The sequence below is a fragment of the Paenibacillus sp. 23TSA30-6 genome, from assembly GCF_014858585.1.
Classification (GTDB): Bacteria; Bacillota; Bacilli; order Paenibacillales; family Paenibacillaceae; genus Paenibacillus.
Genome location: NZ_SLTL01000024.1, coordinates 1 through 92405, shown reverse-complemented (window position 1 = coordinate 92405; position 92405 = coordinate 1). Strand labels below are relative to the sequence as shown.

The 92405-nt window shown below is 47.5% G+C and carries 88 protein-coding genes, 2 pseudogenes and 1 riboswitch; of the genes and pseudogenes, 63 read left to right on the top strand and 27 right to left on the bottom strand.

Features of this window, described 5'->3' with window-relative positions; all coding sequences use genetic code 11:
* Positions 1-322: 322 nt before the first annotated feature.
* A complete protein-coding gene (locus E0698_RS19875) occupies positions 323-787 on the bottom strand; it encodes an AbrB/MazE/SpoVT family DNA-binding domain-containing protein (RefSeq protein ID WP_192512672.1) in 465 nt (154 codons plus the stop codon).
* A 255-nt stretch (positions 788-1042) separates the two neighbouring features.
* Between E0698_RS19875 and E0698_RS19870 the strand changes: the two genes are divergently transcribed.
* From E0698_RS19870 to E0698_RS19855, 4 genes are all read left to right on the top strand, one after another.
* Positions 1043-2440: a helix-turn-helix domain-containing protein gene (locus tag E0698_RS19870; protein WP_192512680.1), complete on the top strand. Its 1398-nt coding sequence runs from the start codon at positions 1043-1045 to the stop codon at positions 2438-2440.
* A gap of 477 nt (positions 2441-2917) precedes the next feature.
* Positions 2918-3430, top strand: a complete 513-nt coding sequence (locus E0698_RS19865; RefSeq protein WP_192512671.1) for a hypothetical protein — start codon at positions 2918-2920, stop codon at positions 3428-3430.
* 279 nt (positions 3431-3709) lie between these two features.
* Positions 3710-3889, top strand: a complete 180-nt coding sequence (locus E0698_RS19860; RefSeq protein ID WP_134911247.1) for an aspartyl-phosphate phosphatase Spo0E family protein — start codon at positions 3710-3712, stop codon at positions 3887-3889.
* A gap of 150 nt (positions 3890-4039) precedes the next feature.
* Entirely contained in the window at positions 4040-4411 is a 372-nt protein-coding gene (locus tag E0698_RS19855) for a MerR family transcriptional regulator (RefSeq protein WP_134911246.1), read from the top strand.
* 78 nt (positions 4412-4489) lie between these two features.
* Here E0698_RS19855 and E0698_RS19850 read toward each other — a convergent pair whose 3' ends face one another.
* Positions 4490-6490 (bottom strand): oxidoreductase, encoded by a 2001-nt coding sequence (locus tag E0698_RS19850; protein ID WP_134911245.1) that lies wholly within the window; start codon positions 6488-6490, stop codon positions 4490-4492.
* Between the two features lie 196 nt (positions 6491-6686).
* Here E0698_RS19850 and E0698_RS19845 point away from each other — a divergent pair, with 196 nt between their 5' ends.
* Together E0698_RS19845 and E0698_RS19840 are read left to right on the top strand one after the other, a co-directional pair.
* Positions 6687-7271 carry a TetR family transcriptional regulator gene (locus E0698_RS19845; protein ID WP_192512670.1) on the top strand — a complete coding sequence of 195 codons (585 nt, stop codon included), beginning with the start codon at positions 6687-6689 and terminating at the stop codon, positions 7269-7271.
* A 138-nt stretch (positions 7272-7409) separates the two neighbouring features.
* Positions 7410-8174, top strand: coding sequence for a MerR family transcriptional regulator (locus E0698_RS19840; protein ID WP_192512669.1), 765 nt, complete (start codon positions 7410-7412; stop codon positions 8172-8174).
* Between the two features lie 99 nt (positions 8175-8273).
* Here the strand turns inward: E0698_RS19840 and E0698_RS19835 are convergent, their stop codons facing one another.
* Positions 8274-8753 carry a hypothetical protein gene (locus tag E0698_RS19835; protein ID WP_192512668.1) on the bottom strand — a complete coding sequence of 160 codons (480 nt, stop codon included), beginning with the start codon at positions 8751-8753 and terminating at the stop codon, positions 8274-8276.
* Positions 8754-8842: 89 nt separating this feature from the next.
* A complete protein-coding gene (locus tag E0698_RS19830; protein ID WP_025686578.1) occupies positions 8843-9322 on the bottom strand; it encodes a GAF domain-containing protein in 480 nt (159 codons plus the stop codon).
* 223 nt (positions 9323-9545) lie between these two features.
* On the opposite strand from E0698_RS19830, the gene E0698_RS19825 reads away from it, so the two are divergent.
* The 9 genes and pseudogenes from E0698_RS19825 (at position 9546) to E0698_RS19785 (ending at position 19598) form a co-directional block, all read left to right on the top strand.
* Positions 9546-9704, top strand: a complete 159-nt coding sequence (locus tag E0698_RS19825; protein ID WP_187644921.1) for a hypothetical protein — start codon at positions 9546-9548, stop codon at positions 9702-9704.
* Positions 9705-9750: 46 nt separating this feature from the next.
* A complete protein-coding gene (locus E0698_RS19820; RefSeq protein WP_192512667.1) occupies positions 9751-10056 on the top strand; it encodes a hypothetical protein in 306 nt (101 codons plus the stop codon).
* 203 nt (positions 10057-10259) lie between these two features.
* A complete protein-coding gene (locus E0698_RS19815) occupies positions 10260-10856 on the top strand; it encodes a GNAT family N-acetyltransferase (protein WP_134911239.1) in 597 nt (198 codons plus the stop codon).
* Positions 10840-11598 (top strand): energy-coupling factor transporter transmembrane component T family protein, encoded by a 759-nt coding sequence (locus tag E0698_RS19810; protein ID WP_149095715.1) that lies wholly within the window; start codon positions 10840-10842, stop codon positions 11596-11598. Before E0698_RS19815 ends, E0698_RS19810 begins: the two co-directional genes overlap by 17 nt.
* Before the next feature lie 125 nt (positions 11599-11723).
* Positions 11724-12311, top strand: coding sequence for an ECF transporter S component (locus E0698_RS19805; RefSeq protein WP_134911237.1), 588 nt, complete (start codon positions 11724-11726; stop codon positions 12309-12311).
* Between the two features lie 56 nt (positions 12312-12367).
* Positions 12368-13907 (top strand): annotated as a pseudogene (locus E0698_RS19800) (ABC transporter ATP-binding protein).
* Positions 13908-14078: 171 nt separating this feature from the next.
* Positions 14079-15593 carry a DHA2 family efflux MFS transporter permease subunit gene (locus E0698_RS19795; RefSeq protein ID WP_192512679.1) on the top strand — a complete coding sequence of 505 codons (1515 nt, stop codon included), beginning with the start codon at positions 14079-14081 and terminating at the stop codon, positions 15591-15593.
* Positions 15594-16339: 746 nt separating this feature from the next.
* Complete coding sequence (locus tag E0698_RS19790) at positions 16340-17839, top strand: glycoside hydrolase family 68 protein (protein ID WP_238354076.1); 1500 nt, start codon at positions 16340-16342, stop codon at positions 17837-17839.
* Positions 17840-18041: 202 nt separating this feature from the next.
* Positions 18042-19598, top strand: a complete 1557-nt coding sequence (locus E0698_RS19785; RefSeq protein ID WP_134914473.1) for a glycoside hydrolase family 32 protein — start codon at positions 18042-18044, stop codon at positions 19596-19598.
* Between the two features lie 174 nt (positions 19599-19772).
* Here E0698_RS19785 and E0698_RS19780 read toward each other — a convergent pair whose 3' ends face one another.
* Positions 19773-20237: a MarR family winged helix-turn-helix transcriptional regulator gene (locus tag E0698_RS19780; RefSeq protein ID WP_014279758.1), complete on the bottom strand. Its 465-nt coding sequence runs from the start codon at positions 20235-20237 to the stop codon at positions 19773-19775.
* A gap of 290 nt (positions 20238-20527) precedes the next feature.
* Between E0698_RS19780 and E0698_RS19775 the strand changes: the two genes are divergently transcribed.
* Both E0698_RS19775 and E0698_RS19770 read left to right on the top strand, forming a co-directional pair.
* Positions 20528-20962, top strand: coding sequence for a hypothetical protein (locus E0698_RS19775; RefSeq protein WP_134911235.1), 435 nt, complete (start codon positions 20528-20530; stop codon positions 20960-20962).
* A 209-nt stretch (positions 20963-21171) separates the two neighbouring features.
* Positions 21172-22509 (top strand): amino acid permease, encoded by a 1338-nt coding sequence (locus E0698_RS19770; protein WP_192512665.1) that lies wholly within the window; start codon positions 21172-21174, stop codon positions 22507-22509.
* 19 nt (positions 22510-22528) lie between these two features.
* On the opposite strand, the gene E0698_RS19765 is transcribed toward E0698_RS19770, so the two are convergent.
* Entirely contained in the window at positions 22529-23161 is a 633-nt protein-coding gene (locus E0698_RS19765) for a LysE family transporter (protein ID WP_192512678.1), read from the bottom strand.
* A gap of 107 nt (positions 23162-23268) precedes the next feature.
* Between E0698_RS19765 and E0698_RS19760 the strand changes: the two genes are divergently transcribed.
* Together E0698_RS19760 and E0698_RS19755 are read left to right on the top strand one after the other, a co-directional pair.
* Positions 23269-23625 (top strand): hypothetical protein, encoded by a 357-nt coding sequence (locus E0698_RS19760; protein WP_238354075.1) that lies wholly within the window; start codon positions 23269-23271, stop codon positions 23623-23625.
* A 112-nt stretch (positions 23626-23737) separates the two neighbouring features.
* Positions 23738-25408 carry a ribonuclease J gene (locus E0698_RS19755; protein WP_192512677.1) on the top strand — a complete coding sequence of 557 codons (1671 nt, stop codon included), beginning with the start codon at positions 23738-23740 and terminating at the stop codon, positions 25406-25408.
* 195 nt (positions 25409-25603) lie between these two features.
* Here the strand turns inward: E0698_RS19755 and E0698_RS19750 are convergent, their stop codons facing one another.
* Positions 25604-26863: an NAD(P)/FAD-dependent oxidoreductase gene (locus tag E0698_RS19750; protein WP_192512664.1), complete on the bottom strand. Its 1260-nt coding sequence runs from the start codon at positions 26861-26863 to the stop codon at positions 25604-25606.
* 392 nt (positions 26864-27255) lie between these two features.
* On the opposite strand from E0698_RS19750, the gene E0698_RS19745 reads away from it, so the two are divergent.
* From E0698_RS19745 to nadE, 3 genes are all read left to right on the top strand, one after another.
* Complete coding sequence (locus tag E0698_RS19745) at positions 27256-28995, top strand: two-component system sensor histidine kinase NtrB (RefSeq protein ID WP_134911230.1); 1740 nt, start codon at positions 27256-27258, stop codon at positions 28993-28995.
* Between the two features lie 140 nt (positions 28996-29135).
* Entirely contained in the window at positions 29136-29570 is a 435-nt protein-coding gene (locus E0698_RS19740) for a BrxA/BrxB family bacilliredoxin (protein WP_134911229.1), read from the top strand.
* Between the two features lie 102 nt (positions 29571-29672).
* On the top strand, positions 29673-30482 hold the full coding sequence (gene nadE / locus E0698_RS19735; protein ID WP_192512663.1) for an ammonia-dependent NAD(+) synthetase: 810 nt from the start codon (positions 29673-29675) through the stop codon (positions 30480-30482).
* An 84-nt stretch (positions 30483-30566) separates the two neighbouring features.
* On the opposite strand, the gene E0698_RS19730 is transcribed toward nadE, so the two are convergent.
* The gene (locus E0698_RS19730; protein WP_192512662.1) at positions 30567-31394 is read right to left on the bottom strand and encodes an alpha/beta hydrolase family protein; all 828 of its coding nucleotides are present in this window, start codon (positions 31392-31394) and stop codon (positions 30567-30569) included.
* Between the two features lie 177 nt (positions 31395-31571).
* Here E0698_RS19730 and acpS point away from each other — a divergent pair, with 177 nt between their 5' ends.
* Positions 31572-31976, top strand: coding sequence for a holo-ACP synthase (acpS, locus tag E0698_RS19725; protein ID WP_134911226.1), 405 nt, complete (start codon positions 31572-31574; stop codon positions 31974-31976).
* 4 nt (positions 31977-31980) lie between these two features.
* On the top strand, positions 31981-33216 hold the full coding sequence (mutY, locus tag E0698_RS19720; protein WP_192512661.1) for an A/G-specific adenine glycosylase: 1236 nt from the start codon (positions 31981-31983) through the stop codon (positions 33214-33216).
* 138 nt (positions 33217-33354) lie between these two features.
* On the opposite strand, the gene yiaY is transcribed toward mutY, so the two are convergent.
* Positions 33355-34509 carry an L-threonine dehydrogenase gene (yiaY, locus tag E0698_RS19715; RefSeq protein ID WP_192512660.1) on the bottom strand — a complete coding sequence of 385 codons (1155 nt, stop codon included), beginning with the start codon at positions 34507-34509 and terminating at the stop codon, positions 33355-33357.
* Between the two features lie 163 nt (positions 34510-34672).
* On the opposite strand from yiaY, the gene E0698_RS19710 reads away from it, so the two are divergent.
* A complete protein-coding gene (locus tag E0698_RS19710; protein ID WP_134911223.1) occupies positions 34673-35551 on the top strand; it encodes an AraC family transcriptional regulator in 879 nt (292 codons plus the stop codon).
* A 100-nt stretch (positions 35552-35651) separates the two neighbouring features.
* Here the strand turns inward: E0698_RS19710 and E0698_RS19705 are convergent, their stop codons facing one another.
* Positions 35652-36143: a DinB family protein gene (locus tag E0698_RS19705; RefSeq protein ID WP_025681914.1), complete on the bottom strand. Its 492-nt coding sequence runs from the start codon at positions 36141-36143 to the stop codon at positions 35652-35654.
* A 212-nt stretch (positions 36144-36355) separates the two neighbouring features.
* Positions 36356-36970 carry a superoxide dismutase gene (locus E0698_RS19700; protein ID WP_134911222.1) on the bottom strand — a complete coding sequence of 205 codons (615 nt, stop codon included), beginning with the start codon at positions 36968-36970 and terminating at the stop codon, positions 36356-36358.
* A gap of 522 nt (positions 36971-37492) precedes the next feature.
* Between E0698_RS19700 and E0698_RS19695 the strand changes: the two genes are divergently transcribed.
* The 7 genes from E0698_RS19695 to E0698_RS19665 all read left to right on the top strand — a co-directional run bounded on the left by E0698_RS19695 (position 37493) and on the right by E0698_RS19665 (position 42949).
* Positions 37493-37918: a GNAT family N-acetyltransferase gene (locus E0698_RS19695; RefSeq protein ID WP_014279774.1), complete on the top strand. Its 426-nt coding sequence runs from the start codon at positions 37493-37495 to the stop codon at positions 37916-37918.
* A gap of 130 nt (positions 37919-38048) precedes the next feature.
* The gene (gene lepB, locus E0698_RS19690) at positions 38049-38633 is read left to right on the top strand and encodes a signal peptidase I (RefSeq protein WP_134911221.1); all 585 of its coding nucleotides are present in this window, start codon (positions 38049-38051) and stop codon (positions 38631-38633) included.
* Positions 38634-38733: 100 nt separating this feature from the next.
* Positions 38734-39171, top strand: a complete 438-nt coding sequence (gene rnhA / locus E0698_RS19685) for a ribonuclease HI (RefSeq protein WP_025681918.1) — start codon at positions 38734-38736, stop codon at positions 39169-39171.
* Between the two features lie 89 nt (positions 39172-39260).
* Complete coding sequence (gene queG, locus E0698_RS19680; protein ID WP_192512659.1) at positions 39261-40973, top strand: tRNA epoxyqueuosine(34) reductase QueG; 1713 nt, start codon at positions 39261-39263, stop codon at positions 40971-40973.
* A gap of 107 nt (positions 40974-41080) precedes the next feature.
* Entirely contained in the window at positions 41081-41335 is a 255-nt protein-coding gene (locus E0698_RS19675; RefSeq protein WP_025681920.1) for a YneF family protein, read from the top strand.
* 51 nt (positions 41336-41386) lie between these two features.
* The gene (gene folE, locus E0698_RS19670; protein ID WP_044646117.1) at positions 41387-41980 is read left to right on the top strand and encodes a GTP cyclohydrolase I FolE; all 594 of its coding nucleotides are present in this window, start codon (positions 41387-41389) and stop codon (positions 41978-41980) included.
* 123 nt (positions 41981-42103) lie between these two features.
* On the top strand, positions 42104-42949 hold the full coding sequence (locus E0698_RS19665; protein WP_192512658.1) for a lipoate--protein ligase family protein: 846 nt from the start codon (positions 42104-42106) through the stop codon (positions 42947-42949).
* A 35-nt stretch (positions 42950-42984) separates the two neighbouring features.
* Here the strand turns inward: E0698_RS19665 and E0698_RS19660 are convergent, their stop codons facing one another.
* A complete protein-coding gene (locus E0698_RS19660; RefSeq protein WP_192512657.1) occupies positions 42985-44385 on the bottom strand; it encodes a Fe-Mn family superoxide dismutase in 1401 nt (466 codons plus the stop codon).
* A gap of 255 nt (positions 44386-44640) precedes the next feature.
* Positions 44641-45678 carry an alpha/beta hydrolase gene (locus tag E0698_RS19655; RefSeq protein ID WP_192512656.1) on the bottom strand — a complete coding sequence of 346 codons (1038 nt, stop codon included), beginning with the start codon at positions 45676-45678 and terminating at the stop codon, positions 44641-44643.
* 299 nt (positions 45679-45977) lie between these two features.
* On the opposite strand from E0698_RS19655, the gene E0698_RS19650 reads away from it, so the two are divergent.
* Together E0698_RS19650 and thiC are read left to right on the top strand one after the other, a co-directional pair.
* Positions 45978-46721, top strand: a complete 744-nt coding sequence (locus E0698_RS19650; protein WP_149095732.1) for an IclR family transcriptional regulator — start codon at positions 45978-45980, stop codon at positions 46719-46721.
* Positions 46722-46874: 153 nt separating this feature from the next.
* A riboswitch (TPP riboswitch) is annotated at positions 46875-46987 on the top strand.
* A 183-nt stretch (positions 46988-47170) separates the two neighbouring features.
* Positions 47171-48958 (top strand): phosphomethylpyrimidine synthase ThiC, encoded by a 1788-nt coding sequence (gene thiC / locus E0698_RS19645; RefSeq protein WP_202894982.1) that lies wholly within the window; start codon positions 47171-47173, stop codon positions 48956-48958.
* 118 nt (positions 48959-49076) lie between these two features.
* On the opposite strand, the gene E0698_RS19640 is transcribed toward thiC, so the two are convergent.
* Positions 49077-49229, bottom strand: a complete 153-nt coding sequence (locus tag E0698_RS19640; protein WP_010348453.1) for a hypothetical protein — start codon at positions 49227-49229, stop codon at positions 49077-49079.
* A gap of 485 nt (positions 49230-49714) precedes the next feature.
* On the opposite strand from E0698_RS19640, the gene E0698_RS19635 reads away from it, so the two are divergent.
* Positions 49715-50551 (top strand): YitT family protein, encoded by an 837-nt coding sequence (locus E0698_RS19635; RefSeq protein WP_192512655.1) that lies wholly within the window; start codon positions 49715-49717, stop codon positions 50549-50551.
* Between the two features lie 131 nt (positions 50552-50682).
* The gene (locus E0698_RS27720; protein WP_192512654.1) at positions 50683-50958 is read left to right on the top strand and encodes an SdpI family protein; all 276 of its coding nucleotides are present in this window, start codon (positions 50683-50685) and stop codon (positions 50956-50958) included.
* A 185-nt stretch (positions 50959-51143) separates the two neighbouring features.
* Here the strand turns inward: E0698_RS27720 and acnA are convergent, their stop codons facing one another.
* Positions 51144-53855: an aconitate hydratase AcnA gene (gene acnA / locus E0698_RS19625; RefSeq protein WP_192512653.1), complete on the bottom strand. Its 2712-nt coding sequence runs from the start codon at positions 53853-53855 to the stop codon at positions 51144-51146.
* Between the two features lie 456 nt (positions 53856-54311).
* On the opposite strand from acnA, the gene E0698_RS19620 reads away from it, so the two are divergent.
* From E0698_RS19620 to E0698_RS19555, 14 genes are all read left to right on the top strand, one after another.
* Positions 54312-55307 (top strand): amidase domain-containing protein, encoded by a 996-nt coding sequence (locus E0698_RS19620; RefSeq protein ID WP_192512652.1) that lies wholly within the window; start codon positions 54312-54314, stop codon positions 55305-55307.
* A gap of 72 nt (positions 55308-55379) precedes the next feature.
* Positions 55380-56468: a D-alanine--D-alanine ligase gene (locus E0698_RS19615; RefSeq protein ID WP_134911215.1), complete on the top strand. Its 1089-nt coding sequence runs from the start codon at positions 55380-55382 to the stop codon at positions 56466-56468.
* A 98-nt stretch (positions 56469-56566) separates the two neighbouring features.
* Positions 56567-56881 carry a hypothetical protein gene (locus tag E0698_RS19610; RefSeq protein ID WP_025685344.1) on the top strand — a complete coding sequence of 105 codons (315 nt, stop codon included), beginning with the start codon at positions 56567-56569 and terminating at the stop codon, positions 56879-56881.
* Between the two features lie 131 nt (positions 56882-57012).
* Complete coding sequence (gene uvsE, locus E0698_RS19605) at positions 57013-58014, top strand: UV DNA damage repair endonuclease UvsE (protein ID WP_192512651.1); 1002 nt, start codon at positions 57013-57015, stop codon at positions 58012-58014.
* 172 nt (positions 58015-58186) lie between these two features.
* Positions 58187-59053: an inositol monophosphatase family protein gene (locus E0698_RS19600; RefSeq protein ID WP_025685346.1), complete on the top strand. Its 867-nt coding sequence runs from the start codon at positions 58187-58189 to the stop codon at positions 59051-59053.
* 34 nt (positions 59054-59087) lie between these two features.
* Positions 59088-59330 (top strand): hypothetical protein, encoded by a 243-nt coding sequence (locus E0698_RS19595; RefSeq protein ID WP_134911212.1) that lies wholly within the window; start codon positions 59088-59090, stop codon positions 59328-59330.
* A 174-nt stretch (positions 59331-59504) separates the two neighbouring features.
* The gene (locus E0698_RS19590) at positions 59505-61235 is read left to right on the top strand and encodes a sensor histidine kinase (RefSeq protein ID WP_202894986.1); all 1731 of its coding nucleotides are present in this window, start codon (positions 59505-59507) and stop codon (positions 61233-61235) included.
* Complete coding sequence (locus E0698_RS19585) at positions 61213-62772, top strand: response regulator transcription factor (RefSeq protein ID WP_192512650.1); 1560 nt, start codon at positions 61213-61215, stop codon at positions 62770-62772. Before E0698_RS19590 ends, E0698_RS19585 begins: the two co-directional genes overlap by 23 nt.
* A gap of 175 nt (positions 62773-62947) precedes the next feature.
* Positions 62948-64240: an extracellular solute-binding protein gene (locus E0698_RS19580; RefSeq protein WP_192512649.1), complete on the top strand. Its 1293-nt coding sequence runs from the start codon at positions 62948-62950 to the stop codon at positions 64238-64240.
* A 231-nt stretch (positions 64241-64471) separates the two neighbouring features.
* Positions 64472-65380 carry a carbohydrate ABC transporter permease gene (locus E0698_RS19575; RefSeq protein ID WP_192512648.1) on the top strand — a complete coding sequence of 303 codons (909 nt, stop codon included), beginning with the start codon at positions 64472-64474 and terminating at the stop codon, positions 65378-65380.
* A gap of 5 nt (positions 65381-65385) precedes the next feature.
* Positions 65386-66225, top strand: a complete 840-nt coding sequence (locus E0698_RS19570; protein ID WP_137061560.1) for a carbohydrate ABC transporter permease — start codon at positions 65386-65388, stop codon at positions 66223-66225.
* 36 nt (positions 66226-66261) lie between these two features.
* Positions 66262-67389 carry a rhamnogalacturonan acetylesterase gene (locus tag E0698_RS19565; protein WP_192512674.1) on the top strand — a complete coding sequence of 376 codons (1128 nt, stop codon included), beginning with the start codon at positions 66262-66264 and terminating at the stop codon, positions 67387-67389.
* 73 nt (positions 67390-67462) lie between these two features.
* On the top strand, positions 67463-68497 hold the full coding sequence (locus tag E0698_RS19560; RefSeq protein ID WP_192512673.1) for a glycoside hydrolase family 88/105 protein: 1035 nt from the start codon (positions 67463-67465) through the stop codon (positions 68495-68497).
* A gap of 14 nt (positions 68498-68511) precedes the next feature.
* Complete coding sequence (locus E0698_RS19555; protein ID WP_192512647.1) at positions 68512-68916, top strand: sensory rhodopsin transducer; 405 nt, start codon at positions 68512-68514, stop codon at positions 68914-68916.
* A 143-nt stretch (positions 68917-69059) separates the two neighbouring features.
* Here E0698_RS19555 and E0698_RS19550 read toward each other — a convergent pair whose 3' ends face one another.
* The 3 genes from E0698_RS19550 to E0698_RS19540 form a co-directional block, all read right to left on the bottom strand.
* Positions 69060-70019: a DMT family transporter gene (locus tag E0698_RS19550; protein WP_192512646.1), complete on the bottom strand. Its 960-nt coding sequence runs from the start codon at positions 70017-70019 to the stop codon at positions 69060-69062.
* Between the two features lie 242 nt (positions 70020-70261).
* Positions 70262-71578: a glutamate-1-semialdehyde 2,1-aminomutase gene (locus tag E0698_RS19545; protein WP_025684386.1), complete on the bottom strand. Its 1317-nt coding sequence runs from the start codon at positions 71576-71578 to the stop codon at positions 70262-70264.
* 84 nt (positions 71579-71662) lie between these two features.
* Positions 71663-72784 (bottom strand): LCP family protein, encoded by a 1122-nt coding sequence (locus E0698_RS19540; RefSeq protein ID WP_192512645.1) that lies wholly within the window; start codon positions 72782-72784, stop codon positions 71663-71665.
* A gap of 104 nt (positions 72785-72888) precedes the next feature.
* On the opposite strand from E0698_RS19540, the gene E0698_RS19535 reads away from it, so the two are divergent.
* Genes E0698_RS19535 through bcp form a run of 4 tightly spaced genes read left to right on the top strand, consistent with a single transcriptional unit; the run spans position 72889 to position 76039 of the window.
* A complete protein-coding gene (locus E0698_RS19535) occupies positions 72889-73938 on the top strand; it encodes an ABC transporter ATP-binding protein (protein WP_192512644.1) in 1050 nt (349 codons plus the stop codon).
* Positions 73931-74725, top strand: a complete 795-nt coding sequence (locus tag E0698_RS19530) for an ABC transporter permease (protein ID WP_134911204.1) — start codon at positions 73931-73933, stop codon at positions 74723-74725. The genes E0698_RS19535 and E0698_RS19530 overlap by 8 nt, the downstream gene beginning before the upstream one ends.
* 4 nt (positions 74726-74729) lie before the next feature.
* A complete protein-coding gene (locus E0698_RS19525) occupies positions 74730-75518 on the top strand; it encodes an ABC transporter permease (RefSeq protein ID WP_134911203.1) in 789 nt (262 codons plus the stop codon).
* 41 nt (positions 75519-75559) lie between these two features.
* Entirely contained in the window at positions 75560-76039 is a 480-nt protein-coding gene (gene bcp / locus E0698_RS19520) for a thioredoxin-dependent thiol peroxidase (protein WP_192512643.1), read from the top strand.
* A gap of 83 nt (positions 76040-76122) precedes the next feature.
* On the opposite strand, the gene E0698_RS27360 is transcribed toward bcp, so the two are convergent.
* On the bottom strand, positions 76123-76254 hold the full coding sequence (locus tag E0698_RS27360; RefSeq protein WP_273043004.1) for a hypothetical protein: 132 nt from the start codon (positions 76252-76254) through the stop codon (positions 76123-76125).
* 123 nt (positions 76255-76377) lie between these two features.
* Entirely contained in the window at positions 76378-76632 is a 255-nt protein-coding gene (locus E0698_RS27520) for a hypothetical protein (protein WP_337916355.1), read from the bottom strand.
* Between the two features lie 151 nt (positions 76633-76783).
* On the opposite strand from E0698_RS27520, the gene E0698_RS19510 reads away from it, so the two are divergent.
* Positions 76784-78016 (top strand): MFS transporter, encoded by a 1233-nt coding sequence (locus E0698_RS19510; protein WP_192512642.1) that lies wholly within the window; start codon positions 76784-76786, stop codon positions 78014-78016.
* Here E0698_RS19510 and E0698_RS19505 read toward each other — a convergent pair whose 3' ends face one another.
* Positions 78017-78673 carry a DedA family protein gene (locus E0698_RS19505; RefSeq protein ID WP_192512641.1) on the bottom strand — a complete coding sequence of 219 codons (657 nt, stop codon included), beginning with the start codon at positions 78671-78673 and terminating at the stop codon, positions 78017-78019.
* Between the two features lie 144 nt (positions 78674-78817).
* Here E0698_RS19505 and guaA point away from each other — a divergent pair, with 144 nt between their 5' ends.
* Positions 78818-80356 carry a glutamine-hydrolyzing GMP synthase gene (gene guaA / locus E0698_RS19500; protein WP_134911199.1) on the top strand — a complete coding sequence of 513 codons (1539 nt, stop codon included), beginning with the start codon at positions 78818-78820 and terminating at the stop codon, positions 80354-80356.
* Between the two features lie 408 nt (positions 80357-80764).
* Here the strand turns inward: guaA and murB are convergent.
* The 5 genes and pseudogenes from murB to E0698_RS19475 form a co-directional block, all read right to left on the bottom strand.
* Positions 80765-81655, bottom strand: a pseudogene (gene murB / locus E0698_RS19495) (UDP-N-acetylmuramate dehydrogenase).
* A 114-nt stretch (positions 81656-81769) separates the two neighbouring features.
* Complete coding sequence (locus E0698_RS19490) at positions 81770-82054, bottom strand: HesB/YadR/YfhF family protein (RefSeq protein ID WP_192512640.1); 285 nt, start codon at positions 82052-82054, stop codon at positions 81770-81772.
* A 29-nt stretch (positions 82055-82083) separates the two neighbouring features.
* A complete protein-coding gene (locus tag E0698_RS19485) occupies positions 82084-82440 on the bottom strand; it encodes a HesB/IscA family protein (protein WP_044646080.1) in 357 nt (118 codons plus the stop codon).
* A complete protein-coding gene (locus E0698_RS19480) occupies positions 82424-82777 on the bottom strand; it encodes a winged helix-turn-helix transcriptional regulator (RefSeq protein ID WP_052646755.1) in 354 nt (117 codons plus the stop codon). The genes E0698_RS19485 and E0698_RS19480 overlap by 17 nt, the downstream gene beginning before the upstream one ends.
* 284 nt (positions 82778-83061) lie before the next feature.
* The gene (locus E0698_RS19475) at positions 83062-84420 is read right to left on the bottom strand and encodes an MFS transporter (protein WP_149095749.1); all 1359 of its coding nucleotides are present in this window, start codon (positions 84418-84420) and stop codon (positions 83062-83064) included.
* Positions 84421-84587: 167 nt separating this feature from the next.
* On the opposite strand from E0698_RS19475, the gene E0698_RS19470 reads away from it, so the two are divergent.
* Positions 84588-85253 (top strand): helix-turn-helix transcriptional regulator, encoded by a 666-nt coding sequence (locus E0698_RS19470; RefSeq protein WP_149095750.1) that lies wholly within the window; start codon positions 84588-84590, stop codon positions 85251-85253.
* A 108-nt stretch (positions 85254-85361) separates the two neighbouring features.
* Here E0698_RS19470 and E0698_RS19465 read toward each other — a convergent pair whose 3' ends face one another.
* Complete coding sequence (locus E0698_RS19465; protein WP_192512639.1) at positions 85362-86492, bottom strand: Gfo/Idh/MocA family protein; 1131 nt, start codon at positions 86490-86492, stop codon at positions 85362-85364.
* A gap of 131 nt (positions 86493-86623) precedes the next feature.
* Between E0698_RS19465 and E0698_RS19460 the strand changes: the two genes are divergently transcribed.
* The 6 genes from E0698_RS19460 to E0698_RS19435 all read left to right on the top strand — a co-directional run bounded on the left by E0698_RS19460 (position 86624) and on the right by E0698_RS19435 (position 91833).
* Positions 86624-87469, top strand: coding sequence for a LysR family transcriptional regulator (locus tag E0698_RS19460; protein WP_192512638.1), 846 nt, complete (start codon positions 86624-86626; stop codon positions 87467-87469).
* 229 nt (positions 87470-87698) lie between these two features.
* Complete coding sequence (locus tag E0698_RS27060; protein ID WP_238354074.1) at positions 87699-88109, top strand: hypothetical protein; 411 nt, start codon at positions 87699-87701, stop codon at positions 88107-88109.
* A 370-nt stretch (positions 88110-88479) separates the two neighbouring features.
* A complete protein-coding gene (locus tag E0698_RS19450; RefSeq protein WP_223264251.1) occupies positions 88480-88845 on the top strand; it encodes a MarR family winged helix-turn-helix transcriptional regulator in 366 nt (121 codons plus the stop codon).
* Between the two features lie 22 nt (positions 88846-88867).
* A complete protein-coding gene (locus E0698_RS19445) occupies positions 88868-89806 on the top strand; it encodes an NADP-dependent oxidoreductase (protein ID WP_192512637.1) in 939 nt (312 codons plus the stop codon).
* Between the two features lie 45 nt (positions 89807-89851).
* Positions 89852-90241 carry a hypothetical protein gene (locus E0698_RS19440; protein ID WP_192512636.1) on the top strand — a complete coding sequence of 130 codons (390 nt, stop codon included), beginning with the start codon at positions 89852-89854 and terminating at the stop codon, positions 90239-90241.
* 221 nt (positions 90242-90462) lie between these two features.
* On the top strand, positions 90463-91833 hold the full coding sequence (locus E0698_RS19435; protein WP_149095755.1) for an NCS2 family permease: 1371 nt from the start codon (positions 90463-90465) through the stop codon (positions 91831-91833).
* Positions 91834-92405: the final 572 nt, after the last annotated feature.

The following is a 92405-nucleotide window of genomic DNA, read 5'->3' as shown; positions in this document are numbered from 1 at the left end:
TAGGGACGCACCTCGAATGAATTTGATTTTATTCTCGCATTCTCGATTCTCGATGTCCACTTTTTAGTCTAGCATCAAAAGATGAAATAGACGGCCGAGGGAGGAATACGTTCTTATTAGCTTGAAAAACACTAGATATAAAAAACCACCGGATACAGGTTATTCGCCTGGCATCGTCCGGTGGTTCTTTATGCCTAGTATGAAATTCTCGTCATGTTGGTCCATGGATTTTGTTGGTTAGCTATGATGCTGCGTATCATGGTTCAAACGTAATTGTACATGGAATTTGTGATGTATACCTATGTAGGGTAGCAAGCTGTAGTTATAGCAATTTTTTGAGCTGGGATATACGGGCTTGGGAAACCTCAAGTATCTTTGCATATTCGTGCTGTGCTGCATTGGGTTGCTTCTGCATCAATTCTTTTAGGCTTTCGATCATTTGTTGCGTCGAACGGCGCAGACGTTTGGAATGCTTCATTGGCCTTTCTCCGTTGGAGAAAGCCGATTTGGACGGCCTTGTGATAGGGGTGGAATTTGTACCATTCTTCAAATTATGAATACATTCCCCACAAATAAAGCTGTCTCTAAAATAAGTCAATTGCTCCGTAGAACCACACATTTTACACGTCACCCCGGTATATTTTCGTAAGGCGAGAATACCCGTTTCCTCATCAGCAAAAATCTCAACTGGATCACCCATATTGTAATCCATTGAAATACGCATCTCTTTGGGAATGACGATACGACCTAACGAATCTAAGGGACGTGTCATACCTGTACTTTTCAAATGATAACCTCCTTTTTTTATATCCTTATAATACTAAATAAAGAGGAGAAAAAAAAATAGGCTTAGAGGAGCAATCGCATATATTAAGTAAACTGTTGAAAAGTATACAAAAAAATTCTATAAAATGGTATACTATTTTGTAGAAAAAACAATGATTCTAGTACAGCTTGCGTCTAATACCAGATTGTAATCGGATTTGTTGCCACAGAGCAGCATCATAACTTTATCCTATGAACGTTAAAGGGGTTGTTTATTGTGAACCATACAACCACGATTCGAGCAGAGCTTGATACATACATGAAGACAAACGGACTGAACATTACCCGACTTGGACGAACAGCAGGACTAAATGCAGGTACGGTGAGTACCTTGGTAAATGGAAATCGTACGTTTTCCGTCGATCAACTGGATCGGATTACGGCAGTTATGGGGCATCCCAGAGGGCATTATTACAAGCAATATATGCAGGAATATTTAACGGATATCACGCCTAACTGGCGGAGGATCAGGCCTTTTTTGTATAATTGCGCTGAGTTGGACAAGCTGGACTGTATCCAGCAAATGGCCGATTTGTTAATGGATAATCTGGTGTATTCCGTGTTGCTGTTTAATGTGGCGGAAGACTTCTTCAAAGACGGCAAACATGCGGCGGCAGCCATTCTTTACGAGAGCGTGGCGATCAGCGAGAGAAAGCAATATTCGGAACGACTGGCCCTTTGCCAGTATCGTTTGTTTACGATTAACATCGGAGATGACCAAAATCAAAATTTCGAGGCAGCATGCCATTTTCATCCCTTCGTAGAGCGGCTTGATGAAATAGACCAGCTTGATGCGCTGAAAGACCTGGCGAATGTATATCGTTCCTTGCGTCAGTGGGCGAAGGTTGATAAGACAGTTCAAAAAATGCGGGATAAAGCCAAAATCCAATACTCCCTAGACCATCGTCAGCATAAGCGAAAGAAAAGGGACCTTCACAAAAAAGCGAGCCGACCCATGTTTGTATACATCGCTTACGCTGATTTGTTATGTGCAAGTGTTTGTGAAGCACAGGGAGATTATAGGCAGGCATTACAACATACTTACGCGTATGCTGATCTAAGCTGGGTTAAAGAGACTGATGAAGATACGCGGCATTGGATGGAATTATTTCAGCATTGGGCACAAGTTAATATCTATGTAAACAAGCTTTTATCTGGAGATGTAAGTGTGCTCTCTGATTATGTGGAGTATATTTGTGCTCCTCCGGATAAATCCAAAAAAGAATTGGTTACAGAGCTTTTGAATATTATGATGGCGGCTAACCGCTATCAAATAGATGTAGATGATGTACTTCAACGATTTGAAACAGAGATTGATTCTATTACCCAACATCAACCATCTGCGGACATGTATACTCATCAAGTGATACCAGAACAATCAACGCGTTTTAAATATGAACTGGCTAAATATTATTTAAATAGAGGTACGTACGAACATGGTTTTAAATACTTACTGGACGTTTTGTCTAGATCATTTACGATAAATCACGAAGCCTTTTTTATCAGGTGTGTAAGATTATTTGAGAGTTTTCAAGATTTTGCAGATGATCAGACCTATTTAGACTTCGAAAGTCTGGTGAGAGAAGGGCAGAAAGAAAAATTATTTTATTATTAAAATGCTTCTCGTTGCTCATGTCCTGATTTATGGTAAAAAGGTTGAAATCTGGGTGCGAAGGCGAACGCTAGCGCTTGTACAGCATCATTCCGTCTACTTCGTTCTCGTTCTACTTGTTCTATATTTTTAGTTTATCTTACTATAGCGACATACTCTTTAACTAGATTTAGGTTCTGAGATAGGCTTTTCTGAGCAGGTCTTTTTTAATAGAACTGACTAAATAAAGTTCACCCAATTATAGTCATAACACACGATGATTGATTTAGAGAAGGAAAAGTTTAGCCAATTTGGGTTAAGTGTTAATTTTTTTGTTGTAACTAGGAATAAATAAATCCTATATCCTTAATCTGTGATTATGAAGAATCTTCCGATTGATAATGTGACGTAATGAAGTTGTTTGATCTTCTGAGCGATGGCTCAAGCAATCTGGTTGTGGTGGCGAAGGTTTTATAAATAAAGAGAAGGCAGGCTATTATCATGAAAAACAATAAAAAAATTTCTGTTCTTGCCATTTTGTCTTTAGCTGTCGCATTACCATTAACTGTTTCTGCTTCAGCTACTACTGATGTTAAATCAGTTACAGCAGACCCAGGAGCAATAGTTCAACCTGCAAATGGATCGAGTGATGTGAATACGCCAAAAGCAGATGATCACGTCATCACTCCTCAATCTACACAGCCTGCGTTCGATACAACATTGTCTGGTCAACAAACAGTATCGTATTTCTCTATTCCCGCAGGATTGGGTTATGTTAAATTGTGGGTAAGAAATACAGGGAGTGAAGCAATAAAATTCGCTGTACACAAAGGATCAGCTAGTGGTTCGGTTATGAGCGGAACTGATGTGAAAATAGCTCCTGGAGATACTTTTAGTTGGATAAGCAGTTCGGCTTGGTCTACAGGTGAGTTTTATGCTACTTTTAACACTAGTAACACTAAAATGTCAGGTCAGGCATACGGTAAATTAGCTTCGTCAAGAAGTGAGCTGTAATCAACATGATACAAGCGCGGTAAACAGAATTATAATTACTAGGGAGTTTAAAGATGGTTTATCAGTATATGAATTGGGTGTAGTGGGTTATTGAGCTTTAATTTTTTCTTCACTTGATCTGATTAATTAAATTGGCTATACGTCTTCTCTAGTCTTGACGGAAAAGGCTAGCTCTCTGAGCTGGTCTTTTTCGTTATGAATAAACAAAATTTCTGAATTAAACTTTCATCAAATATAGTCATAATATTCCAAAATGAGGTTAAATAAGGAGGGGGAAGGATGGAAAAACAAGAACTTTTGAAACTAAGATTAGAGAAGGCAAGACAAAAGCTCTGCGATCTGCAAGCGAAATACGGATTAGAACATGCACTTGTGCTCAATCAATCTATGATTCTGGATGAGTTGATTAATCAATACAATCGAACATTTTATAGGCGAGTCAAAAAGCCACCGGCTTAAAGTAATTGACTCTGGGGCGAGAAACCTTCGTGGGTCACTCGCTCTTTTTTAGTATATTTCTCATTACTTTGCACTCTTTTCTATGAAAACTTATACTTATAGTTAAAGCTGACTTAAAGAAGTACAACAATAACGAGGAGGAGAATGAGAATGTACTCCATCAGAGAAGTTCAAATCAAGAGCGGACTGCCTGCATCTACACTTCGTTATTATGAAAAAGAGGGGATATTACCTGAAGTGGGGCGGGATGAGGGTGGAAGAAGAGTATATACGGAAAAACAAATTGACTGGTTAAGGTTTGTTATGGCTATGAAAGATACGGGGATGACGATTGAAGAGATTAAGGCATACCTTGAGCTTAATGCAAAAGGCGAAGCCACCGTACATGAAAGAAGAGATCTTCTCGTAGCTCATAAGAAAAAGGTAGAAGAACATATGGCCCAAACACAACACAATTTGGAGAAAATCATTCAGAAGATTGCCTATTATGATCATGTGGTTATGGGAAAAAACTTCTCTTAACCAAGTATTTGATGCAAAGGTAAAAAAGCCAAAGCCGTTTGCTTAAAAAGCAAACGGCTCTTCGGAGGGAGCAGGGCACTATATATTTCTGGTAACCTCATACGCATCCCAGACAGCGTACATAATATTTTGTACTTGCTTGGCATCACCGATTAAGTAGGCTTCGGAAACGTCATTTTGGATGTCTTCATAAAGCGATTGTTGAGGAGTATATCCTACAGCTAGAATCGCTGAATCGGCCTTTAGAATCGTTTCTTCACCATTTTTGTTTTTAAGAACAAATTCTTGATCGTTGGCATCGACAATTTTGGTGTTGGTCAGGAGATGGATATCCTTAAATGCAACAAGGTCACGCAGCATATCTTCATTTGCATGGCACAGGGGTCCGCCTACGGTTAAAATATCTTCTTGCATCTCTACCAAGGTTACTTTTTTACCTTGATCAGCAAGCCAGAGTGCAGTTTCGCATCCCACAAGCCCGCCCCCGACAATCACAGTGGAAGCACCGGGATCTTTTTTACCAAGCAGAACCTCTTCTGCGGAATACACCTTGGTAGATGTACCGATGGAGAAGGTTTTTGGAGAGGAGCCGGTAGCAAAAATAACGGCATCTGCTGCATATTCCTTTACGGTAGTCCGGTTAACCTCGGTGTTCAATCGGACGTCAACTTTTAAATCCTTTAATTCCCCTTCGTACCAGGTCGCAAGTAAATGATCGTCTTCCTTGAAGTCTGGAATTCCGCCCGGGATTAGATTACCTCCCAATCGGTTATTTTTATCAAATAAGGTAACGTGATGTCCCCGTATAGCAGCTACACGGGCAGCTTCACATCCTGCCGGCCCTCCACCGATCACCAAAACTTTTTTGGACTGGTCTGCTTTTCCAAGTGCGTAGTCTTTTTCTCTGCCGCAAGCCGGATTAACGGCACATGAAATCGTTGCAAAAGATGCCAATCGACCCATACAGCCCTCCTGGCAGGAGAGGCAAGGACGAATCTTTTCTATTTTCCCAGCCTTGATTTTATTGGGGATATCAGCATCAGCTAACAATGGTCGACCAAGTGCAATCATATCGGTTTTTCCTTCACGTATAGCCTTGCTGGCCAAATCTGGATTATCCAATCTGCCAGCAGTAATCACAGGTACCTTTAGAATGGTTTTTAAAATTTTGTTGTAAGGAAGATAAAGTCCTTTTTCCTGATACATGGGTGGATGTGCCCAATACCAAGAGTCGTAAGAACCGACATCGCCATTGAAAGCATCATACCCGGCTTCCTCTAATATTTTGGCAGCTTCAATCCCCTCTTCAATATCCCGTCCCTGCTCCTTAAACTCTTCGCCTGGCAATCCGCCCTGACGCCAATCTTTAATAAAGCTTTTGATGCTGTATCGAAGAGATACCGGGAAATCCTGACCACATTCGGCTTTGATGGCTTGAACGATCTCTATGGCAAATCTTAAGCGGTTTCTCAGACTTCCTCCGTATTCGTCTTTCCGATGGTTAAAGAAAGAAATCGCAAATTGATCCAATAAATAGCCTTCATGAACCGCATGGATTTCAATACCGTCAAAGCCTGCCTTTTTGGCAATAGCTGCGGATTCCGCAAATTTTCTGATATAGGTGTGGATTTCGTCAATGGTCAGCTCACGACAAGTGACATCGGGAAGCCAGCGATGAGGAATGGGAGAAGGGGCGACAGCCGTTTTACCAACAATTGAAGGGATACTTACCCGGCCAAATCCTGCGGATAATTGTAGAAATATTTTTGCGCCGTATGCATGAATCCGCTCCGTCATCATTTTACCCGTTTTAACAAAATTCAAGGGATTTAGAGTAGGACAGGGCATGGACGGCAGGGCACATTTCTCAATTTCATTTTCAACCATCGTTACACCTGTAATGAGTAGACCTGTCCCACCTTTTGCCCGTTCAACATAATATTCGACGCCACGTTCATTAAAAGTACCATCGGCATCACAAAGCCCACCAGGACCCATGGGAGCCATTACAAAGCGGTTTTTAATTTCCAGTTTTCCAATTTTCATAGGCTCGTATAAAATTTGATGTTCTTCTTTCATAAGAATACCTCCTAAGTATGGATCATTCGTTTAACTGAATACATTCACCGAATGGGTTCAGTATAGAATAGGAGTAGGTATTATTATGTGATTGTTTTCACAATTAAACAAAATAGCATTTCCTATTATAATTAAGTAATATGAACAAGGCACCTGAGAAAAAGAAATACTTACAATAGAGAGGGAGAGTAAGTGAGTGTCAAAAAAACAATTGAATGGACGCAAGCTGCAAAGTCTGCAGACTAAAAAAAATATATATAACAGTACATTAGAGCTAATGCATGAAAAGAGCCTGGAAAAAATTAAAATTGAGGATATCTGTCGGAAGGCCGGCGTGTCAGTAGGGTCATTTTATAATCATTTCAAGACTAAAAGTGATATTTTGGTGGAGATGTATGCCCAGGCGGATGGCTACTTTGAATTGAAATTTAAGAATGAACTACCATCAGAAAGTATTATGCAGGATCTTATTCAATATTTTGAGGTTTATGCGGAATATAATCAGAATGTTGGTTTAGAGACGGTCAAACAGTTATATACAAGTAATAACAAGCTTTTCATTACTAAGGGTCGTGGTATGCAAAATATACTTCAACAGATTATAGAGAGAGGGCAAGCCGTGGGAGAGTTGGATCAAAGCATGACATCCGAAGAGATAACAGACTACTTATTTATTGCAGCTCGTGGGGTCATGTACAACTGGTGTCTTCATGATGGCGACTCGGATTTAATTGTAAATATGCGTGAATATATGAGTCGCCTGCTCACGATCTTTAAATAAAGGAATTGATTTTATCCTAGTCACAGGGACGGTTCACCACAAGCTTAACGGGTAAAAGGTAATACTAGGACAATAATGCTGGGTTGACTCTCACGCCACGTGAGGCTGTAGACTGTGTAACAAGGGAGGTGAAGCGGAATGGCTTACACGGTGAAGGAAGTATCCGGTCTGTCGGGAATCAGCGTACGAACTTTACATTATTATGATGAAATCGGATTGCTAAAACCCCATCATGTCGGGGATAACGGGTATCGCTATTACGAACAGGAGCAACTGTTGAGACTACAGCAGATTATGTTATACAGAGAGCTGGAATTACCATTATCCGACATTGGCGACTTGCTGGAGCAGACGAAGGAAAAAACGGCCGAGGTTTTGTTGGAGCATAGAAGCAAGGTGCAGAACAAAGTCTTCCGCTTGCATACTCTCCTACAGACCATCGACGAAACGGTGGCTCATGTGAAAGGAGAACAGACGATGAAACCGGAGCAATTGTACCAAGGGTTTGACCCGGAAAAGCAGGAAATGTATGAACGTGATCTGACGGAACGTTATGGTCATGAGGCCGAAGAGAAGATTCAGGAGAGCAAAACAGCAACGAAGAATTGGTCCAAAGAGGATTATTTGGATTCTCAGGCAGAGGCGGATCAAATTCATCGGCAGTTGGCAGAAGCTATGAATAAGGGATTGAAGCATAGCAGTGAAGAAGTACAGGCTTTGATCCGCCGCCATCTCCAATGGGTAAGCCGATTCTATACACCTACTGCCGAGATTTATAGTGGGCTGGCAGACTTGTACGTGGAGCATGAGGATTTCAGTAAAATGTATGAAGGCTATCGCCCCGGATTGGCTGAGTATTTGCGAGACGGGATGAAGGTGCTGGCAAAGCGGGAATTAAAATAACACTAGCTGGTGAAAAAGGCTGTAAGAGGTATGAAAAAAGGATGAACAACAACCCAATCCGATGGCCTGCTGTTCACCCTTTTTGTGTGTAAAGCAGCTTTACATGCTGCTATGTGTCGCTCTCATGCCTTGCTGACTGTTGTTTCCGTACTGCTGCATGCTACCACTGCTTGCATAATGCTGCCCAGCCGTACCCATGTGTTGCGGAAAGCTTTGGCTCATGTGGCTTCCCGTACCATAGGAGGATGGTTGCATACTGCGGGAGGCGTAATTATCGCCAAATCCGGGCTGAGTCATTTGGCTGCTGGAGCGGATAGTGTTTTCCAACTGACTACACAATTGAATGACTTGTTGGTATTGCTGCATAGCTTGTTGGTGGTGCTGGATTGCGGTTTGGATCGTTTGAGCTGCATTACGTTCACGTTGCACCAGGTTTTCAAGACTGGATGCATTTTGTTGCTCCTGTTGCAGCAACTGTTGATACATCGTTGTCCCTTGCTGTGTTTGTTGAACCAGTTGCTGCATAATTTGTTCACATTGACGAAGCTGCTGTTGTGGAGCCATGGTGTTGTTGTACATTGTCATTAATCTCCTTCACCGGATGGTTTCGGGTTCCAGACCCTTATATATTGTGGCGAAGGAAGACGATGATTATACGCGGATTTTGATTACAAACTGGCTACCAGAATAGCCGTAAATTCCTCTAGGAATACACGATCTTCGTGATCAAAGCGGGCTTTTAGCGGGCTGTCAATGTCCAGCACTCCCAGCAGTTCCCCGTTCTTGATGAGGGGGATGACGATTTCGCTGTTGGAAGCCGCGTCACAGACGATATGGCCCGGGAACGCATGGACATCTTCTACGACAAGGGTCCGTCGCTCCACTGCAGCTGTACCGCATACACCGCGTCCCAGCGGAATTCGTATACACGCGGGCTGGCCCTGAAATGGACCGAGTACAAGCTCGGTTCCATCATAGAGATAGAAGCCGCTCCAGTTAATATCCGGTAGAAAATGACCAAGCAACGCAGAAGCGTTCGCCAGGTTTGCAATAGTATTGGGTTCATCATGAATGAGTGCCCGGAGTTGCCCGAGAACCGATTCAAATTGTTCGTGACGTGTGCCTTCGTAAGGGATAGCCTGAAACATGTAGTCCACGCTCCTATCAGTGAATTTTTTACCATTATCTGTTGTATATGTGGGCAGAAAAAGGTAATTCTGCAAGCTACTTTTACCATTGGTTAATTAATTTAAGATATAACGATTGTATATATTCAGTCAAGAGGAAAATACATCTGTAACCTTTTCAGCGACCTCCGTACTCTAATCTTTGTACAGCGTAATTTCAGGAGAAGAACAGGAGTCGTCAGGTATGAAAAAGGTACATAGTGCAATCAGCTCAGCGGTGGTGACCAGTCTGATTCTGACGGCAGTCGTACATTTTATGAAAAGTGGATCGCCTTCGCTGCTTGGTTTCTACAATTCAAAAGGGTTGCCACTCATTTGTTTCCGGCTTGTTTCCTATGGGTAAAAACAATATAACGATGTTGGCCTTAAGCCGGGAAGGAGCTACAACCATGCATGCAGATGTTCAAAATTTGTTTATCCGTATACAGATGCTTTCCTATGCACATCAAAACGATTTGACGGTGAGAGATATTCAACCTGTACTCGAACAACGCGGGTACCGCGTAGGAGAACGTGAGGTCAAGCAGGAGCTGGAGAACCTGACGCAGGAAAACTTCCTGACCCCGCATGAAGATTTGTTCAGCATTACCGGTGCAGGGATCGAGGAATTGAAGGAAATTCAGTCGATGCTGGGCGTATTGTACAAGGATGTTGTGAAGAAACAGGCCCGTGCCGCTTCCCGCGCCTCCTCCTAAAGTGGCATTGGAATGCAGAGTATAGTCAACATTCATGTCTGCCTAACTACTTGGAAATGAGCGGCTCAAAACATACCCTCCTTTTCTCATGGATGCCGGATCGGCGCATTTGTGGAGCAGGGGGGTGTTTGCGTTTGTTGAAGGGGTATGCTTAAATGTAGCGTATATTTATTGTCACTTTGATGCTGGAAGGATGATTGAACATGTGCGCATATGCATGTAAGGGGCATATACCACCGCTGGAAAGCCCGCGTCTTCGGCTCCGAAAGATGGAAACCGGGGATGCGGCTACGATGTTTGCCTGCTGGTCTGATCCGGAGGTTCACCGTTATATGAACCTGACGGGGATGTCCGGACGTGAGGATGCGGAGGATATGATCGAGTTGTTGAATGAGCTGGCGAGGACCGAGGATGCGTTGCGCTGGGGCATAGAGCTGAAGGAGGACGGGAAGCTGATCGGCAGCTGTGGCTTTAATTATTGGCAGACCGAGGGAGCCTATAAAGCCGAAATCGGCTACGAGCTGGCTACGCCCTATTGGAGAAAGGGCTATATGTCGGAGGCGCTGCGGCTGGTGTTGTCTTTCGGGTATGACACGATTCGGCTGAATCGGATGGAAGCGCTAGTGGACCCGCGAAATACGGGATCGCAAGCTCTATTGTCCTCTATGGGCTGGACGCAGGAAGGGCTGTTACGGCAAGTGCAGCATACGTCTACAGGCTTTAAGGATATGCTGATGTACTCCTTGCTACATGAAGAATGGCTCAGACTGGAGGCAAAGCGAAATGCTGTTTCAGTATAACGGAGGGGCGTCCCCGCTGCACAGGCTGGGGCCATTAAGTAAACTGATTCTGGTGGGATGCTTTAGCCTGCTGTCGATGGCATGGGATTCAACACTGCATGAAGCGGCACTGCTGGTTGTATTGATCGTTGCGGCTTGGTTTGGGGCAGGCTTAACGTTGGCACGTCAGCTTCGGGCCATGTCATTTCTGATTGGTCTGGGTATTCCGTATTTTATATTATCTATTCTGGCGATTCGGGAAGGACATATCGTGGCAGCCTGGGGGCCGATTTGGATTACAGCGGAAGGACTGGATATCGCAGGGGCGTTGACGCTTCGCATTTTTGTGCTGTTTTTGGCCTCGTATATTTATTTGTCGACAACCGATCCCAGAGATTTTGTACAGGCTTTAAATCTGCGTTTGCGTGTTCCTTATCGGTTTGCGTTCGGTATTTCTGTGGCGCTGACGTTTCTCCCCTTATTGGAAGAGGAAGGACGTACTATAATGGCGGCACGGCGTGTGCGTGGACAGGAACCGCCGCGAGGGCTGCGGAACCGGCTATTATGGTGGGGCGGGTATGTCGGTGCTATGCTGGTGAATGCCGTGAGGCGAGTTCAGCAGACGGCGCTGGCGATGGAGGGCAAAGGCTTTGGTGCTTATGCTGATCGTACCTATCTCCGTTCGCTGGAGAAGGGGCGCTCCGGTTATGTATGTGCTGTGGTTGCTGTATTAGGTACTGCTGTTTTATGGTGGAGCTTATAGGGAGCAGCCTCTTTTTTCGATCTTATTGTCAACCGTATAAATAAATTTAGGTTGACAATAAGAGCTTGTATGAATACATTTAGAATGTGCTCGTTTATATTTGGAGAGGAGATAGGGAATTACATATGAAGGAATCTCGTATTTTTGCAAAGTTTACGACGCTGGATATCGTATTGATGGCGATGCTGGCAACGCTGAATGGAGTCATGACGGTTTATTTGTCGATGATTAACAAAACATTAAACAGTCTGGGAGGGCCTATCGCGACTTCCTCCATTGTCGGGCTGTACATGATATATGGTTTGCTGGCCTATTATATTATTCGTAAGCCGGGAACGGCGGTAATTGCCTATTCATTTGGCGCAGTGGTGCAGTCCTTTATGGGTTCAGTCTACGGAATCGCATCTATCATCGCGGCTGCGGTCTGCTATATGATTGTCGCTGAACTGGTATTTGCTGTACTGCGCTATCGACGCTGGAATGCCGTTTCGCTGATGCTGGCAGGCGGGGCTATGGTGCCGTTATGGTTTATCGTGGCAGCCAATATGTTCGGATATATGCATTGGGGTTGGAAGGTGCTGACGATTGCACTGGTCGTGCGCATCCTGAGCGGTATCGTATTGTGCGGTCTGCTTACTAAGTTGTTGGGCGATGCATTGAATCGGACAGGACTGTTAAAACGTTTTGAGCTGGGGCGCGCTTCACGTACATAGCACTTGCCATGGCGAGATTGTATTCTTCAAGAACAGGGATAGAGGGTATTTCGGTTATGAATGAACATAGCGATAATGGTTCTGGATGTAAAATAGCTGTGTCCATGAAGGATTTTGGCTATCGATATGATGATCAGGAGGAACACGCGTTACATGGCTTGACGCTGGATATTGCGGTAGGTGAGCATGTTGCGATTGTCGGGGCCAGCGGAAGTGGAAAATCTACGCTGTGCCAGCTTCTCCACGGCGGATTGTCCCGTTCCGGTGAAGGAGAACGGGTTGGGGAGCTGACCGTGTACGGGATGGACCCGGACACGGCTGACCTGGCGACTGTCGCCTCCACCGTCGGCGTCGTGCTTCAGGACCCGGATGCCCAGCTGGTGCAGGGAATCGTCGAAGACGAGATTGCCTTCGGGCCGGAGAACCTGCGCGTGCCTCCGGCGGAAATAGCGCAGCGCCTGACGGCTGCGCTGGAGGCCGTCGGCCTTGCCTCCGAGCGCGGCTCCTTCGTGCGCCGCCTCTCGGGAGGCCAGCGCCAACGCACCGCTATCGCTGCGGTGCTGGCGCTGGAAGCGCCGCTCGTCGTGTTCGACGACGCAGCGGCGCAACTGGACCCGCCGGCCCAAAGCGACTTCGCCCTGCTATGCCGGCGGCTCCATGCCGCAGGCCGGACGGTGGTCACCGTGTCCGGCCGCATGGACGATGCCGCGCGTGCAGCGCAGCGCGTCATCGTGCTGGAGGGCGGGGCTGTGCAGTTGCAAGGCCCGCCCGACAAGCTGCTGCGCGAGCATGGCGCGCAGCTTGCCGCCTTGGGGCTGCTGCCCTCTCCCGCAGGGAGGGGAGGCGTGCCCCAAGGGCCGGGGGCGAAGCCCGGTCTGCCGTTGTTGGAGGTGAAGGGGCTGACCTTCACCTATCCCAGCAGTGGCTGGGCAGCACTGGCAGGCGTGAGCCTTGCCCTTGCCCCCGGCGAACGAGCCGTCCTGCTGGGCGAGAACGGCTCCGGCAAAACAACGCTCGGCAAGCTGCTGATGGGCCTCCTGCCTGCACCTAAGGGGTGCATGTGGTGGGAGGGTCAGGATATGGCGAAGCTGCCGATCCATCAACTGGCCGCCGGGATCGGCTACGTGTTCCAGCAGCCGGAGCATCAGTTTGCGGCTACAACGGTATGGGACGAATGCTTGTACAGCGTCCGCGTCAAGCTTGGATTACGGGCTGGGGAGGCGATTCCTGCTGCGTATGAGGAACGGGCGCAGCGGTTGCTGACAGCCGCCCGACTGGATCACAGGCTGAATGCCTCTCCGTACCTGCTGAGTGGCGGTGAAAAAAGGCTCTTAAGCGTAGCCGCGCAGTTCATTCTGCCCAAAAAGCTTTACATTCTGGATGAGCCTACTGGCGGAACGGATTATGAAGGAGCGAACATCCTGCTTCGCATGTGCGCTGAACAAGCGGACCAGGGAGCAGCCTTTTTGATCATCACCCACGATATGCAGTTCGCTGAAAGCTTTTCCAGCCATATGCTGTACATGGAAAAGGGGCAGATTAAGGAAGCGGAAAGTGCCGGGGATTTATCATACGATTACAGTTGACAAAATTTAAGTATATGTAGACAATAATATATATACATCGTATAAAACAGGCGGCCTATATAGGCCGCCTGTTTACGATTATGCAGTGCGGGTAATACCAATCCTGTGCAGTCGAATTGCACAGGTGCAGCCAGTTTACACAAGGAAAGGATTTGTGATTTGCTTGGGAAAAGATAAACCCATAAAGCGCGGGCTCGTGCTGACCGGTGTTCTGTTGGCCACCTTTCTGGCCGCGATTGAGGGAACCGTCATCGGTCCTGCCGGACCGACTATTGTTAGTGAACTGGGCAGCGTGAATTTGCTCAGCTGGATTTTTACGGCCTATTTGCTGACGATGGCTGTAACTACACCTATTTTCGGCAAGCTTAGCGATTTATTTGGTCGCAAACCGATTTTTCTGATCGGCTGTTCATTGTTTATACTCGGTTCTTTGCTTTGTATGCTGGCTGGTAGTATGGAGCAGCTTATTTTGTACCGGGCTATTCAAGGGATTGGAGCGGGCGGCGTGATTCCCGTTACCTTTACCATTATCGGAGATATATACAAAATGGAGGAACGCGGAAAAGTTCAGGGAATGATCAGCTCGGTATGGGGGATTTCTTCCCTGATCGGGCCTTTGCTGGGCGGTTACGTGGTCACTTATTTTGGCTGGGAATGGGTTTTCGGTTTTAACGTCCCTTTTGGACTGCTTGCAATGTTCTTCATCGCTCGTTACCTGCGGGAGCAGGTAGCCAAGCGTACTGCGCGCATCGACGTGCCGGGAGCTGTTACCTTTACCATTGGAATGACGGCCCTTTTGCTCGTATTGGCACTGGGCGGACAATATATCGGTTGGGCTTCTCCTGAACTGCTGGCCTTGGCAGCCGTTGCTATTTTATTCCTGATTCTGTTTTTGGTTATCGAAAAACGCGCTCAGGAACCGATGGTGCCCCTAAAGCTGTTTCGGATACGGGATATCGCTTTTTCCTGTGCCGCAGCCCTGCTGGTCAGTTCTCTGCTGATCGGGCTGACCAGCTACCTGCCGCTTTGGATTCAGGGCGTACACGGTGGAGATGCCGCTTCATCCGGTCTGGCGCTGGCTCCGATGTCAGTAGGATGGCTGTTCGGCTCCATGATCGGGGGACGCATTTTGCTGACTTTGGGTTCGCGTCGAACCTCATTAGTCGGACTGACCCTGATTGTACTGGGTGCTTTCGTGATGACCCTAATGGGCGAAACGGCGCCAATCTGGCTGCTGTTCCTATCCACATTATTGTATGGATTGGGCTTTGGTTTCTCTATGACCGTGTTTACCATTATTGCCCAGTCTTCGGTCGGGTTCCAGTTGCGTGGTGCATCTACAGCATTGAATACGTTCCTGCGAACATTGGGGCAAACCATTGGTGTGGCAGCCTTCGGTTCATGGCTGAATTATCGCATTGCTGCCCAGACAGCAGATGGACAGCTTACACAGCAGGGGGTTACGCAGGAGGATATTAACGGTTTGCTTGCACCTCATGCCTCACAAAGTTTGAGTGACAAGACCGCGGGCTTGCTCCGTTCCGTGCTGGAAAACAGTCTGCATTCCCTGTTCATCATCATGGTCGTTATTGCAGTCATTAGTTGGTTTGTCGTCCTCGGGTTGCGGAACCGTCCACCGGGTACGGAGGAAGAAGCAAGCAAGCCTGCAAAGGCGGCACAGGGAGGAACTGCATAGGAATAAAGGAATCGTAGATCGTTTCCTTGTTACATGTGGCGCTTGCCAACAGAATGTTTATTGCTTGTATAGCGGTATGAAAATACAGAATATATAGGAAAATAGCGGTAGCTTGGGACAGGGAAATAGCGTCCAGAGCTACCGCTATTTTTTGGATTTCTCCCCTAATCACAGGCTTTTTTCGAGAAATCCGAGGGGGGTGGCGATGGGAAGCAACATCCGACTGCGTAGTGGCACCATAGGTAACTTTTAAGTTCAGTTTATATAGTTGGGCTAATGAGCATCAAAGGTGTATTTTTTATGTCAGAAATACTGTATGTGAATAATTACATAAGTAAATTAATGGTAGAATAGTCTTATTACATATGTATCTAATATTTTTCTCGAAAATTAAAGGGGCCCTAAAGTACCATTTTTCTGAATTCGTTTGCAAATGGATTTTTTGATGAATGTTTCTGAATGATTTTGAAGGAAAATAAAGCGACCTACCTAGCAAAATTGAATATGCAAAAAAAGCAAGGAACGAACTTATTTAAATGTAAATGAAATGAAAGAAATGGTATTTTCAGAAAATAAATAGGAAAATATGAGGATAGAGTTCGACGTATCTCCTTCTTTTAGCCTTGAATAAAAGGGGATATCTAGTCTATATCAATCGTTTGACATACAATATAAAATGGCCCTACCAACCAAAAAGTTGGGTTTCTAATCTAGAAAGCATAATTAGAATAAGGGAGATGGAGTACTTGAAGTTTAACAACTTGTTCAGAAAAGCAGCTACCGTAACAGTAGCAACTACCTTGCTGTTAGGGGGCGGCTTTCAAGCTTTTGCGAAGGAAAAAGACAGTGGTGATCTCGAGGATGACAGCAGATTTACTCAAATCACGCGTCATGATATGCTGAACATTTTCAAACAGCAGGGCAAGGAAAAATTCGAAGTTCCATCCTTTGATGCATCTTCCATCAAAAATATTCCTTCGGCAAAAGGCCGCGACGGGTCGGGCAAGCTCATTGATTTTGATGTGTGGGATACTTGGCCGTTACAAAATGCCGATGGCACGATAGCTAATTACAAGGGGTACAATATTGTGTTTGGATTGGCAGGCGATCCTAAAAGAGCAGAGGATACGTTTATTTATCTGTTCTATCAAAAAGCAGGCAACACCTCGTTGGAAGGCTGGAAAAATGCCGGAAGAGTATTTAAGGATAACGATAAAATCCTAGCCAATGATGCGATTCTGAAAAATCAGGCGGAGGAATGGTCCGGTTCTGCTACTTTAACATCGGATGGAGAAGTGCGTTTATTCTATACCAGCAGACAGCCTTATGAGCCGGAAAACAAACTATACGGCAAGCAAACTTTGGCTACCGCCCAAATTAATCTCTCTCAACCTGATGATGAAAGCTTGAAAGTGGACGGTGTAGAGGATCTCAAATCCATTTACGATGGTGGAGACGGGAAGATTTACCAGAATGTCCTGCAAAGCGTGGGAGTAAACCTGGATAACCACACATTCAGAGACCCTCATTATATTGAGGATCAAGGGAAGAAATACATCATATTTGAAGCGAACACAGGTACAGAGACGGGCTACCAAGGAGAGGATTCCCTTAATAAATCTGCGTATTATGGCGGAAATAACGAATTTTTCACCAAAGAGCTACAAAATCTGCTGCAAAGTCCTAAAAAAAATGGGGCCGAAGTGGCGAACGGTGCTCTGGGAATCGTGGAATTAAATAATGACTATACGTTGAAAAAAGTTATGGACCCGCTAATTGCATCCAATCTGGTAACAGATGAGATTGAGCGTGCTAATGTTTTCAAAATGAACGGTTTGTGGTATATGTTTACAAGCACCAGAGGTTCTAAAGTTACCGTTGATGCCGTTGGAGACGACGATATTTACATGCTGGGTTACGTATCGACTTCTTTGACAGGGCCTTATAAGCCCCTGAATGGAACCGGTCTCGTTCTTCACCAAAATCTGGATCGTGATGATATTACCTGGACGTATGCCCATTTTGCTATTCCGCAAGGCAAAGGAAATAACGTTGTGGTAACCAGCTATATGACAAACCGTGGACTGTTCCCGGATCACAAATCCACTTTTGCGCCAAGTTTCCTGCTGAACATTAAAGGCACCAAAACTTCTGTTGTGAAGAACAGAATTCTGGAACAAGGGCAAATCACAATTGATCCAACGGACGATAAGGAAGTACCACCATATGACTATGGAAAGAAATAAGTAAGTATTCCGGTGGGACGATATCGGGGACTGAGACTGAGATACATACGTCTCTGAGTAACTTGGTGAATTAAGGGTTACCTTGATTTACCGAGCCGTCCCATACCGGACGATACATATCGTGCAATGAGAGGATGGGAACCGACCATTCCCGCATGCTCGTCAGACTATCCAGACAAAGAGAGTGGGGAGGATCGTCATGATGAAAAACATAGCTTCTAAGAGCATTTGGATACGATCCATCGTGGTTATCGTGGGCCTGAGTATATTAATAGCGATCGGCTGGAGTCTTTATCACCCGGCTAAAAGTGAAAGTCTAGAAACACAGAAGAGGCCAACCTACCGGGCTTCCTATCATTTTACCGTTCCGGATAAGTGGAAGAATGATCCTCAACGTCCCATTTATTTCGATGGAAAATATCATTATTACTATTTATATAATCGTGACTATCCCAAAAAGAACGGTACAGAATGGCGACATGCCACATCAACCGACCTGGTTCATTGGAAAGATGAAGGGGTGGCGATTCCCAAATATACGAACCCGAATGGAGATCCTTGGTCCGGTTCAGTCGTGATCGACGATAATAACACCGCAGGTTTTGGAAAAGGCACGCTGGTAGCCATTGTGACACAGCCCTCCGCAGATGGAGGAAAGCAGGAACAATTTTTGTGGTACAGTACGGACAAAGGCAAGACGTTTACTTCTTACCGCAACAAGCCTGTGATGTCCAACCCCGGTACAAAGGACTTCAGAGATCCCAAAATCATCCGAGATATTCAACGTAATCAATGGATGATGGTCATGGCGGAAGGAACGAAGATTGGCTTTTACGAGTCTGATAATTTAAAGGATTGGCGTTATACGAGCGGCTTTCAAACGGAAAATATCGGGCTTGTGGAATGTCCTGACCTTTACCAGATGCGGGCGGATGATGGAAGCTATCAATGGATTCTGGGCGTGAGCGCAAATAGCAAATCGACAGGTGGACCCAACACGTATGCCTACTGGACGGGAGATTTTAATGGAGAAGCATTTCTCCCTGATCGCAGTGAGCCTGAGTGGCTGGATTATGGCTTTGACTGGTATGGTGCAGTTACGTTCGAGGATGGGAAAGACAAAGATAAATACAGTCACCGTTATGCTCTGGCCTGGATGAACAATTGGGATTATGCCAATAACACGCCTACCCTGAAGGAAGGCTTTAATGGAATGGATTCGATTGTTCGTCAAATTCGGCTGAAGCATACAGCAGATGCCGGATATCGCTTGGTTTCACAGCCGGTAAAAGCTTTGGAGCAATTCCAAACCTCAACGGAATCATTTGGACAGATCAAGGTAGAGGGTGCTCACCCGCTTCCGGTAGCAGGCGATGCCTATCAGTTAGAGGCGGATGTATCTTGGTCAATGATCAAAAATGCGGGATTCAGGCTTCGAGAGTCAGCGGACGGCAAGCGTCATGTGGATGTCGGTGTTTCGGTGGATGGGCAATACTCTTACGTAAATAGAGCCAACACCGGGCAGCCGGATCAGAGTGGAAAATATATAGAGAGCAGGGCGCCTTTTGATGCCACTAAGAAAAACGTCCACCTGAAAATTCTCGTCGATAAAACCAGCATTGAAGTCTTTGTAGATGACGGAGAAGTAGCGTATTCCAGTTTAATATTCCCGCGATTAGAGGATCAGGGAATTACTCTTTTTACCGATGGCGGCCCGGCTATGTTTAACAATGTAGTGGTCAAACATTTTAGTCGTTAGCAGGTACTTATGATGCTCGTAAGCTTGGGCATATTTCGCTCCATTCAGGTATATAAAAAGTCCACCCATGAATATAAGGGTGGACTTTTCTGGTGTAAATCTAATTTTCGTTTAGCACAGCTATAAGATTGTTCGTTTATTCACAAACTATCATTTGCTAAACTACTATTCATTCTATTTATGATAAGGTGACAGGTTATCAGCGCTACGGCCCAATTTTTTGAGCAAGCCGATGAGTTGATCTCTTTCGGTTTCACTGATTCCGCTAAAGGCACGTTCAATCTGACGTGTATAATCAGGATAAATTTCGTCCATGACACGTTGTCCTTCGTCCGTCAATTCTGCATATATAATCCGACGATCTTGGTCGCACGGGTGACGGTGCAAATAACCGCGGCTCTCCAGCTTGTCAATAACATAGGTGACATTTCCGCTTTGCAGTAGCAGCTTTGCTCCAATTTGCTGGATCGGCTGCGCGCCCTTGTGATATAAAACTTCCATCACGGCGAAGGCCGTTGGGTTAAAGCCCACCGTTTTGATGCCAGCAACCGCATGTTCATTTACACTTTTGAATGACTTGCCAAACACGCTATACAAATGCATGGATTGCTGTGTCACCAATGTTCGGTAATCTATCATCTTCATTCCGCCTTTATGTATGGATTTGGGCATCCTTTGACCGCTCGGCTTGGATGACCGGGCAACCATACCCTTGTTACTAGCATAAAGGGATTTACGTAGCGAAAACATGCGATTTGTCACAGTAGCTGCTTTTTTAACTATTTAATTTCAAAGCTTTAAAGTAAATTTTTGAAAAATAAAGGTTTTGAATGTAAAAATACTGTTCCGGTTGGTTATATTAAAAATAACATACCTAACCTAATGAACCCCAATTAACAAAATAAGCTACTTCAGAGGAGATGAAACACATGGATACGGGTTCTTTCCGTTTTCAATTTCGTGATCCGCAGCAAGCCGCCCAAGCCTGTGAGACATTAAAGGAAATTGGATACTCTGCCAGCACAAATGGTGACACAGGTCTCAGTGTTCATATTGAGAACCAGGATGTGCTGTCTGCATTGGAGATTTGCCAAGCCTATGAAGGAAGTATGATTGAGGCAGGGACTCTTTTCTCTAGACCGGATGCAATTCCCGATCTGCAAGGAAATGTCGGTGTACAAAATCCAGGTTATAGCCCAGAGGACTGGATTATCCCAGCGCACACGATCAACGAGGATTGGAGTGAAGCGTATAAAAACGGTTCCTCTCGAACGTACAGCAACACAACGGAGGAGCACAACGTCAGCTCTGATCAACAACTGGAAGACGAAGTGGATGGATTTTCTGGAAGCATCCATATTTGACTCAAATGATGACGCAATGTCGATTAGGCGGTTGTTTCTTAGTTCTAAAAATGTTTTGTGAAGTAAGGAGCACCAGTAAACCTTGAGCGGGTTTGCTGGTGCTTCTTTTTTGATAAAGAAGACTCATTCACATGAAATATATTGGAGAGGGCAATCTAAAGAATGGGGAGAGATCTGTCCCAAAATTCAGGATTAGGGTGATTTTTTAAATGGACAAATCGTCAGATATGCAAAAAGATCAAAAATTAAAATGGTGGCAACTTAGCTTGTTAGGAGTTGCAGGTACCATCGGTACAGGATATTTCCTCGGGTCCGGCTTAGCGATTTCTATTGGCGGTCCAGCCGTACTGATTGCATATTTTTTGGCAGCGGTGGGAACGTATGTAGTGTTTGATGCTCTTTCGCGAATGACGGCAGATCATCCTGAACAGGGTTCTTTCCGTTCCTATGCTCAAAAAGCATTTGGTAATTGGGCAGGCTTCGGCAGTGGCTGGGTGTATTGGTTCTCAGAATTGCTTATTAATGGGAGTCAACTAACCGCGCTATCTATATTCTCACGCTTCTGGTTTCCTCAGGTACCGATGTGGATCTTTGCGGCAGGATTCGGGATTTTAGGGCTTGTGATTGTTTTTTTTGGAAATAAGGGTTTTGATCGAGTTGAAAATGTACTGGCCATCATTAAAATGGCAGCTATTGTTATGTTTCTGGTCTTGGCCGTTGCTCTTTTGGCAGGCTGGATTGGAGGAGGAAAATATAATCCAAAGTTCCCCATCAGTTACAAAGATTTTTTCCCTACCGGCGGTATGGGATTATGGTCATCTTTTATTTTTGCCTTTTATGCATACGGAGGTATTGAAGTGCTCGGAATAATGTCTAATCGCCTTCAAAAACCGGAGGATGCACCCAAAGCAGGAAAAGTAATGCTGATGACGCTGGTTGTAGTGTATGTGCTTTCGATTGGTCTGGCTGTGTCTATGGTGCCATTAAGTGCCTTTAACCCAAAAGAAAGTCCTTTTGTGCTTGCACTTAGCAGCGATCATCTGGTTTTTGTGCCTCATTTATTTAATGGAGTGCTTATTATTGCAGGGTTCTCAACAATGACAGCATCCCTATATGCAGAGACATCTATGATGATTACGCTTGCACAGGAAGGAGATGCGCCCACATTGTTTTCACGGAAGTGGAAGGGCAAATATCCTCTTTATGCACTTAGTTTGATCTCCATTGGATTAATCTCAGCCATCGTAATGTCGTTGCTGCTGCCGGGAAAAGTGTATGAATATATTACAACAGCTGCAGGGTTAATGCTGTTGTATAACTGGTGCTTTATTTTGCTGTCTTCAGGTAAGTTACTGGAATCGAGCACATCTAGCAACATTAAACGCTGGGTTGGATTATTGTTGATAGCTATGGCTGTGGTCGGAGCCTTTTTTCATAAGCTTAGCCGTCCTGGGGTTTACATCAGCTTACTGCTGGTCTTGTTAATTGTAATATGTGACCTCATTGTACAATGGGTTCGCCGAAAGCATACGAAGGCGTCTCGGTAATTTTCCAAGAAACCAAGAGTTAGCGGAAAAAGAGTAATTGAAATGCTTGTACACCAAAATAAAAGCCAAAACCGATAAGAGATAATCCGGACATCCAAGAGATGGTTTTAAGCAATCCGGTTTTTAGAAACCTCCGGAAAATACTTGAAGCGGCTGCCATAGTCACATCCCAGAGTAACACACCTAATACAATCGCTCCGCTAAAGATCAATAGCTGTTGTACTGGATATGCATTAGCGACGTTTGCCAGTATGGATCCGTAAATGCCAAGCCAGAAAAGGATGGAGAGAGGATTGAATAATGACATCAGGAAGCCTGCTAGAAATGAGTTGGTTAGGGTATTACCATTTCCCCGTAATTCGGACTCTGAAATCACGCCAGCATTTTTAATACTTTCAAGACCTGTATACACAAGCACGAAAAATCCAAACAACCATAAAAAAGATTTGACAAACGGGGCATTAAGAAGGTGAATCATTCCCAAATAGACAAGCAGCATATAGATTATATCTGCGGTTATTGCCCCAAGCCCGATAAACCAAGCATGCCAAAACCCATTCTTAATACCTCGATCCAACTGTGCAGCATTAATCGGTCCAATGGGGGCCGAAAGTGACAGACCAAGAAAAATATAACTGATAAATGTATTAATGGTGTTTTCCTCCTTGATTTTTTATTGGCTGTTATGTATTTGTCTATTTTAGTTTATTCGGACAAACCCATGGGTAAGACCAATTTTTAAGGATTAGAGCTTTTTTAATGACTTGTTATAAAAAAAGTATCTACGCTGCAGTGATCATAGGTCTCGCCCGCGGAATTCTGATCATCGCCGAGCAGGGTATGATCATCGATACCGTATTGAATGCACTCGCAATGCCTGTACTTGCACCGCTTGGCGATCTTGTAGACATTAATCGTGAAGCCGTAGTCACAGCGTATCAATTCGGTAACGGGTTAACCAATCTCATTTCACCGACGGGTGGCGTACTGCTGGCAGGATTGGCCATTGCCCGGATCAGCTTTGGACAGTGGCTAAAGGTAATCTTCAAGCTATTCCCGATTCTGTGGCTAGTTGCTGTTATTTTTGCTGCTATTTCGGCAGCGGTTGGTATTTAATAAATCAAGTGAGAACCCCTGTCTTTTAGAGACAAGGGTTTCTTTTTGTGCATAAGTTTACGTGAAAAATGAATAATATGGATAGCATTTTCCTAAGGAGGAAATAAAATTGATGCATGCTGATAATAGATTACTCATTGCTGCTCTAGGCGGTGTGAATGAAATCGGGAAAAACATGTATTTCATCCAATACGATCAGGATATTGTCGTTATCGATTGTGGCTCCAAGTTTCCTGATGAAAATTTGCCTGGTATTGACCTCATTGTGCCCGATGTCACCTATCTGCTGGAAAATCAGGATAAAGTCAGAGCGCTCATTGTAACTCATGGTCATGAGGATCACATCGGGGGTATTCCTTATTTACTGAAGCAGATCAACATTCCCGTTTATGGGACAAAGCTCACCATCGAATTGATTAAGATTAAGTTAAGGGAACACAACCTTTTACGTGATGCTGAGCTTCATCTTATAGATGCGGATTCAACCGTTCAAGCGGGAACGATTCAGGCATCCTTTTTCACCACGGTCCACAGTATCCCGGATTGCCTGGGTGTCTTTTTTCAGACACCGGAAGGAAATGTGGTCCATACCGGGGATTTCAAATTCGATATGTCTCCCGTCAGTGGACCTTTCCCTGATCTTCATCGAATGGCTGAAATAGGAAAGAAGGGGGTAAAAGTGTTGCTCTCCGAAAGTACAAATGCGGAAAGGCCAGGATTTACCCCTTCAGAACGTTTGGTTGGCGGGCATATTCTAGATGCATTTGCCAGAGCCAAGCAGCAGGTATTTATCTCCACGTTCGCTTCTAATGTGAACCGTGTCCAACAAGTCATTGACGCGGCTGTGGAAACAGGTCGCAAACTGGTTTTACTCGGACGCAGTATGATAAATGTGGTATCGGTGGCTAAGGAGCTGGGCTTCTTGCATATGCCTGAGGATTTGCTGATTGAGCCGGGGGAAACAGAGCGGTTTCCCGCAGAAGAAATTGCTATTTTATGTACAGGAAGTCAGGGTGAGCCGATGGCTGCACTGTCCCGACTAGCCAATTCCTTGCATCCCAGAATCGAAATTTTGCCTGGTGATACTGTAATCATTGCTGCAGGAGCCATACCCGGGAATGAACGGAATCTTTCCCAAGTCATTGATAACCTGTACGTACTGGGCGCCAACGTTATTTATGGATCAGGCAGCTCCACAGGGATGCACGTATCCGGTCATGGTAGCCAGGAAGAGTTAAAATTAATGATGACCCTGATGAAACCCGAGTTTTTGATTCCCATACACGGTGAATTCAGGATGTTGTATCAGCATCGTCAGCTAGCGGAGTCTGTGGGGATACCGATGGAGAATGTATTTATCGTCCATAACGGTGACACTATTCAAATTGAAGAGGGAAGGGCATCCCTGGGGCCCAAAGTACCAGCCGGCAATAGCTTGGTAGACGGGTTGGTAACAGGTGATGTGGGTAATATTGTACTGCGAGACCGTAAAAAGCTTTCTTCAGACGGAATGCTGATTATTGTGATGACGTTGAGCAAAAACGAGAAGCAAATGCTCGCAACACCAGAGGTCATTTCAAGAGGCTTTGTATATGTTAAGGATTCCGAAGAGCTCATGCGTCAGATCCACGACACGATTATGTCCACAGTGAACGAGTTAACAGAAATCGAAATGAGTCAGTGGGGACCGATTAAGCAGATGTTAAAAGATGATGTTGGCCGGTTTATTTACGGTCAGACGAAGAGAAGACCCATGATTTTACCTATCATTATTGAGGTTTAAGAAAATGGCATAGATTTTGGTCGTTACGCTTATCAAAAAAGACTTAAATCAGCAATACAACTGATTTAAGTCTTTTTCATTTCCCTTTCCTACCTCCCCAAAAAACGAGGATGCAGTGGCGGTATGCAGCGAAGCGGAGGATTTGAATCTGGAGAAGCGACAGCGATCGTAAGATCAAAGCCTACGCGCAGCGTCTTAATCGCATACAGCCGCCTGTGTTCCCGCCGTATGCCCCGTGGTAAACGCCGCCGTAATATTATAGCCGCCCGTGTACCCGTGAATATCCAAAATCTCACCGCAGAAAAACAATCCCGGCATCAGCTTGGACTCCATCGTTTTCGGATTGATTTCCTTCAAATTTACACCGCCTCCGGTAACGAACGCCTCCTTCAGAGAGAGCGTACCGTTCACCCGAATCGGAAATGCCTTGATTCGATGGGCTAACTCCTGCCATTGCTGCTTTGGAATATGATCGTACGTCAAATCCTCACGCAGCTCGGTTTGCTGGAGCAGCAGCGGAATCAGGCGTTCCGGCAAATAAGGCTTGAGTACGTTTTTAATTGCTTTTTTGGCATCTGCTGCCGCCAGCTCCAGTGTTTCACGGTAGACTTCATCGGCATGCTTATGAGGCTGCAAATCCAGAGTCAGCAATACCGTGCTGGTCTTATCCTTTTTCATCCCTTTTACGACAAACTGGCTGCATCGCAAGGCGGAGGGACCAGATAGGCCAAAGTGTGTAAAAATCATGTCTCCCTCGTGGACGACGACCTTTTTTTGCTTCGCATTCCACACGGTCAGGCTGATGTTGCGCAAGGATAGCCCCTGTAGCTCTTTCGTCTGAATAAAGGTCTCACCTGATGTCAGCGGTACCTCCGTTGGATACAGCTCGGTAATCGTATGTCCTGCTTGCTCGGCCCATGCGTAGCCGTCACCTTCCGAGCCTGTATGCGGAACAGATTTGCCGCCGACCGCGACAATAACGTTGCGGCTGCGAAGGGTTTCACCGGAACGCAGTCTTACCCCGGCAGTGTGGCCTTCTTTGTAAAGAACCTCCTGTACGGGACTTCCTGTCCGAATGTCCACTCCTTGAGAACGTACCTTGTTTACCAAAGCATCGACAACCGTTTTGGCCTTATCCGTCACGGGAAACATACGCCCGTTGTCTTCTTCCTTTAAGGCTATTCCCAGTTGTTCAAAAAAGGCGATGATGTCCCGGTTGCCAAAGGCAGCCAGCGCACTGTGCAGAAAACGGCCATTGCCGGGGATGTGCCGAATCAGCTCGTCCAGCTCTTTTGCATTCGTGACGTTGCAGCGCCCTCCACCGGAGATACCCAGCTTTCGTCCCAGTTTATTTCCCTTTTCCAGTAAAAGCACCTTGGCGCCCTCACCGCTGGCTGCCGCAGCGGCCATTAATCCGGCTGAGCCGCCTCCGATCACAATAACGTCGTATTTCATGAACCTCTTCCTTTTTGTAGAAAAATTTTTCGAAAACCCAAAATGGAGTAACAGGATTTTCATCATATCGTAATACCGTTATCTTAGATACACATTATCGCAGTATTTTTGTATAAAGATATAGCATACCACAATCTTGGGTATTCGATTTCATTTGCTCTAGAATGCAATATATAGATGAATAAAATTATCTCAGTCCATATATAGATAGTAGAAGCCATCATCTCGATTTTTCCAGAAAATACGTAAAGCCGTCATCTCCATATCTATCTGGTGTTTCGCAGATTTTGTCGTTCTATACCGGGATTTTAACACATATATTGTAATATATTGTAGCCTGTGCTTTAATTCAACTAACGGCGTCAAGGAAAGATGATGAGGGGGAGAAGTCCTTGTTAATTGCGTTGAAGGAAAGTGTGCTTCAAGTTCTCCTTGCCGTGATGTCGGCGGGTTTTTTCTCTATATTAACGGATTGTGGGGATAAGAAAAAGGTTTGGGGTGGCAATCTGCTTCCCGGATCTAATCAAGGGATCCTTTATTTGTGTTGCTTGCCGGCCATACTGCTATGTTCGCTCTTTCAATATCAGTCTCCTTATGGCCTGCCTTCCAACCTGGGAATTATCCCCCTCGCTGTTGGCATCATGTACGGCAGACGGCGCACCGCATTTGTTCTTGCCGCTTCTGCGCTGGTCAGTGTTCTGATTATAGCGCAATCTACGGCAATGTCGCCAATGTATGTGGGTACGGGTTTTATTCTTTTTCCTTTTATGCTGCTGCACGTCAAGTTCTTTCAAAGAGGAACATTGTTGGACAAAAAACTTCTGATTTCTGCCTATGTTGCAGCTGATATGCTGTTTAAGGCGTTATTCCCACTATTGTGGGGCAAACAGGATGTTTGGGTATATGTTCCTGATCTCCTTACGACGCTTTGGAACATTGCAGTTGGTGTGCTGGCAAGCTTTATGGTCGTCAGTCTGATGCAAAATGCCTTCGAGAAGATAGCGTTACGGCGGGATGTGACCGAGTTTACGAGCAAATATTTAATTGAAGCCGATAAGCTGCGTCAAGTTATGGATCTGATGCCGTTAGCTCTGGTCACTCTGGACAGCGAAGAACGGGTTATACATATGAACAAAACGATGCTGGAACTCTATCGGGACGTCGATCCGTTTATTACGCTCCCTGAGGTGGTGGGTCGTCCATTGACATCGCTGTTTGGTTTTAGCACTGCACCAGTGGTCAATGAGCGGGTTGCGAGGGCTCTTGAAGGAGAGGCGGGTGCTGATTTTATAAATGTGTCTCCCAAAGTGTTTTTCTCAAGCTTCCTTCCCATTCGTGATAAACATGCAAGCAAAACGACAGGTGTCATTATCGCCTTGCAGGACATTACAGAGCTGGAGACACTGCGCAGCGAACTGGGTAATTTCGAGAGGCTTAGTCTGGTCGGACAGATGGCGGCAGGCATTACTCATGAAATACGCAATCCAATGGCGGTTGTGCGCGGATTTTTACAGCTCATGCGCGAAAAGAGTCCCGACTCCCTCGGTCATTACTACCGTATTGTGATGGAGGAGCTGGATCGGGCGAACGGAATTATTAACGATTTCCTGTCACTTGCCCAGAACCGAATTGTCGAGAAGGAGCAATGCCATCTTCATGACATTATTCGTGAACTCACTCCTCTGTTGTGGGCAGATGCCAACCTGAGAGGACAGACGATTGAACTGAAGCTGGAGGAGCATATCACTATGCTACATTTGAACCCTAAGGAAATGAAGCAATTGCTGCTTAATCTGTCGCGTAATGCGATGGAGGCTATGGGGGATAAAGGCGTGCTGACGATTTCGACTCATGAAGAGGGCGATTTTGTGGAGCTGGAAGTGAAGGATACGGGTCCCGGTATTCCGCAAAATCAGCTTGAAAAGCTGTTCCAGCCTTTTTACACGACCAAAACGAAAGGGACAGGTCTGGGCCTGGCCTTATGCCAAAGCATTGTGGAACGTCATCACGGTACCATTGCCGTAGATTCGGTGGAAGGAATGGGAACGCAGTTTAGGGTTCGATTGCGCAGAACTATTCCTGCTTACAGGGAACATTCTGAATCCCCTTCCATGAATTCCATACAGAAATAATTGTACAAATATATGTCTGGATTTTTGCAAACTGCGTGAAAAAGATTGTATAATAAAGATTAGATGTCCATGTCTTTAACACGGCAGAGGCGAAATTAGCAATGTAATATACATGATTTTTCGAAAAGGAGTGAACGAATATGTCAATGTCTTTTGATCAATATATGAAAGATTCTGTTCAGCCGATGCGCGATGAACTGACAAGTCTCGGAATTCAGGAGCTGCGTACTCTGGAAGATGTGGAGGCCAAGCTGCCTGATGCTAAAGGTACAGTGCTGGTCGTTGTGAACTCGGTATGCGGTTGTGCCGCAGGTCAATGCCGACCGGGTGTAGCCGAAGCGCTGAAGCATGATATTACACCGGATCACCTGTACACGGTTTTTGCTGGTCAGGATAAGGAAGCAACCGCGAAGGCACGCGAATTTTTCGCACCGTATCCTCCATCTTCTCCTTCGATCGCGCTGTTGAAAGACGGCGAACTGGTTCACTTCATCGAGCGTCATCAGGTGGAGGATCGTTCGGCAGATCAAATCGCTGCTGATTTGACCAGTGCATTTGACCGTTTTTGCCGGTAAAACTGCTCAAGCTATGCCCCCGCATTTTTCGCTTGCGAAACTTGCCGGGGCTTTTGCATGTTGGCTTGTGAAGGAAATTCCTAAAAAAGAGGTGCTTATCTGATGAGTTTGCAGGAACAGATTATTGCTGAATTGGGAGTACAACCTACCATTAACGTGGAGGCTGAGGTCCGCAAGCGTGTGGATTTCCTCAAGACGTATGTCACGAAAACGGGAAGCAAGGGTTTGTTGATCGCCATCAGCGGCGGGATCGATAGTGCCGTAGCGGCTGCCTTGTGCAAGCAGGCTACGGATGAGCTGACGCAGGAGCAAGGCGAAGAGTGCAAAACGCTTGGAGTATTCCAGCCGTATGGCAAGCAGGAAGATATCGAGCACAGCTACGCAGTAGCCAAAGCGTTCAACCTGAAATTTGCCGGGGAAACGAACATTCAGGAAGCGGTGGACACGATTGCTGTGGAAGTAGAGCGTTCGTTGAAGGATATCGGTCTTGAGCGTTCCATTACTCCGCAGGTGAGAGGGAATGTGAAGGCGAGAACACGTATGGTGGTTCAGTATGCGCTCGCCAATGAGCTGAATCTGCTCGTTGTGGGCACAGATCATGCCTCGGAAGCCATCACAGGCTTTTATACCAAATGGGGCGATGGTGCCGTTGATATTACGCCGCTCAGCACGCTGAACAAACGTCAGGTGCGTTTGCTGGCGAGTTACCTGGGAGTTCCGCAGGCCATTCTGGACAAAGCCCCTACAGCGGGATTGTGGGAAGGCCAGACGGATGAAAAGGAACTGGGTATCTCTTACGAAGCGAACAGCGACTATTTGGAAGGCAAGGAAATTGACCCGGCGGCACGTGAAAAGCTGGAAAGCTTCTTCACACGCACAGCGCATAAGCGGACAAGCATTCCAGGCATTTAAACAGCGAACAATTATGGAATTGTAAAATAATAATGCGGCGATCCGCCCGGCGGATCGCCGTTTATTTTGGCGACAGGTTGTAGCTTAATTAGTGATCCATTCAATAAAGCGGCGGGTTTCGGTAATCGCCTGATCCAGCGGAAGACTGCTTCCCTGGAACGGATGAACAGTATTAAAAGTATGATTGCCCCCTTGAATTTGCACCCATTCAATATCAGGACGAACCGAGGTAAGCAGGGCAGAGCCTTCACGCAGGCGTTTGGAATCATCGGTACCCTGAATGAGTACGGCAGGCAGTTGGCTGTCTTTAAGCCTGTCCACGATGGCAAAGCGCTGGCGATTTTGTTCCATATCTTCCAAAATAACAAGGTCCAGCGGAAGCTGCTGTCCGGTTCTGGCGTTTTGCACGTAGCTGCGTCCCTTGGTCCGCATTTCTTCTTTTTGTGGCAAGGTGAACAGGTCCAGGTCAGTTACGCCATTCCATGAAATGACGCCGGATATCTCGCCGGGATGATCCAGACCGTAAATGAGGCAGCTTCCCGCGCCACGACTGTGTCCTAACAGAAACAACGGCAGCTCTCTGAACTCGTGGCGTGCTCGCAGATTTGTCAGCAATACGTCCAAGTCCTCTTGTTCCTGGCTGTAGGTATTCCGTGCAAACTTTTCCAGCTCGGTAAAATTCGTCAGATCCTCACCTATGCCATTATGTGAAAAGTTGAAGGTTATGACATGGTTGTCTATGCTCAAGGCTTCTGCTATATAGGGGAACATGCCCCAATCCTTAAAGCCCTTATAGCCATGAGCGATGACGAGCAAGCTTTTGGCTGTATTTTTGGCGGGAAACCAGGAAGCCCGGATTACCGCATCTGTTCCTGCTTCCGTACCTGCTTCAATAACGAGTGATTCTGACATCCTATCCTTCCTTTCTACGGGAATTTTTAATAGGCATATAAGCTAAATCAACATGCGCATATAGCCTCTCTTATTTTAACATATTTTGGTGCTGCTTTTACGGCTTTGTGACTCGCCATGTTGTGGACACGCTGTTACAATAGGTGCAGTAAAGTATAAAAGGACGGGGAATACCCAATGATCTACGGAATTGGACATGATGTGCTGGAAATAAGCCGGATGGCTGACATATTGGCAGGCAAGTATGCAGATGCTTTTTTAAATCGGGTGTTGACCCCGGCTGAACGCGACCTTGCTGTGGAACGAAAGGGCAGGCTGACGGAGTTTGTTGCAGGGCGTTTTGCCGCGAAGGAAGCGATAACGAAAGCCTTCGGCTGCGGAATCGGGCAGGTGATCGGGTTCGGCGATATGGATATTTTACCGGAGCCAGGGGGCAAGCCGACGGTTTATTTATCTGCCCCTGCGTGGGACAGACTGGGGCTGCCAGGTGCGGGCGGCTCGGATTACAGCATTCACCTGAGTATTACACATCAACCTAACATTGCCTCTGCTTTTGTGATTGTTGAATATAAGGAGACGTGATGTGATGACTACCCATACATTGGAACAAAAACGTTATTTCAGCTTCGAGCTGCTGAATTGGTATATACGAAGCAAGCGTGATTTGCCGTGGCGCCGCCACCGGAATCCTTTTTACATCTGGATTTCGGAAATTATGCTCCAGCAGACGCGTGTGGATACGGTGATTCCGTATTTTAACCGTTTTATTGCACGCTTTCCTACGATTGAGGCGCTGGCGGAGGCGCCTGAGGAGGATGTGCTTAAGCTGTGGGAAGGGCTAGGTTATTATTCACGGGCCCGGAATTTGCAAACTGCAGCGAAACAAGTGGTTGAGCTTCACGGCGGGGAAGTGCCGGATGATACGCAGGCTGTCGCCGCTCTGAAAGGCGTAGGCCCGTATACGACGGGAGCGATTATGAGCATTGCCTTCAATCGGCCGGAGCCTGCTGTGGATGGGAATGTGATGCGGGTGCTGTCACGATATTTCCTAATTGAAGAGGATATCATGAAGGGCAGCACGCGAGCACATATGGAAAGTCTGGTGCGGGAGCTGATCCCCGAAGGGAGAGCATCCGACTTCAATCAGGCGTTGATGGAGCTGGGTGCCCTGGTCTGCACGCCGAAGTCGCCCCATTGCCTGACCTGCCCGGTCATGGAGCATTGCTCGGGCCGATTGGCAGGACGTGAGGAGACGCTACCGGTGAAGACCAAGGCGAAGCCGCCGCGGCTGGAGCCGCGTTCCGTCGCCCTCATCGAGGGCAGCGACGCGAACGCAGGCCGCCTGCTCGTGCGTCAGCGCCCGGCCAAGGGCCTGTTGGCCCGCATGTGGGAGCTGCCGCACGAGCTTGTCGGGCCGGAGGGCTACAACGGCCCGGTGCCGGATGAGCCAGCCATGGATCACCTGGCGGCTCATTTGCTGGCGGAGGGCGTGCTCGCGCGTCCGGTGCGGTTTGTACGTGAGGCGGAGCACACGTTTAGCCACATTCACTGGAACCTGCGTGTGTTCCAGTGTGAAGAGGTCGCCAGCCCTGCCGGAGAGGCTGGCGGACAGTCGTTGGCTGCCGAGCAGCGGGCAGGCTACAGCACTAGCGGTGCGAAGCCGGGTGCGCTGCTTGCGCTGGCGGAGCAGGAGGAGCGCACGGCGCCGCTGGCGGGGTACCGCTGGATCAGCGAGGCCGATATGGACACCTTGGCGTTTCCCAAGGTGTTCCTCGATCTGATCACTGAATATTTTGCAAAGCAAAAAGGGACCTTGATGTAGGTCCCCAAGCTGTCGGGAGAAGTCCCGGCAGTTTTTTTGTGTTCTTTTTTTATTAAGCCCGACATCTCATTTAAATAACGGTACGTATAGGCAATACCTATCCATAGTCGTAGCTGAGGTTTTAGGCTAATTCTTTATTTACATCGCCTGTTCAAAAATGTCGATCACTTCTTGTTGCGTAGGCTGAATCGGATTCGTTGCACCGCAGGCATCTTTGAGTGCGTTAGCGGCGAGAACAGCGAAATCTTCGCGTTTGACGCCGAGTTCTTCCAGCCCGGAAGGGATGTTGACCCGTTTAGCCAGCTTTTCGATAGCGTGCAGGGCGAGGTTGGCACCTTGTTCCGGTGTAACACCGTCCGTTTTTTCGCCAAGTGTACGGGCAATGTCGGTGAGTCGTTCGGCGGAAGCCTTGGCATTATAGCGCTCTACATGCGGCAGCAAAATGGCGTTACAGACCCCGTGCGGCAGATTATAGAAGCCACCCAGTTGATGCGCCATGGCGTGAACAAAGCCTAATCCGGCGTTATTGAACGCCATCCCTGCGAGGAACTCGGCGTAGGCCATTTGGCTACGGGCTTCCACATCATTTCCGTCATCGACGGCTTTGACCAGATGATCCCGAATCAGCTCAATTGCTTTAAGCGCGCAAGCATCTGTGATCGGTGTGGCATTTGTGGAAACATAAGCTTCAATAGAGTGAGTGAGCGCATCCATCCCCGTTGCAGCAGTTAATGATTTGGGCATAGCCATCATTAGATCAGGATCATTGACGGCAATGAGTGGTGTCGTGTGCTTGTCGACAATCGCCATTTTGATATGACGCTCTTCATCCGTAATAATACAAAACATAGTCATTTCACTAGCTGTTCCTGCCGTAGTGTTAATGGCAATCAGTGGGAAGGAAGGCTTACCGGATTTATCCACGCCTTCGTAGTCGCCGATCTGTCCGCCGTTGGAGGCCAAAAGAGCGATTCCCTTGGCACAGTCATGCGGTGACCCGCCTCCGAGCGAAATAATAAAATCACACCCGGATTGTTTCAGCAGCGCCAAGCCCTCGTTGACATTGGAAACCGTGGGATTCGGCTGCGTGCCGCTGTATACGACGGATTTTACGTTATGACTGTCCAACATGGTTGTTACTTTTTTCACAATCCCAATATCAACTAAAGGCTTATCGGTTACGATCAATGCATTTTTAAAGCCCAATTTTCCGATTTCTGTACCTGCATCCGCCAGTGCGCCTGAGCCCATAAGACTCATACCCGGCATCATGAATTTGGAAGTTCCCGTCATAAATATGCATCCACCTTTGTTATTATTTTGAGGTAAATCAAGGTATAATGATGGAATTAAAGGATCTTGCAACCATCCTTATATCCTTATCATACTGCCCTATATTGGCGGGAACTAACGCATTTTATTATAAAATATCGTGATTTTTAAAAGGGTGAGACGGATGGAACATTCCAAGACTTTAGGCGACTTTAATCGTTATAGCGAACTGCAATATGGATATGAAACCGATCTGATCAGAATTTTGTATTATGATCTTCCAGAAAATTATTACGAGAAATATGCTTCATATGAATGCCCGAAGCTGTGTACGATTTTGGAGGGGAGAAAAGAAGTCAAAATTAATGAAACGGAGCATTTTGAATACGATTCTCAGGAGATTATCCTGCTTCCTCCACAGTCCAGCGTTGAAATGAAAATCAAAGAACACACCAAGGCACTGGTCTTTGAATTAAGCGATCAGTTGATGGAACGGTTAAGGAACGTGGTAGAGGAGGAATTTCAGGTCCCGGAGAGTTACCCGACCCATTCGGTGGTTCGCTGCGAGCTGAACGAAAAGGCGGATTCACTTACCGCATCGATGGAGCGGATCAAGCAATATATGACACATCCCGCTGAAAGAAAAAATTTCCTGATTGATCTGAGCGCTCAGGAAATGGCCTATCATCTGCTACAGATGCAGGTGCTTGAGCAGAATCTGCTTACGAACCATCGGCATCCTGTGTTTCGAGCGATCCGGGATATTCAGGAGCAGTTGCCTGGCATTAGGCATGTGAAGGATTTGGCGGATAACTATAATATGTCACATGCGAATTTCACGAATCAGTTTAAAAAAATAACAGGATTAACCCCGCTTGACTATATAACGAATCAAAAAATGCAGCTTGCCAAGCAATGGCTCCAGCACCGGAACGTGACGGAAGTCGCTTTTGATTTGAATTATAAGAGCGTTTCCTATTTTATTGGACTTTTTAAAAAGAAGTATGGCGTTACGCCCAAGCAGTATCAGATGAGTGTGCAGCGGCAAGCAGTTCTTACGTAATGCGAAACATATCCAGAAAGTAAAAGAGTCCGTCCTCAGCAGTTAAAAACTACTGAGGACGGCCCTGTGTTCACATGGATATACGTTTACGCCGTTAAAGCTAATCGACACCACGATCACTCTCAATCAGCCCTTTGCCGATTACATTGGCCGAAACCGGAGGCTTGCCGAGCTCCCGGGACCATATGGACAACTGCCCAATATGGTGGATTTGGTGAGCAATGACATGGCGCATCACCTCGCCCCAGGCATCAATCACAATCCTGCCGTCCGGGAGGTGATCTTCAAACCTTTTTCGTTCCAGACCTTCATGCCAGGAGAGCACGAACGGCTCGACATCGATTCGAAACTTCGCATCCAGTTCGCGAACCTTGTCCAGCGTATCATACCGCGAGAAGTCCTCCTGAAAGTCGGGTTTGCCCTGAATCGTTTGAACCCAACTCCACTCTACATCGACGACATGAAACAACGTCTTCAGAATGCCGCCAACCCCGCCGACGCGTTCTTTCAGTAGTTCCTCCTGCGGCACCTCTTCACACCAGCGGTACCATTGTTCCCGAATCATCCAGTTGTAACGAAAAAAAGTCTGCATCCATGAACCTCCAGAGATTGTATTTAAGAAACGTCTCCACCAGTTTACCATGGAATGCCAAACCTTTTTCAGCTTCACTCTGGCGGCTCCAGTAGGGCTCGAATGGACAGAATCTTTTGTGCACCAATTTAAATTGAAAAGGGCTGTCTCACTCGTAGAAAATCTACTTTTGAGACAGCCCTTTATTATAGGATAGAGATGTTGTTACTGGCTTATTTCTTCGCAGCCGCGTAACGTTTGTTCACTTCATCCCAGTTGATAACATTGTAGAATGCTGCAATGTAATCCGGGCGTTTGTTTTGATATTTCAGGTAGTAAGCATGCTCCCAAACGTCCAGTCCAAGTACCGGAGTCAGACCTTCGGAGAGTGGGCTGTCTTGGTTAGGAGTGCTGGTGATTGCCAGTTTGCCGTCTTTGCCGACAACCAGCCAAGCCCAGCCGCTACCAAAGCGTGTTGTAGCTGCTTTTGTAAAATCTTCTTTGAATTTGTCATAGCCGCCTAGCTCGTTGCTGATTGCTTCAGCAATAGCGCCAGTTGGTTGTCCGCCGCCGTTAGGGCCAATAACTTCCCAGAACAGGCTGTGGTTGTGGTGTCCGCCACCGTTATTGCGAACCGCAGTGCGGATGCTTTCAGGAATGCTGTCCAGATTGGAGATCAGATCCTCCAGACTTTTACTTTGCAGTTCAGGAGCGCTTTCCAGAGCTGCGTTCAGGTTTGTTACATATGTGTTATGGTGACGATCATGGTGAATTTCTACTGTCAGCGCATCAATGTGCGGCTCCAGTGCGTCTTTCGCGTAAGGAAGTTCTGGTAATTGAAATGCCATTGTAAAATCCCTCCTGATTATATGGTTTGGGTAAGGTATTCCTATGTAATAATACCCTCTACAGTTATATTAAACCGCATTCAGGCTATTTTATCAACATTTTTGTTTGTAAAATAGCAAACTGGGCATTACGACCTGGTAGCTATCATGTCCAAAAACCCGCTTGGAATACATGGTGTATAGGTAATAAGAGGCGAATTATACAGCTCTAAAATGTAAACGCTTCATATACAGCGCTTACATGAGAAAAAGGGATGTATTCCATCTAAAAGTGTGGTTTAATGGTCAAGGAAGCAGAAATTTCGGCTTTTTTGTCGTCTGCTATATCTTGTCATGTCTGCGGATATGACGAACTTGAGGGCATATACCCTTTTCCTGTTCTTCAATTCATATATAGCAGATCGTATTTTTATCATAATGCCTTGTGATTAACACCATGCTAAGAACTTTAAGGATTTATGTAAAAATGACGGTGCTGTCTCAAAATGTCTTATTAAGCTTACGAAAAGGGAGATATTACTTATGCACGTTCGTTCCTTTCAATTGAGTGATGTGAATCCAGTAATGGAACTCATGCAGATTGCCTTGTCTGAGGAGTGCTACAAAGAGACGGTGGGCGCTTTTGCCCGTCAGCTTTCGTGGGATTCCGGCTTGATCGTCGTTGCGGAAGAAGATGAAGAGCTGGTTGGCGCTCTAATCGGCACGATTGATCAGAATCATGGTTGTTATTATCGTATTGCTATTCACCCGGACCATCGTCGGATGGGAATTGGCAAATCGCTTGTCGAGTCTATGGAGCAGCGTTTTCAGCAACGTAAGGTTAGCCGCATCTGGGTAGCCGGAGACAAGCATAACAGCGCGGCCATGCCTTTATATGAAGCGATGGGCTACGGGGCAAGTCAGATTTTACAGACTTTTCAGAAGCTCAGCATTTTGGCTCCTCATTAATCGGCAATGGATATAAAGAGAATCGAATATTTTTAAAGCTAATATTTCCATTTAGAGCATATCTGAGTAACCGTTGCAATCGGGTACGGGATATGCTTTTCTATTTATAACAGGGTTGAGGAGGTTTATTATGGACACACTGGCTCCTTCGTCAGGCCCGCTTCCTTCGCCGGAAACGTCCAAACATGCAGGTCGTTGGAGTTACATACGCGATTGGTTGGTGACTCTTCTGATCGCGATGACCGTCTTGCTGCTGCTAAACCTGTTCGTGTTTAATTTGTCTACGGTCAGGGGACATTCAATGCAGCCGACGCTGATGGAAAGCCAGCATTTGTTCGTTAACAAGCTGGTTTACAATTTTCATGATCCGGGCAGGGGTGATATTGTGATATTACAAGATCCCGACTCCAAGCCGTCCAGTCCGAGATTTTTAGTGAAAAGAGTCATAGGCACTCCGGGGGATGTAATCCGGGTTGAGCATAATCATCTATATGTGAACGGCAAGCTGCAAAACGAGCCTTACACCGACTCCGAGATTGAGGACGGTGATTACGGTCCTTTTACAGTGGAGCCGGGGCACTTTTTTGTCATGGGCGATAACCGACACGCCGCGGGCAGCAAGGACAGCCGATATTTTGGCAGCATTAAATCTCAGGATTTGCTGGGGCGTGCGGAGCTTGTATTTTGGCCGTTATCCGAGTGGAAGTGGCTGTAGAGCAGCCATAGTCTGTATGCTGAAAATTAATGGGGAACGTGTGCAAATCGTCAGGACCATGACGGGGCAGGCGGTGACCGATCAGGAAGGAAAGAGAAATATGAAAGAAGTGATGGTATATACCGACGGCGCTTGTTCGGGAAATCCCGGTCCTGGGGGCTGGGGCGTCGTTTTACTATATGGAGAGCATCGCAAGGAGTTGTCTGGGGCCGAAAAAATGACGACAAACAATCGCATGGAGATCAAGGCCGTGATCGAAGCGCTCAAGCTGCTCAAGGAGCCTTGCCATGTAAAGGTACACAGTGATTCCGCCTATGTTGTAAACTGCTTCAAACAGGGCTGGATTAAGAATTGGCTTCGTAACGGCTGGCGTAACAGTAAAAATCAGCCAGTTGAAAACAAGGAGTTATGGGAAGAACTGTGGGAACTGATGAGCAAGCATGAGGTTGAGTACGTGAAGGTCAAAGGTCACAGTGACAACGAGCTGAACAATCATTGTGATTTCTTGGCGACCAGCGCTGTTAAAAATTTACGGTAGCATCTGCTGCTATATTCTGTTGAAATTTGAGATATGGGGATTTTACAGAAATCCTCATATAAGTGATATGAAAGAGAGGTGAGTATCGGATGCAACGCGGACAGACACCAACGGCTGCTGGAACCGCTTTGACTTGGGCATCGCTCAAGCAGGAGATTGTCGAAGCGGCTCCGGGGCTGGGCATCGACTCCATCGGGTTCGCATCCGCCGATCCCTTTCTGTCTCTGAAAGCAATATTGGAAGAGCATCGCGCCAAAGGCTATGAATCCGGTTTTGAGGAGCCGGACATTGATAAACGGATCTACCCGGAATTGTACGGTTCGCAGCCTGCATCCCTGATTGCCATTGCGGTGGCTTATCCTTCCAAAATGAAGGACCCGCCGAAGTCGGACAAAGGCAAGTACCGTGGTATTTTGGCGCGTTCCGCCTGGGGTAAGGACTACCACTTGGTGCTGCGCGAGGCGATGGAAAAGCTGGAGGCTTTTATAGGTGAACGGGTTCCCGACGCGATTATGAAAAACATGGTGGATACCGGAGAGCTGTCGGACCGGGCCGTAGCGGAACGGGCGGGTATTGGCTTTAGCGGCAAAAACACGATGATGATTTCACCAACACTGGGATCATGGATTTATCTTGGTGAGCTGCTGACGAATATCCCTTTTCAGCCGGATGAGCCCGTGACGGACGGTTGCGGGGAGTGTACGAAATGCCTGGATTCGTGCCCTACGGGGGCGCTTGTCGGACCGGGGCAGCTTAATGCCCAGCGGTGTGTGTCTTTTTTGACGCAAACGAAAGGTTTTCTGGATGAGGAATTTATGCTAAAAATCGGGAATCGGTTGTACGGATGTGATACCTGCCAAATCGTATGCCCCAAAAATCGGGGCCTCAACTGGGATCATCATCCTGAGCTTACACCTGATCCCGAGATTGTGAAGCCATTGCTGCTGCCGTTACTGGATTTGAGCAATCGTGAATTCAAAGAGAGATTTGGTCAAAGTGCGGCAGCCTGGCGAGGAAAGAAGCCGATTCAGCGCAATGCGGTTATTGCGCTCGGCAATTTCAAGGATATTAGCGCCGTGCCCAAGCTGACGGAGGTTCTGTTGGATGATCCGCGTCCTGAGCTTCGGGGTACGGCAGCATGGGCTTTGAGCCGAATTGGAGGAAAACACGCAATGACAGCGATCGAGCAAGCATCTGAGAAGGAACAACATGAGCAAGTACGCGAAATGGTCGCGCAGGCGCATTCCAAACTTGAGGAACGAGAACAGGCTGAACAGCAAAAGGTCTCAGAAGGACCGACTACGATTTATTATAATGAAATGGAGACACCTGTGGGCACTTTGACGCTGTGTGCTACGGATCGGGGGCTGTGCCGAATAGACTATGGCGTTTTTCATGCGAGGGAAGCACTGCTTCAGCAATGGGCCCGGACATGGATTGGGGAATATGTCTATGTGCAGGAGCCGGAAAAACTGCGCGAAGCCGCAGATCAACTGCGTGAATATTTTGCGGGAGAACGACGGGAATTTAGTATAGCCTATGATTTGAGAGGGACTCCTTTTCAAGAACAGGTATGGCGTGCACTGCAAAATATTCCGTACGGGCAAAGTGTGTCTTACAAAGATATTGCGGAATCGATCGGCCGAGCAAAGGCGGTACGTGCTGTCGGGGAAGCAAATAACAAAAATCCGTTACCCATCCTGTTTCCATGTCATCGGGTATCGGGTGAAAACGGAAGCTTGGTTGGGTATGCCGGGGGCCTGCCGAACAAGATGAAGCTGCTGGATTTGGAGAAGCAATGAGGACATACGTTTGCAAATTGTGATTTGCTAGCTGTCCCATGTTTTGCTATGATAGGTTCGTGTATAATTCAAGAGGTTTCATATAAATATACAGAGGTGACGACTTCGTGGTGTGGAATATTGTCATTCCGATCATTACCCTGATTGTTGGTTTGGTCGGGGGATTTTTCATCGGTGCTTATTATCTTCGCAAACAGCTTGAAAAGATGCAAAACGATCCTGATACGCTGCAAAAAATGGCCAAACAGATGGGTTACAACCTGAATGGGAAGCAAATGCAGAAGGCCCAGCAGATGATGAAGAACCAGCAGTTCTCCAAAAATCAGCCAGGTCCGCGTAAAAATCAGGGCCGTCGGAAATAATGAGCAACATAAGCACGGATGCCGCATGAGGTTGCACAGAGGAGGATTACTGTGGCTGGCGTAAAAGACTATATTAACCGCAAAGCTGCGGATAACCGGGATAAAATCGAGTACCATGTGGAACAAATTCTACAACTGATCGGTGAGGACCCCAAGCGTGAAGGCTTGCTGGAAACACCGACACGCGTAGCGCGCATGTATGAGGAGATATTCGCAGGTTATGAGGTTGATCCCCGGGATGCGCTGGGTGTAACCTTCGACGAAAATCACGAGGAGCTTGTGATCGTGAAGGACATCGTTTATTACAGCCAGTGTGAGCACCATATGGCTCCTTTCTTCGGAAAAGTGCATATCGGTTATGTACCCAGCGGCAAAATTGTAGGACTAAGCAAGCTTGCCCGTCTGGTTGAGGCTGTAACGCGCAGATTGCAGGTTCAGGAGCGCATTACGGCACAGATCGCAGATATTTTGAATGAAGCGGTCTCCGCTCACGGGGTTATGGTGGTCGTGGAAGGCGAGCACTTGTGTATGTGCGCAAGAGGCGTCAAAAAGCCTGGCAGCAAAACGGTAACTTCTGCGGTACGCGGAACGTTTCGTGATGATGCTGCGCAGCGTGCAGAGTTCCTCTCGCTGCTCAAGGATTAACCGAACAGGCGTGACGATGATGGGATGATAAAAAAGGGTGGTTTACGCATAGGCGTAGCCACCCTTTTTTGCTAACATTAGAAATAGAGACGACGGGATAGCTACTTTGAAGGAGGATAACGTATGGAGAATGTACATATGTCAGCAGCCAAAACAACGGTTTTGCCTGATCTGCAATGGTTTGAAGCGCCACTCGCAACTACACAGACGAATGTTTTGTCTCCACTGGCGTGGGAGGAACTGGCCTGTCGGCAAGTAGGGCAAGGAGCTGCGCCTGTTTTGCATCTATGGCGGCACCCGGCTGCGTTGGTGATCGGCCACCGGGACCGCAGGCTTCCGTACGCGCCGCAGGCGATGGAGCGTGTGCGGAATGCGGGAACCTCGGTATGCGTGCGTCCCTCGGGCGGAGCGGCCGTCATGCTGGACAGGGGGGTATTGAACCTGTCCCTGATCCTGCCGAATCCGCAGCGAGCAATCAGCCTGCATGAAGATTTTCGGCTTATGGCAGGGCTGATTGCCGATGCGCTGGCCCCGTGGTCCGCCGAGGCGCAGACCGGGGAAATCGCCGGGTCCTTCTGTCCCGGCGATTACGATGTCAGCGTCCGAGGCCGCAAGTTTTGCGGCATTGCGCAGCGGCGGCAGGCCAAGGCCTATATCATCACGGCTTTTGTGATGATTGAGGGCAGTGGCGCGGAGCGCGCACAGGCGGTGCAGCGGTTCTATGCGGAGGCAGCCGGAGCTGCGCCGACGGGCGTGCCGAAGCCGGATTATCCGCAGGTGAATCCGGCAACGATGGGCAGCCTGAGGGAGCTGGCCGGAGTGCCGTCTGTTGAGGCGTATACGGCATCGCTGCGCCGGGTAGTCGAAAGTCGGGCGGCGATTTTGCCTGCCGATGGCTCACTGATACACCCGCAAGGACTGACGGAGCAAATGGCATCGCTCAGAGAGCGATACGATTCACAGGTGTAGTGGAAAGCATATTCTTGGTACAGATGAGTCTTGGTTTAGAACGGCTGCCATCTCAGCTTCGAGGCTTGGGTGTAGCGTTTTTCGACCTCAGGCCAGTTGACGACATGCCACCAGTCCTCGATGTATTTGTTGCGCTCGTTCTGATGCTTTAAGTAATAGGCATGCTCCCACACATCAATCGCCAGTAGCGGAATGGACTCCCATTGAGTCAGGTTCTGGTGCTTTTCGGCCTGCAAAATTTCAAGCCGTCCTGCACGTGGACTCCACGTCAGGAGGGCCCAGCCGCTGCCCTCGACCTTCTCGGCTGCCGAGCTGAATTGCTTCTTGAATGCCTCATAGCTGCCAAAGTCCTTTTTGATCTGCTCCGCCAGCGGCCCGCTTGGTGTTCCACCGCCTTGAGGACTCATAATCGTCCAGAAAAGAGTGTGCAGATAATGGCCTGCGCCATTAAACGCCAGTTCACGTTCCCAATGCTTCACAAGGTCAAAATCACCCGTTTTCCGGGCTTCCTCCAGCTTTTTCTCCGCTTTGTTTAAATCATTTACATAGCTTAGATGATGCTTGTCATGGTGGATACGCATCGTTTTTTCATCAATGTACGGTTCAAGCGCATTATAGGGATAAGGAAGCGGCGGTAAACGATGTCCCCCGATAGGAACAGGTCGGCCGGGGGAGGTTTTTTCCGTAGCAGAAGGCTCTTTCTGGTTGGATTGAACGCCTTTGACTTTATTCGCCCACGGGCCTTCCCACCTCGAACCGCCTGTCTGTCCTGTCTGACGCTCTCGCAGCGCATTCTCGGGGTAATTCTCACCTTCTGCCGCCACATGATACAATGCACTGGCCCGCGCAATGGAGCCGGGCTCCTCAAAGGGATTGGTGGAGATCAGGAAATACTGACTCTCATGTGCTGCGTGCAGCACAACTCCGGTGGATTTCGGCTGCTGCCGTAACGCATGGCTGTGCTCGGTCAGCAGACTGAGCTGCCGTACATACTCCTGTGACTGGCGGTTTGCGGTTTGCAGCAATTCGTCCAGACGACGATTCAGCTCTTGTGAGACAGGCTGTGAATCTGATGTCACTCCTGCCGTTGCCTTAGCTGATTGTAACGCTTCTGGCGCTGATCCTGACCCATAATCTCTCGACTGCCCCGATTGCCTGGCTTGTGCTTGTGCAGCAGCCGACGTTTGCTCCCATTGACGATGCCACGCCTGATCTGCCGGATCGAGGGCGCTTCGCTGCTCTTCTAGCAGCTCTATAGCGGTGCGTTCCGTCTGTTCGAATACTGTCCTCCAGTCATCCAGCAGCCGCACGTAGGCAGGCTCCAGGCCCTCTGTAGCGGACTTAATCACTTCCACATGCCAGCTTTCCTGCTGCTTCCAATGCCGGATTTCCTCCAGTACACGCAAGGGCAGGAAAGACCCGTAAGTACTCAGCATCATTTTTACCTCCCGTATCCCACTATGGCTATCCGGGCTGGTCCCAAGAACCTGACCCGGATGCATACGTACCCAGTATATTCGCCGTCTCATCGGGAATATGTCTACAAACTCCCCGGCTCCGGCGCGATATGTAATGTGGGGCAAATGGATACATAGTTGGATGCAAAAAAGAAGCCACGCTGCGGCACGGGTTAAGTGTCCACAGACGGGCTTCTCCAGGTTGAAAGGAGTATGGCTACTAAAATAGAACCATTACTGCGTAGTCGTTTGTTTACTGGCATTAGCGATAGTTTTCTTGTCCTCCAACTCTTGTACACCGCTTAAAAAAATCGATACCCGCCGCAAATACTCACGTGGATGCTCTCTGAAAATAAGCTCATGCAGCCCGTTTTTGACAATCCATACACTGGAAAGCGGGTTGGTTTGATTGGCAGCGAGCTTTTCCGCAATCGGGTAAGGAGCTTTTTCATCCTGCGTCCCATGCACGAACATGATCGGGAACGGATAGTTTTCCGCTTTGACCTCTTGATATGGAATCTGATGCAGGCTGGTACCGTTCAAGACCGGAAACAACAGCTCCAGAATTTCCAGAGATGGATGGCGCGGCAGATCAATTTGATTATGAATGTTATGGTACAGCGTATCCGGCTCCAGCAGGAAGGTGCTGTCCAAAATCATGGCGTCCACATCTTTGGTTTGCAAGCCCGCCTGAAGAGCGGTCCCTGCCCCCATCGAGAAGCCCCATACGATAATCTCCGAGGAGCCGCGTTGCTTCGCAAGCTGGATGGCCCCGAGAAGCTGCTGGGATTCCGCTTTGCCTCCGGTTGCGACGGCTTTGCTATTTTGTGATGCGAATCCGTAATCGAACATGACAACGTTAAAATTCAAACGGTGGGCATAATGCGCCAGATCATACATCGGAATCCAACTTTCTTCGCGGTTGGCCCCATAACCGTGGCTGAAAATAATCGTTTTCTTCGATTGATCTGCCGGGATATACCAGCCCTGCACCACCCGGCTGCCGTCCTTGGCGGGGAAGCTGACTTCCTCGTAGGGCATGCCTTTGGCCTGCATCGGGTTCGAGTACAGTGGCGCGACGGTTGGATTCGTCAGTACCCATGCGATATAGGCGTGCAGGGTAATAAAGCAAAACAACAGAAAAAATACGACCGACAGCAGCAAGGCAATGACAACATGCTTGATCTGCAGCAGCCGGGGGTTGATCAGTGGGGTGGACGGCTCCTGGACAGCATGCTGTAGCTGAGAGCTGCGCTGGGATGTCGAAATCATGTAAGAGCCTCCTTCTATAAAAATGAACTTCGTTTCATAGAATTCTAGGTACAATTCCACTTGAAAATGATAGTTTATGTCCGTATAGATACCTAATATCGTATGATGCGTGTTATCCAAAGTCAACGGCTGAACCGGAAAAGTAAAAATGATGCAAAGATTTGTCGATGTTTGTTCTCGTTCTGTAATATGGCTGTCATAAAAACATTGGTTTACAGTAGCCGCGACTATTCTATATAATTTATGTAACCATGTTTCATGGTGTGAAACGAATATGGAACAAAGAGGAGCGGTTCACAATGGAAGACCGTAAATTAACCGTTCGCGCCGTGGAGCGTGCGCTTGATATACTGATGTGTTTTACCGGAGATTCCGATCTGGGCCTGACAGAGATTGCTTCCAAAATTGGTTTACATAAAAGTACCGTCCATCGGCTGTTGACCACGTTGGAGGATCGCGGCTTTGTCGTTCGGAATGCCGCAACGGAAAAATATCGGCTTGGCATCCGGATATGGGAGCTGTCCACCCATTTGTCGCAAAGCGACGAGCCGGCGATCCTATTACAGCCAGCGATGGAAGGATTGCGTGACCGTCTGGGCGAAACGGTCAGCCTATACCTGCGCGATGGCAGCATGCGTATCCGCATTCAGGCCGTGCAGAGTAATCAGGCGATCCGCCGCGTTGCGCCAGTGGGTGCAAGCATGCCGCTGGCTGTAGGAGCCTCCAGCAAGGTGCTGGCGGCCTTTATGCCGCCGCAGGAGCTGGAAGCCCTGCTAAGCGGGGATGAATGGCCGCCCTCGGTAGACCCGGAGGTCTATAAGGCTCAATTGCAGGATATTCGTGAGAAGGGCTACGCGACCAGCTATGAGGAGCGGGAGCCGGGCGCTGCTGCTGTGGCTGCGCCTATCGTGAATCGGAAGGGACAGGTCGCTGCGGCCTTATCTGTATCTGGTCCGGTCAGCCGACTAGCGCCCGAGACGCTGCATGATTTTGCACCGATTTTGATTGAGGCGGCAAAAGAAATGGGGCTTATGCTTCCGTAGCAAGGATTGAGAGGAACCGGGGCAATCTAAGTGAATGATGCAGGAGATCTTGGAAAAAGGGACCAGAGAAGGGTTGCCAAAGCCGTAAATTTGAAGTAATCTGATGGGGATGGCGGGTTGTCAATTATAGCCGCCTCATGCGAATAGAATTATCACAGTTACTGGGGGAGCCTGTAATACCGGGCTGAGATGGAATCGCACTAGATTCCGGACCCTTTGCACCTGATCTGGATCATACCAGCGTAGGGAAGTAATCGGCCATTGAAATGTATACGTAGCCGCTGTCTACGGCAATGCATCGGAGTATGTTTCCGCGTGCGTAGCCGTCTGCATAGCTGTTTCGTTAGATTAGCCGGTTCCCCTGGGGAACCGGCTTTTTTGCATAGATAGCCAGCCTGGGGATGGTTCCGGATCGGTGTGTCATTTCATCGAAACGGGAGGAATGGACAATGAAACCGACAGAAACAGAAGGAACAGTAGGGAACGCAGTGGATGAACAGACAGGAGGGGTGAAGCCCTTTCCGGGGAGCCGCAAGGTATATATTCAAGGCTCGCGGCCGGACATTGCCGTACCGGAGCGTGAAATTGCCCTGCATCCCACACATACGCCGCAGGGCACGGAGCATCATGAGCCGTTACGTGTGTACGATACGAGCGGTCCCATGACCGACGAAGCCTATCAGGTCGATATCCGTAAGGGCTTGCCTCCATTACGGCGAGCTTGGGCACTGGAACGAGGCGATGTGGAGGCTTACGAGGGGCGCGCCGTCAAGCCGGAGGATAACGGGTTGAAGCCCGGCTCCAAACGGGAGACGGCTGAATTTCCCGGCGTAACCAACCGTCCGCTTCGTGCGCGGCAAGGGCGTAGTGTAACGCAAATGCATTATGCGCGGCAACGGATCATTACGCCCGAAATGGAATTTGCGGCGATCCGCGAAGGGGTGGAGCCTGAGTTTGTACGGCAGGAGTTGGCGGCAGGACGAGCTATTTTGCCTTCAAATATCAATCACCCGGAAAGTGAGCCGATGGTGATTGGTCGTCATTTTCACGTGAAGATTAATGCGAACATTGGTAATTCTGCGGTTACGTCCTCCATCGAGGAGGAAGTGGAGAAAATGACCTGGGCTGTACGCTGGGGCTCGGATACGGTCATGGACCTGTCCACAGGCCGTAATATCCATACAACGCGTGAATGGATCATCCGTAACTCCCCTGTGCCGATTGGGACTGTACCGCTGTATCAGGCGCTTGAAAAGGTGAACGGCGAAGCAGAGGCGCTAACATGGGAGCTGTATCGTGACACGCTGATTGAGCAGGCGGAGCAGGGCGTGGACTATTTTACAATTCATGCGGGCGTGCTGCTGCGGTATATTCCGATGACGGCAAGCAGAATGACGGGAATTGTGTCCCGTGGAGGGTCGATCATGGCGGCTTGGTGTCTTGCGCACCATCGGGAGAACTTTTTGTACACACATTTTGAAGAAATATGCGAAATTATGAAAGCCTACGATGTGGCCTTTTCCCTCGGAGACGGTCTACGTCCAGGCAGTATCTATGATGCGAATGATGAAGCACAGTTTGCTGAGCTGGATACGTTGGGCGAGTTAACGCAAATTGCCTGGAAGCATGATGTTCAGGTTATGATTGAAGGGCCGGGACATGTCCCGATGCACAAAATCAAGGAGAATGTGGACCTGCAAATGGAGATTTGCAAGGAAGCTCCCTTTTATACACTGGGACCGCTCACGACGGATATTGCACCTGGCTATGATCATATTACCTCGGCGATCGGGGCAGCGATGATTGGTTGGTTCGGGACGTCCATGCTGTGCTATGTTACGCCGAAGGAGCATTTGGGTCTGCCGAACAAGGATGACGTTCGTGAAGGTGTTATTACGTACAAAATTGCGGCACATGCTGCCGATCTGGCGAAAGGCCATCCACGGGCGCAGCAGCGTGACGATGCTTTGTCCAAGGCACGCTTTGAATTCCGCTGGCGTGACCAGTTCAATCTTTCGCTCGACCCTGAGCGGGCCTTGTCCTACCATGATGAGACGCTGCCAGCAGAGGGAGCCAAGGAAGCACACTTTTGCTCGATGTGCGGTCCCAAGTTTTGCAGTATGCGTATCACGCAGGACATTCGCGCCTATGCGGCGGATAAGGGGCTGAACACCGAAGAAGCGGTAGCCGCCGGGATGCGTGAGAAGGCAGAGCAGTATCGGGATGCCGGGCAGTAAATCCTTAAACTTATGAACGTATGAATAACAAAAGCCGTGGTTCTCTACAGATGATGTAGGAAGCCACGGCTTTTTAGCTTATGTAAAGCGAGATCATGCAACCGGATAAACGGCGGCTTTATTTTTTACCCATTTTCTCATTCAAAATGTCCTGAAAGCTGAGCTTCTTCTCCGAGCTGTCTTCTTTCTTCTGCATACTCACCGCGTTGGCACGTTGGTATTGGTGATGGAAAGGCATCAAGGTGTGTACAGTTAAATTCATTGTATTCATGTGGGTTGTTCCTCCAATTCCATTTTGTCAAATTCAGATTGAGTTGCTTAGGACGTCTGTATAGGACTATTCGTATGTACTTGATGTCGTAATACCGGGTAGACTGCTTGGTAATGTTTCAATCATTATAAACGCATTTTTTCAAATTAAAACGTTTTTGACATAAAACAGGAAAATGGTCATGCGAGTCCAAAATTCGGATTAGGCGGATGGTCATTTTGAAGGAAAATGTGCCTAGGTCCAAAACAAGGGCCAGAGGCCCGTTTTCTTAGTTTAGTAGTCGGGATTGTGTTTTTTTGTCGAATACCCTTATATAAGTCAATATGAAGTCAGTCTGGTGGCGAATTAAAGTGTCAAAGTTGTATTGACTTTATGTTTGGGAGTGGATACCATGAACTGGTTGTAAGCGTGTTTTAGCTACTAGAATCAGCCAATCCATCTGGCGATTCATCCGTTGAAATGTTTGAGAAAGGACCAGGACATATATGAAAAAAAGTATTGCGGACATCGCATTTATTATTCTGGGTGCGTTTTTTTTCGCGCTGGCTGTTAATCTGTTTGTTATCCCGAATGAGTTTGGCGAGGGGGGCGTTACAGGGGTCACGATTATTTTGTACTACCTGTTTCAGTGGTCCCCTTCGATCGTCAATCTAGTAATCAATGGCTTGCTGCTGATTGTCGGATATAAATTTTTGGACAAGAGAACAACCCTGTACACTGTGATTGCGGTTGCTTTTAACTCGCTGTTTTTACATTTAACGGCCAACTGGCGGATTGATTCGCATGAGCCGACGATTAACGCCGTATTTGCCGGGGTTTTGGTGGGTATCGGAATTGGCCTGATCGTGCGGGTGGGCGGTACAACAGCAGGAACGGTCATTTTGGCCCGGATCGCCAACAAATATCTGGATTGGAACATCAGCTATGGCTTGCTGTTTTTTGATCTGATTGTTGCGTTTTCGTCCTATTTTATTATTGGCCCGGAAAAGCTTATGCTGACTATCGTTATTTTGTATGTCGGTACGAAGGTTATGGATTTTATGATCGAAGGACTGAACCCAAAAAAAGCGGTCATGATCATTTCGGAGCATCAAAACAAAATTGCCGAGATGGTCATTACCCAAATGGATCGGGGAGTTACAGTCCTGTCAGGCCACGGATATTACACGAAAAACCCGAAAGAAGTTCTATATATCGTCATTAGTAAACAAGAGGTGTCGGCGCTTAAAAAGATTGTGAAGGCTATCGATACAGCAGCGTTCATCACGATTCATGACGTGCGAGACGTGTTCGGAGAGGGTTTTCTCGATATTTCGAAGTAGCTGGTGGGAATAAAGGTAAGGTTAGATGTGAAAATGGTTAGAAGTCGGTCCTGAGGGAGCGGCTTTTTTGTTGTTGTGATGTTTTTCTCCTGGTTGGTTTTTGAAAAAAATGCATAATAAAAGTAAATCGTATGATTCCTGCTATAGGGAGGTTCGAAGATGGGGATCTGATTTACCTTGCTCTCATGCTGAAATATTCAGGCAAGTTTCTGTTCAGCACTTTAAATATGGTCTTAATCCTATCGTCTATATTACATTTAGCAGTAGGGATAACATGCACTACATTAAAACCTAATCGTCTAATCGGTTTGAGGTTTCCATGGTTGCTTTCGAATGAAATTGCGTGGTGGACGACGCATCGCATCTCTGCTTATATTCCAACCCTATCTCAGCCGTCAGTTCAATAGTGAAGAGGGTTCAATAATGAAAAGTCTGCCTAGTCTCTTCACAGTTCTTATAACCCTCGTATTTTCAATCATAGGCATATGTTTTCTCCTGAATGCTTCGAGTATGCATTTATAGTTAAAAATCCCCTCTCAATTTGCAGTTTTTCACTGCATTTTGAAGGGGATTTTTATTATTCATTCGCTCTTTATTCTTGAATCATCTGACGCAATACGGTTTGCAGAATGCCGCCGTTATGGTAGTAATCAATATCGACGGTGCTGTCCAGACGGGCAGTTACCGGGAACTCGAACTTCGTGCCATCCTCGCGTTTGGCCACAACGGTAAGCTCTTGACCCGGCTTCACGTCATTGTCGATGCCGAGAATGTCAAACGTTTCACGACCGTTCAGACCCAGGCTGGACCAGCCGTAGCCTTCCTGGAATTGCAGTGGAAGCACGCCCATGCCGACCAGGTTACTGCGGTGAATCCGCTCGAAGCTTTCTGCAATGACGGCTTTGACACCCAGCAGAAGCGTACCCTTCGCTGCCCAGTCACGGGAGCTGCCTGTGCCGTATTCCTTGCCGGCAATAACGATCAGGTTTTGATCGGCTGCCTGATATTTCATAGATGCATCGTAGATGGACATTTCCTCATCCGTCGGCAAGTATTTGGTCACGCCGCCCTCGGTGCCGGGAGCTACGTTGTTGCGGATACGAATGTTGGCGAATGTACCGCGCATCATGACCTCGTGGTTACCGCGACGGGAGCCGTAGGAGTTGAAGTCCTTGCGTTCCACGCCATGCTCCTTCAAGTACAGTCCTGCCGGGCTGGAAGGGGCGATGTTGCCTGCTGGTGAGATATGGTCCGTAGTGACCGAATCATTCAACAGGGCAAGCACACGGGCATTACGGATTTCCTTGATATCCTGCACGCCATCCTGAAGTTTTTCAAAGAATGGTGGATTTTGAATATAGGTTGATTTTTCATCCCATTCATACAGTTCGCCTTCAGGAACCGGAATGGAGTTCCATTTTTCGTTGGCAGTAAATACATTCTCATATTTACGACGGAACATATCCGGGCTGAGCGACAGGCTGATCGCTTCCTTAATTTCCTCGGAAGTTGGCCAGATGTCTTTCAGGTAGACCGGCTGATTGTCCTGATCGTAACCGAGCGGATCATTCACCAAATCAATGTTCACCGTACCTGCCAGCGCATAAGCAACAACCAGTGGCGGTGAGCCGAGGTAGTTGGCTTTGACTTGCGCATGTACGCGGCCCTCAAAGTTCCGGTTGCCGGAAATGACTGCGCCAACCGTCAAATCGTGGTCTGTGATGGCTTGACTCACTTCGTCAGGAAGTGGCCCGGAGTTACCGATACAGGTCGCGCAGCCGTAGCCTGCCACATGGAAGCCGAGGGCTTCCAACGGACCGATCAGCCCGGCTTTTTGCAGGTATTCCGTCACGACAAGGGAGCCCGGCGTCAAGCTGGTTTTCACATAGCCCGGCTTTTTGAGCCCGCGTTGTACTGCCTTTTTGGCGAGCAAGCCTGCGCCCAGCATAACGCTAGGGTTGGAAGTGTTTGTGCAGCTTGTGATAGCCGCAATCACGACTGCGCCAGTACCCAGCTCGCTGGTGGAGCCGTCCGGGTGGGTCAGCGGAATCTTCTGCGCGATCTTTTCATCACTCAGTCCGTAGCCGCCTTTGTCCACAGGGGTACGGATAATGCCTTCAAAGGTTTCCTTCATGCGGCTAAGCTCAACACGGTCTTGCGGACGTTTGGGACCCGCGAGACTTGGTACAACCGAAGCCAGATCCAGCTCAATCGTATCACTGAACGCAGGGTCCGGCGTGTCGGATGTGCGGAACATGCCTTGCGCTTTGTAATATTCCTCTACAAGACTCACTTGCTCATCAGAACGTCCGGTGCTGCGCAGGTAGGCCAGCGTTTCCGCATCGACCGGGAAGAAGCCAACCGTTGCGCCGTATTCCGGTGCCATATTGGCAACCGTTGCACGGTCAGCCAAGCTGATGTTAGCCAGGCCGGGTCCGTAAAATTCCACGAATTTGCCGACTACGCCTTTTTTACGCAGCATTTGGGTTACAGTGAGTGCCAGATCGGTGGCGGTAGAGCCTTCCGTCAGACTGCCTGTCAGCTTGAAGCCGATAACATCGGGAGTGACAAAATACAGCGGTTGCCCCAGCATTCCCGCCTCTGCTTCAATCCCGCCGACGCCCCAGCCTACAACACCCAGGCCGTTAATCATCGTCGTATGGGAATCCGTTCCGACGAGGGAATCCGGGAAGACGACGGTTTCGCCGTCAATGGTTTTGGTGGTGGCCACGGATGCGAGATACTCCAGATTGACCTGATGGACGATACCGGTGGACGGTGGCACTGCACGGAAGTTGTTGAACGCCGTTTGCGCCCAGCGCAGAAAACGGTACCGTTCCTCGTTACGCTCAAATTCTACATTAATATTATAGTCCAGCGCTTCGCTGGTACCGAAGGCATCGACCATAACCGAGTGGTCGATAACGAGATCGACGGGTACGAGCGGGTTGATTTGTTTCGGATCGCCGCCCGCTTTTTTCACAGTATCGCGCATGGCTGCCAAATCGACAACCACCGGAACACCGGTGAAATCCTGAAGTACGATGCGTGCAGGGATGAACGGAATTTCCTTGTTGGTGTCACGATCCTCAGCCCAGCCTGTAAGCTGTTGCACATGCTCCTCAGTTATTGCGCGTCCATCGAATTGGCGCACAGCGGCTTCCAGCAACACTTTAATGGAGAAGGGCAGCTTGGCGATACCGCTTTTTCCTTGTTCCTCCAGTGCCTTGAGACTGTAATAACGGTAAGGCTTGCCGTTGACTTCGAGACTGCGGGCAATGGAGAATTCATCTTTTCCTGACATAAGTATTACCTCCTTGAAGTGGATGCTTGGGGAAAAATAGGGATGTCGTTTTTTCGACGTCTTGCACAGTTGGTTTAATTTGGTTACGCTCTCATGAAAGCAGCATGGCTGATTTGAAGAATAACCGATTAACCTATGGATAACCGTTATTTTCATAATAGAGGAGAAGATGATTTTAATTAGTTTCATTAGATGAAACCTAATTTCAAAATAATGTTTCTGCATTAAGTATACCGTTTTCAATCGATTACGTAAAGTTTTTTTGGCCTAATTTGTACACCGAAGCCTGGAAAATAAAACGTTCCTCTTTCTTGTGTTTCCGTGTTCATACCAAGCTTTAGAGATTCATACTTATAGATAGAGAGCCATATCAGGCTATAGAGGGAAGTAAGAAAGTTATTCAGTATCCCGGCTATTCCCAAACAGGGATGGCGGGACGGAAATGGAGGGACAGGGATGGGGGAGCGGGAATGGAAGCAGGCCCTTTTTGCTTATGTGAACCAATATAACCGGAGTGAGGTGAACAGCGCTCCACAGCCGGATGAATATCTGGAGGTAGGTCAGCGGATGGAGCGTGCGGCCCGTACGGCCAGATTGGAACAGTGGTATAACGAGCGGAACGCCGTTCCATTACGTAGCGAAACACGCGCCAAGCCGCTGCGAATTGTGCAGGATACGCCGGAAGAGGCTGTGGTGGATGTACAACTGCATGTCCGGCTCTTTTATGAAAAAGGCGGAATGACCCACCGGGAGGATCGTATTGAACGGGAACGTCTGACGTTCACGCGCGAGGGTGAAGCCTGGCAGGTGGCAAGAATTGAGCGTGATCCGGCAGAACGAAAGCCAGCGGGGGGAGAGGTTCCTTTTGAACAGGCGTCGTTTAATCAGGGAGGGAATCTACCGCTGTTGAATCGCGGTGTACTGGGTTTTGGCTCATCAGCACGCCCCAGCCGATATCGCCGGGAAGAGGCGGCAGCCTATGCGGATCAGTGGTGGGATAGCTTCAACCCGGAGTTTGAAGGTTTTGATGTGGATTGCACCAATTATATCTCGCAATGCCTCTTTGCAGGGGGCGCACCGATCCACTATACTGGTAAAAGAGAATCGGGCTGGTGGTACAAAGGACGGGTCACCGGACGTGAGCTGTGGAGCTACAGTTGGGCGGTTTCCAACAGTCTGGAGCGGTATTTGGGCTCCAGCTCGTGGGGGTTGACCGCCGAGCAGGTGAGTCGTCCGGAGCAGCTAATGCTGGGTGACGTCATTTTTTATGATTGGGATGGTGACGGCACCTTTCAGCACAGCACGGTGGTAACGGCCTTTGATGCGGGCGGGATGCCGCTTGTCAATGCGCATACAGTAAGCTCCAGACATCGTTATTGGGACTACAAAAATTCGTATGCGTGGACGGACAACACGGTGTATCGCTTTTATCATATCGCCGACTATTTTTAAATGAAATGTTTATAACAGGTACAGTGACGCAAATCAGGCACAATGACGAAAGCAGGAAAGCGGAGGATAGGCATGGCAAAACAAAAATTGACCGTAGGGCTGGTGTACGGCGGCAAATCGGGTGAACATGAGGTTTCGCTGCAAACGGCGTATGCGGTACTGAACGCTTTTGATTATGAGAAATACGAGATTATTCCTTTTTATATTACGAAGGCTGGCGATTGGCGCAGAGGGTTGCTGCTTGACGCACCTTTGGCTTCCGTAGAGCAATTGAAGCTGGAGCGCGCAGAGGGCGGTACGAAGGCGGCATTAGATACGTTGTTTGGCAAGCTGTACGGAGAGCAGACGCTGGATGTGCTGTTCCCGCTGCTGCACGGCACCTTTGGTGAGGACGGAACGATTCAGGGCTTGTTCGAAATGGCAGATATGCCTTATGTCGGTGCAGGTGTGCTGGCTTCTGCCGCAGGGATGGACAAAGGCGTCATGAAGAAGCTGTTTGAGCATGCAGGATTGCCGCAAGTGAAATACTGTTATTTTAACAGTACACAGTGGTCACAAACGAGTCATGATTTGGTGCGCCACATGGAAACCGAGTTAGGGTACCCGTGCTTCGTCAAACCGGCGAATCTGGGATCAAGTGTCGGCATTTCCAAAGCCAATAACCGGGAAGAGCTGGAAAAAGCAGTCGAGTTGGCTCTGCAATTTGATCTGAAGGTCATTGTGGAGGAGTATGTCGATGCCCGCGAGGTCGAGGTCAGCGTACTTGGCAACGACGAGCCGATTGCTTCCGTACCGGGGGAAATTGTATCGTCCAGTGACTATTACGATTATGCTGCCAAATACACGGACGGCCAATCAGAAATGCTCATTCCGGCACCGTTGGACGAGGAAGTGGCGGATCGTATCCGTGAAGCTGCATTGCAGGCATTCCGCGCTCTGGAGGGCTGCGGGATTTCCCGAGCCGATTTCTTCGTCAGACGTTCGGACGGACATATTCTAATTAATGAAATAAACACGATGCCGGGCTTTACGCCGTTCAGTATGTATCCATTGCTGTGGAGAGAAACGGGCGTATCCTATCAAAGCTTGCTGGACCGCATGATTGCGCTCGCACTGGAGCGTTATGAACGCAGGTCTGCGCTGCACTATGAGAACTCATAAAACGAACCAGGGGGAGCTGATCACTCCCCTTTTTGTTCATATACACGGTTTACAATTAGGATTTGCAAATCCTTAATCACGAAAGGTGGCGGCTAAACATGGGCTTTCAAACGGAATTTAACTCGGTGTGCAAATTCAAGAGCGAACAGGAATTGTACGAACTGCTGGAATACGGACGCGGTAAAATGGTTAAATCCGGACTGCGTGTGTTCCCGACAGGCCAGAAGGTCATCGCTTACAGTGCGGACAATGTGGCAGTTGCCATCGTGCAGATTGTCGGCTGTATTGCCGAAATCAATTTTCAGGGCGACGAAGTGACCGAGGTTGAAATGATCCTCATTCGCAAACTGAATGAAGAGGAAGCAAGAATTCAGACCGCCTTGGCGGATGAAATGTTTTTTGGAGCGCAATAGGCAGGACAAGAACTGGTTCACGCCGAATCAGAGGGAGCTTTTCCGGGTATGATCAGTAGAAAAGGGATTGAGGTCACAGAACGAAAGCGGCCTTGCCATCTACTGCGATCTGCTGAAAGGAAGGACACCCTATGATAGTAAGGTTCGGCTATGTAGCCATGTCAGTCACCGTACAAAATGCGTCGCCCTCCAAAACGATGACGCTCGCCAGCTTTAACAAAATTGGAGATCGAGAGGCCGCGATTCGCAAACTGGAGCGGATTGCAGCCGAAAATCTGCATAATACACTGCGGCTGCTGCGTCATAATCGGGCGAGCGATATCAAGGTGTACCGTTTTTCATCCAAGCTGATTCCGCTGGCGACTCATCAGGATTTGCGTGACTGGGACCCTTTTCAGGCGCTTGCCGCTGATTTTGCAGAGGTCGGGAATGTTGTCAAAGCGAACGGGATGAGGGTATCGTTTCACCCGGATCATTTTACAGTGCTGAGCACTCCCCGCCCGGAAGTGCTGCAAAGCTCCATTAACGATCTCAAGCATCATAAAGCGATGCTGGAGGCGATGGGACTTGGTGCGGATGCCAAGAACAACATTCATATCGGCGGCGCGTATGGAGACAAGGTGACGTCGAGTCAGCGTTTTGTAGAGCAAGTGGGTGCGCTGGAGCTTTCGTTAAGGGAACGAATGACGCTGGAAAATGATGATAAAACGTTTAATGCGATGGAAACGCTGGATGCGTGCAAGCGGACGGGGCTGCCGATGGTTCTCGACATTCATCATCAATGGGTGAATAATGAGGGCGAGAAGCCGTGGGAGCTGTGGCCCGGCATTTTGGATACCTGGAAAGGGGAACTGGCTCAAACGGGATCTTCTCCCGATCATCCACTGCCACCCAAAATCCATGCATCCAGCCCCAAAAGTGAAAAAGACCCCCGCGGTCATGCGGATGGTGTCCAGGTGGAGCCGCTGCTTACTTTTTTGCGCAACATTGCCGGATATACGGATCAGATTGATGTCATGCTTGAAGCCAAACGCAAGGATGAAGCGTTGTTCAGACTGATGGACGAACTGCGTGCACGTGAAGGTGACGGAGTGAAGGTGCTGGATGGGGCTTCGGTAGAAATTACGCCTTAAAGAATAGTGTTCCGCGGATAATGCTCCCATATAGAGAAACTTTATGAAGCTTATTGTGTATACTAGAATGTGTAAACTAGATGTGTACCTTTAATAGAGATGGTTAAGAAACTGTGCTGTAATGCAGCTTCGTAAACCACGTAACAATGATATAGAAAGTAGAGTGAACACGTTGAATGAACATGAAAACGAAAAGGTTCCCTATATCGTATCAGGAAAAAGCTATACCGCTGTGGCCATTAACGCAGCATCCAAAGCCGGGGAATGGATCAAAAGCAGACTGGGTACCGTTGAGCAGTTAAGCACCAAGCAATCTTCGACGGACCTTGTGACCGAAGTGGATAAAGGTGCGGAGCAAATGATCCGCAGACTGATTCTTACCCATTTTCCCGACCATGCCATTCTGGGCGAAGAGGGTGTAGAGCCGGGGGCTGAGGCTTCGGCCCGTGCGTTGGAGGCTGCTCGCGAAGAGGAATATTTGTGGATTATTGATCCGGTAGACGGCACGACCAATTTTGTACACAGCCTACCGTACTACAGTGTATCTATCGCCTTGGCCCACCGTGGAGAGGTGATTGTCGGTGTCATTTATGATCCGTCCCGCGACGAAATGTTTGTAGCTGAAAAAGGTAAGGGCGCGTATGTCCATGGCAATCCAATGAGAGCATCCAGAGAAGAAACACTGGGAGATAGTCTGGTGTGCATCGGCTTCCCGCCGGACCGCACTTTTGCACAGCCGCTAAATATGAAGATTACACAGGCACTTACACCTCAGGTGAGAGGCATCCGGGCGCTTGGCTCGGCAGCATTGCATTTGGCCTATGTGGCTTCAGGACGGCTTACAGCTTACTGTGAAATCGGTCTGAATGCTTGGGATGTGGCAGCGGGCGCTTTGCTGGTGCAGGAATCGGGGGGAACGATCACAGATACGCTCGGTAGACCTTATGACCTGAGTGTGCGACATATTGCAGCGACCAATACGGCTATTCATTCTCAACTCATTCAAGTGCTGAAAGAAGCAGACGCAACCGGGTTATAATAAAACGCAGATCATTCTGAAGGAGGGTAGCGTGATGAGCCAATCCGAAGAATTGGAACGCGAGCTCAGTGAAATGCTGATGGAAGGCGAAATTCGTGAGAATGAGGCCAAAAAACGCGAACGGCTTACTCCTAAATATGAGGTGCGGATTCAAACCCATATCGACCCTATTGTGGAGGAGACGCGTAAATACCGCAGCATGGCACGGGAACTGGACGACCGATACGATGAATATATGAGCAAGGCGGACCCATCGGAACCAACCGACAAACGCTAAGCGAACACAAATACCTCTTGCCGAATGACCAAGGCTTGGGGTATTTTGTATGATGTACAGCTTTATCAGGCAATCTCCATTCCAGACTGGACCGGACAGGACGAGCGAAGGAGGCGACATCCACTGATAACCTATTTTAAAAGCGCTTTCAAAAATGCCGGAATCCATCATAAAATGGTGCTGTTGATTACAGTGCTCATGCTGGTTAATTTTGCGGTTGTTGCAGTCATACTTAAATACGTATTTCATATTTATGATAATCAAATGTATAAAAAGACATCCGAAGTGCTCAATATTTCCTCAATCGGTATTGAAAATGAGCTGAAAGATGTTGAAAAAGTTACTTTCAAGGTGATAACAGATGAGCAGCTTCAGCGTTATCTGCTACAATTGGAAAAGGAAACCTCACCTTATGCCAAAATGGTGCTGCGTAAAAAAATAACGAACAGGCTTATCGCCTTCGCCGGCTCTGAAACCTATATCTACTCTATGATGGTGATCGACAAAGAGGGGCAAGTCATGAGTGCGGGCAACCGCGAGGGCATTCCTCAGGAGCTTCGCTCCACCCTGTCGATGCTGGCAGACGAACATAACGGCTCCAATGCATGGTATGTGGCGGGTCACTCCTCCCTGCTGGCTGCGAGGCAGTTCAAATCCTTTACGGATTCCAACTTTACTCTGAACGGACTCGGAACGCTGGCGATTCGTGTACGGATTGACCGGATTGTAGCTGACCGTGTGCAGACTTCTGGTGGTGATGGACAGCTAATGATCACCGACGGAAGACGTATGATCTATCCCGAAACACCGCTGTTGAGTGACAGCGATATTCAGGCCGAGCTTGGGCGAAAGCAGCCTTATGGTATTGCAACCTACACAGGCGGAACCTTTTTCGCAGCTCAAACCAAATCCTCCTATACGGGCTGGACGTATTTGCATATGACCCCCTTCGACGACATGTTTCGCAGTATTACGATCATCAAAGAAATTGTAAGCGCAATTTTTGTAATTATGCTTCTGATTGCGCTGGCACTGGGGGCCCGACTATCTGGCAGTATTACGAAGCCGATCGTTCAATTAATCCAGAACATGCGTAAAATTGAAAAAGGCGATCTGGATCGTCTGGAGGAGGAAGCTCTCGGCGCGGTTCCGCTTTCCACACAGGATGAGGTGGGCTTGCTGCACCGTACCTATAAGAAGATGATCCGCCGTATCCGTGAGCTGATTAATGAGAATGTGGCAAAGCAGCTATTGCTGCGGGAAACGGAGCTTAAAGCGCTTCAGGCGCAGATTAATCCGCATTTTTTGTATAACACGCTGGAGTCCGTGAACTGGCTCGCCAAGGCGAATAAGCAGGATCGGATTTCGGAAATGGTGGAGGCGCTGGCCTTTCTGCTACGCAGTGCCGTCAGTTTTGAAGAACAGCTCATTCCACTTCGAAAAGAGCTGGATATTGTGCGAAGTTATGTAACGATCCAAAAAACACGCTTCGACGAGCGACTCATTTTCCATCTGGATGTACCGGAAGAACTGATGGACGTGCAAATTCCGAAGTTAACGCTCCAGCCTTTGGTAGAGAATGCGATTCATTACGCGCTGGAGCCGCGAATTGAGCCATGTCGGATTGCTATCATTGCCCGGGAGCAAGAAGGGGCGTTGTTGCTGCGGGTGGAGGATGACGGGCAGGGCATGACTCAGGATTTTTTGGAGCAGCTGCGGAGCGGGCAGGTCGCTACACGGGGGCAGGGTATTGGGCTTGCCAACATTCAGGAGCGGATTGACCTGACGTTTGGTACACCGTGGGGCATAGAGCTGCATAGCGAGTCAGGAACAGGAACGTCGATTCATGTCTGTATTCCATATGTGAAAGGGGATCAGGATCATGTACAAGGTGCTGCTGGTTGATGATGAGCGTATGATTTTGGAAGGTATATCACAGGTGGTCGATTGGGGCAAAGCGGGTACGAGGCTGGTCGGTACGGCACGTAATGGGATTGAAGCGTATGATCAGATTCAGGCCAGCCCGCCTGATTTTGTCATTAGCGATATCTCTATGCCCGGACTGGACGGAATCGGACTGGTGGCGAGAACGACGGAGCATTTTCCGGACGTTCGTTTCATTCTGTTGTCTGGTTATAAGGATTTTGATTATGCCTGTCGGGCCATGCAATACGGGGTAAAACACTATTTATTGAAGCCCTGCAACGAGCGGCAAATCCATGAGGCGCTGACCGAGCTGGGGCAGGAGCGGGAGGAACAGGACGAACGCAAGCAGTTCGTGAACCGGATGAAGCTTGATTTTCAGCGTATGCTGCCTCATGTGAAGGAGCATTTTTTGAAAGAGTTTATTTCCTATAAAACTTACGGCAGTCGGGATATCGCTTTTTATGAGCGGTTATTCAGTCTGGAGCTGCAAGATAAGCAGGTTCGGATGCTCCTGCTGCGGGTCGAGGAATCCCATGAGCCGGAGCATCTGTTTGCGCTGCAAAATATTGCGGCGGATTTAATGGACGATGTATTGCTAGGGACGACCATGCAAGGACAACTGCTCATCGTGCTGGAGAGCGGGGATGACACGTCACGGCTGATGAAGCAGATTGAAGCGGTGCGTGCGACGTTTCGTCGCTTTTACAAGCTGGAGGTAACGATCGCGGTTAGTGAGTCGGATAGTATGCAGCATTCACGCGGGATGTATCGGGAGACGCTGCATTGTATGAATCACCGTTTTTACACCGGGGAGGGCAGTCTGATCACCAAGGAGGATCTGGCAGCCGAAGAACCCCGGGAGATGGCAGACTTGGAGCTGGACGAAGAGAAGTTTGGCCTGCTGATTAAGGCGGGGAATACGGAGGAGGTAGCGCAGGAGGTAGATCGGCTATTCGGCATCCTGTCCCGTATGAAGCTGGAAATTTCCGTGACCCGCTCCTATGTGCTGCAACTGTATGCAGCCATGATTCGCATATGTCCCGAGGAGGAACGCGCGGCATTCACCAGCCGAATGGTCGTGCTGGCTGAGCAAAAAACACTCGCTTGCCTCAAATCTTTCGTACAGGAAGCCGCCGGACGAATGACCGCGATCTACTATAAAAGCAATGTGTCCCGGCAGTCCTCCACCGTTGATAAAATGATCACTATCATCGAGCAAAACTACAGAAAATCCGATTTGTCACTGAACGGAGTGGCGGGTCAAATGCTGTACATGAATTCCGACTACTTAGGGAAAATTTTCAAAAAGGTGACGGGTGAAAACTTTTCGCATTACGTCAATCGCTACCGCATCGAGCGTGCAGCAGAGCATATTCGGGAGACGGGAGACGTGAAGGTGTTCGAGCTGGCCGAATGGTTCGGCTTCGGCGGAAACGCCCAATATTTCAGCCAGGTGTTCAAAAAATGGGCCGGCATGACGCCTTCCGAGTACATTAAGTCACAGGAACGGGGATGAGCTGATGGAGTCCCTCTGTTTTTTGAACCCAGAAAACCTGATTTGTGTATTCCAATGTTTCGCTGCTTTTGGGAAAATAACAACAGGAGCAAATGTAAACGCTATCAAATTAGCGTAAATACGTTGTCACTTGTATTACGGCTCCTTTCAAGAACAGCGAAAAGGGGAGAGATAGGTGGGCAAAAAAGGATGGTTTCTGATCATAGCTATGCTGCTCGTTTTGACGACGGCATGCAGCGGAGCAAATGGCGGCGGCAATTCGGGCACAAGTGCAGACGGGAAGGTAAAGTTGCGGATCGCTTGGTGGGGATCGGATACGCGTCATGAATATACGCAGAAGGTCGTCGACCTGTATAAGCAGAAAAATCCGAATGTGACGATTGATGTGGAATACGCCTCTTTTGATGACTATTGGAAAAAGCTCGCCCCGCAGGCTGCGGCAAACCAACTGCCGGATATTGTACAAATGGACATTTCATACATTAGCCAATATGCGAAGAATGGCCAACTGGAGGATCTAGCGCCTTACTTGAATCAAAAAATTCAGGTTGCTGATGTGACCGAAAATGTACTCAAAACCGGCGTAATTGCCGGAAAGCAATATGGTATTCCAACAGGTGTTAATGTTCTGGGTTTCCAGTATGACCCGGCGTTGCTCAAAAAAGCGGGCATAGATAAAATTCCTGACAACTGGACATGGGATCAATACAAAGAACTGGCCTTGAAGGCAGGCTCCAATAAAGTATACTTTGACAGCTCCATGGCTGCCGATATTTTCTTCCATTACTATTTGCGTACTCAAGGAAAGTCCCTCTACAATGCGGAAGGAACAGGATTGGGGTATGACGATGACAAGCTGTTTGTCGATTTCTTCGACGGATTGGCTGATCTGATCAAGAAGGGGGCGACCCCGTCGCCTGAAATTATGAACCAAACCAAGGGTATTCTTGAGGAATCCGATATCGTAAAAGGAACGGGCATCGGCATTTGGCAGTGGTCCAATCAGTATGTGGGCTTACAGCAGGTCGTTAACCGCCCAATGGCGCTGGCTCCGATGTTTGGGCCGAATATGGAAAAAGGTATCTACATGCAGCCTACGATGTATTGGACGGTCGCTGCCCGTTCGCAGGTGAAGGATGAAGCGGCAAAGTTTATTGATTTCTGGATGAACGATGTGGAAGCCAATAAATTGATTAAAGGCGAACGGGGCGTACCGATTTCCGCCAAAATCAAGGAAGCTGTAGTACCGGAGTTAAGCGAGCCTACGAAGCAGGTGTTTGAATTCGTGGCTTCCATGGAGCCGAAAGCTTCCCCAATGAGCCCACCGCCGCCAGTTGGATCACCGGAAGTGATTGCAACGCTGACCGATTATATTGAGCAGGTCAATTTCGGACAGATGAAACCTGAGGATGCAGCGGTCAAATTCCGCGCAGATGCGAATGCCATTCTTGCGAATAATAAGCAGTAGGCGATGCAATGGAAGCTTATCTTTGAGTACCTGAACCAACTTTAGCATTTGGGCGAATGCAAGTTTCGTTAAGTTAACCGTGCGTAGTGCATAGCTTGATTGCGTACGGTTAACCCGACGAGCAAACTGCATAAGCTACCTTTGTATTATCATAATAAAATACACGTAACAACGACTATATAATATTTTTAATCCAATCTATTTGGGAAATTGTAACAGAAGGGAGGCTTGATGAGCTTGCGAAATCATCAGAGCTTGAGAGCCAATATGACCGGATATGCGTTTATCAGCCCGTTTATTGTGGGCTTTCTCGCGTTTACGTTAATTCCGATGTTTATTTCACTGTATCTGTCCTTTACAAGCTACAATCTGTTCACTCCGCCCAAATGGATTGGTCTGGGGAACTTCGAGAAAATGTTCACAGGCGACCCGAAATACTGGAATTCAATCCGAGTCACGTTTACGTATGTACTGGTTGGCGTACCGCTGCGACTGATTTTTGCGCTGTTCGTGGCTATGATTTTGAATACCAAATCGCGCATGGTCGGCACGTATCGGACGATGTATTATCTGCCGTCTATTATCGGAGGCAGTGTTGCGGTGTCCATTATGTGGCGGAACATTTTCAGTAATAACGGCATTGTGAACAGCCTGCTTTCGACCCTGGGGGCGACTCCGGTGAAATGGTTTGGTGATCCGGATGCTTCACTGACGATGCTGATCACCTTGTCTGTATGGCAATTTGGTTCGTCCATGCTCATTTTTCTGGCAGGATTGAAGAATATTCCTGTTGAATTGTACGAGGCGTCCGGCGTAGATGGTGCTTCGCCAATGCGAAAATTTTTCAGTATTACGCTGCCGCTGCTTAGTCCAATTATTCTATTTAACCTGATTATGCAGACGATCAGTGCCTTTATGACCTTCGTTCCGGCGTATGTTATTTCCAAGGGCGAGGGCGGTCCAATGGATGGAACGATGCTGCATTCGTTGTATTTGTTCCGGCAGGCGTTTATGTTCAGCAATATGGGATATGCGGCGGCCATGGCCTGGGTCATGCTCATTATGATTGCGATCCTGACAGCGATATTATTTATATCCTCCAAATACTGGGTATTCTATGAAACGGAAAAGGGGCGCTGATACCGATGGCATGGAAAACGTTCAAATGGCCAATTTATCATATTCTGGTCGCTGCACTGGCGCTCCTGATGCTGTATCCCGTGTTTTGGATGCTGTTCAGCTCGTTTAAAGAAAGTCGGACGATATTCGTCACGGCATCCTCGCTTTTCCCTACAGAATGGATCTGGCAAAACTATGTAACAGGCTGGAAAGGCACAACTGGGTATAACTTTGGCACATATATTATGAATTCGCTCACTATCGTTGTGATTTCAACGATTGGAGCTGTGCTTTCCTCCTCATTGATCGCATTTGGCTTTGCACGTTTGAAATTCAGAGGGCGTAACTTGTGGTTTGCCCTGATGATGGTGACGCTGATGCTGCCAGGGGATGTGGTACTGGTACCGCAATATATTATTTTCACCAAGCTCGGGTGGATCAATACGATCTTGCCGCTGGTAGTACCGTCGTTTTTCGGAATGCCGTTCTTTATCTTCCTGATGGTTCAGTTTATACGGACGATACCGGCAGAGTTGGATGAAGCGGCGACGATTGACGGATGCGGCAAGTTCCGGCTGTATTTTCGAATTATTTTACCCCTGCTTAAATCGTCACTGGCTACGGCGGCAATCTTCTCTTTCTACTGGAAATGGGAGGATTTGCTCGGTCCGGTACTGTATCTGAACTCGCCGGATAAATATACCGTTTCTATTGCACTCAAAATGTTCCTCGACAGCGAGTCTGCCTCCAACTGGGGTGGGATGTTCGCCATGTCCATCTTAAGCTTGCTACCGGTTATCGCTGTATTCTTCGCATTCCAGAAGCAGATTGTTGAGGGAATGAGTACGAGTGGATTGAAGGGATAGGGTAGGGCTAAGGACTATTGCGGAGAGGTGAGTGGAATGTGGAAGTTCGATTTTGGTCCGGGTGAGCCTGCGGATAGCTACACGGGAGTACCCCCGGATTGCCTGTATACTGCCGAGCAGGGCTACGGGTTTGAAGACGTAGACCATGTGTATGGCCGGGAAAGGCAGATGTCCGACGTATCCGCACCTAAGGATATGCTCGCACGGCTGCGAAGCAGCTTTTGCATTCCGCTGGGGGCTGTGTTTGTCGCCGATGTACCGGAGGACGGGACGTATCTCGTCACTGCGCTGCTCGGCGATCTGCTCGCAGAGACGCTCACACGCCTCAAAGCGGGCGAGGGCAAGCATGTGCTGCCCCCGTTACACACGCTGCCGGGCCAGTTCACAGAGGCCCGGTTTGCGGTGCCCGTCAGGGGCGGCAAGCTGCGCCTCGCCGTATCGGGCCCCGCCCCGCGGCTCAATGCGCTGGAGATTACGCCAGCGCCACAGACCGTCCGGCTGTTCCTGGCCGGAGATTCCACGGTTACGGATCAGGATGCGTCCGGCTATCCATATACAGGCTGGGGCCAGGCTTTGCCAGCCCTGTTCAAGCACGATGTCTGCGTGGATAATCATGCCGTATCGGGAAGAAGCTCCAAAAGCTTCGTGGACGAAGGACGGCTGGACGTCATTTTGACTGAAATGAAAGTAGGAGACTTCCTGTTCATCCAGTTTGGCCATAATGATCAGAAGTCGGACCCGGAACGGGCTACAGAGCCTTTTACGACCTACAAGGAGCATCTGCGCCTCTACATTGACGGAGCCAGAAGTCATGAGGCTACTCCAGTGCTGGTCACACCTGTACACCGCCGTTATTTTAACGGGGATGGTACGCTATCCGACACACATGGTGACTATGTAACAGCGGTTCGTGAGCTGGCGGAAGAGGCGAACGTGCCTCTGATTGACTTGGCTGCCCGCACGCAGGAGTTATATGAGCGGCTGGGTCCCGAGGCAAGCAAAGAGCTTTTTATGTGGCTGCTGCCTGGTGAATATTTGAACTTTTCCAGTGGCTTGGAGGATAATACACATTTTCATGAGAACGGTGCGGTCTGTATTGCAGACATGGTGGTGGATGCTGTGAAGGAGCTGGATTTGCAACCCTTACGCATATATTTACGATAGACGGACGGGTTTTTCTCTAACGGGTGTCAAGGAGGCAGTTAACGTGAAAATTACCAAAGGGGGAGACGAAGAAATGCCTGCACTGATTTTTAATGAGGAACAAATTAAACAGGTGATCGACCGGGTGGTGGAACGCACATTTCAAATGCACTATAGCTGGGATTGGCCTGGTGGTGTGGCCTTTTACGGGGTGTGTGAAGCCTATGAAGCAACCGGGAACGAGAAGTATTTGACCAAATTAAAGGAATGGGTCGATGAAAATATTGCGGATGGACTTCCACCGCTCTCGGTGAACGGTGTGTCTGTGGGACACTGCTTGCTGACGCTGTATCAGGCTACAGGTGAGCAAAAATACCTTGATATCGCCATCGAGATGGCAGAATTTTTGGCCAAAAAAGCTGAGCGGTTTGCCGACGGCATTTTCCAGCATACCGTGAATTCACTTCATGACGTATTTCCGCAGCAGGCGTGGGTGGATACGATGTTTATGGCAGGCTACTATTTGCTGCGCATCGGTCATCTGCTGGGTAACAAGGAATATTGGGAGGACGGTATCCGGCAATATCACGGGCATGAGGAATTTTTGCAGGACCCGGATACGAATTTGTATTACCACGGTTGGGATCATGCGAACCAAAGCCGGATGTCGGGGATTTACTGGGCGCGGGGAAATTCATGGGCAGCACTCACAATGGCAAAGGCGCTGAAATTCGTGGAGGTGCAGCATCCATCCTATATGATCATCGACGGTTCGCTGCGCGATCAGCTCAGTGCGCTGGTGCGGCTGCAATCCCCGGAAGGGCTGTGGCATACGGTGCTGAATGATGAAATCTCCTATCTGGAAACCTCGGGCTCTGCAGGCATTGCGACAGCTTTGCTTATGCAGGGACGACTGTTTAATAAATACACGCAAAAGGCAATCGACGGTATTCTTTCCCGAATCAAGGAGGACGGCACCGTGACGGGTGTATCCGCTGGAACCGCCGTGATGAACGATATTGACGGCTACCGCAACGTGCCGTACAAACGCATTCAGGGCTGGGGTCAGGGATTGGCTCTTGCATTTCTGGCACAACTGCTGCGTACCAAGGAGAATCCATTCGGGTAGAGGAGTCGGATAGCATGAGAAATACTGAGCTTACTCAGGAAAAGGTAAACCTGCCGCGGGGCAGCTTATTCTGGGTCATCCCCGATGGATATATTCCACCCGAAAGCCGGGGAGAGCTGCTTAGTCATGAGAGTATATGTGTGCTGAACTGTGGAACTCGAGGGGCCAAGCTGAGTATAGACATCTATTTTGAGGACTGCGAGCCGCTGGAGGGATTGATCGAGGTGGTGGAAGGAAGGCGAACCCGTCATATCCGCACGGCCTCTTTGGAGAGGGATGGTGAACGGATTCCGGCAGGCATCCCCTATGCGATTACGGTCACCAGCGATGTGCCGGTGATTGTGCAATATAGTAGACTGGACACGACACAGCCGGAACTGGCATTAATGAGCGTCATGGCGTACCCGGTTGAAGGCTGAGATGTTGGCTTGAGCGGGATATTTAATCTCCAGTGAACCATTCTAAGTAAAATAGATGAACTGAAAAAGATACCCTCGGGCTGTCATTTATTCCGGCTCGGGGATATCTTTTTTGTGTCAAAACCGTGAGCATTTATGTTACTTCAGTCCACTTTTAGTGGCTTTGCAGCAGATGCTTTTCGCGGCTCGAAGCTTCTCCGACCTCCAAAATTGGTGCCCAATACCCCGATAATAATAATAACGGCCCCGACAATGTGATAGTATGCGAGTTGCTCCTTCAAAATGTAAGCACCTGCTATCATGGAAATGAGAGTGGATAAATTACCGATAACACTCATTTTCGAGGCTTCGATCCACTTCAAGGCAAAGCTTGATAAAAGCGAGGTGACGAGGGTAGACAGTATGCCCAGATAAGCCAGTGCCAGCCAGTAATCAGGCTTTACCAGGGGAGCGATATAAGTGCTCAAGGAACCATCTATCGTATGATATCCCAAGGCCACCAAGTTAAAAACGACACATCCCAGAATGGAGGTAACGTAGGTTAGCTCCAGCGGATTGTATTTTTGCGTTAATGGACGAGCCAGTACATTATAGCCGGAGAGGCATATCGCAGATAGCACGAGCAGAAGAATACCTCCGAAGCTGTTCGAAGCCAGCGGCGCCCCACTTTTCATCACGAATATAAAAATAACGCCTGCTACAGAGAGCAGCAAGGAAAGCTTTTGGACAACCGTTGTACGCTCTTTAATAAAATAGGACGCCAGCAGCAGCGTGAAGATAGGGACGGTCGCCTGAATAATGCCGCCTTCCGATGAAGAGGTACTCATTAGTCCGAAGGCTTGCAGTGGAAAATACACTAAAGGCGAGAGTAGCGCCAGCGGTAAAATACGCAGGATATCACGCCGCGTGATGTTAATCTTGATCCAGCCCAACAGTACTGGAACCGTCAAAGCGATAAAAGACAAAGCAAAGCGGTGGGCGATTACATCCAGCGGGCTGGCCTCTGTGACCGTCAGCTTCACAAACAAAAATGAAAAACCGAGTATAGCGGCATAGCCGAGAGCAGCCAGATAGGCGGCTCCCGTTTTGGAACGACTTTGCATGATAAACCTCCGTAATGGCTCAGGCATTTGTTTTCATTAGCCTATCCTGAATGATTTCAACATGTTGCTCCTCCCAATATACCCGGATGGTGTCATTTGATACAATCCATAAGATGTACAACTGTACGGGTACAGTTGGCAAATTAAAAAAGCCGGAAGGCAGTCTCAAAGGTGGGATATCCCAATCCTAAAAGCTGCTTCCGGCTCTTATCCTATCAGCATTCCATCATTTATTAATCTGCTTACTTGCCCTGCGCCATCGCACGGAAAGAATCGTCCGCCGCTTCCAGCGTAGCATCCACGTCTTCATCTGTGTGCGCCGTTGTGAGGAACCACGCTTCATACTTCGATGGGGCCAGATGAATACCGCGATCCAGCATATGGCGGAAGAAGGAAGCGAACGCCTCGCCGTCTGTATCCTGCGCCTCATCGTAGTTCGTGATCGGATGATCACAGAAATGTGTCGAGAATGCCCCACGGATGCGGTTAATTGTCAACGGCACGCCATGACGTGCGGCTGAGGAAGCGATACCATCCGTCAGTCTCACAGCGAGACGTTCCATCTCTTCATACACGCCTTCGCCTTGAAGTACTTCAAGACATGCAATGCCTGACGAGATGGAAGCCGGGTTGCCCGCCATGGTGCCCGCCTGATAAGCAGGGCCGAGTGGAGCAACCTGCTCCATCACATGCTTGCTGCCGCCGTAGGCACCGATCGGCAGGCCGCCGCCCATGATTTTACCCAGCGCGGTCAAATCCGGCTGAATCGCATCATGATTGTCCAATCCGGCGTACGTTTGGGTGGAGCCGTAGTGGAAGCGGAACGCGGTAATGACCTCGTCATAGATGACGAGCGAACCGTTTGCCCGTGCCATCGAGCATAGCCCTTCCAGAAAACCGGGCTGCGGCATCACCATGCCGAAATTGCCGACAATCGGCTCGACCATGACCGCTGCCACATCGTCACTCCAACGCTCCAGGGCTTGGCGCAACGCGTCCAGATCATTGAAAGGCACGGTAATAACCTCGCTCGCAATGTTGGTCGTAATTCCTGCGCTGTCCGGTATGCCCAGCGTGGACGGGCCGGAGCCTGCGGCTACGAGCACCAGATCCGAGTGACCGTGGTAGCAGCCTGCAAATTTGATGATCTTATTTCGCTTCGTATAGGCCCGTGCAACACGGATCGTCGTCATGACTGCTTCTGTGCCGGAATTCACAAACCGGACCTTGTCCATGGAAGGAATGGCTTCCTTTAGCATCTTGGCGAGCTTGATTTCCAATACCGTTGAGGTTCCGTACAATACCCCGTTCGCCGCCGCCTCACTAATGGCCTTGGTAATATGAGGGTGGGCATGTCCGGTAATAATAGGGCCGTAAGCCGCTAAATAATCAATGTACCGATTATCATCCACGTCCCAGAAATGAGCGCCTTTGGCGCGTTTCATAAATACCGGAGCACCACCGCCCACAGCCTTGAAAGAGCGTGAAGGACTGTTTACGCCCCCGACAATATGCTCCAGTGCTTCTTTATATAATGCTTCGGAGGTTTCCCGTTTCATCATCCAAAACTTCCTTTCCGTTCATTAAAATAGGATATACACACACCAAAGGGCAGCGTTCACGGCTGCCCCCTGCATACATCATTATAGCTCTTTTTGTCCTGTCTTTGTTGTCGATTGTGTGGCAGCAGCATTACTACTGGTATTGCTGCCACCCGTGAAAGAAGCCTTATCCGTCTTGGACGATGATGCACTGTCCGGTTGCTTCGTTTTGTTTTGATCCTTATTTTGTTCCTGTGTCTGTACAGGAGGATTATTGAATATATCCTGCACGTACTTTTTCAATTCTTCCGGATCACGGACGGTAAGAACCTGCGCGCCGCCTACATTCTCTTCCCCAAGCAGCTTCATCGGCGGAACCTGCTCACTGCCAGCAAAGTTGCTTTGGTAGCCGACGTTTGCCAGCCTCCACATATCGTTGACACTAAGATTCGTATCAATAAACGGGTTTACCTGCTGCAAAATGCTCGGCAAATTGGCAATGGAGGTCGTGCTCTGCATTTTCTGTGCTATAGCCTCCAAAAATGCACGCTGACGTCCTGATCGGGAGAAGTCCGACATGGCGTCGTGACGAAACCGCACGTATTGAAGCGCCTCTTTGCCGCCCAGATGCTGCATGCCCTTTTTCAAGTCAATATCGTATTCATGCTTATCCGCATTGCTTGTATAGTGCATATCCTTCTCCACTTCAAGATCAATGCCGCCCACGGCGTCCACCAGCTTAATAAATCCTTGAAAATCGGTATATACATAATATTGCACCGGAATCCCCAGCAGGTCGCCAGCCGCCTTCATGGCCGTGTTGGGGCCGTGAGTAATGGCGGTGTTAATCCGACTTTTATTGTAGCCGGGAATATCCACGTACGTATCACGCAAAATAGAGAAGAGGTGAATCTTTTTCTTGACGGGGTCAAGCGATACGACCATCATACTGTCCGACCGGGGGACTTCCCCTTTTTGGATACCACGACCATCGACACCCATCAGCAAAATGTTGACCGGGTCCGTACCTTCCCACTTGGGCGGGTCTGGTGTGCGCACCTGATCGACCTGCGTTACATTTTTGAATGGGGAGTTTGCACCCTCTTTATGCAGATTGTCCAGTTGATTATAAATGGATGAAAAATAATACACGGCAAAGCCGACAATCGCGACGATAATCACGGCTAGAACCGACCATATCGTCCTTTTGGTTCTGCTTGTCATGGATGCTCTCCCTTTCGCTTTTCAATTCTTTACATTATAATTTCTTTTTGGAGCACAATCAATTTAACTATGGATTTTTCAAAATCCTGAATGTGAGGTATGACATGCTGGCAATTGATGTGCAGGATCTGCGCAAAACATTTAAAGTGCAAAAAAACCGTGAAGGCCTGAAAGGAGCCTTCCTTGATTTATTCGCCCGCGAATACAACGAGGTGGCCGCGGTCAAAGATATTTCCTTTGGTATTCCTCAGGGAGAAATATGTGGCTATATTGGTGAAAACGGAGCTGGAAAGTCTACTACGATCAAGATGCTGACTGGCATTCTCGTGCCGACCTCGGGACATCTCAAAGTGGGCGGCTATGTTCCTTACGAGGAACGCGAGAAATTCGTAAGTAATATCGGCGTTGTTTTTGGACAGCGCAGCCAGCTATGGTGGGACATCGGCGTGATTGAGTCCTTTCAACTGCTGCGCAAAGTATATCAGGTTCCGGCTACAGACTTCAAACGCAGGCTGGATGAGCTGGTAGAGCGGCTCCAATTACAGGACTTGCTAAGCCGTCCGGTGCGCAAGCTTAGTCTTGGGCAGCGGATGCGCTGTGAATTGGTGGCTGCGTTGCTGCACAATCCGTCCATCGTTTTTCTGGACGAGCCGACCATTGGACTCGATATTATGGTGAAGTCTGAAATCCGCGAGTTCCTGAAGGACATGAACCGGGATTACGGTACGACGATTTTGCTGACAACCCATGATTTGCAGGATATTGAAGCGCTGTGCTCGCGCGTCATTATGCTGGATGATGGGAACATCATCTATGATGGTGGTCTGGAGGATCTGAAAGCACGTTGGGGTACAGGAAGGGAAGTACAGTTTCAGTTCGGCGTTGCCACCCAGCTTGAGCAATTACAAGCGTGGACAGCGGACATGCCGCTGACTTGGACGGCGGATAATGATTTGGCTGCCAAGGTGTGGATTCCGCTTCATATCAACGTATCAGATGTCTTGGCCAGCGTAGTCGGGCGTACGGACATTACGGATATCAAAATCATTGAAACGAACACCGATGATATCGTGCGTAGCATCTACCAATCCGGCTCGGCGGAACGCAAGGGCAATCCCGTGCTTCCGGCAGTGGAGGCCAAAGTCCATGCTTAGCGTATATACCGATTTTATTCGTATCCGGTTTCTCACCATGCTCGCTTATCGTGTGAACTATTATACGGGCATATTAATTTATTCCATGAATATTGGTGTATATTATTTCACGTATAAAGCGATCTATGGAGATGCGGGCAGCATCGGTGGCTTTTCCGCAGCCCAAATGACGACCTATGTAGCGGTATCGTGGATGGCGAGGGCCTTTTATTTCAACAATCTGGATCGTGAAATTTCGACAGAGATTCGTGATGGCAGCATTGCCATCCAGATGATCCGGCCGTATAACTATGTGCTGGTCAAAGTCATGCAGGGGCTTGGCGAGGGGATGTTCCGTTTTCTGCTGTTTATGATCCCGGGCATGGCGATTGCGATGCTGCTGTTTCCAGTGACATTGCCGAAGGACCCTGTAGCATGGATCAGTTTCCTCGTGATGCTGTTTTTCAGCTTTCTGATCAATACCCAAATCAATATTATTACAGGGCTGACGGCCTTTTTTGTTGAAAATAACGAGGGTATGATGCGCATGAAGCGGGTGGTGGTAGACCTGTTCTCTGGCTTGATTCTGCCCATCAGCCTGTTTCCGGGCTGGCTGGCGACCTTCGCCCAGTGGCTGCCATTTCAGGCGATTACGTATTTGCCCGGCTCCGTATTTACCGGACGAGTAAAAGGCGTTGGTATTTGGAATGTGCTGGGTATCCAAATCATTTGGCTGGTCGTTCTGCTCGTGCCGATGATCATCATTTGGCGACTGGCGCGCAGACGTCTGTTCGTGCAGGGAGGGTAGGCCGATGATGTACTATTTGGGACTCATTAGCGAATATTTGAAGAATTATATGAAATCGCGGCTCACCTACCGTGCTGATTTTTGGGTAGAGGTCGTTTCGGACCTGCTATTTCAGGCCACCAATCTCATTTTTATTTTGGTCATTTTTATGCACACGGACAGTTTGGGCGGCTGGAGCGAAAATGAAGTCGTATTTGTCTATGGCTTTTTCATGGTTCCTTACGGACTATTCAGCTGTTTCGTCAATCTGTGGAACTTTAGCGAGCGCTATATTGTAAAAGGAGAGCTGGATCGGGTCATGACCCGTCCTGCGCATAATCTGTTCCAGATTTTCCTTGAGAATGTAGATCCGCCCGCGTTGGTCGGATCGGTGATTGGTCTGATTATTATGGGGATCAGCGGAGCGCAGATGGATTTGCAAATGGCGTGGTGGTTCATCCCGGCGCTAATTGTCATGACCCTGAGTGCCGTGGCGATTTATACGGGGATCTACACCATATTGACTTCAATTTCGTTCTTTTCAGATGCCCCGACAGGAATTATTCCGCTCATGTACAATATGCAGAGCTATGGACGTTATCCGGTGACGATTTATAACCGTGCGATTCAAGTTGTGCTGACCTGGATTCTGCCGTTTGCTTTTGTTGGCGTATATCCGGCATCCCTGTTTCTTCATCGGGAGGATATGCGGCATATGGCGCTTTTGACTCCGGTCATGGGAGCTGTATTTCTAACCTTGGGCTTACTGGCATGGAATTTTGGTATTCGGCGTTACAGAGGTGCAGGTTCTTAGGTCGGATCACATCAGAACCCCACAAGATAGGAGATGATGAGATGTCCACGACATCTACCGCTATTGGACAACCCGCGCCGGACTTTGAATTGCTGGGAAGTGAAGGGAAAAACGTCAAGCTGTCTGATTTTAGAGGCAGCAGGGTTTTACTGTATTTCTATCCGAAGGATTTGACGTCCAGTTGCTCGACACAGGCTTGTGATTTTCGGGATAAACACGGGGAGTTCGAGGGTTTGAACACCGTCATTCTGGGAGTAAGCCCAGATCCACTCAAGCGGCACGACAAGTTTATTGCAAAATATGGGCTGCCTTTTCAGCTTTTGGCGGATGAGGAGCATGAAGTGGCGGAAGCTTACGGCGTATGGCAGAAAAAGCAGATGTACGGCAAGCAATACATGGGGATCGTACGCTCTACCTTTCTCATTGACGAGAATGGTATTCTGATTCATGAATGGCGTGGTTTGAGAGTCAAAGGCCATATTGATAATGCGCTTGAGTATATTAGAGAACTAACAAAATAAAACATCCATACACCCTTTGGGACACTGCTATTCTTCAGTCTCAGAGGGTGTTTTTGATATGTAATCTCCGGCTTATTCTTACTTCAGGATGTTGTATAACCCATGCCCCACAAGCTCAAAGGAATGATGACCGAGTTGGTCAAATCCCAATCTACCCAGAAGGGAACAAGGGTATCAAAATAGTAGATGACATTAGGTGCAACTATGCTGCTCAAGCCGTAGATGAGTATCCCCGCAGGAGACCCTTTACTTGACCTTGATTTGGAGGCCACCTCCCCAAGGTACGACCACCTGTGCCGACACACGGATTTGGTCGCCGTCCTTATCTACACCCAGTCCTACGGTAATTCCGATCTCGTTAAGCTCTCAGCGGTATCCATCCGCATAAATGAGCGCAGTACGGAATCATGCAGCAATTGAGTGTTGATCAGACCGTCAATATAAAACACGGCTGCTGGCCATTTCTGCATCCACAGTAGCTCTTTGACAATCAAATCCCCGCTGTTTCCAATCGAGCTTTGGATATGATTCACATTATCCCGCAAGCAAGAGGATACGTGAGTGAGTGGACAGCTTTTATTCTCATTTTGCATACGTAAAATCCTCCGATATTGGAGTTAGTTGGTTTAGTATGCTCTGAATATTTTATGCTTGACGTTTGTATAGTCATCCCTATAAATTAGTTATATAGCTAATTAGATTAATATATAATTAGTTGATCATATCGACTTGGAGCTGAAGCACATGGTAAACAAGCAATACAGAAAGTTATTCGCGGCCGGCATTATTAACGGAATTGGAGACCGCTTCTGCCAGATCGCTTTGTTAGCCTTGATGTATCGACTTACCGGCTCGGGACTCAGCGTGGGGATTATGCTTGGACTACGGGTGATTCCTTTTTTAATTCTGTCGCCCGTGTCAGGTGTGCTTATCAGCAGCATATCCAGACGCACACTTATGATGACCACGGATCTGCTGAGAGGTGGAGCAGCCCTTGCCTTTTTAAGTGTTCACAGCAATGAGGATATGTGGATCGTTTATGGAGTCAGTACCCTGTTAGCCTGTGGGGAAGCGCTGTACGCTCCAGCCCGTAAGTCGTCCATCCCGCTGCTGGTCCGACCGTCAGATTTGTTGCGGGTGAACAGTCTGGAGCAGGTGATGAGCGGACTGGTATTGGTGATTGGCGCCGCTGCTGGAGGCATCGTATCCGCGCTTTTTGGACCACAGGCCGCATTTATGCTCAATTCCGCCAGCTTTTTCGTTGCAGGTTTGATCGTCTGCAATATCGCATTCCCGCCTATCACTAAGGAGGAAGTAAATAGGGAGGATGCTTATACTGAATCACGTGGAAGTCAGACGTCTTTTGATGATCGAATCCTCGGTAGGTCACAAATACTGCAATGCATCCGTATGTCGCTTCCGCTCCAAGTCGTAATTGCATTCGAGCTACTGGTTCCATTCCTCAATGGGATTGATAATGTGCTGATCAGTGTATATGCCGTGCAGGAGTTTAAGCTGGGGGATGCCGGGATTGGACTATTTTACGCCGCTTTGGGTGCGGGTCTGGTTGCCAGTTATGCACTGGGGCGTCTATCCAGCCGTTCTTTATTGAGCGGAGGACTGGTATGTCTGCTATTGGAGGGAATTCTGCTCATGGGGTTAAGTGGAATTGAACATGCATGGGCGGCGGTCGGCATTTACTTTTTCATTTCGTTGGCTGGCGGGGTCGGAGCAATCTGTTTGGATACACTATTCATGCGAGAGACTCCGCTGCATGTACAGGGGCCATTATTGGGCATGCTGACAGCGTGGAGTCAAGGGATTATCGGCTTATCCATGTTTGGAGCCGGGGTGGCGGTGGAAATCATGGAGCCGCGTATGTTAGGTTTGATTGGCGGCGCTGGATTTGTCTTGATATCTATCATGATATCAATTTACTATACAAGGGCTCGCAGCCGTAAGGCAGCGGGAGTCTAATTATTCCGGATCTTTTTTGCTACTGTTTTTCACCGATTTGTCGGACTTGCGGAAAGAACTAAACAGGAAGGCTCTCCAGCGATAAACGATATATAGCAGAAGGATAATGCCAATGATGGCGACGATTCGAAGCGCATACAGCTCCGCCAAATGGAACATGGCATCCCATTGCGGACCAAACACCTTACCGATACCTAGAAACAGGATGACCCAGAACAGAGCGCCGCTGTACGCATACATGGCAAATTTACGCAGGGGAAGGGCAATAATACCCGCAAAATAGCCGGTAAAATGCCGGACGCCGGGAATGAAATATCCGAGAAAAATAAGCCAGTACCCGTAACGTTGAAACCATTTTTGCGTTTTTTGGAGCTTGTCCGGCGATAACAAAACCCATTTACCGTATTTCTGGATAAAGGGGAGTCCGGCCCATTTTCCGATAAAGTAGGTAATGGTCATTCCGATGGTTGTGCCTAAAAAGGCCAGCAGCACCAGCTTTCCAAAATCCAGTGTACCCGAATAGGAGAGATATCCCGCATAAGCCATCGTGGTTTCCCCGGGAAAAGGTAAAGCAATAAATTCCAGCAGCAAGCCGAAAAAAAGGACGCCGTATCCGTATTCTTCGAACAATTGCGTGATCCATTTCAGCACATCCATCGTTTACACTCCTACGAACAGATTCATAATTTAGAATTAATTCATTCTAACAATCTTTTCATGTCCGCTCAACTCCGGGTGATTTCTTGACGTCTTGTTTTATCGTTGCGTATAATGAAACGAACAATTGAGGGAGGCACGGTAATGAATAAGCCTAATGAAATCGTTGTAGTTCTCGACTTTGGAGGACAATACAACCAGTTAATCGCAAGAAGAATACGGGATCTCGGTGTATATAGCGAGCTCCTTCCATACAATACGCCTGCGGAGAAGCTGAGAGAGCTGGCACCGAAAGGGATTGTTTTCTCAGGTGGACCTTCCAGCGTATATACAGATAATGCTCCTCAGGTGGACCGGGCTATTTATGATCTTGGAATTCCTATTTTTGGTATTTGCTATGGTATGCAGCTGATGGCTCACCAACTGGACGGTAAGGTAGAACGTGCAGGCAAGCGTGAGTACGGTAAAGCAGATGTACAATTCAATGAGGATACCCTACTGGCTAAAGGTCTGGAATCCCGTCAAACCGTATGGATGAGCCATGGGGATCATGTTACAGATTTGCCATCTGGCTTTAAACTGGATGCAGGAACGGAGAGTGCGCCGATTGCTGCCATGAGTCATCCGGAACGGAATCTGTATGCGGTACAGTTCCATCCAGAAGTACGTCATTCCATTCAAGGTAATGAGATGATTAGTAACTTCCTGTATGAAGTGTGCGGTTGTGAAGGCAACTGGACGATGGAGTCGTTCATTGAAGATCAGATCCGTGAAATCCGCCAGCAGGTAGGCGACAAAAAAGTATTGTGTGCTTTAAGTGGCGGCGTGGATTCTTCCGTCGTAGCGATGCTCATTCATAAAGCGATTGGCGATCAATTGACATGTATGTTTATTGACCATGGACTGCTGCGCAAGGGTGAAGCTGAAAGCGTAATGGAAACATTCGTTGGCAAATTTGATATGAAGGTTGTCAAAATTGACGCGCGTGAGCGTTTCCTGTCCAAGCTGGCAGGAGTCGATGATCCGGAACAAAAACGTAAAATCATCGGTAACGAGTTCATCTATGTGTTCGAGGAAGAATCCAAGCAATTCGACGACTTTACATTCCTGGCACAAGGCACGTTGTATACGGATATCGTAGAGAGCGGAACAGCCACGGCACAGACGATCAAATCGCACCATAACGTAGGTGGCTTGCCGGAAGACATGAAGTTCAAGCTGATCGAGCCGCTGAATGCACTGTTCAAAGATGAAGTGCGTAAAGTTGGGGAAGAATGCGGACTGCCACCTGAGATTGTATGGCGTCAGCCATTCCCGGGTCCGGGTCTTGCCATTCGCGTGCTGGGTGAAGTCACAGAGGACAAGCTTACGATTGTTCGTGAATCAGATTATATTTTGCGCGAGGAGATTGCCAAAGCCGGTCTGGACCGGGAAATCTGGCAATACTTCACCGCTTTGCCAAATATGAAGAGTGTTGGCGTTATGGGCGATGCCCGTACGTATTCTTACACTGTGGGTATTCGTGCAGTAACCTCTATCGACGGTATGACCGCCGATTGGGCGCGTATCCCTTGGGATGTGCTGGAGAAAATTTCGGTACGTATCGTCAATGAGGTCGACAACGTCAACCGCATCGTGTACGATATCACCTCCAAACCACCAGCAACGATTGAGTGGGAATAGGCTGGGTTGATGGATGGTGTTAATCGCTCGTAAATCCTTGATACATAAGGGTTTATGGCGTTGACAGCATTGATGTTCTACGTACACCTGCAACAATAGAGTGCAAAAAAATCACTCTCTTTTATCTGCGTTATTTAGCAAATAGAAGGGAGTATCTTTTATGATCAAAATCAATGAGATAATCGAGGATTTCAGGCTTACTCAAGAATTCTAGGTCGGGAAGGGTGTCTGAAACTGAGGATGTGACACCACTTCATATCAAAAAATATATTCAGGAGTTTTATTAGATATTCATATAATCAGCTATGCAGTGTACTTAGTCAGTTACCTTTGTCTACTCTTCAATATTTGATGCTTTTTAAGCATAATAAAGTGAACTACTAATTTAAAATGCCTAATAAACAGAAATTATTCTCCCGAAATAATTATTTCCGTCTCCAAATAAATATTAAATTTATCGTGTACTCTATTTTTTATTAATTTTATTAATTCTAAATAATCCTGGGCGGTAGCATTATTTGCATTAATGATAAAACCCGCATGCTTAGTAGAGATTTCAGCTCCCCCAATGAGAGTTCCTTGTAAGTTACATTCTTGAATGAGTTTTCCTACATAATGTCCCTCTGGACGTTTAAATACACTTCCGCAAGAGGGATACTGGAGAGGTTGTTTAGCTTCTCTTTTCAAAGTTAATTTCTTCATCTTACTGGAAATTACATCCTTGTTCCCTTTTTTGAGTTTAAACTCGACCTCAAGTATTATATATTTATCCGTTTTGAAGATACTATTTCTATAACCAAGTTTCATTTCTTCTCGGGTTATATTCATAATTTCTCCATCTTTAGTAATAACACTCGCACTTTGGACAACATCGGCAATCTAACCGCCATAAGCACCCGCATTCATATATAAGGCGCCTCCTGTACTACCTGGTATTCCACATGCAAACTCTAGACCAGTTAAGGTGTTATCCAAAGCGATCCTTGAGACATCTATAATATTTGCACCGCTTTGCGCAATAATCTTGTGCTCGCTGACTTTAATTTGATGGAAATGGCTCAGAGAAAGAGTTACTCCTCTTATTCCACTATCTTTAATAATTATATTTGATCCTTTTCCAATGACAGTCAGAGGTATTTGATGTATTTTGGCAATTTCCAAGATTTTTATAATTTCTTCTTTCACTGTTGGATGGATAAGCATGTCTGCTTTACCACCTATCCTTACATAAGTGTAGTTTTTTAATGGCTCATTTAATTTTAACTTTTCCAAAGGTATTTGATTCTCAAAAATGTTCATGAAATTCTCTCCCTAAGTTACTCACATGTAAGGTTTAAAAGAGAAGCTTCTTCTGAAAGTAGTTTTATTGGGTCTGGAAAATAGAAAAGCTAGAAAAGTTCGTCCTATATAGTCTCAACATGAGATTTTATTTAAAAATATACCTTCTTCATTACTATCAATTTTAAGAAATTCGTCCTTCAAAATCCAAACATCAGTTTTTTCAATAAAGAAATAAAATCCACCAATAGATTTAACTAAAGCTGGATCAATTGGTGTAGCGCTTGAATTTATACCAATAGAGAATGCTTCTGAGCCTCCACCTGCATATTTCGCATAAATTCTTATATATTGGCCCTCTTCTAAATCCCAGTCATTTTTAAAAGAATGGATAGCTTTTTCAGATACTACAAATGACATAAATAATCTATTCCCCTTTCCAATTTTTTTCAATCACATTTTTTAACTTCGCCACGATAATTTGCCATTCTGAAACTAGCTCCACATCCACATGAAGCTCTTGCATTAGGGTTATTCAAGGTGAAACCGCCTAACATACCGCTTTCTTCATAGTCAATTTGAAGACCTTCAATATATTTAATACTATTAGTGTGAACCAAGATACTAAATTCACCTTTATTTAATAAGATATCACCTTCTGTTTTCTGCTCATCCACGATAAGAGAATAGGATAAACCACTGCATCCCCCCTCATCAACGCCTACTCTAAGGAAAGAATTTCGGGCATTAGCACTTGATAAGATTTCGACGATTTTTTCGAATGCTGCTTCACTGACCTGTATCATCGTAGTAATTCCTCCTTGGAACGTCATTTTTTTTAGCTGCATTGTTAACCCAGTCTATTAAACAGGGTATGAATGTAGCAAGAGCAGATCCTTTTGGTGTTAATTCATAAATGGTTTGTATGGGGCGTGTCAAACTTACAGTTCTTTTAACCAAATTATCGTTTTGAAGCTCTTTTAAACGCTTAGAGAGGATGCATTCCGAAATGGAAGGAACATTTTCGGAAATTTCGCTAAATTGCTTTGGACCTTGAGAAAGGGCAAATAGTATATGAATAATCCATTTAGTCCCGATTATACGATAAGCTGTAAAAAGTTTCTCAGTATCTGTAGTCAACATATTATTGATATACCCTCTTTCTCATGATCAGCTTAGATAGACAGGAGACTGATTCCTTTTGTTCTAATTACGTAGCCGTTCCATGTCTTAGAGGACAAGGAACGGTTTTTTTGGTGTTCTAGGAAGGCATGGGCAAGGAAAAGCTTAAAGAGCTTGGAACGAACGCGCTCGTCCGAAAAGGAAACTAAATTTCATGGTACCCTTACTCTTCTGGTAAAATGAGACTTCCGTCAATACTCGCTTTTAAAGTGGTAAACATTGTGAATCCTCATCTGTTTATTAGTTCAGTTTGCTGGTGTAATCCGAGTGCTAGCGAATAAACTCATTACGATTAACAAAAGATGAAAACCCATCGTTACAATTAATCCTGATTGCAGTGACATCCCTGCAGATTGACAAACAACAAGGATGGAACCGCCTATTCCGATAACCACGCCCGGTGTAAAAGAATCCGCAAATTGCAAATTTGCCGAAGTTTTTCCAACACCTTCTTCCCCTGTTTGGGAAAATGCCACAACGCCGCTAATAGGATGCGCCAATCCGATTCCAATTCCAGCTATGATTTGTCCAATAACCGCAACGGCAACAGTTACAACTGGTACCCAAAATACGAAGGCAATCCCAAATGCAAGCAGTAGCACACCCAGGATAATTCTTGTATGACGTCCACGACCTTGGTCTGCCGAATCCCAACGTCCTTGCAGATAAGCAATGACGCACCAACTCAGTGCAGCACTCGCTACAATTAATCCGGCCTGAGAAGGAGTAATACCTTTCACATCTATTAAAGCCAATACCAAGAAATTCTGTGTGCTGGTATAGGCAGCGAAGAACAGCCCACGTGTTGCTAGAATAGCTGGCATGCCTTTTCGGAAAGCAAGAGTTCCCTTGGGTAGCAGTTTGCGCAGCGGATATACCATTAGCACTAAGCCGATAATGACTAAAACAAACCCTGTAATTATCGGCAGCATGCTAAGACCAACTAAGAAAGTCCCCGTACCTATCGTTAATAGTAACGCCAACCATGTAGCTGTAGCTCCGTTGTCCCCTTGTGTTCTCTCTGTCTTTAATTTCCTAAAAGCAGGTAAACTTAGCAATGCTGAAACAATCAGGATCGGTAATATTCCCCAGAAAACAAACCGCCAGGACCACTGATCTGCGATAAGACCGGCAACGTATGGACCAAGCATGGACGGAAGAACGTAGGCAGTACCGAATGCTCCGAGTATTTTGGCACGTAATTCATCGGGATAACTTAAGGATATTGCAGTGTACACGCAAGTCATCATAGCGCCGGCACCTAAACCCTGCATGGCCCGTGACCCTATCATGGTATACATATCGCCTGCTGTTGCGGCAGCGATCAGCCCGACGATAAACAAAAGAAGTGCGAAAGTGAACGGTGCTGCAGGTCCTCTTCTATCAATGATTCGACCGACGACCAGGGTCCCGATAATCTGCGCAAGCAGATATGTGCTGAATATCCAGCCAAATAGGTCAAGGCCGTTCAAGTCGCCAGCAATGGAAGGGGCAATTGTAGTTACCGATAAGCCCTCGAATCCAACTGCCATCACCGACAGGATAATTCCTATGGACAGTGCAAAATAACGCGGGCTGAAAATACTTTGAGGATTAGAAGACATGAAATGTGACCTCCAAGAAATTTTTTATGTATACTTCATATCCGGATACTTAGTAAACATTTTTGTTTATAAAGTTTAAACTACAGTTTGACTTTGACTTTGTCAACATTTTTATTTAAAATGTAGAGAGTGATGTAGATCCAGTCGCTTTCAAAAGGAGGTTCACCATGAGCCGCAATCAAACGAATAAGGATTTATCAACTGGTACCCGAAGAGGGATCATTGATCTGCTAAAGCAGCAAGGTGGAATGGATGTTGCGACACTATCCTCCAAATTTTTGCTATCTGGTATGGCTATTCGTCAACATTTAAATGCTCTGAAAGAAGAAGGGTTGGTTACTTACGAAGAAGAGGCCCGTCCCATGGGTCGACCCACAAAGCTATGGAGATTAACGCCTGGGGCTGATCGGTTTTTTCCAAACGGATATTCTGAGTTATCAGTCAGTCTGATCAATTCGATGAGAGAGGCTTTCGGAAACGAGGGGCTAGAAAAGCTGCTGTCTGTCCGGAATAAGAATATGCAAGAGCAATATCTTCAGCATCTTGGTGACGCATCGGGCGTAAGAGAGAAACTGGAGAAACTAGCCGATATTCGAACAAACGAAGGCTATATGGCCGAGGTCAAGGATCAAGGCGATGGGAGTCTCTTGTTTATCGAGAAGCATTGTCCGATCTGTGAAGCTGCTGCTGCCTGTACCGGGTTATGTAAGAATGAGTTACATTTATTTGAAACCATTCTTGGAGATAATGTTCATATCGAACGGGTAGAGTATATTTTGGCGGGGGGAAGAAACTGTGTATACAGGGTTAGGGAAGGCGAACAAGCACATTGATGCTTGCTTGAATGACATCGGTAACAAGATAACAAAACCTTCAACTCCACATTTATCGTGGTTTTGAAGGTTTTTTCTTAAGGTTATGTTGTTCTAATTATGTGCTTTTTACCATACGATCTTTTTCCCAGTTGCAGCCGATTCCTCAATGCGGTCCAGTAGTTGATGTAGCTTCACGGCATGGGTAAAATCAGGAGCGAGATGAGTGTCCGTCAAAATATCCCCGGCAAATACATCATGAGCCTTGGCTACATTCAGGGTTACCCCTTCTTTTGGGAAATCCGGTCCACCATCAGGCTCGGCAGTTATACTTATTTGTTCAAAAGCGTCATTAGGCGCATAACCCTGCTTACTGCTTGGATCATACACAAGTTTTTGGAGCGTCAGATTGCCAAATTGAACATGCCCAAGCGAAGGATTCTGTGTCAAACGCAAAATGCCCTTTTTCCCCTGAATCTCCAGCTCGAATTTTGGATTCACTCCACCCTGAATGTGGACGGATACCGTTGCTCCCTTCTCCAATGACCCCTGAATCAGAATCTGATCCGCAGTATCCTTGGGAATGACTTCACCCGTTTCCTGAATAGTGGCTTCGTTATAGTGAGATGATGTGATGGCCGATAGCTCACGGAATTCACCAACGATGTATTGCAGCGCGTCCAGAGAATGTCCCCCGTTAATCGTCAGCAGATTGGCGCCATTGGCTCTATTCAGCAAATAAGCCGTATCCTGATCTGTTCGTCCTCCTTTGCCGCGAGTAGCTACTTGCATATGACAGGACACAATTTCACCAATCGTCCCGTCTTCCACCAACTTTTTCATCGTTTGCACTTCAAGATCCTGCCGTGCCTGCAAGCCGACGGTATGATGAATGCCCGCCTGTTCTGCTGCCGTAGCCATTTCAGCGGCTTCCGCAGTGTTTGCCCCCAAGGGCCATTCACAAAAAATATGCTTTCTCTCTTGAATTGCCGCCATCACCGCCTCGTAATGATGGGGAACTTTTACGCTCACCACAACCATGTCCACATCCTCGGAAGCTGCGAGCTTTTTGGCATCATCAAAAGCCAGTGCAGCCCCTACTTCTTCTGCGCTTTGTCGCGCGCTCTCCATACGGGAGGTGCCGACGGCAGTGATATCCAGGTTCGAGTGCTTGAGCAAAGCAGGAATATGCGTTTGACTGGCCCATTTATTATTCATCGAACCTCCTACGATACCTGCACGAATCTTCTTTTTGACCATGTTGCATACCTCCTGAATTTTTAAAATGAGGGTGGAAAATAGCGTCCAAGGTCAATATAATACACTTAACTCATAAATAATAATGTTTGTTTGTGATGCAGGTATCATTTTATTTGATGGTAGGTGAAGGGATGGATATTGAAAATATGCAGGCATTTGTTTCGGTGGCAGAGCTGAGAAGCCTGACAGAAGCTGCCCAAAAGCTGAATCACCTGCAATCGAACATGACGGCCAAAATAAAAAAGCTGGAGGCCCATTACGGCACAGCGTTATTTTATCGAAAGCCCCGTGGCATGGAGCTGACACCCGCAGGAGAAACCTTGTACGCTCAGTTCAAACAAATTTTGTTGCTATGGCAAGACACAGAGATGAAAATGAGACCGCAGGAGGAAAAGCTGCGCATCGGCACGATGCAGTCCATCGTAGCGGGGGAAACAACAAGGGCGCTTACGAAGGTATATGAGCTATACCCGCAGGCTTCTGTTACCTTAAAAACCGGAACCACTACGGAAATGGAGCGATTAATCCTCGAAGGTGAACTCGATATCGCTTTTGTTACAGGGTATTCTACTAACCCTTACATTCATTATCAAAAAATATGCCGTGAAGAGCTGGTGCTGGTGGGGAAAGGCATTCATGAAGGCTCAGACCTCAAACAGGTGCTGCAAGGAGCCTCTATTATCGTGCTGTCGGATGGCTGCCTGTATCTCACACATCTGGAGAAGATGTATCAGGACATGCAATTGACTCATGGCGAGGTGGTGGAGGTCGGTGTGTTTGATACGATGGTGGAATTCGCCTTGATGGGAATGGGAATCACTCTTATGTCCAAAAAGCTGGCGCGGCAATTTAAAGTAACATCCTATTTGCCCGCTCCCCCAACCTTCGGCTACATGGATACGTATTTGATAACCCGGCCCAATCATGAAATGACAGCGATTGAACATAAATTTATCGAAATCAATAATACGATCTAAATAGATAGGAGAGAAATCGAATGACAATCAATCAAGGCAAATACTAAGGTAGCCATGCCGTATTTCTGGGCGATAGCATTACGTTTGGATATGAATTGCGTGATAGAGAAAAGCCTTACCCCCACCTCGTCAGCAACACACTGGGATTCCAAACCTTTGAGAATCACGGCATATCGGCAGCAGTGTAGCCAGCGGCGGTTTTGAACCGATGTGTGAGCGTTATGAGAAAATGAACCCTCACGCGGATGTGATCTTTTTTATGGGTGGAAGAAATGATTTTTCCATGGGAGAAACGCCGTTCGGTCATTTTGGCACAACATCGACGGAAACGCGAACATTTTATGGTGCGCTCAAGCATATTGCCGAGGGATTAATTAACCGTTACCCGGACAAGCTGATCATCTTTTTGACGCCGCCCCACGGATCAAGTGATGCGGTTCCTGAACATTTGCCCAATGCAGTCACGGGACAACTGTATAGCGCGTATGTGCAGGCTGTGAGAGATGTGGCTTCGCTGTATTCTTTCCCGTGCTGCGACCTGTGGAATATCGCAGGAATTCAACCGCTGCTGCCTGTTCACAAACAGATGTATTTTACCGGGGAAAACGGTTTCCTGACGGTCTGCATCCAAATCAGGTAGTCATGAGCGGCTGGCAGCTCGTATGATTGGATTTATGAACACGCTATAACCTATAGAGATCATTGCCAGCTGTGAACAGATACACCACGACTCTTTTTCAATTATATTACTCCGAACTATCGCAGGACACCGAAGTGAAAATACTCAGGCGGGTCGTTTAGCTTGAGTGTTTTCTATTATTGTCTGAGTGTTTACTATAAACCACCTGTCACAGAAAACCACCCATCACAAAGCTTGAATATTTTCAATAGAGGTGTATAATAATTGACATATCAATTGATAAGTCAAGTAATTGCGAGGAGGAGCTACCATCGAACATTGCTCTGAGAAAAGCCAATTGTTTTACCGCATGCATCTTTTGTGTAAAGAAATGAATACAGCTTTTGAAGCGCAGTTAAAAACGAGCTTTACCAAGGTCGAAATTTTGTATCACATTGATCAACGGCAGGAATTGAGTCAGTTGGAGCTTCAGCATTTGCTGGTTCTGGACGGAGCGGCGGTAACCCGGCATCTGAAAAGGCTGGAGGAGGAAGGTCTGATTATCCGCAGCAAAAAAGAACAGGATAAGCGTGTGACCTATATTTGTCTAACAGAATCAGGGGTTCGAGAGTTGCAAGTTTTGTCAGAGGAAAGACAAGCCTTTCAGGACAAGCTGCTACGTGAGTTTGCGGATGAGGAAATTGTTTCTTTGACAAATGTGTTACAGCGCATGTCTACCAATGTGAAGAATATGTAAAATACGCGAGGAGGAACTGAATATGAAAGCTATCGTCATTGAACGCTACGGAAGCAAGGATGAACTGAAGGAAAGAGATGTACCCAATCCTAAGCCACAGGCCCATCAGGTCGTTGTGAAAGTAGCAGCTACCTCCATTAACCCGATTGACTGGAAGCTGCGTGAAGGTTATTTGAAGCAAATGATGGATTGGGAGTTTCCGATTATCCTGGGCTGGGATGTTGCGGGGACCATCTCGGAAGTAGGCAGCCAGGTAACTAATTGGAAAGTAGGAGACGAAGTATTTGCTCGTCCGGACACGACACGCTTTGGTACTTATGCGGAGTATACCTTAGTGGATGACCATTTGCTGGCGCGTAAACCTGTCTCGATCTCATGGGAGGAAGCCGCATCTGTTCCATTAGCGGGACTGACAGCCTGGCAGGCACTCTTTACACATGGTCAACTGGCCAAAGGTGAAAAGGTATTGATCCACGCAGGCGCAGGCGGTGTCGGAATGTTCGCTATCCAGTTTGCCAAACAAGCTGGTGCCTATGTCATTACGACAGCCAGCGAGCGCAATCATGAGCTGCTTGCTTCATTAGGAGCCGATCAAATTATTGACTACCGTACGACCCATTTCGAGGATATATTGTCTGATGTGGACGTTGTATTCGATACGATGGGTGGAGATGTTCAGAAAAACAGCTTTAAAGTTCTGAAAAAACACACCGGACGGATCATATCCATCGTTAGCAATTTTGATGAAGAGTTAGTCAAGGAGCACGACGTAACGGCCAAAAATATATGGCTGGAGCCCAACGGACAGCAGCTACAGGAAATTGCCGACCTGTTAGAGCAGAAAAAAGTAAGGTCGGTGGTAGGAGCTACGTTTCCATTTTCGCAAAAAGGTCTGTATGACGCACATGCTCTAAGCGAAACCCACCATGCTGTCGGTAAAATTGCCATTACCTTTTCATAAGAACACATATAACGAGGCGCAACACGAAAGGAATTATACAACACGATGAAGATCCTGGAAGATTATTTTTACTATTATGATTTGGCAAGAGATGATGAGAAAAGCAAAGAGCAATTAATCAGCCTTTTCTCCAACGAAATTGAGTTCGTGCTGAACGGTGACCGGAAACAAGGTATGGATAGCTGGAAAAGCTTCTTGGACATGTTCTTTGAAGGAACACTCGACATCAAGCATATGTATGAGGGCTGGAAGCCGGTTCCCGGAGAATCGGGTGCCTATGAAACCAAATGGGCGGTATGCGGCAAAAGAGCAACAGGCGAAGTGTATACACTTACAGGAGTGGACAAAGCTCGGTTGGATGAAGAAGGGAAGATCGTTTATCTGGAAAATATACCGGACACCGCGAATGCCTTTGATAAGTACAAAAATATCTGATTCGCCTAATTGATAACCCGTCAGCTATATAACAGCTTGGCGGGCTTTCTATTTTCCGAACAATACATATGTGATTAAATTACAACATTCGCTTTTTGTGTTGACAAGCAGTAGGGGACGGCCTAAAATAACGGATGTAATATAGCGCTTATGAATGCGAATATTACAGCAAATGAACGATAACAATACGAGTATGCTTTACGTAGGAGGAATTACGACTCATGGAGCGTTTCTTTAAATTAAAGGAACATGGAACGAACGTCCGCACAGAAATTATTGCGGGTATTACTACTTTTATGACCATGGCTTACATTTTGGTGGTCAACAATACCTTTTTGGGGCCGACTGGAGCAGGGATGCCCAGCGAAGCCGTCTTCTTTGCCACTGCGGTAGGTGCAGGACTGATCACTATTCTGATGGGATTGTTCGTTAATGTGCCCATCGGCATGGCTCCGGGTATGGGCTTGAATGCTTATTTTATGACTGTAGTCTTGGGTTCCAACGGTATGATTACTTGGCAAGCGGCACTTGGCGCTGTATTTATATCCGGTATCGTCTTTCTGATTTTAACCGTGACACGAGTGAGACAGATGTTGCTTGTTGCAGTTCCGGAAAATCTAAAGACAGCTATTACCGTAGGGATCGGCTTGTTTATTACCATTGTTGGTTTTAAGCTGTGTAATCTGGTTATGGTAAGTATCGTTCCAGGGACGGATGTAGGTCAGCCGGTTCCGGGTCATGCTTTTAATCTGATTCTGGGTAGTCTGGTTCATCAGAAGGATGCGCTGCTGGCGCTGATCGGTTTGCTCATTATCGCAGCGCTGATGGTTGTTCGGGTCAAAGGTGCTTTGCTGATTGGTATCGTAGCTACTACATTGATTGGTATTCCGATGGGCGTAACGAATTTGAGCAGTTTGACAACAGGTCACTGGATTCCTGATTTTAGTAATCTGGCAGTGGGCCAGTTGGATTTGAAGGCTGCTTTGCATATCGGTCTGTTTGATATCATTTTCATTTTCACATTTGTAGAGCTGTTTGATACGTTTGGTACACTGGTGGGTACGGCTACCCGCGCAGGTATAATGAAGGATAAGAAAAAAGGTGAGAAAATCATCGGTAAAGCTATGCTGGTGGATGCTGTTGGTGTAAGTACCGGTGCAGTATTGGGTACAAGTACTATTACAGCATTCGTGGAAAGCTCGGCAGGGGTAGAAGAAGGCGGGCGTACGGGTCTGACTGCTGTAACGACAGGCATTTTATTCCTGCTCGCTCTCTTTATCGCACCCCTGGCACTGGTTGTGCCTTCCGCTGCTACTGCTCCAGCGTTGATTATCGTTGGTGTGTTGATGATGAGCCAGGTTCGTAACATCGATTGGGATAATTTCCTGCTGGCGTTCCCGGCGTTCCTGACCATCGTTCTGATGCCTTTTACAGGCGGAATCGCTAATGGTATTTCTGCCGGCATTTTGTCTTACGTGGTTTTGACTGTATTCAGTAACCTTTTTACCAGCAACAAAGTTAAAGTTCACTGGCTCATGTGGGTGCTTGCTGTTATTGTAGTGATCCGGTTTGCCTTTATGGGCTCGGAATAACAACTAGATATCACCTGAAAAAGCTTTTTGCAGTAAAGAACCTCCTTCCCTGTTGTTTCAGGGAGCGAGGTTCTTTTTTTGTTCTGGTTATTCATGATGCGAAAGAGGGTGGGAGTATATAGAAGAAGAACGAATAACAAATAGAGATTTTCGAGAATTAATGAAATAAATGCTTGCAAACTTATTTCGTCTATGATATATTCTAATTCCGGCCAAGAAATACAATATTGCGAGCGAATGTTACAAAAAAAGATTTAAAAAAATGCTTGCAAAGTTGGTTCGGACATGATAAGATATAAGAGTTGATAAGGCGACAAGCTGAGTCAACGAAAAAGAAATGTTTGATCTTTGAAAACTGAACAACGAGTGAGTAAATGATTTTGTTCGCAAAATCAGCCACGAAGATTTCGGTGCATCCGCAAGGTTGTATGAAATCGGAGTGTAAAAGAGATATTTTTATCTCGTCAGTTTCAAAATGAGCATATCGCTCTTTCTATATACCAACTTCGGTTGGTCTTTAATGGAGAGTTTGATCCTGGCTCAGGACGAACGCTGGCGGCGTGCCTAATACA

Bases quoted from the DNA above. Each gene is read 5' to 3' on its own strand.
- E0698_RS19865 (WP_192512671.1), top strand. From the start codon at position 2,918: ATGAAAAACAATAAAAAAATTTCTGTTCTTGCCATTTTGTCTTTAGCT.
- E0698_RS19860 (WP_134911247.1), top strand. From the start codon at position 3,710: ATGGAAAAACAAGAACTTTTGAAACTAAGATTAGAGAAGGCAAGACAA.
- E0698_RS19855 (WP_134911246.1), top strand. From the start codon at position 4,040: ATGTACTCCATCAGAGAAGTTCAAATCAAGAGCGGACTGCCTGCATCT.
- E0698_RS19850 (WP_134911245.1), bottom strand. From the start codon at position 6,490: ATGAAAGAAGAACATCAAATTTTATACGAGCCTATGAAAATTGGAAAA.
- E0698_RS19840 (WP_192512669.1), top strand. From the start codon at position 7,410: ATGGCTTACACGGTGAAGGAAGTATCCGGTCTGTCGGGAATCAGCGTA.
- E0698_RS19835 (WP_192512668.1), bottom strand. From the start codon at position 8,753: ATGTACAACAACACCATGGCTCCACAACAGCAGCTTCGTCAATGTGAA.
- E0698_RS19830 (WP_025686578.1), bottom strand. From the start codon at position 9,322: ATGTTTCAGGCTATCCCTTACGAAGGCACACGTCACGAACAATTTGAA.
- E0698_RS19825 (WP_187644921.1), top strand. From the start codon at position 9,546: ATGAAAAAGGTACATAGTGCAATCAGCTCAGCGGTGGTGACCAGTCTG.
- E0698_RS19820 (WP_192512667.1), top strand. From the start codon at position 9,751: ATGCATGCAGATGTTCAAAATTTGTTTATCCGTATACAGATGCTTTCC.
- E0698_RS19815 (WP_134911239.1), top strand. From the start codon at position 10,260: ATGTGCGCATATGCATGTAAGGGGCATATACCACCGCTGGAAAGCCCG.
- E0698_RS19810 (WP_149095715.1), top strand. From the start codon at position 10,840: ATGCTGTTTCAGTATAACGGAGGGGCGTCCCCGCTGCACAGGCTGGGG.
- E0698_RS19805 (WP_134911237.1), top strand. From the start codon at position 11,724: ATGAAGGAATCTCGTATTTTTGCAAAGTTTACGACGCTGGATATCGTA.
- E0698_RS19785 (WP_134914473.1), top strand. From the start codon at position 18,042: ATGAAAAACATAGCTTCTAAGAGCATTTGGATACGATCCATCGTGGTT.
- E0698_RS19780 (WP_014279758.1), bottom strand. From the start codon at position 20,237: ATGATAGATTACCGAACATTGGTGACACAGCAATCCATGCATTTGTAT.
- E0698_RS19775 (WP_134911235.1), top strand. From the start codon at position 20,528: ATGGATACGGGTTCTTTCCGTTTTCAATTTCGTGATCCGCAGCAAGCC.
- E0698_RS19770 (WP_192512665.1), top strand. From the start codon at position 21,172: ATGGACAAATCGTCAGATATGCAAAAAGATCAAAAATTAAAATGGTGG.
- E0698_RS19760 (WP_238354075.1), top strand. From the start codon at position 23,269: ATGACTTGTTATAAAAAAAGTATCTACGCTGCAGTGATCATAGGTCTC.
- E0698_RS19755 (WP_192512677.1), top strand. From the start codon at position 23,738: ATGCATGCTGATAATAGATTACTCATTGCTGCTCTAGGCGGTGTGAAT.
- E0698_RS19750 (WP_192512664.1), bottom strand. From the start codon at position 26,863: ATGAAATACGACGTTATTGTGATCGGAGGCGGCTCAGCCGGATTAATG.
- E0698_RS19740 (WP_134911229.1), top strand. From the start codon at position 29,136: ATGTCAATGTCTTTTGATCAATATATGAAAGATTCTGTTCAGCCGATG.
- nadE (WP_192512663.1), top strand. From the start codon at position 29,673: ATGAGTTTGCAGGAACAGATTATTGCTGAATTGGGAGTACAACCTACC.
- E0698_RS19730 (WP_192512662.1), bottom strand. From the start codon at position 31,394: ATGTCAGAATCACTCGTTATTGAAGCAGGTACGGAAGCAGGAACAGAT.
- acpS (WP_134911226.1), top strand. From the start codon at position 31,572: ATGATCTACGGAATTGGACATGATGTGCTGGAAATAAGCCGGATGGCT.
- mutY (WP_192512661.1), top strand. From the start codon at position 31,981: ATGACTACCCATACATTGGAACAAAAACGTTATTTCAGCTTCGAGCTG.
- yiaY (WP_192512660.1), bottom strand. From the start codon at position 34,509: ATGACGGGAACTTCCAAATTCATGATGCCGGGTATGAGTCTTATGGGC.
- E0698_RS19710 (WP_134911223.1), top strand. From the start codon at position 34,673: ATGGAACATTCCAAGACTTTAGGCGACTTTAATCGTTATAGCGAACTG.
- E0698_RS19705 (WP_025681914.1), bottom strand. From the start codon at position 36,143: ATGCAGACTTTTTTTCGTTACAACTGGATGATTCGGGAACAATGGTAC.
- E0698_RS19700 (WP_134911222.1), bottom strand. From the start codon at position 36,970: ATGGCATTTCAATTACCAGAACTTCCTTACGCGAAAGACGCACTGGAG.
- E0698_RS19695 (WP_014279774.1), top strand. From the start codon at position 37,493: ATGCACGTTCGTTCCTTTCAATTGAGTGATGTGAATCCAGTAATGGAA.
- lepB (WP_134911221.1), top strand. From the start codon at position 38,049: ATGGACACACTGGCTCCTTCGTCAGGCCCGCTTCCTTCGCCGGAAACG.
- rnhA (WP_025681918.1), top strand. From the start codon at position 38,734: ATGAAAGAAGTGATGGTATATACCGACGGCGCTTGTTCGGGAAATCCC.
- queG (WP_192512659.1), top strand. From the start codon at position 39,261: ATGCAACGCGGACAGACACCAACGGCTGCTGGAACCGCTTTGACTTGG.
- E0698_RS19665 (WP_192512658.1), top strand. From the start codon at position 42,104: ATGGAGAATGTACATATGTCAGCAGCCAAAACAACGGTTTTGCCTGAT.
- E0698_RS19660 (WP_192512657.1), bottom strand. From the start codon at position 44,385: ATGCTGAGTACTTACGGGTCTTTCCTGCCCTTGCGTGTACTGGAGGAA.
- E0698_RS19655 (WP_192512656.1), bottom strand. From the start codon at position 45,678: ATGATTTCGACATCCCAGCGCAGCTCTCAGCTACAGCATGCTGTCCAG.
- E0698_RS19650 (WP_149095732.1), top strand. From the start codon at position 45,978: ATGGAAGACCGTAAATTAACCGTTCGCGCCGTGGAGCGTGCGCTTGAT.
- thiC (WP_202894982.1), top strand. From the start codon at position 47,171: ATGAAACCGACAGAAACAGAAGGAACAGTAGGGAACGCAGTGGATGAA.
- E0698_RS19640 (WP_010348453.1), bottom strand. From the start codon at position 49,229: ATGAATACAATGAATTTAACTGTACACACCTTGATGCCTTTCCATCAC.
- E0698_RS19635 (WP_192512655.1), top strand. From the start codon at position 49,715: ATGAAAAAAAGTATTGCGGACATCGCATTTATTATTCTGGGTGCGTTT.
- E0698_RS27720 (WP_192512654.1), top strand. From the start codon at position 50,683: ATGATTCCTGCTATAGGGAGGTTCGAAGATGGGGATCTGATTTACCTT.
- acnA (WP_192512653.1), bottom strand. From the start codon at position 53,855: ATGTCAGGAAAAGATGAATTCTCCATTGCCCGCAGTCTCGAAGTCAAC.
- E0698_RS19620 (WP_192512652.1), top strand. From the start codon at position 54,312: ATGGGGGAGCGGGAATGGAAGCAGGCCCTTTTTGCTTATGTGAACCAA.
- E0698_RS19615 (WP_134911215.1), top strand. From the start codon at position 55,380: ATGGCAAAACAAAAATTGACCGTAGGGCTGGTGTACGGCGGCAAATCG.
- E0698_RS19610 (WP_025685344.1), top strand. From the start codon at position 56,567: ATGGGCTTTCAAACGGAATTTAACTCGGTGTGCAAATTCAAGAGCGAA.
- uvsE (WP_192512651.1), top strand. From the start codon at position 57,013: ATGATAGTAAGGTTCGGCTATGTAGCCATGTCAGTCACCGTACAAAAT.
- E0698_RS19595 (WP_134911212.1), top strand. From the start codon at position 59,088: ATGAGCCAATCCGAAGAATTGGAACGCGAGCTCAGTGAAATGCTGATG.
- E0698_RS19590 (WP_202894986.1), top strand. From the start codon at position 59,505: ATGGTGCTGTTGATTACAGTGCTCATGCTGGTTAATTTTGCGGTTGTT.
- E0698_RS19585 (WP_192512650.1), top strand. From the start codon at position 61,213: ATGTACAAGGTGCTGCTGGTTGATGATGAGCGTATGATTTTGGAAGGT.
- E0698_RS19575 (WP_192512648.1), top strand. From the start codon at position 64,472: ATGAGCTTGCGAAATCATCAGAGCTTGAGAGCCAATATGACCGGATAT.
- E0698_RS19570 (WP_137061560.1), top strand. From the start codon at position 65,386: ATGGCATGGAAAACGTTCAAATGGCCAATTTATCATATTCTGGTCGCT.
- E0698_RS19565 (WP_192512674.1), top strand. From the start codon at position 66,262: ATGTGGAAGTTCGATTTTGGTCCGGGTGAGCCTGCGGATAGCTACACG.
- E0698_RS19560 (WP_192512673.1), top strand. From the start codon at position 67,463: ATGCCTGCACTGATTTTTAATGAGGAACAAATTAAACAGGTGATCGAC.
- E0698_RS19555 (WP_192512647.1), top strand. From the start codon at position 68,512: ATGAGAAATACTGAGCTTACTCAGGAAAAGGTAAACCTGCCGCGGGGC.
- E0698_RS19550 (WP_192512646.1), bottom strand. From the start codon at position 70,019: ATGCAAAGTCGTTCCAAAACGGGAGCCGCCTATCTGGCTGCTCTCGGC.
- E0698_RS19545 (WP_025684386.1), bottom strand. From the start codon at position 71,578: ATGAAACGGGAAACCTCCGAAGCATTATATAAAGAAGCACTGGAGCAT.
- E0698_RS19540 (WP_192512645.1), bottom strand. From the start codon at position 72,784: ATGACAAGCAGAACCAAAAGGACGATATGGTCGGTTCTAGCCGTGATT.
- E0698_RS19535 (WP_192512644.1), top strand. From the start codon at position 72,889: ATGCTGGCAATTGATGTGCAGGATCTGCGCAAAACATTTAAAGTGCAA.
- E0698_RS19530 (WP_134911204.1), top strand. From the start codon at position 73,931: ATGCTTAGCGTATATACCGATTTTATTCGTATCCGGTTTCTCACCATG.
- E0698_RS19525 (WP_134911203.1), top strand. From the start codon at position 74,730: ATGATGTACTATTTGGGACTCATTAGCGAATATTTGAAGAATTATATG.
- bcp (WP_192512643.1), top strand. From the start codon at position 75,560: ATGTCCACGACATCTACCGCTATTGGACAACCCGCGCCGGACTTTGAA.
- E0698_RS27520 (WP_337916355.1), bottom strand. From the start codon at position 76,632: ATGCAAAATGAGAATAAAAGCTGTCCACTCACTCACGTATCCTCTTGC.
- E0698_RS19510 (WP_192512642.1), top strand. From the start codon at position 76,784: ATGGTAAACAAGCAATACAGAAAGTTATTCGCGGCCGGCATTATTAAC.
- E0698_RS19505 (WP_192512641.1), bottom strand. From the start codon at position 78,673: ATGGATGTGCTGAAATGGATCACGCAATTGTTCGAAGAATACGGATAC.
- guaA (WP_134911199.1), top strand. From the start codon at position 78,818: ATGAATAAGCCTAATGAAATCGTTGTAGTTCTCGACTTTGGAGGACAA.
- E0698_RS19490 (WP_192512640.1), bottom strand. From the start codon at position 82,054: ATGTCATTTGTAGTATCTGAAAAAGCTATCCATTCTTTTAAAAATGAC.
- E0698_RS19485 (WP_044646080.1), bottom strand. From the start codon at position 82,440: ATGATACAGGTCAGTGAAGCAGCATTCGAAAAAATCGTCGAAATCTTA.
- E0698_RS19480 (WP_052646755.1), bottom strand. From the start codon at position 82,777: ATGTTGACTACAGATACTGAGAAACTTTTTACAGCTTATCGTATAATC.
- E0698_RS19475 (WP_149095749.1), bottom strand. From the start codon at position 84,420: ATGTCTTCTAATCCTCAAAGTATTTTCAGCCCGCGTTATTTTGCACTG.
- E0698_RS19470 (WP_149095750.1), top strand. From the start codon at position 84,588: ATGAGCCGCAATCAAACGAATAAGGATTTATCAACTGGTACCCGAAGA.
- E0698_RS19465 (WP_192512639.1), bottom strand. From the start codon at position 86,492: ATGGTCAAAAAGAAGATTCGTGCAGGTATCGTAGGAGGTTCGATGAAT.
- E0698_RS19460 (WP_192512638.1), top strand. From the start codon at position 86,624: ATGGATATTGAAAATATGCAGGCATTTGTTTCGGTGGCAGAGCTGAGA.
- E0698_RS27060 (WP_238354074.1), top strand. From the start codon at position 87,699: ATGAACCCTCACGCGGATGTGATCTTTTTTATGGGTGGAAGAAATGAT.
- E0698_RS19450 (WP_223264251.1), top strand. From the start codon at position 88,480: ATGAATACAGCTTTTGAAGCGCAGTTAAAAACGAGCTTTACCAAGGTC.
- E0698_RS19445 (WP_192512637.1), top strand. From the start codon at position 88,868: ATGAAAGCTATCGTCATTGAACGCTACGGAAGCAAGGATGAACTGAAG.
- E0698_RS19440 (WP_192512636.1), top strand. From the start codon at position 89,852: ATGAAGATCCTGGAAGATTATTTTTACTATTATGATTTGGCAAGAGAT.
- E0698_RS19435 (WP_149095755.1), top strand. From the start codon at position 90,463: ATGGAGCGTTTCTTTAAATTAAAGGAACATGGAACGAACGTCCGCACA.